This window comes from Pseudomonas sp. S3_B08 (assembly GCF_054667725.1).
Genome location: NZ_CP162750.1, coordinates 5637598 through 5752940 on the forward strand (window position 1 = coordinate 5637598; position 115343 = coordinate 5752940).

A 115343-nucleotide genomic window follows, 5' to 3' on the forward strand; every position below is an offset into this window, starting at 1 on the left:
GTGGCCTTTCCCGAAAGCGCCGAACAGATCCGCCAATTGCTGGCGCTCGCCCATGATCAGGATCTGTGCCTGATTCCCTACGGCGGCGGCACATCGGTGGCCGGGCACATCAATCCGCCGAACTCCGCGCGCCCGGTGCTGACGGTGTCGCTGGCGCGGATGAATCGCCTGACCGACCTCGACGAACAGAGCCTGCTGGCGACATTCGGCCCCGGCGCCAGCGGGCCGCAAGTCGAAAGCCAATTGCGCGCGCGCGGCTACACGCTGGGGCATTTTCCGCAGTCGTGGGAGCTGTCGACGCTGGGCGGTTGGGTGGCCAGTCGTTCCAGTGGCCAGCAGTCGTTGCGCTACGGGCGGATCGAGCAATTGTTTGCCGGCGGCACCCTGGAAACCTTCGCCGGGCCTCTGCAGATTCCAACCTTTCCCGCGTCGGCGGCAGGTCCCGATCTGCGTGAAATGGTGCTCGGTTGCGAGGGCCGTTTCGGGATCATTTCCGAAGTCAAAGTGCGAGTCAGTGCGTTGCCGGCGGACGAGCGTTTCTACGGCGTGTTTCTGCCCGATTGGCCGCAGGCGCTGCAAGCGATCCGCCAATTGGCGCAGGCGCGCGTACCGCTGTCGATGCTGCGTCTGTCGAACGCGGTGGAAACCGAAACGCAACTGGCGCTGGCCGGCCATCCGCAACAGATCGCCTGGCTGGAAAAGTACCTCAAGCTGCGCGGCGCCGGCGACGGCAAATGCCTGCTGACCTTCGGCGTCACCGGCAATCGCCAGCAAAACGCACTGTCACTGAAACACGCGCGCCAGCATCTGAAAGCCTTCGGCGGCGTGTTCACCGGCACGCTGCTGGGCAAGAAGTGGGCGCAGAACCGTTTCCGCTTTCCCTACCTGCGCGAGAACCTGTGGAACGCTGGTTACGTGGTCGACACCCTCGAAACGGCCACCGACTGGAGCAACGTCGACCACTTGCTCAGCCTCATCGAAAACAGCCTGCGCGACGCCTTGGCCGCCGAGGGCGAACGGGTGCATGTGTTCACTCATCTCTCGCACGTTTACGGCGAAGGCTCGAGCATTTACACCACCTACGTGTTTCGCCCGGCAGCGGACTACGCCGCGACGCTGGCGCGCTGGCGGATGCTCAAACACGCGGCCAGCCAGACCATCGTCGACAACCACGGCACGATCAGTCATCAGCACGGCGTCGGCAAGGATCACGCGCCGTATCTGCTGCGCGAAAAAGGCCCGCTGGCGATGCAGACGTTGCAGGCGCTGAGCGAACATTTCGACCCGGAAGGGCGCCTCAATCCCGGCACGTTATTGCCAGAGTCGCGGCCATGATGGCGAACTGGAACGCGCAGTGGCGCGAGCAGATTCTGCCGACGCTGGCGGATCAAACCTGGGACCTGATCGTCATCGGCGGCGGCATCAGCGGCGCCGGAATCGTCCGCGAAGCCGCGCGCCGGGGCTGGCGCTGTTTGCTGCTGGAACAGCGTGATTTTGCCTGGGGTACGTCCAGCCGATCATCGAAAATGGTCCACGGCGGTTTGCGGTACATCGCCAAGGGCCAGTGGCGCCTGACCCGCGATTCGGTGCGCGAGCGTCAGCGCCTCCTCGACGAAGCGCCGGGGCTGGTCGAGCCGATGAGTTTCATGATGCCGCACTATCGCGGCGGCTTTCCCGGGCCGCGCGTCATGGGCGGCCTGCTCTCGGTGTACGACGCGCTGGCGGGGCGGCGCAACCATGCTTTTCATGACGCGCAGCAACTGCGTTTTCTCGCCCCGGGGGTGAAGGAAAACGGCCTGCTCGGCGGCAGCTGTTTTGTCGATGCCCTGACCGATGACGCGCGGCTGGTGATGCGCGTACTGCGCGAGGCCCGGGCCGATGGTGCGGTGATTATCAGTGGTGTGCGGGTCACGCAACTGCTGCGTGAAGGCGGGCGGGTGTGCGGGGTTCAGATCGAAGATGGCGAGGGCGGCGCGACGCTGCGATTGCGCTCTGGCGTGCTGGCCGTGGCTACGGGCGCTTGGGCTGAGCGCTTGCGTCCCGCCGAAGCAGCGAAGCAATTGCGACCGTTGCGCGGCAGTCATCTGTTGCTGCCAGGCTGGCGTTTGCCAGTGGCGCAGGCGTTCACTTTTCTGCATCAGCGCGACCGGCGCCCGGTGTTCGTGTTTCCGTGGGAAGGCGCGACGGTGGTCGGCACCACGGACCTCGATCACCGCGAGGACCTAGACCACAGTGCGCGCATTTCCAGCGACGAACTCGACTATCTGCTCGCCGCGTGCCAGCAGCAATTTCCCGGCGCCGAAGTGGGCGTCGACGACGTGCTCTCGACCTGGTCAGGCGTGCGTCCGGTGGTGGGCAGCGCAACGCGTGCGCAGCAGGGCAAACCGTCCAACGAAACCCGCGAACATGTGTTGTGGCAGGAGCCGGGTTGCGTGACTTTGGCCGGCGGCAAACTGACCACATTTCGCCCGCAAGCGCTCGAAGTGCTCAAGGCTTGTGCGGCGATGCTTGGGCGTTCTTTTGTCGATGACGGCGCGCCGGTGTTCGCCGCTGTGCCGCCGCTGACGATTGCGGGACTGAGTGGCAATCAATGGCGACGCCTGGCCGGACGTCACGGTCGAGACCTGCCGAGGCTGGCGCAATTGCTCGGCGAACTCGGTCTGGAAACGGTTGGCGCCACCGATACTTTGTGGGCAGAGCTGGCGTTTGCCTGCGAGGCGGAAATGGTTGTGCACCTGGATGATTTGCTGCTGCGTCGCACCCGTTTGGGCCTGTTGCTGCCGCGCGGTGGCGAGGATTTTTTCCCGGCGATCCGCACGCTGTGCCAGCCACGATTGGCCTGGGATGATGAGCGCTGGCTAGCGGAAATTCAGCGTTATCGATTGTTGTGGCTGCGCGATCACGGCTTGCCGGAGATCACGCCATGAAATACCTATTAGCCATCGACAACGGCACCCAGAGCGTGCGCGCGTTGCTCTTCGATTTGCAGGGCAATCTGCTCGGCAAAGGCAAAGTCGACTTGCAGGCGTACTACTCGACGCAACCCGGTTGGGCCGAACAGGACCCGGAATATTACTGGGCGAAACTCGGCGAGGCCTGCCAGCAACTCTGGCAGCAGACCGGCATCGACCGTGCGCAGATTGCCGGCGTGTCCCTGACCACCCAGCGCGGCACGGTGATCAACGTGGACGCCAAGGGCACACCGCTGCGCCCGGCAATTGTCTGGCTCGATCAACGTCAGGCTGAGGTCGAGGGTGGCATCAAAGGGCCGTGGGGCTGGCTGTTCAAACTGGTCGGCGCCCAAGCGACGGTGGATTATTTCCGCGCCCAGGCCGAGGCCAACTGGATCGCCCGGCATCAGCCCGAGGTGTGGGCGGCGACTGACAAGTATTTACTGCTTTCAGGCTTCCTCACCCATCGCTTGTGCGGGCGCTTCGTCGATTCGGTCGGCTGCTGCGTCGGCTATCTGCCCTTCGACTTCAAACGGCTGAGATGGGCGGCGCCGCGCGACTGGAAATGGCAGGCACTGGCGGTGCGCCCGGAGCAGTTGCCGAGCCTGCACAAACCCGGCGAAACCCTCGGCTACATCACAGCCGAAGCCGCCCGCCACACCGGCATTCCCGAAGGCCTGCCGCTGATCGCGGCGGGCGCGGACAAGGCCTGCGAAGTGATCGGCTCTGGCGTGGTCGATGCGCGCACCGTGTGCCTGTCTTACGGCACCACCGCGACCATCACCAGCACCCGCTCACGCTACCTGGAAATCGTCCCGCTGATCCCGCCGTACCCCTCGGCCGTGCCCGATCAGTACAACTGCGAAGTGATGATCTATCGCGGCTACTGGATGGTCAGCTGGTTCAAGAACGAATTCGGCCTGCGCGAGATGCAGCAGGCGAAAGCCCAGGGCATCGAGCCGGAGCAACTGTTCGACGCACTGGTCAACGATGTGCCACCGGGCTCGATGGGCCTGATGCTGCAACCGTACTGGTCACCGGGCATCCGCGAACCGGGCGTAGAAGCCAAAGGCGCGATGATTGGCTTCGGCGACGTACACACCCGCGCGCACATCTACCGGGCCATTCTCGAAGGCCTGGCCTACGCGTTGCGCCAGGGCATGGAGAACATCGAGCGACGCTCAAAAGTCTCGATCAAACGCCTGCGCGTCGCCGGCGGCGGCTCACAAAGCGACGCCGCCATGCAACTGACCGCCAACATCTTCGGCCTGCCGGCAGAGCGTCCGCATGTGTATGAAGCGTCCGGGTTGGGGGCGGCGATTTGCTGTGCGGTGGGGTTGGGATTGCACAGGGATTTCCCATCGGCCATTGCGGCGATGACTCGGGTTGGAGCGGTTTTCACACCGCAGCCTGAGGCGCAGAAGGTTTATGAGCAGTTGTATAAAGAGGTGTATTTGCGCATGTACCGGCAGCTCAAACCGCTGTACCAAAGCATCCGCAAAATCACCGGGTATCCCGAATAGCCTGACACCATAGACCCCTGTGGGAGCGAGCCTGCTCGCGAAGGCGGAGTGTCAGTCAATGATGATCTGAATGATCCACCGCTTTCGCGAGCAGGCTCGCTCCCACAGGGGTATTGCGGTGTGCCGTTACCGACGATGCCGCTCGGCGGGCCTGACTCCAATCGAACCTGAATATGCTAGCCTGCAATCGATGATTTCATTGATTGCAGGAGGGCGACGTGGCCAGCATTACCATTCGAAACCTTGACGAGAAGCTCAAGGAGCAGTTGCGCATTACCGCTGCACACAACGGACATTCCATGGAAGAAGAGGCTCGGCTGATTCTGGGCCGAGCGCTCACTACGGTTGATCGTGCCGGAGGGCTGGGCAGTCGGATCCACCAGCGTTTCAGCGCCGAGGGCGGAGCCGAGCTCGATCTGCCTGCGCGTGTAGAAAAACCGCTCGGGGTGGATTTTTCTGAATGATAGTGCTCGATACCAACGTTCTATCCGAATTCATGCGCATCGAACCCGAGGCTCAAGTGTTGGCTTGGGTGGATGCGCAACCGGCCATGGACCTGGTCATCAGCGCAATCACCGTGGCGGAGATACTGCACGGCATCGCTCGATTACCTTCCGCCAAGCGCAAACAAAAACTCCAGGCCCACGCTTTGGCAATGTTTGAAGAGGATTTTGCCGGGCGGATTTTGCCATTCGATGCCCACGCAGCCGTCGAGTACGCGACGCTGGTAGCCGATGCAGAGGCGAAAGGGCGGGGGATTGCAATAGCCGATGCGCAAATCGCAGCGATCTGCCGAAATCGTGGAGCCGCGATTGCTACACGTAACGTCCGGTACTTCGAGTTTTCCGGGGTTAAAGTGATCAATCCGTGGCAGGTCTGAAAATCTGCTCCGTCATTTAAACCGCTTTCGCGAGCAGGCTCGCTCCCACAGGGATTGTGCGACGGGATCAAAATCCAGCGTGGCACACAAATCCAATGTGGGAGCGAGCCTGCTCGCGAATGCGGAGTGTCAGGCAATGTTGATTTGACTGACCCACCGCCTTCGCGGGCAAGCCCGCTCCCACAAGGGATCTGCGGTGTGCTCAAATCCTGTGACCCACATAAATCCAAATGTGGGAGCGAGCCTGCTCGCGAAGACGGAGTGTCAGGCAATGTTGATTTGGCTGATCCACCGATTTCGCGTTCAAGCCCGCTCCCACAGTTATCGAGGTGAACACATCAACAGTGCTCGATCACGAAAACCTGTGGGAGCGGGCTTGCCCGCGATTCGATTTCAGCCTCAGCGCAAAACCAACGTCATACGCGGAAGTGGCTGACCATCTGCTGCAACTGACCACCCAACCGCGCCAGTTCAACACTCGACGCTGCCGTCTCATCACTCGCCGCTGCGGTCTGCTCGGACACGTCGCGGACGTTGATGATGCTGCGGCTGATCTCTTCGGCCACGGCGCTTTGCTGTTCGGCAGCGGCGGCGATCTGCTGGTTCATCGACTGGATGTTCGACACTGTACGGGTGATGTTTTCCAGCGAGGCGCCGGCCTTGCGCGTCAGGGCGACGCTGCTGTCGGTTAGCGCGCGGCTGTTGTTCATCACTGCAGAAACCTGCTGGGTGCCGTTCTGCAGACCGGCGACCAGACCTTCGATTTCCTCGGTGGATTTCTGCGTGCGTTGAGCCAAACCGCGCACCTCATCGGCGACCACGGCAAAACCACGCCCGGCTTCACCGGCACGTGCCGCCTCGATCGCGGCGTTGAGTGCGAGCAGGTTGGTCTGTTCGGCGACAGCCTTGATCACGTCCATGACGCTGCCGATCTTGTCGCTTTCCTGCTGCAACACGCTCATCGCTTCGGTCGAACGCACCACTTCGCTGGCCAGACGCTCGATCTGCGCGATGGCCTCATTCACAACCTTGTCGCCTTCACGAGCTTCGCCGTCAGCGGCGGCGGCGGCTTGCGACGCTTCCTCAGCATTACGCGCAACTTCCTGCACGGTGGCAGTCATTTCGTGCATGGCCGTGGCGACCTGATCGGTCTCGACTTTCTGGCTGTTCACACCCGCACTGGTCTGCTCGGTCACGGCCGACAACTCTTCGGCGGCGCTGGCAATCTGCGTGACGCCGTCGCGGATGCCGCTGATCAAGTCACGCAGGGTCACGCCCATGCGCGCGATGCCTTGCTGCAACACGCCGAGTTCGTCGCGGCGGGTAACGGTGACATTCTGGGTCAGGTCGCCGCTGGCGATGCGCTCGACCACGGCGAGGGTTTCCTGCAACGGACGGGTGATCTGACGGGTGATGATTACCGCCGCAATCACGCCAACCAGCAGCGCCAGCAACGTACTGATCAACTGGAAGGTGCGCGCCTGGGCACTTTCGGCGTCACGGCGATCAAGCTGGATCTGGTACAGCTGTTCGCTCAGGGCGACGATGGTGGTGCCCTGATCGGTCATTTCCTTACGCGCCTGCACCGCCTCGGTGTTGGCGTTCTTGTACGCCATCAACGCACTGCGATAGCTGGTCAGCGCGGTTTCCAATTGGCGCAGGGCATCCTGCTGAGTCGCGGCAAATTGCGCATTCAGTGGCTTGAGACTGGCGATGGCCGCGTCGATCTGGCCGACGGCTTTCTGCTCGGTTTCGGCATTGCTGGTCGCGGTGTAACCACGCACTTCATAGCGCGCGAGGATGAAGGCTTCCTTCGCTGCAGTAACCGCCTGGAACTGCTCGAAACGCTGATCGCTCAACTCCATCTGCTGCACGCGCTGGCTGATCGATTCGATCAGGTTGTAGGCGTTCTGGGCATTGACGCTCATGGTGTCGCGGGCGCTGTTGCCGGTGCGATAGGCGTTGCGCATTTTGTTCAGCGAGGTCTGGTATTCAGCGATGGTCGCCGCCTGCTGCTTGAGCAGTTTGACGTTCTCCGGACTCTTGAATTTGCTGATCAACGCCTGCTGCTGAGCAGCGAAGCTTTCCAGGGTGGTCTGCACATTCTGCGCGGCGGTTTCGTCGCCATTGGTCAGCATGTATTGCAGGCGCACCACGCGCAGTTTGGTCAGGCCAGCGTTGAGCTGGGTGATGTCGCTCATCCAGTTGCTGCGGTCGATCAGGCCGCCGAGGCTGGTCCAGCCGGTCAGCGCCAGAACGCAGGTCAGGGCCAGCACGAGGCCGAAGCCCAGGCCGAGTTTCATGTTCACGCTGATGTTACCGAACCAGCTATTCATGCAAATCCTCCAGAAACGTTGGGTTTCTTGGTCGTCAGTTAAGCTGGAAGATTGTTGTTCTTTTGAGCCAGCAGGGGTGTTAGCAGGTCTGTATCGGCCGCAAACCCGAGAGCTGAAAGGATTTTTGTCGGACAGATTTCGCGCAACTCAACCCAGGCGCCGCGACCAACGCTGATCCGGCGCCTCGAACCCCGGATTGACCAGCGCCGTCAGCACATGATCCTGCCAACGTCCGGCGATGTTCAGATACGCCTTCGCATAGCCCTCGCGCTCAAAACCCAAGCGCTCAAGCAACCGCGCACTGCGCTCATTGCCCGGAATGTAATTGGCCATGATCCGATGCAGATTCTGCACATCGAACATATAACCAATCCCCGCCTCCAGCCCCTCCTGCATCAAACCCAGCCCCTGATGCGCCTCATCGATGTGATAACCCAAATAACACGCCTGAAACGCCCCACGAATAACCCCGCTGAAATTGCACGCACCGATCATCTGCTGACCGTCCGACGACAGCAGCGCGAAATGCATGGCTAACCCGGCTTCGAAAGCACTGGCCTGGATCTCCAAGCGACGACGGATGTTGGCGGTGGAGAAGTAGTCGGTGGTGCGGATGGGCGACCACGGCGCCAGGTGGCGGAGGTTGCGCTGGTAGAACGCGCTTTCGAGCTCGGCTTGATCGGGGGAGAGGATGGCAAGGGTCAGGCGCGGGCAGGGCAGGGATAACAGCGGCATCGAGCGCTCCTTGGCGAGGGATCTGCAGGCAGAGTCGCGCATATGGTGGGGAGCGGCAAGATATGGAGAAGCCGAGGCGAAAAAAAGCCCGCTAGGAGCGCGGGCGAACCGTAGTTTCTTGAATGAGCGGGGGGATTTTATGGGATTGGTCGGGTGGGCGTAGTGAAGAAAAGTTCATCTCGCTTCTGCCGACCGGGTTGATGTCCCGACAGTCGATCTCCAGCGCACGATGAAAATATCAGCGCCCATACAGCACCGTGTTCATCAACGCATTGACCTGATTTGGCATCGTGTGGATGAACCAGTCGAAAGCAAGACCCGAGGTAAGCAGGTACGCGAGAACCAGCAGGATAGGCATGAAGATGATGTTTTTGCGCAGATTGGCGTACTTGCGGGTTTTTCTGGAAAGCCAAGGTTCGTGAGTACCGTTGTTATTGGCATGTGCACCCGCAACGATGAAGTAGGTTGAAAAAAGCATCATCCGAAGGCTGGTATAGATAAACAGCAGTACGCCTATCAGGTGTAGCAAGAACCAGTGCATGTCCAGCAAGACGAAATATTTTTTTATTCCCGTCAGGCCCTGCTCATTGATGATCTGCTGGCTGTACTGAAAGTTTTGCGGCGCTAGGGTGGGCATAAAAGCTTCGTCGGTGACATACGTCGCGGCCACGCAAAATGCCAAGCAAAACAACAGCGCAACGATCCACTTAATGCCCGCGAAGAAGCCTCGGTAAAGGCTATGCAAGGTGCCGCCAGCCCATAGTGAAATGGTGAATAGCGTGATCCAGGAAAGCAGGTTGAGTATCTCGGCCCGGAAAAACACATAAATCAGCCCGGCAATCACCATCATCATGAAGATGACTGGAGTCATATCCTGGCTTGTGCTGGCGGCGTTCACGCCCAGCGGTGGATTGACCACCGTGTTGAAGGTCAGGTTTACCGAATGGCCCGGCTGATTGGTGGATTGTGGAGAATCGCCTTTCAGTACCCGATCCAGAATGGCTCCCAGAATCAGGCCGAGGATGGTGAAGAACGCCGATATGTAGATATCGACTTCCTTGGATTGGATTGTTTCGATGAAGCTCATGGTTTATTGCCTTCCTTGTGCAGGTTGAGTTTCCACATGCGAACCGGTTTTCTCTGCGAGGCGTCCAGCCAGCCGCGGAATGGTAAGGGGATGGCTGTGGTTTTGCTATCACACAAGCGCAATCGTCTTACAGCCAAATTGGTTTCGTTTAATTGGAGAGTGAGCCGAATCGGTGCCGCCCCAGCGTCCTTTTGTACAACGTCGAACATTCACAGCCACCGGCAGGCTTGAGAATGTGAAGGAAATGGGCGGCCATTCGACTAACCCCAGATGCGACAAAGCCCGCACTGGGCGGGCTTTGTCGTTGAGAGTTGGTGGGTCTTTGTCCTTGGGCTTGGCGGCTTTGATTTTTAGGTCTGAAAGGCGTGTGGCTCGGGCTCCCATGGGTACTCCAACGCTGTTTGTGTATTCCAAAATTTACCAGTCACGGGCTTGGAATACGCCTTGGAATACAGTTCAAAATGGATCTGCCTGAAGCGCTGTGGAGCTCAATGGCCCTGAAACCCCCGTATTTACTGGATTTCAGGCACAAAAAAAGACGTCCGTGGACGTCTTTAGATGATTATTTGGTGGAGCCGGGGGGATTTGAACCCCCGTCCGCCAGTACTCCGCTGTCGGTACTACATGCGTAGCCGTGTCTATTAAGTTAACCCTCAGCGACCCGACGGGCAGGGTGCTTTGGGCGAGTTGTGTAAGTTTTAGCCGCTTCGTCCACAACGTACTGCACGGCGATTCTGTTCTATATGACAATCATTTCGGGTTTACAGACATCCCCTGATGATTGCTGGACCCGAAGGTACCAGGAGCATTGTCAGCTGCAATTAAGCAGCGAGAGCAACACCGTATTGGTCGTCATTGGCAACTATAAGTAGTTGCAACAGTGGATTTACGACTTCTGTTACCAAGTCGGCATGCACCTAGAGTTTCGCAACCGGCGTCGAATCCTAAACGGCCCCGAACTCATTGCCCGGTGAATCTGTTCGGGCAACAAGCGTGCACAGTGTACGTCAAAACGCTTGGCAGGCCAACCCGAAGGTTGGCCTGCGGGACATCAGTTACGCGTCGGGTTACGGATCTGCATCTTGCTGATGATGCCGTTGGTAACCTCGATGCATTCCTTGTCGTTGCCGGACGCCTGGGCCGCAGTGGCTTTTTCCTGTGCTTCCTTGATGTTATTCATGGAGCTTTCAGGAAGGGACGGCTGGCTGGTGACGAAATCTTTGATGCTTTGAAGATTCCCGGCGCAGAGGTCTTTGTCCGCCGCGAACACCGGCGAGGCCAGAAGTGCACCAGTGATGAACAATCCAGCAATTGCAGAATGCTTCATGGGTATCTCCTTGAACGATGGGGGCTCGGTGCTGCCGGACGGTCTGGCCGCGATGCCGAGGTCAAGACAAGCGAGGTCAGTATAGGACCTGTCTGGTTGACCGCTTCGCTGCGCAGGAATTCGGTTTTATTTGCAACGAATGTCAAAAGGCCAGATCGGTCGGCCAGGTGCCGATGCAGCCGACCTGTAAAAGGTCGGCGCATGAATCATTTTTTGGTGTCACCGGTAGCGTTTTGAATGTCCAGCAGGGTTTGCTGGGTCTCAGCGACACAGTCATCAATCCTGCCTTGGTCCTTGAGTTTGCGGGCTTTGTTGACACTGGCCGATACGCGCGCATTCAGGTCTGTCGACGTCTGGTATTGGGATTTTGCGCTATCGATTCTCTGCAGATTGGCATCGCATAAATCGCCAGGTTTTTCAGCGGCGAACGAAGTGGACGCCATCATCGAGGCAGTGACAAACAGACCTAACATTACAGAGCGGTTCATGTGTATCTCCTTGAACTGAGGGTTCAGACTTCGCTGACCGTTGAACAGGCCCCGAATGGTCCGGGGCATGTGCAGTGGACTACCGCCTCGCTCAAGGGTTCTGATTTTTTCCTCAGCAGGCTTTCGCCCGTGTCACCCGATCCACCAGATAAACCAGCCCGTGGTAGTCGATGCCACCGTGCTGGGTCAGGCCGATTTCACACGTGCGGCTGGTGGAAATGCCCTCGCTGCAGTGCTGCACGGCGTCCTTGAGCGTACGCAGCGAATGGCTGTTCAGCTCCGGTGTGGTGAAGCCTTTGTCGCCGGCAAATCCGCAGCAATGTATGCCTTCGGGAATCACCACCGTGTTGCTGCATTTGCGCGCCAGATCGATCAGCGCTTGGCTTTCGCCCAAGTGCTGAGTGCTGCAGGTCACGTGCACGGCAATCGGTGCTTCCTGGGGTGTGAAGTCCAGACGATCCAGCAAATGCGTGCGGATGAAGCGCACTGGATCGTACAGATCCAGTCGCGTTTCGCCGATGTCTTGGACCAGCCGCAACGTACATGGGCTGGTGTCGCAATAGATCGGGTCGAGGCCGCCGCGACTGGCGTGGAGCAGGGCGCTGATCAGCTCCTGACGTTTGTGCTCGGCCTGTTCGGCGTAGCCTTTGGAGGCGAACGGCTGGCCGCAGCAGAGGTTGTCCTGATCATCGGGAAAGACTACCTGGTAACCGGCCTTTTCCAGCAGACCACGGGTTTTGTCGTACAGCGACATCTGCTCTCTGTCACCCGCCGCCGGGCCCATGACCCGCGACACGCAAGCTGCCAGATAAACCACGCGCGGGCGCTCGTCGGCCACGCTCGGGCTGAAGCGAATGGCTTTTTCCGGCTGTGGCATGGCGTTGGTCCACAACGGCACCTGGCCTTTGGACAAGCGCGTCAGCGTCGCCGACAACTTCGCCAGACGCGGTGCGCCGAGCATCATTCGTGCACCGTTGGCGACGTGCAGGGTGAAGCGCGCGCCTTGTAGGGTCTTGGCGAAATTTCCTTCGATCCAGTCAGCGGTTTTCTGATGCGTGGCGTGTCGGCCACGGAGCTTTTTCACCAGCTCGCCGGTGTTGATGCCTACAGGGCAGCGTTGCGCGCACAGGCCGGTGGCGGCGCAGGTGTCGATGCCTTGATAGTCGAAGGCTTTTTCCAGGTCGGTGGTGTCGACGCCGGCGCGCTTTTTCGCCTGGATATCGCGCCAGATGACGATGCGCTGGCGCGGGCTAAGGGTCAGGCCTTTCGAGGGGCAGACCGGTTCGCAGAAACCGCACTCGATGCACTTGTCCACAATCTCGTCCGCCGCTGGCAGCGGTTTCAGGTGCTTGAGGTGGATCTGCGGATCTTCGCTGAGCACCACGTCCGGATTGAGAATGCCGTTGGGGTCGAGCAAGCGTTTGAGCTGCCACATCAGTTGATAGGCGTCGCTGCCCCATTCCAGTTCCACGAACGGCGCCATGTTGCGGCCGGTGCCGTGTTCGGCTTTCAGCGAGCCGCCGAATTCCACTGCAACCAGTTGCGCGACGTCGTCCATGAACGCTTGGTAGCGTGCGATTTCTTCCGGGCTGTTGAAGCCTTGGGTGAAGACGAAGTGCAGATTGCCTTCCAGTGCGTGTCCGAAGAGGATCGCTTCGTCGTAGGCATGTTTGTCGAACAGCTCGATCAGGCGATTGACGCCGATGGCCAGTTGTTCGACCGGGAAGGTCACGTCTTCGATGATTACTGTGGTGCCGGTTTTGCGCACGGCGCCGACGGCGGGGAAGGTGTCTTTGCGGATGGCCCAGAGGCGGGCGTTTTCCACCGGGTCTTCAGTGAAGTCGACCTGCTTCTCGACGGGGAAATCGCGCAGGGACGCCATGATTTGCGCCAGTTGTTCTTGCAGCAATGTCGACGAAGCGGCGCGGGATTCGATGAGCAGCGCGCAGGCATTTTCCGACAGCAGCTGTACGAAAGCGGGCATGCCTTTTTTGTCCTGCACCGAGCGCAGACTGCGCCGATCAAGTAACTCCACCGCTGACACCGGTTGGCTTTTCAGCACGGTGACCGCGTTGCAGCAGGTTTCGACATCAGGGAACACGATCAGCGCCGAGGCCTTGTTCGGGTGATCGATGACGGTGTCGTAAGTCACCGCGCTGATGAAACCGAGCGTGCCTTCGGAGCCGACCAGCAGGTGGCTCAGGATATCCACAGGCTCGTCGAAATCCACAAGGGCGTTGAGCGACAGGCCGGTGGTATTTTTCAGACGGTATTTGTGGCGAATTCTCGCGGCCAGTTCGGCATTGGCGCGGGTCTCGCGTCCCAATGTCGCCAGGCGTTCGAGCAGTTCACCGTGGCTTGAACGAAATGCCGCGACGCTGGCAGTGTCCTCGGTGTCGAGACGCGTGCCGTCGGCCAGCACCAGACGAAGCCCGGCCAAGGTGTGATAGGTATTCTGCGCAGTGCCACAGCACATGCCGCTGGCGTTGTTGGCGACGATGCCGCCGATCTTGCAGGCATTGATCGACGCCGGGTCCGGGCCGATCTTGCGTCCGAACGGCGCCAGCCAGGCGTTGGCCTGCGCGCCGATCACGCCCGGTTGCAGGCGGATCTGCGTGCCCTGGCCGCGAATCTCGCGGGCGTTCCAGTTATCCCCAAGCACGATCAGCACCGAGTCGCTGATCGCCTGCCCGGACAGGCTGGTGCCGGCGGCGCGGAAGGTCACCGGCACGTGGTCGCGCTGGGCCAGTTGCAGCAGCGCCACGACTTCGTCTTCAGACTCGGCGCGGATCACCAGTTTTGGGATCAGTCGATAGAAACTGGCGTCGGTGCCAAAGGCCAGAGTCGACAGCGGGTCGTCGAAGCGCCGGTCTGCTGGAATCAGTCGCTCGGCATCACGCAGGAAAGCAGCAGGAAGACTCATTGATCCTCCAGAATCAGCACGACCAGATCTTTCGGGCCATGTGCGCCATACGCCAGGACCTGTTCAATATCGGCGGTTTTCGACGGGCCGGAGACCAGCAGCGCGTTGGTCGGCATGCCTTGCGCCCATTCGAATTCCTCTTGCACCTGATAGAAGTTGTCGCGGATTTCGCTGGCCTTGAGCAGGGCGAAATGCACCGGCGGCACCAGACTCATCAAGCGCGGTTCTTCACGGGTTGGCCAGATGATCAGGCTGCCGGTCGCGGCGATGGCACCGAGGGTGCCGGTAAGGCTGGCCGGGGTGTCGTTGAACAGCTCGGCTTTCCACTCTTCCATTGGCCGGTCGTAGGACTTCAGTGCTGGCAGGTCGGGATTGTTCGCCCAGTGCTGGGTGATGCGTTGCCCGTGAGTTGTTGTCGGAGCGATCAGCAGGCTCGGCAACTGGCGGTCACGCAGCAGTTGCGCCAGTAATGCCGGCCACTCGGCGCCCGAGGTCAGGTGGATTTCGGTGTGCACCGCCTCCATCAGTTTGCGCAGTTGCGGGATGCGTTGCTCGGCGCTGTAGGTGTAGGGCTGGGTGACCAGATCGACATCGAAGTTGTCGGCAATTGGCGTGGTGCCGGTCAGACTTTTCCGCAGTTTGCCGAGGATATTTTGCTTGGCGCTCATCGACGCTCTCCCTGTTTGGCCAGATGCTCGCGGGCCATGTCATGCAGCGAACGCGCGGCCGGTTTTGGTGCGCTGTGATTTTGCGTCCATGGGCCGACGTTGCTCGGCGTAAGGGCGCGCAGGCGCGTGGCGAAAAAAGCGAACAAGCGGTACAGCGTCGGTGAGCTGTTGAGTCTGGCCCAGGCGTTCCAGATGAAACGTTCCTTGCGCGAATACTTGCTGCCTTGGCCGCGCATCACCTGATTCGGTGCGTCCGGGGCTTTGACGTTTTCCTCGCGCAGACGGCGCAGGATGGCGGGGATCGGAATCTTCACCGGGCAGACTTCACCGCAGGCGCCGCACAGTGAGGACGCGCTCGGGTGGTCCGGAACCTTGGCCAGGCCGACCATGTGCGGGGTGATGATTTTGCCGATCGGGCCTGGGTAGACCTCGCCATAGGTGTGGCCGCCGACGCGGGTGTAAACCGGGCAATGATTCATGCAGGCGCCGCAGCGGATGCAATTCAGGGTCTGGCGCAATTCACTGTCGGCGAAAGCCTGGCTGCGACCGTTGTCGAGCAGGACCAGATGCACTTCCTGCGGGCCATCGAGTTCGTGTTCCTTGCGCGGGCCGGAGATCATGTTGACGTAAGTGGTGATCGGAATGCCCAGCGCCGAGCGCGTCAGCAGTGACAGCAGCGGCACCACGTCGCGCAGGTTTTCCACGACTTTTTCGATACCGGTAACGGCGATGTGCACCGGCGGCACGGTGGTGGTCATGCGCCCGTTGCCTTCGTTTTCCACCAGCAGCAGGGTGCCGGTTTCGGCGACGGCGAAGTTGACGCCGGAGACGCCGATGTCGGCTTCGAAGAATTTCTGCCGCAGGACCCTGCGACCGATCTGAATGAGTTGGTCAACGTCCTTGGTGTATTCCACGCCAAGTTTGTCGTGGAACAAGGACGCGACCTGACCGGCATTCTTGTGGATCGCCGGCATAATGATGTGTGAAGGCTTCTCGTGGTCGAGCTGGACGATGTACTCCCCCATGTCGGACTCCAGACATTCAATGTCCCGAGCCTCGAGGAAATGGTTCATCTCCATCTCTTCGCTGACCATCGATTTGCCCTTGATCATTTGCCGCGCCTCGTGAGCGCGGATGATCGATAAGACGATGCCATTGGCTTCGTCCACCGTTTCCGCCCAGTGCACTGTCACACCGTTGCGGGTCAGGTTCTGTTCCAGTTGCTCGAGCAGGTCGGGCAACTTGGACAGCGCGCGGGCCTTGATCGAATTGCCCAGTGCGCGCAAGTGTTCTCTTTCGTGGGCATCGCTGAAAGCCGCTGCCCGTTTGGTCATCAGTGAATCCATGGCAGTGCGGAAGTTGTTCCGCAGCTGCTGATCATCCAAGGCATTGTGTGCCCGGGTGCGGAAATCTTCTTCTACGGCGACCGTAGGAATAATCGTTGAGGTGCTCATTGTGCACCTCCCGTTCGCTGCCAGAGGAAGCTCGCCAGATGTTGCCCGCGTAACGCTTGCTGCTGTTTCTCCAGCGCGCCGTTGATGTTCATCAAACAGCCGCAGTCGGCACTCAGTACCTTGTGGGCGCCGGATTCTTTCAACGCACGGGTCTTGTCAGCCACCATCGCGCCGGAAATGTCTGGCATACGGACGCTGAATGTCCCACCGAAGCCACAGCATTCGCTTTCGTGGTCGTGATTGACCCGTTCCACATTGCTCAACTGCGCCAACAACTCGCGGCCGTGCAGGTGGGTGTTCATTTCGCGGCGTGCCGAACACGAGGTGTGCAGCGCGACTTTCACCGGTTCGCCGCTGTCCTTGAGCTGCACCTTGCAGACGAACAGCAGAAACTCGGCCAGTTCATAAGTGCGAGCCGCAAGGGCCTGCACCTGTTTCAACGTTTCCGGCTCGTCCTTGAACAAGTCGGCGTAATGCTCGCGCAGCATGCCGGCGCAGGAACCCGAGGGCACCACCACCGGATAATCCCCGGCAAACAACGCCAATTGCGAGCGCGCTACCGTCCGCGCCTGCTCGGTGTAACCCGAGGTGTAGGCCGGTTGGCCGCAGCAACTCTGGCCTTGCGGATACTCGACCCGGATCCCTTCGCGCTCCAGCAGATGGATCGCGTCCATCCCGGCTTCGGGGTAGAACAGGTCGACCACACACGTGCCGAACAGGTAGACCCGCGACGGTTTCTCGCCGGGGTATTGCCGAGGTTCGGGCAGTGGCGGTGCCACGCGGGTCGCGTTCGGCACAGCGTTGTAAAAAAGCTCGCTCATCAGGCGTGTCTCCGGGTAGGCCCGGTTATCCGTCTGCTGCGGCTGCCGAATATAAAGCGCATTGCTTTCAGCAGCCTTACAGACCCGGTGGTGAATTGCTGACGCCGGATCACGGGCCGGCGTCGGTTATTTCCATGCTTCTTGTAGTCTTAGTGCACCAGCATGCCGGTGAACCAGTAGGCCTGAGCCAAGGTGATCAAACCGACAATCGTTGCAAAGAATAGGCTGTGCTTGAGGGTGAAGCGGAACAGATCCGATTCCTTGCCGACCAGACCGGTCGCGGCGCAGGCCACGGCGATCGATTGCGGCGAGATCATCTTGCCGGTCACGCCGCCGCTGGTATTGGCCGCCACCAGCAAGGTGTCGTTGACGCCGATCTGGTGGGCGGTGGTCGCTTGCAACGAACTGAACAGCGCGTTCGACGACGTATCCGAACCGGTGAGGAACACGCCCAGCCAACCGAGGAATGGCGAGAAGAACGGGAACGCGGCGCCAGTACCCGCCAGCACCAGGGCCATGGTCGAGGACATGCCGGAGTAGTTGGTGACGAAGGCGAACGCCAGCACCATGCCGATCGACAGGATTGGCCAGCGCAGTTCGTAGAAGGTCTCTTTCAAAGTGGTCAGACCAGTTTTGAAATTGATCTTCAGCACCAGCATCGAAATCAGCGCGGAGAAGAAAATCGCCGTCCCGGTCGCGGAAATCGGATCGAGCTTGAACACCGCTGGAATCGCGGTCGGGTTGGCCACGATTGGCGCAGTCTTGATCACCAGTTGATCAAGGTGCGGAATCGCGAAGTTGAACACCCAGCTGTACATCGAACCACCGGCGGCGAACATCGCTTTAAAAGGCTTCAGCGTCCAGATGGTCACCAGCACAGTGAGGATCAGGAACGGCGACCACGCCTTGAAAATTTCCCCGAGGCTGTAGGGCGACGCCACGGTGGTGCGCTTCTGGCCGAAACCGCCGACGCTGGCGCTGACCACCGAAGCGGATACGGCGCCAACGATGTGCTGGCCGGCGGCGCGACGTGGTTGCCAGACCTTGAGGAACAGGGTCAGGGAAATCAGGCTGGCTAGCGCCGAAGTGATGTCCGGCAGTTCCGGGCCGATGAAGTTGGAAGTGAAGTATTGGGTGATGGCGAAACTCAAACCTGCCACCAGCGCGGCCGGCCAGGTTTCGCGCACACCGCGCAGGCCGTCCATCATGAATACCAGCCAGAACGGCACGAACAGCGACAGCAGTGGCAGCTGGCGACCGGTCATGGCGCCGATCTTGAAGGCGTCGATGCCAGTGACCTGGCCCGCCACGATGATCGGAATCCCCAGCGCGCCGAACGCTACCGGCGCAGTGTTGGCGATCAGGCACAGGCCGGCGGCGTACAGTGGATTGAAGCCCAGTCCTACAAGGAGTGCGGCAGTAATCGCGACCGGCGCGCCGAATCCGGCGGCACCTTCCAGAAATGCGCCGAAGCAGAAACCGATCAGCAATACCTGCAAGCGCTGGTCATCGGTAATCGACAGGACCGAGCTGCGGATGACCTCGAACTGACCGCTCTTCACCGTCAGCTTGTAGAGGAACACTGCCGCGACAATGATCCAGGCAATCGGCCACAGACCATAAGCGAAACCATAACCAGCGGCGGCGAACGCCATGTCCACTGGCATCTGGAAGGCGAATATCGCTACGGCAATCGAAAGTGCGAGGGTGATGCTGCCGGCCACATGGCCTTTGAGGCGGAACACCGCCAGGGCGAGAAAGAAGAACACGATGGGAATGACGGCCGCGAGAGCGGAGACGCCAAGACTGCCGAGCGGACTGTAGAGCTGTTGCCAGGTTTGCATGGTGGGGTGGCCCCTAATTGTTGTTGGTCAGGCACTGTGAGTAATCTTGGATAATTGGTAAGACCAATTTACAAGCGCTGTTGGCTAGGGTAAAAGCCTTGATGTCGGTGTGTCAATTTGCCGCTCTGAAACTTTCGTCGAAGATGCGGTGCAGACAGCAACTGATCCGCTTTGGCGAAGTGGCGTCTGGCAGGTGTCGGCGGCGCGCGGATAGGCCAGAATAGACACCCCGGCGAGCGGTCGGGATCGTGGAGAAATGAGTTATGGGCTTTGATCAGATACGTCAGCGCCGTTTGTCTGACGATATTGTCGAGCGCCTCGAGGGGATGATCCTCGAGGGCACGCTGAAGTCGGGCGAACGTCTGCCGGCCGAGCGCACGCTGGCCGAACAATTTGGCGTATCACGCCCGTCGTTGCGCGAGGCAATTCAGAAGCTGGCGGCCAAAGGCTTGCTGGTCAGTCGCCAGGGCGGCGGCAATTATGTGGTGGAGGGCCTGGGTTCGACGTTCAGCGATCCGCTGTTGCAATTGCTTGAAAGCAATCCCGAAGCGCAACGTGATTTGCTCGAATTCCGGCACACCCTGGAGGCATCGTGCGCATATTACGCCGCATTGCGCGCCACAGATGTTGATCGCGAGCGCCTGACCGCTGCGTTCGAAGAGCTGCAGGATTGCTACTCGCGCCATGAAGAAGTCAGCCGGGCGGAAGAGGGCGCGGCGGATGCGAAGTTTCATCTGGCGATTGCCGAAGCCAGCCATAACGCGGTGTTGCTGCATACGATTCGCGGACTGTTCGATCTGCTCAAGCGCAACGTCGTGACCAACATCGGCGGCATGTACAAACAGCGCACGGAAACTCGCGACATGCTGATCTCGCAGCACCGGGAATTGTATCTGGCGATTATCGAAGGGCGTGCCGAGCAGGCGAGGGAAGTGTCCAGCCGACATATTCTGTATGTGCAGGAAGTGCTGGAAGAGGTGCGTCAGGAGGTGCAGCGCATGGCTCGGGCGGAGCGGCGCAAGGGGATGTGATCAGGTGTGTTTGTGTTGATGCTGAAATAGCTTTCGCGAGCAGGCTCGCTCCCACCTTTGAAATGCATTCCAAGGTGGGAGCGAGCCTGCTCGCGAATTGGCGCTAAAGGAGGAAGATCAGTCTTCCTTGCCCTTGTTGCGCACCGCACGCTGCAATTCACGACCGGCATCGCGCTCGCGCTCGGTGTCACGCTTGTCGTATTCCTTCTTGCCCTTGCCCAGAGCGATCTCGCACTTGACCATGTGCTTGCTCCAGTACCAGGACAGGCAGACGCAGGCGTAACCCTTCTGCTGCACGGCGGCGGCGAGCTTGTCCAGCTCGCGGCGGTTGAGCAGCAGTTTGCGAGTGCGCACCGGGTCGGCGATGACGTGAGTGCTTGCGGTCATCAACGGCGTGATGTGGCTGCCGAGCAACCATGCTTCGCCATCCTTGAGCAGCACATAGCTGTCGACCAGCTGCAACTTGCTCGCCCGCAGACTTTTTACTTCCCAGCCGGCCAGGACCAGACCAGCCTCGAACTTGTGCTCGATGAAGTAATCGTGTCGCGCCTTTTTGTTCTGCGCGATGGTCCCTGTTGGGTGTTTCTTCTGTTTAGCCATAGGGGCGGCATTATATGGAGTTGTTCGGCTGTCGGCTACGGTGTTGCTGCGTGCTTGAGCAGGTTGAGTGAATCCCGGACAATGCGGCCTCTTTTTCTAACGCTTGGGCGTGATAAACGATGTCGACAGACAAGGTTTCTGTCCACGGCAGTTGGGCTAGCCGCTGGGTATTCATACTCGCCGCGACCGGTTCGGCCGTGGGACTGGGTAGTATCTGGAAGTTCCCCTACATGGTCGGGGTCTACGGCGGCGGCGCCTTTGTGCTGATGTTCCTGGCGTGCATCGCGCTCATCGGTGTCCCGGTCATGCTCGCGGAAACCTTGATCGGCCGGCGCGCCCGGCAGAGTCCGGCGAATGCCCTGAAGGTGCTGGCACTGGAGGCGGGGCACTCGGCCAAATGGTCGTGGGGCGCGTTCGCCGGGATGATCACGGCCCTGCTGATCCTGTCTTTCTACAGTGTGGTCGGCGGCTGGTCGCTGGACTACATCGTTGACATGGGCCGTGGCGATTTCCAGGGCGCGACGGCTGATCAGGTCGGCGCCTATTTCGGCAATGTCATCTCCAATCCATGGCGCCTGACACTTTGGCACACGATTTTCATGCTGCTGTCGGCCTTCGTGATCGCCAAAGGCGTGGTCGCCGGGCTTGAACGCAGCCTGCGAATCATGATGCCGCTGCTGTTCGTGATGATTCTGGTGCTGCTGGGCTACAGCATGACCACCGGGCATTTCATGGAAGGCGTGCATTTCATGTTCGACTTCCACCCGGAAAAAGTCCTCGACGGTCTGCTGCCAGCGATGGGGCACGCGTTCTTCTCGCTGAGCGTCGGCGTCGGCTCGATCATGATCTACGGCGCCTACATGCCGAAGAACACCTCGCTGTCGGGCACGGTGGTCGGTGTCGCGCTGCTGGATACTTTTGTATCGCTGGTCGCCGGTCTGGCGCTGTTTCCGATTGTGTTCGCTGCTGGGCTGAACCCAAGCGAAGGTCCGGGACTGATGTTCGTCAGCCTGCCATTTGCTTTTGGTAATGTATTTTTCGGCCAGTTGATGGGCGTGGTGTTCTTCGTGCTGGTCGCGGTGGCAGCGTGGAGTTCGGCGATTTCGCTGCTTGAGCCAATGGTGGCTTACCTGGTTGAACGCACTAAAATCAGCCGCATCTGGGTGACGTTCTGGCTGGCGTTCACCTGCTGGTTCGTTGGTCTGGGCACGGTGTTTTCTTTCAATATCTGGAAGGAAGCCAAGTTTTTCGTGAACGAAGGCGGGGCGTTCAGCCTCTATCAATGGGGTGCGCAGAGCGGTCTCGACTTCTTCGGCGTGATCGATTTCTTCACCTCGCGGATCATGTTGCCCCTCGGTGGCTTGTGTTTCGTGCTGTTCGCGGGATGGGTGATGGGGCGTGAAGCGGTGCGGGATGAATTGTCTATCCGTAACCCGCTTCTGTTTGCTCTGTCCCTGTTCTTGATGCGCTACGTGGCGCCTATCGGCATTCTTGTAGTCTTTGCCGCTCAGCTCTGGAAGTAACGCTTACATGACGACACATATCCAACGATCCGCGCTTCTGCCGTACCCGGCGCAATTTCTCTACGACCTGGTCAACGATGTCGCGCGGTACCCGGAGTTTCTGCCGTGGTGCTCGGAGGCTGAAGTGCTGGAAAGCTCGCCGGAACACATGCGCGCCAGTGTCGGCGTTGCCAAGGGCGGCCTCAGTCAGCATTTCGTCACGCGCAATACGCTGGTGCCGGGGCAGTCGATCGAGATGAATCTCGAAGAAGGCCCGTTCACTCAGTTGCACGGCATCTGGGTATTCAAGGCGCTGAACGAGAAGGCCTGCAAGATCAGTCTGGATCTGTCGTTCGATTATGCCGGGCCGCTGGTGCGCGCAACTCTGGGGCCGTTGTTCAATCAGGCGGCCAATCAGTTGGTGGATGCTTTCTGCCAGCGCGCCAAGCAGATGCATGGTTGAGCCGGTGATCGAGATAGAAGTCGTCTACGCGGCGGTTGATCGGCAGGTTCTGCGTGCGATCAGCGTGGCTGAAGGCGTTAGCGTTCGGGCTGCGGTGCACGCATCGGGCATCGCGGCCGAGTTTCCTGAGCTGAATCTGGCGCAGTGCCCGCTGGGGATTTTTGGCAAGGTCGTGGCTGACGCGGACTCTCGCCCTGTTCAGGCGGGCGACCGGATCGAAATATATCGACCGCTGCTGGCTGATCCCAAAGAAGTTCGACGTTTGCGTGCGGCCAAGGCTGCCGAGGCCAAAGCACGCAATTCTTGATCAGGCCAAACGGCAGGCAATAAAAAACCCGGAATGTCCGGGTTTTTTATTGCCTCGCCTATTACTGCGGCGAGGTGTCCAGCGGCTCTGGTGTCGGAACCGGTACGGTTTCCACACCATCGACGTCCTTCTGAATCTGATCCAGCAAAGAGCCTGGTTTGGCTGGTTTTTCAGCTTCTGGCTTGTCGGCGTTTTCAGCAGGCGCGGTCACGGTAGTACCGCTGTCCTTGCCGAGAATGGCTTCGTCACGGCTCACGCCGGGCATGAAGTCACCGGAAAGGCTGACAAGCTGGTCGTTGGAATTGAAGATAACGCTGATTCGTTCCTGCTGGCGTTCACCGCCACCCGGTTGCAGGCTGTATAGATAATCCCAGCGATCGGCATGGAACGTGTCGGCAAGCAGAGGGTTGCCCATGATAAACCGTACTTGCGGCCGGGTCATTCCCGGGCGTAACTGGTCTATCATGTCCTGCGTGACGACATTGCCCTGCTGGATGTCGATTTTGTAAACCCCGGGGAATGAACAACCGGCGAGTGCGAGCAGTCCCACAAAGGTGAAACTGGTTAGCAAGAGCTTGGTGTTTTGCATCGGTGGGCGACTTCCACTATCTTGGCTGGGACAACGTAAACGCCGATCATACCCGCATTAAGAGAAGCTGCGAAGCAGCATCGCGAGAAAGCTGACCATGGTTGAAAATAGCGAACTACGCAAAGCCGGCCTCAAAGTGACCCTGCCACGGGTCAAGATCCTGCAAATGCTCGACTCTACCGAGCAGCGCCACATGAGTGCCGAGGACGTCTACAAGGCGTTGATGGAAGCTGGTGAGGACGTTGGTCTGGCCACGGTTTACCGTGTACTGACCCAGTTCGAAGCGGCCGGCCTCGTGGTCCGCCACAACTTCGACGGCGGCCACGCGGTCTTCGAACTGGCTGACGGTGGCCACCACGACCATATGGTCAACGTGGAATCGGGTGAAGTGATCGAATTCTTCGACGAAGAAATCGAAAAACTTCAGAAATCGATCGTCGAGAAGCATGGCTTCGAGATGGTTGATCACAACCTGGTGCTGTACGTACGCAAGAAAAAGTAAGCATGTCGCGCGAATTTCACATTCGCTAAACGAACGAAGGCGACCCAAGGGTCGCCTTCGTGCTTTCTACTATTTATTACGCCTTGGCGGTCACCACCATTTTTTTCGCGTGAGCCAGGGATTCCTTGGTCAGATCGATGCCGCCGAGCATGCGCGCGACTTCTTCGATGCGCTCGTTCTTTGTCAGCTTCGCGACAGCGGTGTGAGTCGCCTTCTCGTCGCGAACCTTGTGCACGAACAGATGTTGATGCCCTTGCGCCGCCACTTGCGGCAAGTGCGTCACGGTCAGGACCTGGCCGCGATCACCGAGACGGCGCAGTAACTGGCCGACAATCTCGGCAGTCGGACCGCCAATACCTACGTCCACTTCGTCGAACACCAGCGTCGGCACGCGGGAGGTCTGGGCGGTAATGACCTGAATCGCCAGACTGATCCGCGACAGCTCACCACCGGAGGCGACTTTTGCCAGTGCCTTGAGCGGTTGGCCGGGGTTGGCGCTGACCAGCAGTTCGACCTGTTCCAGCCCGTTCGGCAGCAACTCATCGCTGCTGTTGGCTTTCAGTTCGATGGTAAAGCGGCCGCCGGGCATGCCCAGGCGCTGGATTTCCTGCTCCACTGCACTGGCGAGGCTACCGGCAGCTTGATGACGAAGGTCGCTCAGCTCGCGCGCTTTCTCCTGATAGTGGCGGGCGTAGGACGCCAGTTCTTCACCCAGGCGTTCGATGGATTCATCGTTGGCGTTGAGGGTTTCGATTTCATCGAGCAGCTTTTGCTGCATCTCGCCGACTTCGGTCGGTTGAATCCGGTGTTTGCGCGCCAGGGTGTAGATCGCGTCGAGGCGCTCTTCCAGGTATTGCAGGCGAGCCGGGTCGGCATCAAAGTTGTCGAGGAAGCGGTTGAGCTCGCCGACCGCTTCTTCTACCTGAATCTGTGCGCTGGTCAGCAGGCTGCTGGCTTCACCCAGCGCCCCCACCGAGCTGTTCACACTGGACAGACGATTGAGGCTGGCGGTCAGTGCATTCAGGACATTCCCTGAATCACTTTCACTGCACTGCTCGACCACTTGCCGGCATATGCCCAGCAAGGTTTCGGCGTTGGTCAGGTTCTTGTGTTCCTGCTCCAGTTGCTCCAGTTCATTTTCGCCGAGGCCGAGGTTCTCCAATTCCTCAAGCTGATAGCTGAGCAACTGATGACGTGCGCGTTGTTCGTCGCCGGAGTTGGACAGCCGCTCCAGTTCCTGGCGGGTCTGACGCCAGCGTTGCGCGGCAAGCTGCACCTGACGCGCCAGATCGGTGGCACCGGCGTACTCGTCAAGCAGGCGGCGATGGGTGTCGGTCTTCAGCAGCGACTGATGTTCGTGCTGGCTGTGGATATCGATCAGCAGCTCGCCGAGGGCTTTGAGGTCGCCGAGCGGGCAGGGCGTGCCGTTGATATAACCGCGCGAACGACCTTCCGATGTGATGACCCGGCGCAGGATGCAAGGCCCGTCGTTTTCCAGATCGCGCTCGGCCAGCCAGGCGCTGGCTTCAGGGATATCAGCGAGATCGAAGGTGGCGAGAATGTCGGCTTTATCAGCGCCCGGGCGAACCACGCCGCTGTCGGCGCGATCGCCCAGAGTCAGGCCCAGGGCGTCGAGCATGATCGATTTGCCGGCGCCGGTTTCCCCTGTGATCACGCTCATCCCGCGATCAAGTTCGAGATCGAGATGTTCGACGATGGCGTAGTTGTGTACGGACAGGTGCACCAGCATAAAGGCAGCTCCCAGGCTTGAGGTCTGGTTATTTATACAGTGTTTTGTTCAGGCCTGACAATGCCCTCGCTTAGCTCGATTTGCTTGATCGCAAAGTTTTCTTAGCGCATTCAAGAATGACTATTCAGCACTTTTTTGTAAGGACAATCGATTGCAGCCCTTGAAGCCTGATTTTGCGGCCCCATATATCGGGGCAGAAGCGCGAGTCAGGCTCGCGGACGAAATTGAAAGGAGAATTCTATGGCTGACGAACAGACAGTAGATACGCAAAACCCAGAAGCCAATCAGGCGCCCGAAGGTTCGGGTGACGACCTGGCGACCCGTGTGCAAGTGCTCGAAGAGCAATTGGCCGCCGCGCAGGATCAGTCTCTGCGTGTTGCTGCCGATCTGCAGAACGTTCGCCGCCGTGCCGAGCAGGACGTCGAGAAGGCGCACAAGTTTGCCCTGGAAAAATTCGCCAGCGACCTGCTGCCGATCGTCGACAGCCTGGAGCGCGGCCTCGAGCTGTCGAGCCCGGACGACGAAAGCATCCGCCCGATGCGCGAAGGCATCGAGCTGACCCTGAAAATGTTCCACGACACCCTCAAGCGCTACCAGCTTGAAGCGATCGATCCGCATGGCGAACCGTTCAACGCCGTTCACCATCAGGCGATGGCCATGCAGGAAAGTGCCGACGTCGAGCCGAACAGCGTATTGAAGGTTTTCCAGAAGGGCTACCAGCTCAATGGTCGCCTGCTGCGCCCGGCGATGGTCGTGGTCAGCAAAGCGCCGGCACCGGTTTCGCCTTCGATTGACGAGCAGGCTTGAAATTAGCCGTAAGGCCCCCATTTAGAAGTCAAGCGTTTAAGTGCTACCGCAGTCAGCCACCACTGCTGCGGCAACAAAATCCAAAGTTTCGGGAGAGTGAACATGGGCAAAATTATCGGTATCGACCTGGGGACTACCAACTCCTGCGTCTCCGTGCTGGAAAACGGCAAAGCCAAAGTTATTGAAAACGCTGAAGGCGCGCGTACCACGCCGTCGATCATCGCTTACGCCAACGATGGCGAAATTCTGGTAGGTCAGTCGGCCAAGCGTCAGGCTGTAACCAACCCGCACAACACCCTGTACGCGGTAAAGCGTCTGATCGGTCGTCGTTTTGACGAAGAAGTTGTGCAGAAAGATATCCAGATGGTCCCTTACAAGATCGTCAAGGCTGACAACAATGACGCCTGGGTAGAAGTGAACGGCCAGAAAATGGCGCCGCCACAAATCTCGGCTGAAATTCTGAAGAAGATGAAGAAGACCGCCGAAGACTACCTCGGCGAGGCAGTGACCGAAGCGGTGATTACCGTTCCGGCCTACTTCAACGACAGCCAGCGTCAGGCCACTAAAGACGCCGGCCGCATCGCTGGTCTGGACGTAAAACGCATCATCAACGAACCAACCGCAGCCGCTCTGGCTTACGGTATGGACAAGGCCAAGGGCGATCACACCGTGATCGTTTATGACCTGGGTGGCGGTACTTTCGACGTTTCCGTGATCGAAATCGCTGAAGTTGACGGCGAGCACCAGTTCGAAGTGTTGGCCACCAACGGTGACACTTTCCTCGGCGGTGAAGACTTCGACATTCGTCTGATCGACTACCTCGTTGACGAATTCAAGAAAGAAAGCGGCATGAACCTCAAAGGTGACCCGCTGGCCATGCAGCGTCTGAAAGAAGCCGCTGAGAAAGCCAAGATCGAGCTGTCGTCCGCTCAGTCGACCGACGTCAACCTGCCGTACATCACTGCAGACGCGACCGGTCCTAAGCACCTGAACGTGAAGATCTCCCGTGCCAAGCTCGAAGCACTGGTTGAAGACCTGGTTCAGCGCACCATCGAACCTTGCCGCATTGCCATGAAAGACGCCGGTATCGACGTCAGCGCGATCAACGACGTGATTCTGGTCGGTGGTCAGACTCGCATGCCGCTGGTGCAGAAGCTGGTGACCGATTTCTTCGGTAAGGAAGCGCGCAAAGACGTGAACCCGGACGAAGCTGTTGCCATGGGTGCTGCGATTCAGGGCGCTGTTCTGGCCGGTGACGTAAAAGACGTTCTGCTGCTCGACGTCAGCCCGCTGACCCTGGGTATCGAAACCATGGGTGGCGTGATGACCGCGCTGATCGAGAAAAACACCACGATTCCTACCAAGAAATCGCAAGTGTTCTCGACTGCCGACGACAACCAGGGCGCTGTGACCATTCACGTTCTGCAGGGCGAGCGCAAGCAAGCTGCACAGAACAAATCGCTGGGCAAGTTCGACCTGGCCGACATTCCACCAGCTCCACGTGGCGTGCCGCAGATCGAAGTGACCTTCGACATCGACGCCAACGGCATCCTGCACGTCGGCGCGAAAGACAAGGCTACCGGCAAGACCCAGTCGATCGTGATCAAGGCCAACTCCGGTCTGTCCGACGAAGAAATCGAGCGCATGGTGCGTGACGCCGAGGCGAATGCCGAGGAAGACCGCAAGTTCGAAGAACTGGCCGCTGCCCGTAACCAGGGTGACGCACTGGTGCACTCGACTCGCAAGATGATCGCTGACGCGGGCGACAAGGTCACCGCCGAAGAGAAGACTGCAATCGAAGCTGCAGTGGTTGCGCTGGAAGCCGCCGTCAAAGGCGACGACAAGGCTGCCATCGAAGCCAAGGTTGAAGAGCTGTCGAAAGTCTCCGCTCCGGTTGCTCAGAAGATGTACGCCGAACAGGCTCAGCCAGCTGATGGCGCGGCCCCGCAAGGCGAATCGGCTGAGAAGGCTGACGACGTTGTCGACGCCGAGTTCGAAGAAGTCAAAGACCACAAGTAAGTTGTTGGTCGCCCGGTTGACTGCCTTGCGGCGGTGACTGGTAGGATGTCGCCGCGCGGGAGCTTGCCTCCCGCGTTGGCGTATCTGGAATACGCGAATTTTTACAGCATGCGACACCGTTCGGATGCTGGCGGTATGGCCGGGAATGCTCCTGCTTTTCGCGCCGCAGATACCGCATCAATCAAGACCAGGATCGTTGAATTGACGTGAGTTGGGTCCGGGCCTTAATGGGGGCTCAACGAGTTTGGCGAGGCTCAGGAGGGGTTTGCCGAACGTCCTTAAGAGTGCAAAGAACTTATGGCAAAGCGTGACTATTACGAAGTATTGGGTGTCGAGCGGGGCACGAGCGAAGCGGACCTGAAGAAGGCCTATCGCCGTCTGGCCATGAAGCACCACCCCGACCGTAATCCCGGCGACAAAGCTTCCGAAGAAGCATTCAAAGAGGCCAACGAGGCCTATGAAGTGTTGTCCGACGCCAGCAAGCGCGCGGCATACGACCAGTATGGTCATGCCGGCGTCGATCCGAGCATGGGTGGCGGCGGTGCCGGTTTCGGTGGCCAGAACTTCTCGGACATCTTCGGCGATGTCTTCAGTGATTTCTTCGGTGGCGGTCGCGGCGGTGCCCGTGGCGGCGCTCAGCGTGGCAGCGATCTGCGCTACACCCTGGAGCTGAATCTGGAAGAAGCGGTGCGCGGTACGTCGGTGAATATCCGCGTTCCGACACTGGTCAACTGCAAACCGTGCGATGGTTCCGGCGCCAAGAAAGGCTCGTCGCCGACGACGTGCCCGACCTGCGGCGGCATCGGTCAGGTGCGCATGCAGCAGGGCTTTTTCTCGGTGCAGCAGACCTGCCCGCGCTGCCATGGCCAGGGCAAGATCATTTCCGATCCGTGCGACTCCTGCCACGGCGACGGTCGCGTCGAAGAGTACAAAACCCTGTCGGTCAAAGTGCCTGCCGGTGTTGATACTGGCGACCGTATTCGTCTGTCCGGCGAAGGCGAGGCGGGTACTCAGGGCGGGCCGACTGGCGACCTGTACGTTGTGATCAATGTGCGCGAACACGACATCTTCCAGCGTGACGGCAAGCACCTGTTCTGCGAAGTGCCGATCAGCTTCGTCGACGCTGCACTGGGCGGCGAGCTGGAAATTCCGACCCTCGACGGTCGCGTCAAACTGAAAATCCCCGAAGGCACGCAGACCGGCAAGCAGTTCCGCGTACGCGGCAAAGGCGTTGCGCCAGTGCGTGGCGGCGGTGCCGGCGACCTGATGTGCCGTGTCGCTGTGGAAACGCCGGTCAACCTCAACCGTCGTCAGCGTGAACTGCTGGAAGAATTCCGCAGTTCCCTGGCCGACGACAACAGCCACTCGCCGAAAACCACCGGTTGGTTCGACGGTGTGAAGCGTTTCTTCGGCGATTTGTAAGGAGTCGGCATGCGACGTATTGCAGTGATGGGCGCCGCCGGGCGCATGGGCAAGACCCTGATTGAAGCGGTGCAGCAGACGCCGGGCGCCGGTCTGACGGCGGCGGTCGATCGTCCCGACAGCACGCTGGTCGGCGCGGATGCCGGTGAGCTGGCAGCGCTGGGCCGTATCGGCGTGCCGCTGTCCGGTGATCTGGATCGTGTGGTTGAAGAGTTCGATGTGTTGATCGACTTCACTCACCCGACCGTGACCCTGAAGAATCTCGCGTTCTGCCGCAAACACGGCAAAGCGATGATCATCGGCACCACCGGTTTCAGTGTTGAAGAGAAGCAATTGCTGGCCGATGCGGGCAAGGACATTCCGATCGTCTTCGCCGCCAACTTCAGCGTCGGCGTCAACCTGTGCCTGAAGTTGCTCGACACCGCTGCGCGCGTGCTGGGAGACGATGTCGATATCGAGATCATGGAAGCCCATCACCGCCACAAGGTCGATGCTCCCTCCGGTACCGCGGTGCGCATGGGTGAAGTGATTGCCGATGCCTTGGGGCGTGATCTGAAGAAGGTCGCGGTCTACGGTCGCGAGGGCCAGACTGGTGCGCGGGAGCGTGAAACCATTGGTTTCGCCACCGTGCGCGCTGGCGATATCGTCGGTGATCACACCGTGCTGTTCGCTGCCGATGGCGAGCGCGTCGAGATTACCCACAAGGCATCGAGCCGCATGACCTTCGCCAAGGGCGCGGTGCGTGCGGCGCTGTGGCTGGATGGTCGCGAGCCGGGCCTGTACGACATGCAAGACGTGCTCGACCTGCGTTGAGTCGTTGCTGAACCCGGCGCAAACGTCCCGTTTTGCGCCGGGTTTTACCGCTTGGCGACGACCTGTCGCATTCTCCGGCCTTTAAGGCTCTTTAGCGGTGGACCAAAAACGCCCTTTTCTGTAAGCTACAGCTTTAGTGTGTCCACTAAAAGCGCGCAGAATAATTTCAGTGAAGAAGCGGGGTGACGTGTCCATACGTCACTCCGCTTTTTTACAACCTGCGATTGCCCTTTCATGCGTTATTTACGGGAGGTCTTCTTGACTAAGCCAGCCATACTCGCCCTTGCTGATGGCAGCATTTTTCGCGGCGAAGCCATTGGAGCCGACGGTCAGACCGTTGGTGAGGTGGTGTTCAACACCGCAATGACCGGCTATCAGGAAATCCTTACCGATCCTTCCTACGCCCAGCAGATCGTTACCCTGACTTACCCGCACATCGGCAACACCGGCACCACGCCGGAAGACGCCGAGTCCGACCGCGTCTGGTCCGCTGGCCTGGTCATCCGTGACCTGCCGCTGGTAGCGAGCAACTGGCGCAACACGATGTCCCTGTCTGATTACCTGAAAGCCAACAATGTAGTGGCAATCGCCGGTATCGACACCCGTCGCCTGACCCGCATCCTGCGTGAAAAAGGCGCTCAGAACGGCTGCATCATGGCCGGCGACAACATCTCCGAAGAAGCGGCCATCGCCGCTGCGCAAGGCTTCCCGGGCCTGAAGGGCATGGACCTGGCGAAAGTCGTCAGCACCAAGACCCAATACGAATGGCGCTCGACTGTCTGGGATCTGAAAACCGACAGCCACGCGACCATCGAGGCTTCCGACCTGCCATATCACGTGGTCGCCTACGACTACGGCGTCAAGGTCAACATCCTGCGCATGCTGGTCGAGCGCGGCTGCCGCGTCACCGTAGTGCCTGCGCAGACTCCAGCCGCCGATGTGCTGGCGCTGAAGCCGGACGGCGTGTTCCTGTCCAACGGCCCTGGTGATCCGGAGCCATGCGACTACGCGATCCAGGCGATCAAGGAAGTGCTGGAAACCGAGACGCCGGTATTCGGCATCTGCCTCGGCCACCAGCTTCTGGCTCTGGCCTCCGGCGCCAAGACCCTGAAAATGGGCCACGGCCACCACGGTGCCAACCACCCGGTGCAGGATCTGGATACAGGCGTGGTGATGATCACCAGCCAGAACCACGGTTTTGCGGTAGACGAAGCCACCCTGCCAGCCAACGTGCGCGCGATCCACAAATCGCTGTTCGACGGCACCCTGCAAGGCATCGAGCGCACCGACAAGAGCGCGTTCAGCTTCCGAGGTCACCCTGAAGCGAGCCCGGGCCCGAACGATGTCGCGCCACTGTTCGACCGCTTCATCAACGAGATGGCCAAGCGACGCTAAGCGTTCGCCTTGAGACTGTAGAGAGAAGCCCTCGAGGGCGGCCCCGGTACCGGCGGCCCCTTCGGGACTTCAGAAATCGATCAAGACGGCTTGCCGACTGACCTGCGGATTTGAGTGACAAACCATGCCAAAACGTACAGACATTAAAAGCATCCTGATTCTCGGCGCTGGCCCGATCGTGATCGGCCAGGCCTGCGAATTCGACTACTCCGGCGCCCAGGCCTGCAAAGCCCTGCGCGAAGAGGGTTACCGCGTCATCCTGGTGAACTCCAACCCGGCCACCATCATGACCGACCCGGACATGGCCGACGCCACCTACATCGAACCGATCAAGTGGCAGACCGTGGCCAAGATCATCGAAAAAGAGCGTCCGGACGCCGTGCTGCCAACCATGGGCGGCCAGACCGCTCTGAACTGCGCCCTGGACCTGGAGCGCGAAGGTGTTCTCGAGAAGTTCGGCGTAGAGATGATCGGTGCCAACGCCGACACCATCGACAAGGCTGAAGACCGTTCGCGTTTCGACAAGGCGATGAAATCCATCGGCCTGGCGTGCCCGCGTTCCGGCATCGCCCACAGCATGGAAGAAGCCAACGCGGTCCTCGAAACCCTCGGTTTCCCGTGCATCATCCGTCCGTCCTTCACCATGGGCGGCACCGGTGGCGGTATCGCTTACAACCGTGAAGAGTTCGAAGAAATCTGCGCCCGTGGTCTGGACCTGTCGCCGACCAAAGAGCTGCTGATCGACGAATCGCTGATCGGCTGGAAAGAATATGAGATGGAAGTTGTCCGCGACAAAAAGGACAACTGCATCATCGTCTGCTCGATCGAAAACTTCGATCCGATGGGCGTGCACACTGGCGACTCGATCACCGTAGCTCCAGCCCAGACGCTGACCGACAAGGAATACCAGATCCTGCGTAACGCCTCGCTGGCGGTACTGCGCGAGATCGGCGTCGAGACCGGCGGTTCCAACGTGCAGTTCGGTATCTGCCCGAACACTGGCCGTATGGTCGTGATCGAAATGAACCCGCGTGTTTCGCGCTCCTCGGCACTGGCTTCGAAAGCCACCGGTTTCCCGATTGCCAAGGTCGCGGCCAAACTGGCTGTGGGTTACACCCTCGACGAGCTGTCGAACGACATCACCGGCGGCAAGACCCCGGCGTCCTTCGAGCCGTCGATCGACTACGTCGTTACCAAGCTGCCACGCTTCGCCTTCGAGAAATTCGCCAAGGCTGACGCGCGCCTGACCACGCAAATGAAGTCGGTCGGCGAAGTCATGGCCATCGGCCGGACCTTCCAGGAATCCTTGCAGAAAGCCCTGCGCGGTCTGGAAGTCGGCGTTTGCGGTCTGGACGAGAAGCTCGATCTGAGCAACCCGGACAGCATGAGCGTGCTCAAGCGCGAACTGACCGTGCCGGGCGCCGAGCGTATCTGGTACGTGGCGGACGCCTTCCGCGCCGGTCTCTCGGTCGAAGATATCTTCGGCATGAACATGATCGACCCTTGGTTCCTGGTGCAGATCGAAGACTTGATCAAGGACGAAGAGAAGGTCAAGACCCTCGGTCTGTCCTCGATCGACCGCGACCTGATGTTCAAGCTCAAGCGCAAAGGCTTCTCCGATCAGCGTCTGGCCAAGCTGCTGGGCGTGACCGAGAAAAACCTGCGTACGCATCGTCAGAAGCTGGAAGTCTTCCCGGTCTACAAGCGCGTTGACACCTGCGCCGCCGAGTTCGCTACCGACACCGCTTACCTGTACTCGACCTACGAGGAAGAGTGCGAGGCAGCACCGTCGGGTCGCGACAAGATCATGATTCTGGGTGGCGGTCCGAACCGTATCGGCCAGGGCATCGAGTTCGACTATTGCTGCGTTCACGCTGCGCTCGCCCTGCGCGAAGACGGCTACGAAACCATCATGGTCAACTGCAACCCGGAAACCGTTTCCACCGACTACGACACTTCCGACCGTCTGTACTTCGAGCCGGTAACCCTGGAAGACGTACTGGAAATCTGCCGCGTCGAGAAGCCGAAAGGCGTGATCGTCCAGTACGGCGGCCAGACTCCGCTGAAACTGGCTCGTGCTCTGGAAGCTGCTGGCGTGCCGATCATCGGCACCAGCCCTGACGCGATCGACCGCGCCGAAGACCGCGAGCGCTTCCAGCAAATGGTCGAGCGTCTGAACCTGCGTCAGCCGCCAAACGCCACTGTGCGCAGCGAAGACGAAGCCGTTCGTGCTGCGGCGAAGATCGGTTATCCGCTGGTGGTGCGCCCGTCCTACGTGCTGGGCGGCCGTGCGATGGAAATCGTTTACAAGGAAGACGAACTCAAGCGCTATCTGCGTGACGCGGTGCAAGTGTCCAACGACAGCCCGGTGCTGCTCGACCACTTCCTCAACTGCGCCATCGAAATGGACGTGGATGCGGTCTGCGACGGCAAAGATGTAGTGATCGGCGCGATCATGCAGCACATCGAACAGGCGGGCGTTCACTCCGGTGACTCCGCTTGCTCGCTGCCGCCGTACTCGCTGCCAGCGCACATCCAGGACGAGATGCGCGAACAGGTCAAGAAAATGGCTCTGGAACTGGGCGTTGTCGGCCTGATGAACGTGCAATTGGCTTTGCAGGGCGAAGACATCTACGTCATCGAAGTCAACCCGCGCGCCTCGCGTACCGTGCCGTTCGTTTCCAAGTGCATCGGTGTCTCCCTGGCGATGATCGCTGCGCGCGTGATGGCCGGTAAGACCCTGCAGGAAATCGGCTTCACCAAAGAAATCATCCCGAACTTCTACAGCGTGAAAGAGGCGGTGTTCCCGTTCGCCAAGTTCCCCGGCGTTGACCCGATCCTCGGCCCAGAGATGAAGTCGACCGGTGAAGTGATGGGCGTCGGCGACACCTTCGGCGAAGCATTCGCCAAAGCGCAGATGGGCGCCAGTGAAGTGCTGCCGACCGGCGGTACCGCGTTCATCAGCGTGCGCGATGACGACAAACCACTGGTTGCAGGCGTGGCCCGTGATCTGATCAACTTGGGCTTCGAAGTGGTCGCCACTGCCGGCACTGCCAAGCTGATCGAAGCTGCAGGCCTGAAAGTGCGCCGCGTGAACAAGGTGACCGAGGGTCGTCCGCACGTGGTCGACATGATCAAGAATGACGAAGTCACGCTGATCATCAACACCACCGAGGGTCGTCAGTCGATCGCCGATTCGTACTCCATTCGTCGCAACGCCCTGCAGCACAAGATCTACTGCACCACCACTATTGCTGCGGGCGAAGCGATCTGCGAAGCGCTGAAGTTCGGTCCGGAAAAGACCGTGCGCCGCTTGCAGGATCTACACGCAGGATTGAAGGCATGAGCATAACCAAGTACCCAATGACTGTTCAGGGCGCTCGCGCCCTGGAAGAGGAGCATGCTCACCTGACCAAGGTCGTCCGTCCGAAGCTCAGCCAGGACATCGGTACGGCCCGCGAGTTGGGTGACTTGAAGGAAAACGCTGAATACCATGCTGCCCGCGAACAGCAAGGCATGGTCGAAGCGCGTATTCGTGATATCGAGGGCCGGATTCAGAATCAGGTCATCATCGACGTCACGACCATTCCTCACACCGGTAAAGTGATTTTCGGTACCACCGTCGAGATCGCCAACGTCGAGACTGATGAAAGCGTCACTTACCACATCGTGGGTGAGGATGAGGCTGACTTCAAACTCGGCAAGATCTCCGTCGGTTCGCCGCTGGCCCGCGCCTTGATTGGTAAGGAAGAGGGTGACGTTGTCGCCGTCAAAACGCCAAGCGGCGTGATCGAGTACGAGATTGTCGAAGTTCGTCACATCTGAAAGAAGGCGCCCGCTGCATGCGGGCGCCATGCTTTGGCAACTGACCCAGATGCTTTGGGTCGGTGGCCTATGGTTGATTCATGTCGGTTTGCAGCCGGCGCTGGGCCGGATCGGCTTGGCGCCGCTGTTGATCGACGAAGTCGCCAGTGCATTCGAAGTGCTGGTGGTGGGGTTCGCCGCTCTGTGCGTGATCTTTCAGGCTTTGGTGCTGGTACAGGCCGAGGGCCTTGCCAGTCTATGGCGGGATTTTCGCGGGCAGGTGCTGTTGATGGCGTTGTACGCGTGCGCGATGTATGTCGCTGTGCGTGTCGGCTGGCCGGATGCGCAGCGCTGGCAGGTATTCAGTTATCTGGTGCTGGGATTTTCCGGGCTGGTGCTGGTCATGCAGCCGGTGCCGGGATGGGGTGGCAGGGTGCGCGAAGCACACCCTTGACCCTGCGCATCACTTGAAGCGATGAACGTTCGACAGCTGCTTGTTGGCGCTGAAGTTCTTGCGGTAGACCAGAGCCATCTTGCCGATGACCTGAACCAGGTCCGCTTTGCCGACCTTGCACAGCTCGGCGATGTGCGCCAGGCGCGACTCGCGATCGAGGATATTGAGCTTGATCTTGATCAGCTCGTGATCGGCCAAGGCGCGTTCAAGTTCGGCTAAAACACCTTCAGTCAAACCGTTGTCCGCTACCGTCAACACTGGTTTGAGGTGGTGGCCGATGGATTTGTACTGTTTCTTCTGCTCTGGAGTGAGCGGCATAATCTGACCCTTTCGTCTGGATTCTGTAAAATGGCGGCCATTTTACCCGAGGGTTCGTGGATCCGCCCAACTAATCACGACCCTAATCATCGAGGTGCCCAATGGCGCGTTCCAAGACAAGCCTTGGTTGGCTGAAAAGACATGTCAACGATCCTTATGTGAAGCAGGCGCAGAAGGATGGCTACCGCTCGCGTGCAAGTTACAAGCTGCTGGAGATCCAGGAAAAATACAAATTGATCCGCCCGGGCATGAGCGTGGTCGACCTCGGCGCGGCGCCGGGTGGCTGGTCGCAGGTGACCAGTCGGCTCATCGGTGGCCAAGGGCGTCTGATCGCTTCGGACATCCTGGAAATGGACAGCATTCCGGACGTGCATTTTATCCAGGGCGACTTCACGGAGGACTCGGTGCTCGCTGAAATCCTGGAGGCCGTGGGTAATTCGCAGGTGGACCTTGTGATTTCCGATATGGCCCCCAATATGAGTGGTACGCCCGAAGTGGATATGCCCAAGGCCATGTTCCTGTGCGAGCTGGCTCTGGACCTGGCGGAACGGATCCTCAAGCCCGGTGGCAACTTCGTCATCAAGATTTTTCAGGGCGAAGGGTTTGACGTTTATCTGAAGGATGCTCGGAAGAAATTCGACAAGATCCAGATGATCAAGCCAGACTCTTCCCGTGGCAGCTCCCGTGAGCAGTACATGCTGGCCTGGGGTTATCGTGGCGGTGATGCGTAAAACGAGGTTTTTCGGCAGGGCGATAGGTTTTTCATATTTCGCTCTGCAGGCATAAGCGAATATTGTGTAGAAAGTGTTTCACAAAGGGTTACAGACGGCGCCTGCCAGAGTTGTAGGTAATGTAGTAAGTTAGGCCGGTGAATATCATGCGAAGCGCGCGCCAGTAGCGGAGCTTGCTTCAGAGGGTAGTTAATTGAACGATATGGCAAAGAATCTGATCCTGTGGTTGATCATCGCGGCAGTCCTGGTGACGGTGATGAACAACTTCTCCAGCCCTAACGAGCCGCAGACCCTCAACTATTCCGACTTCATCCAGCAGGTCAAGGATGGCAAGGTCGAGCGCGTAGCCGTTGACGGCTATGTGATTACCGGCAAGCGCACCGATGGCGACAGCTTCAAGACCATTCGTCCGGCAATTCAGGACAATGGCCTGATCGGCGATCTGGTCGACAATCACGTTGTGGTTGAAGGCAAGCAGCCTGAACAGCAAAGCATCTGGACTCAGCTTCTGGTAGCCAGCTTCCCGATCCTGGTGATCATCGCGGTGTTCATGTTCTTCATGCGCCAGATGCAGGGTGGTGCCGGTGGCAAGGGCGGGCCGATGAGCTTCGGCAAGAGCAAGGCGCGCCTGCTCTCTGAAGATCAGGTGAAAACCACTTTGGCTGACGTTGCCGGTTGCGACGAAGCCAAGGAAGAAGTCGGCGAGCTGGTCGAGTTCCTGCGTGATCCGGGCAAATTTCAGCGTCTGGGCGGTCGTATCCCGCGCGGCGTGCTGATGGTCGGCCCGCCGGGTACCGGTAAAACCTTGCTGGCCAAGGCGATTGCCGGCGAAGCGAAAGTGCCGTTCTTCACCATTTCCGGTTCCGACTTTGTCGAAATGTTCGTCGGTGTCGGCGCCAGCCGCGTCCGCGACATGTTCGAGCAGGCCAAGAAGCACGCCCCTTGCATCATCTTCATCGACGAAATCGATGCCGTAGGTCGCCATCGTGGCGCCGGCATGGGTGGCGGTCACGACGAACGTGAGCAGACTCTCAACCAGTTGCTGGTAGAGATGGACGGCTTCGAAATGAATGACGGCATCATCGTGATTGCTGCGACCAACCGTCCGGACGTGCTCGACCCTGCGCTGCTGCGTCCGGGCCGTTTCGACCGTCAGGTGGTGGTTGGCTTGCCAGACATTCGTGGTCGCGAGCAGATTCTGAAAGTGCACATGCGCAAAGTGCCAATGGGCGACGACGTTGCTCCGGCAGTGATCGCGCGTGGTACTCCTGGTTTCTCCGGTGCTGACCTGGCCAACCTGGTCAACGAAGCGTCGCTGTTCGCTGCCCGTAGCGGCAAGCGTATCGTCGAGATGAAAGAGTTCGAACTGGCGAAAGACAAGATCATGATGGGTGCCGAGCGCAAATCCATGGTCATGTCCGAGAAAGAAAAGCAGAACACGGCCTACCACGAAGCTGGCCATGCCATTGTCGGTCGCGTTGTTCCCGAGCATGATCCGGTCTACAAGGTGTCTATCATTCCGCGCGGTCGTGCGCTGGGTGTGACCATGTTCCTGCCGGAAGAAGATCGCTACAGCCTGTCCAAACGTGCGCTGATCAGCCAGATCTGCTCGTTGTACGGTGGCCGTATCGCTGAAGAAATGACCCTGGGCTTCGATGGTGTGACTACCGGTGCCTCCAACGACATCATGCGTGCAAGTCAGATTGCCCGGAACATGGTGACGAAATGGGGGTTGTCGGAAAAACTCGGTCCGCTGATGTATGCCGAAGAAGAGGGTGAAGTGTTCCTCGGTCGTGGCGGTGGTGGTCAGGCTGCCAGCTTCTCCGGTGAGACAGCCAAACTGATCGACTCCGAAGTGCGCAGCATCATTGATCAGTGCTACGGCACCGCCAAGCAGATCCTCACGGATAACCGTGACAAGCTGGATGCCATGGCTGATGCGCTGATGAAGTACGAAACCATCGATGCCGAGCAGATTGACGACATCATGGCCGGCCGCACACCTCGCGAACCTCGCGACTGGTCGGGTGGCACCGGTACGCCTCCGCCGCCTGTCGTGCAGGATGAGCGTCCGGAAAAACCGATTGGCGGTCCGGCTGCTGACGTTTAAGGCTTGAAATGACTTCTGTACAGTCCCTGACCCGGTTGCCTTGTGGCAACCGGGTTCTTGATTTGGCCCAGACGCATGTCATGGGCATTCTCAATGTCACTCCTGATTCCTTTTCCGACGGCGGCCGCTACAGCCAGCTCGATGCGGCGCTGCGCCATGCCGAAGCCATGGTGCTGGCTGGCGCGACGCTGATTGATGTCGGCGGCGAGTCGACCCGGCCGGGTGCGCGAGCGGTCTCTCCTCTGGAGGAACTTGAGCGCGTCGCGCCGATTGTCGAGCTGATCAATCGCGAGTTGGATGTCATCATCTCGGTCGATACTTCCACCCCGGCAGTCATGCGCGAAACCGCACGGCTCGGTGCCGGCCTGATCAACGATGTGCGTTCGTTGCGTCGCGATGGCGCGCTGGATGCGGCGGCGGCTACCGGATTGCCGGTCTGCCTCATGCACATGCTCGGCGAACCGGGCGATATGCAGGATAATCCGCAGTATCAGGATGTTACTCGCGAGGTCGCTGAGTTTCTCGCCGAGCGCATGGAGCAGTGCGCGCAGGCGGGTATCCCCGCCGAGCGGATCATTCTTGATCCCGGCTTCGGCTTCGCCAAGACCTTGCAGCACAATCTAAGCTTGTTCAAACACATGGAGGCTCTGCATGCGCTGGGACGGCCATTGCTGGTAGGTGTTTCGCGCAAGAGTATGATTGGCCACGCGTTGAACCGTCCCGTGGGCGAGCGCCTGCACGGCGGACTGGCGCTGGCGGCGCTGGCGTCAGTTAAAGGCGCACGTATATTGCGCGTCCACGATGTGGCGGAAACCGTCGATGTTGTGCGAATGATCGCGGCCGTTGAATCAGCCGAATAAGAATGATGGAGCACTTATGAGCAAGAAATATTTTGGTACCGACGGCATTCGCGGTCGTGTTGGTGAATACCCGATCACGCCTGACTTCATGCTCAAGCTCGGCTGGGCGGCTGGTATGGCTTTCCGCAAGATGGGGGCCTGCAAGGTGCTGGTCGGCAAGGACACGCGGATCTCCGGTTATATGTTCGAATCGGCACTCGAGGCCGGGCTGACCTCGGCGGGCGCCGATGTGATGCTGCTCGGCCCGATGCCGACGCCTGCCATCGCTTATCTGTCGCGTACGTTCCAGGCTGAAGCCGGTATCGTGATAAGTGCCTCGCACAACCCGCATGATGACAACGGCATCAAGTTCTTCTCCGGTAAAGGCACCAAGCTGCCGGATGAGTTGGAGTTGATGATCGAAGAATTGCTCGACACGCCGATGACCGTTGTCGAGTCGAGCAAGATCGGCAAGGTGTCGCGAATCAATGACGCATCGGGTCGCTACATCGAGTTCTGCAAAAGCAGCGTTCCTACTGGCTCCAATTTCGCCGGCCTGAAGATCGTCATCGACTGCGCGCATGGTGCGACTTATAAGGTTGCACCTAGCGTCTTCCGTGAGCTGGGTGCCGAAGTTGTCGTGCTATCTGCCCAGCCGAATGGGTTGAACATCAACGATAACTGCGGTTCCACGCATATGGGGCCGTTGCAGGCCGCCGTTCTGGCTGAGCATGCGGACCTGGGTATCGCCTTCGACGGTGATGGCGATCGGGTACTGATGGTCGATCACACCGGCGCCATTGTTGATGGTGACGACCTGCTGTTTATCATTGCCCGCGATCTGCATGAGCGTGGCAAGTTGCAGGGTGGCGTCGTCGGTACGTTGATGAGCAATCTTGGTCTCGAACTGGCCCTTGCGGATCTGTCGATCCCGTTCGTTCGCGCCAATGTCGGTGACCGCTACGTGATTGCCGAACTGCAAGAGCGCAACTGGCTCGTTGGTGGGGAAAACTCCGGGCATGTGGTCTGCTTCAACCACACCACCACGGGCGACGCGATCATCGCGGCTCTGCAGGTGTTGATGGCTCTGAAATCCCGCAACGAAGGTCTGGCGCAAACGCGGCAGGCGTTGCGCAAGTGCCCTCAGGTGCTGATCAACGTTCGCTTTGGCGGCGGTGAAAGCCCTCTGGAGCATCCGGCTGTCAAGGAAGCCAGTGCCCGTGTAACTCAGGCGATGGCGGGGCGCGGTCGCGTGCTTCTGCGCAAGTCCGGCACAGAGCCTTTGGTGCGCGTAATGGTCGAAGGCGAGGACGAAAACCAGGTTCGCGGCTATGCCGAAGAGCTGGCAAAACTGGTAACCGAAGTTTCTGCCTGATACGGCTTGCAAGCCATGATTGTGTTGGGTAACATCTGCGCCCACTTTGACCGACGAGGTACAGCATGCGTCGCCCTATGGTAGCTGGTAACTGGAAGATGCACGGTACCCGCGCCAGCGTCGCTGAGCTGATCAACGGCCTTCGTCATCTGGCCTTGCCTAGCGGTGTTGATGTCGCGGTGTTCCCGCCTTGCTTGTATATCAATCAAGTGATTGATGGCTTGAAAGGCAAGTCGATTTCGGTCGGCGCGCAGAATTCTGCGGTGGAAGCCATGCAAGGTGCGTTGACTGGTGAGATTGCTCCCAGCCAACTGGTGGATGCAGGTTGTTCCCTGGTGCTTGTCGGGCACTCCGAACGCCGCCAGATTCTCGGCGAGCGAGACGGGATGCTGAATCGCAAGTTCGCAGCGGCACAGGCATGTGGCTTGATTCCGGTGTTGTGTGTAGGGGAGACCCTCGAGCAGCGCGAAGCCGGAAAAACTCTTGAAGTTGTCGGGCGTCAGCTGGGCAGCATCATCGAGGAGCTGGGTGTCGGTGCCTTTGCCAAGGCAGTTATTGCTTACGAGCCGGTCTGGGCCATTGGTACCGGGCTGACTGCAACGCCGCAACAGGCTCAGGATGTGCATAAGGCCATTCGCGAGCAGTTGGCGGCAGAGAATTCTGAAGTCGCACGAGGTGTGCGGCTTCTATACGGCGGCAGCGTGAAGGCGGCCAATGCGGTCGAACTGTTCGGCATGCCGGATATCGATGGGGGGCTCATTGGTGGAGCTTCCCTGAATGCAGATGAGTTCGGTGCGATTTGTCGCGCCGCGGGAAACTGAAAAAATGCTGGAAACAGTCGTAGTCGTTTTTCATCTGCTGGGTGCATTGGGCGTAGTTGCTCTGGTTTTGCTGCAGCAGGGTAAGGGTGCGGACGCTGGCGCGTCTTTCGGAGCAGGTGCTTCAAATACTGTGTTCGGAAGCCAAGGTTCCTCTACCTTTCTTAGTAAGTTTACTGCTATACTTGCCGCCGGTTTCTTCATAACCAGCTTGGGGTTAGGTTACTTTGCTAAAGAGAAAGCTCATCAGCTGACTCAAGCAGGTCTTCCAGATCCAGCAGTGTTGGAAGTACCTAAGCAACAACCGGCTTCTGATGATGTCCCGGTGCTTCAAGAGCAAAAGTCGGCTACTCCAGCGACTGACGTGCCTCCAGCTCAAGAGCAGAAGTAAGAAGGGTTTCAAACGTAGTATTGCCGAGGTGGTGGAATTGGTAGACACGCAACCTTGAGGTGGTTGTGCCCATAGGGTGTAGGGGTTCGAGTCCCCTTCTCGGTACCAATTAGTCAGGAGAGCCCGCTGTTGCGGGCTTTCTTGCAGGTGGAAGGTTACATTGACCCTAAAAGGGATCGGTCGTATACTTCCGCCCCAGCTTTGTCGCGGGGTGGAGCAGTCTGGTAGCTCGTCGGGCTCATAACCCGAAGGTCGTCGGTTCAAATCCGGCCCCCGCAACCAGTTTAAGGAGCCCCTTTTAAGGGGCTTTTTGTTAGCTGGATACTTTCAACGCCGCTGTTCGACGGCGTTTCAAGGATGGGCGTTATGCCCATTTTTTTATTTTGCAAAGCATGCACATATCATGCACTAGGGGGTTCAGGTGTCGAGCAAGCTAGAAGAGTTGCAGGCCTTGCTGGCCCCGGTGGTCGTGGCCCTGGGCTATGAATGCTGGGGTATCGAGTTTTCGGCTCAGGGTCGTCACTCGATGTTGCGCGTTTATATCGATAAAGAGGGTGGCGTGCTGGTGGACGATTGCGCCATTGTCAGCCGTCAGATCAGCGGCGTTCTGGATGTTGAAGATCCGATCTCCGTTGAATACACCCTTGAAGTTTCCTCGCCTGGCATGGAGCGCCCGCTGTTCACTCTTGAGCAGTTTGCCAAATTTGCCGGTGAACAAGTGAAGATCAAGCTGCGCTCGCCTTTCGAAGGTCGACGCAACTTTCAGGGCCTTCTGCGCGGTGTAGAAGAGCAGGACGTCGTGGTGCAGGTAGAAGACCACGAGTTCCTGTTGCCGATCGATATGATCGACAAGGCCAACATTATTCCCAGTTTTGACTGAGACGCGGATCCCGCGGATCCAATGGCTTGCGAAAGGCGAGGCGTACGATGAGCAAAGAAGTACTGCTGGTTGTTGAGTCGGTATCCAATGAAAAGGGTGTACCGGCAAGCGTAATTTTTGAAGCGCTGGAGCTGGCTCTGGCCACTGCTACCAAAAAGCGTTTTGAAGACGAAGTGGACCTGCGTGTGGAAATCAACCGCCACACCGGTTCTTACGAAACCTTCCGTCGCTGGACGGTCGTCGAAGAGAATGATCTCGACGATCCGGCCATCGAGACCTGGCCAAGCAAGGTTGCCGAAACGCATCCTGGTGCCAAGGTCGGTGACGTCGTCGAAGAGAAAATCGAATCCATCGAGTTCGGCCGCATCGCTGCACAGACTGCCAAGCAGGTCATCGTGCAGAAAGTTCGCGAAGCCGAGCGCGCTCAAGTGGTCGACGCCTATCGCGAGCGCCTGGGAGAAATCATCTCCGGCACCGTGAAAAAAGTTACCCGCGACAACGTGATCGTCGATCTGGGCAACAATGCTGAAGCATTGCTGGCCCGTGAAGACATCATTTCTCGCGAAACCTTCCGTGTCGGCGTGCGTCTGCGTGCGCTGCTCAAGGAAATCCGCACCGAGAACCGCGGCCCGCAGCTGATCCTGTCGCGTACCGCGCCGGAAATGCTGATCGAGCTGTTCCGTATCGAAGTGCCGGAAATCGCCGAAGGCCTCATCGAGGTCATGGCCGCCTCCCGTGATCCGGGTTCGCGTGCCAAGATCGCTGTCCGCTCCAAGGACAAGCGCATCGACCCGCAAGGTGCCTGCATCGGTATGCGCGGTTCGCGCGTCCAGGCGGTATCGGGTGAGTTGGGCGGTGAGCGTGTTGATATCGTGCTGTGGGACGACAACCCGGCCCAGTTCGTTATCAACGCCATGTCCCCGGCCGAGGTTGCGGCAATTATCGTTGACGAAGATGCCCATGCCATGGACATCGCCGTTGGCGCAGACAATCTGGCTCAGGCCATCGGTCGCGGTGGTCAGAACGTGCGTCTGGCGAGCCAGTTGACTGGCTGGACCCTGAACGTGATGACCGAATCGGACATCCAGGCTAAGCAGCAAGCAGAAACCGGCGACATCCTGCGCAACTTCATCGACGAGCTGGAAGTCGACGAAGAACTGGCTCAGGTGCTGGTAGATGAAGGCTTCACCAGCCTGGAAGAGATTGCCTACGTACCGGTGGAGGAAATGCTCAACATCGACGGCTTTGACGAGGACATCGTCAACGAGCTTCGTGCTCGCGCCAAGGATCGCTTGTTGACCAAAGCCATCGCTACTGAGGAAAAGCTGGCAGACGCCCATCCGGCCGAAGACCTGCTCTCGCTTGAGGGTATGGACAAGGATTTGGCGATGGAACTGGCGGTGCGCGGCGTAATTACCCGCGAAGACCTGGCCGAGCAGTCTATTGACGACCTGCTCGACATCGACGGCATTGACGATGATCGTGCCGGCAAGTTGATCATGGCCGCCCGAGCCCACTGGTTCGAGTAATTAGGCGCGGCCTGAGGAGAGAAGTGCATGACGCAAGTCACGGTGAAACAACTGGCCGATGAGGTCAAAACACCGGTAGAGCGCCTGTTGCAGCAGATGCGTGAGGCAGGTCTGCCGCACACCGCCGCCGACGAAAATGTGACTGACAGTGAGAAGCAATCCCTGCTGACTCACTTGAAGAGCAGTCACAAGGCGAAAGTGGAAGAACCACGCAAGATCACGCTGCAGCGTAAAACCACCAGCACCCTGCGTGTGGCTGGTAGCAAGAGCATCAGCGTTGAAGTTCGCAAGAAGAAAGTTTTCGTACAGCGCAGCCCGGAAGAAATCGAAGCCGAGCGCAAGCGTGAACTGGATGAGCGTCGCGCAGTAGAAAATGCTGCCCGTCAGAAGGCTGAAGAAGAAGCCAAGCAGCGCGCCGAAGAAGAAGCGCGTCGCCAGCCTGCTGCTGCGCAAACCGCTGCCAGCGACGCCGTTGCGGCACCGGCTGCTGCCGAACCTGTTCGCGAAAGCGCACCGGTGGCTGCTGCTCCTGCTCCATCGGCTGACGTTCGCAACAAGCAGAACGAACAGCGCCGTCCGGACAAGCCACGTGCCGACGATAACAATCGTCGCAGCGGCGGCGGTGATGGCGAGCGCAAAAACGCTCCGCATCGCGCATCGGTCAAAGAAAAAGCCCCGGCACCACGTGTGGCGCCACGCACTACCGACGAAGAAAGCGATGGCTTCCGTCGTGGTGGTCGCGGCAAGGCCAAGCTGAAGAAACGCAACGCCCACGGTTTCCAGAGCCCGACCGGCCCTGTCGTGCGTGATGTGCAGATCGGCGAGACCATCACGGTTGGCGATCTGGCCAATCAGATGTCGGTCAAGGCTGCTGAAATCATCAAGTTCATGTTCAAACTGGGTACCCCAGCGACCATCAACCAGGTGCTTGATCAGGAAACTGCTCAACTGGTAGCCGAAGAACTGGGCCACAAAGTGACCCTGGTCAGCGACACCGCTCTGGAAGATTCCCTGGCCGAGTCCCTGAAGTTTGAAGGTGAGTCGTTCTCCCGTGCACCAGTCGTGACCGTAATGGGCCACGTTGACCACGGTAAGACTTCCCTGCTCGACTACATCCGTCGTGCCAAGGTAGCTGCTGGCGAAGCCGGCGGTATCACCCAGCACATCGGTGCATACCACGTTGAGACTGATCGCGGCATGGTCACTTTCCTCGACACCCCGGGTCACGCTGCGTTTACCGCAATGCGTGCCCGTGGTGCCAAGGCGACCGACATCGTGATCCTCGTGGTTGCAGCGGACGACGGCGTGATGCCGCAAACCATCGAAGCGGTTCAGCATGCTCAGGCAGCTGGCGTGCCGCTGGTGGTAGCAGTGAACAAGATCGACAAGCCGGGCGCCGATCTCGATCGCATCCGCAGCGAACTGTCGGTTCACGGCGTGACTTCCGAAGACTGGGGTGGCGACACGCCATTCGTACCGGTTTCGGCGAAGATGGGTACTGGCGTGGACGAGCTGCTTGAAGCCGTTCTGCTGCAGGCCGAAGTTCTCGAACTGAAAGCTACACCGTCGGCTCCTGGCCGTGGTGTGGTGGTTGAATCGCGTCTCGACAAGGGTCGTGGCCCGGTGGCAACCGTGCTCGTTCAGGACGGTACGCTGCGTCAAGGCGACATGGTCCTGGTCGGTTCGAACTACGGCCGCGTGCGTGCCATGCTCGACGAGAACGGCAAGCCGATCAAGGAAGCCGGTCCATCCATCCCTGTCGAGATCCTCGGCCTGGACGGTACCCCGGACGCTGGCGACGAGATGAGCGTGGTTGCCGACGAGAAGAAAGCCCGTGAAGTGGCTCTGTTCCGTCAAGGCAAGTTCCGCGAAGTCAAATTGGCTCGCGCTCACGCCGGCAAGCTGGAAAATATCTTCGAAAACATGGGTCAGGCCGAGAAGAAGACGCTCAACATCGTCCTCAAATCCGACGTCCGTGGTTCGCTGGAAGCGTTGAACGGTGCCTTGAATGGCCTGGGTAACGACGAAGTACAAGTGCGCGTCGTGGGTGGCGGTGTCGGTGGTATCACCGAATCCGACGCCAACCTGGCACTGGCTTCCAACGCTGTACTGTTCGGCTTCAACGTGCGTGCCGATGCCGGCGCTCGCAAGATCGTCGAGCAGGAAGGTCTGGATATGCGTTACTACAACGTGATCTACGACATCATCGAAGACGTCAAGAAAGCCCTGACCGGCATGCTCGGCAGCGATGTTCGCGAGAACATCCTGGGTGTGGCCGAAGTGCGTGACGTGTTCCGTTCGCCGAAGTTTGGCGCGATCGCCGGCTGCATGGTGATCGAAGGTGTTGTGCACCGTAACCGTCCGATCCGTGTACTGCGTGAAGACATCGTTATCTTCGAAGGCGAGCTGGAATCCCTGCGCCGCTTCAAGGATGACGCTTCCGAAGTACGTGCCGGCATGGAATGCGGTATCGGCGTGAAGAGCTACAACGACGTCAAAGTCGGCGACAAGATCGAAGTCTTCGAGAAGGTTCAGGTTGCTCGCAGCCTCTGACTCGCGCACTTCAAGGGCCACGATGGGCCGTCGCATGCAAATGCACGGCACAGCGTCCGGACTCTAAACGCAACGCCCGGTCTGGCTTTTGTCAGGCCGGGCGTTTGCCGCTTTCAGACCTTGCGGGTTTCACCGCTGGGCAGTAACAGGTAACAAATCATGGCAAAAGAATACAGCCGTACCCAACGTATCGGCGATCAGATGCAGCGCGAGCTGGCGCAACTGATCCGTCGCGAAGTCAAAGACCCGCGCGTCGGCCTGGTCACCATCACCGCTGTGGAAGTGTCCCGTGACGTCGGTCACGCGAAGATTTTCATCACCGTGATGGGGCAGGACAACGCTGAAGACATCGCGCAAAGCATCAAGGTGCTCAATGCCGCCGCAGGCTTCCTGCGCATGCAATTGGCCCGCGAAATGAAGCTGCGCAGCGTGCCGCAACTGCACTTCCACTACGACGAATCCGTCGTGCGTGGCGCGCACCTGTCGGCGCTGATTGAGCGCGCCGTCGCTGAAGACAATCAGCACGTTGCCGCTCCAGCACCTGAAGACACCAAGGAGTAATTCGGTGGCTCAGGTCAAACGTATCCGTCGTAACGTCAGCGGCATCATTCTGCTAGACAAGCCGTTGGGGTTCACCTCCAACGCGGCATTGCAGAAGGTACGCTGGCTGCTCAATGCCGAGAAGGCCGGGCACACCGGCAGCCTCGACCCGTTGGCCACCGGCGTGTTGCCGCTGTGCTTCGGCGAGGCGACCAAGTTCTCGCAATACCTGCTCGATTCCGACAAGGGCTACGAGACTCTGGCGCAACTGGGCAAGACCACCACCACGGCCGATGCCGAAGGCGAGGTTTTGCAGGAGCGTCCGGTGACCGTTGGTCGCGCCGATGTCGAAGCGGTTCTGCCGAAATTTCGTGGGCAAATCAGTCAGATACCGCCGATGTACTCGGCACTCAAGCGTGATGGCCAGCCGCTGTACAAACTGGCACGTGCAGGCGAAGTAGTGGAGCGCGAACCGCGTTCTGTTACTATTGCGCGCTTGGAATTGCTGGCCTTCGAAGGCGATACTGCGCGGCTTGCGGTGGACTGCAGCAAGGGCACCTATATTCGGACCCTGGTGGAGGATATCGGTGAGCAACTCGGTTGTGGTGCGTACGTCGCAGAATTGCGTCGGACCCAGGCCGGGCCTTTCACCCTGGCGCAGACTGTTACTCTCGAAGAGCTGGAAGCGGTACATGCCGAAGGCGGCAACGAAGCGATCGATCGCTTCCTGATGCCATCGGACAGCGGCCTGCAGGATTGGCCGTTGCTGCACTTCTCGGAAGCGAGCGCGTTCTACTGGCTCAACGGCCAGCCGGTACGTGCCCCGGATGCACCGAAGTTCGGCATGGTACGAGTACAGGATCACAATGGTCGCTTCATCGGTATCGGTGAAGTGAGCGAAGACGGGCGCATCGCGCCGCGTCGCTTGATTCGGTCAGAATGACCGGAACCGGTCTGCGTTAAGCGGGCCGGCGAGTGTGGCTGTTAACAGGCATGGTCACTACTCATTTATAGATACAGGGATTTGTCCCTGGCCTGTTGAAGCTGTTTCCCTGAAACAGTTTCCTGATAAGGAAGGATTGCCTCATGGCTCTCGACGTTCAAGAAAAAGCTCAAATCGTTGCTGACTACCAGCAAGCTGTTGGTGACACTGGTTCGCCAGAAGTGCAGGTTGCACTGCTGACCGCCAACATCAACAAACTGCAAGGTCACTTCAAGGCCAACGGTAAAGATCACCACTCCCGTCGTGGTCTGATCCGCATGGTTAACCAGCGTCGCAAGCTGCTGGACTACCTGAAAGGCAAGGACGTAAGCCGGTACGCCGCGCTGATCGCTCGCCTGGGTCTGCGTCGCTAATCAGCGATTGCGCTATGAGGTTGGTGGTCTGTCGGGCGTCAGCGGTTTTCCGCTGGCGTCTTGCAGGCTCCCAGCCTCAAGTTTTATCTGCAGCATGGCTTTACCTGTAGCACCCGGACAATTGCCATCGGGCCGATTCCCGAGATTGCCCAAGAATTCGCAAGAAACCGTTTCCCCCAAGAGCCACAAAGAAGGTAGGACACCGTGAACCCGGTAATCAAAAAATTCCAGTTCGGTCAATCGACCGTTACCCTCGAGACAGGCCGTATCGCCCGTCAGGCCTCCGGCGCAGTATTGGTCACCGTTGACGACGACGTCAGCGTGTTGGTGACTGTTGTCGGTGCAAAGCAAGCCGATCCGGGCAAGGGTTTCTTCCCTCTGTCCGTGCACTACCAGGAAAAGACTTACGCCGCCGGTAAGATCCCTGGCGGTTTCTTCAAGCGTGAAGGCCGTCCTTCCGAGAAAGAAACCCTGACTTCCCGACTGATCGACCGTCCGATCCGTCCGCTGTTCCCAGAAGGCTTCATGAACGAAGTGCAGGTTGTCTGCACCGTCGTTTCCACCAGCAAGAAGACCGATCCGGACATCGCTGCGATGATCGGTACCTCGGCTGCCCTGGCCATCTCCGGCATTCCATTCGACGGCCCGATCGGCGCCGCTCGCGTGGCTTTCCACGAAAGCACCGGCTACCTGCTGAACCCGACTTACGAGCAGCAGGCCGCTTCGAGCCTGGACATGGTCGTTGCCGGTACTTCCGACGCCGTGCTGATGGTTGAATCGGAAGCCAAAGAGCTGACCGAAGACCAGATGCTGGGCGCGGTACTGTTCGCTCACGACGAATTCCAGGTTGTGATCAACGCTGTGAAGGAACTGGCTGCCGAAGCCGCCAAGCCAACCTGGAACTGGGCTCCTGCGCCAGAAGCCACCGAACTGCTGGGCGCTATCCGTACCGAGTTCGGCGAAGCGATCTCCCAGGCTTACACCATCACCATCAAGGCCGACCGTTACGCTCGCCTGGGTGAGCTGAAGGACCAAGTGGTCGCCAAGCTGTCCGGTGAGGAAGGCCAGCCAAGCGCTGCTGAAGTCAAAGCAGCCTTCGGCGAAATCGAATACCGCACCGTTCGCGAAAACATCGTTAACGGCAAGCCACGTATCGACGGTCGCGACACCAAGACTGTACGTCCGCTGAACATCGAAGTCGGCGTCCTGCCAAAGACTCACGGTTCGGCTCTGTTCACCCGTGGCGAGACCCAGGCACTGGTTGTTGCAACACTGGGCACCGCCCGTGATGCGCAACTGCTGGACACCCTGGAAGGCGAAAAGAAAGACCCGTTCATGCTGCACTACAACTTCCCGCCGTTCTCGGTAGGCGAGTGTGGTCGCATGGGTGGCGCCGGTCGTCGCGAAATCGGTCACGGCCGTCTGGCCCGTCGTTCGGTTTCGGCCATGCTGCCAGCCGCTGACGTGTTCCCGTACACCATCCGCGTGGTATCGGAAATCACCGAATCCAACGGTTCGAGCTCGATGGCTTCCGTGTGCGGTGCTTCCCTGGCACTGATGGACGCTGGTGTACCGATGAAGGCACCGGTAGCCGGTATCGCCATGGGTCTGGTTAAAGAAGGCGAGAAGTTCGCCGTCCTGACCGACATCCTCGGCGACGAAGATCACCTGGGCGACATGGACTTCAAGGTAGCCGGTACCGCCAAAGGCGTTACTGCGCTGCAGATGGACATCAAGATCAAGGGCATCACCGAAGAGATCATGGAAATCGCTCTGGGCCAGGCCCTTGAAGCGCGCCTGAACATCCTCGGCCAGATGAACCAGATCATTGGCCAGTCGCGTACCGAACTGTCGGCCAACGCTCCGACCATGATCGCGATGAAGATCGACACCGACAAGATCCGTGACGTTATCGGTAAAGGTGGCGCGACCATCCGTGCGATCTGCGAAGAAACCAAGGCTTCGATCGACATCGAAGACGACGGTTCGATCAAGATCTTCGGCGAAACCAAGGATGCCGCAGAAGCAGCGCGTCAGCGCGTTCTGAGCATCACGGCAGAAGCCGAGATCGGCAAGATCTACGTCGGCAAGGTTGAGCGCATCGTCGACTTCGGCGCATTCGTCAACATCCTGCCGGGCAAGGACGGTCTGGTGCACATCTCGATGCTGAGCGACGCTCGCGTTGAGAAAGTCACCGACATCCTGAAGGAAGGCCAGGAAGTGGAAGTGCTGGTACTGGACGTGGACAACCGCGGCCGTATCAAGCTGTCCATCAAAGACGTGGCAGCTGCCAAGGCTTCGGGCGTTTAATCACCCCAACGCTTTAGCGCAATAAAGATGCCCCCGCCGTGCAAACGGCGGGGGCATTTTTTTATCTGAAATAAAGAAATTGTGGCGAGGGGATTTATCCCCTCGCCACAAATGTGGTTCTCAAAAGAAAACCATCAGACAACCCACAAATTTGCCGCAGTTCGAGTCCGGTGCTAGGTTTAGCCCACCGCCCGTGTAGCTCAGCCGGTAGAGCAGCGCACTCGTAACGCGAAGGTCGCAGGTTCGATTCCTGTCTCGGGCAAAAAATTTTCGCCTTCGGTTTTATGCGTGGTGTTGGAGGTATTCGTTCAGTGCTTGACGTGTCAGATCATTCAACGACACATTTTGACGGGTTGCCGCCAGAGCCGCTGCTAAATGCAGATCGTGACCTATGCGAACATTGAACGATCCTTTGCATGGGATTTCAGGCTTCTGCCCGAGCTGCTGACAGGTTTGTAAATAGTCATCTACCGCCTCGCGAAAGGCTGCTTCCAGTTCAGCCACCGTTTGTCCTTCATAATTAACCAGCGCCCTGATGAAAAGGAGTTTTCCGAACAGGCACTTATCTTCCGTGCTCGCCTCGATAGAGCCAACATAGCCTTTGTAGTGCAGCTGGGAACTCATGGAATCAGGCCTCCTGTTTTCAGTTGCTCGATAATCTGGCGTCTTGCGTATGTTTTGATTTCATTTCCGGGATGTGGCTTGTGCAGGTTGATCATTGCGCTCGGATTCCCGTTGTCGAATTTGATCCTGCTACCGGATCCTTCCAGCTGAGAGTAACCAAGACGCGCCAACAGAGTGACAAGCTCGGACCATGTGAATGCGCTTTGGCCGTTGACAAGTTTGGCGAGAAGTTTTTCAGTCTTTGACATGCTGGCCTATGATTGCAACTGAATATAGTTGCCTGTTTTTGGGCGGTCAATGTGAAGGTTTCGTTCGCCTTGACCTCAAAGGCGATGGCGAGGATTTATACGCAGTGAATTTCGCGCATGGAAACCGGAAACTGTAACCAAGCGCATACCACCCTTCATTTCATTCCCCCGGTTGCACTGGCTTGCGTCTCTGTTAGGATTCCTTCGTACCAGACAAGCAAGCACCGTTGTTTTCATATGATCCACGAATGGTCCTGAAGGCCAGGAAAAACCGAGCTTCCAATGGCTTCCTGCGTCAGAGAGATCCTTGATGATCCAGATCCATCCTCCATTCCTAAGATCAGCGAGAACCCCATGACTGAATTGACCCAAGAGCAACGCCACGAACAAGCGCTGGAAAAATACCTTCTGGATGTGCCGGACCTGAAGGATGAGATCAAGGACCTGAGTCCCGATGATCAAAAAGACCAGATCCAGTGGGCCTTCGAAGACGAAGCCGAAGCGCAGGGCTTGCAGCCGTGGGAGCTGACCCTCAAGTACACGAGCACGCCGGAAGAGTTCGAGGCGCAGCGCCTCGTGCTGCACAAGGAAGCGGCGGAAGTCTTGGGTGTCGAGTGGGAAGAGTACTGCGAGATGAACAATCTCGTCGTTTAAAAGCAGCTACAAGTTTTAAGCTGCAAGCTACAAGTAAAAGCACAATCGCTCAGCTTGTAGCTTGTAGCTTGTAGCTTGTAGCTTGTAGCTTGTAGCTTGTAGCTCAGAGACTCAGTCGCATCGACAGATCCACCGCTTTGACATCCTTGGTCATCGCGCCGATCGAGATGTAATCCACGCCCGTTTCGGCGATCGGCAGCAGCGTGCTTTCGTTGATGCCGCCGCTGGCTTCCAGTTTCGCTTTGCCGGCGGTCAGGCGTACGGCTTCACGCATGTCGTCCAGGCTCAGTTCGTCGAGCATGATGATGTCGGCGCCGGCTTCCAGCGCTTGCTTCAATTCCTCAAGACTTTCCACTTCGATTTCCACCGGTTTGCCCGGGGCGATCTTGTGTGCGGCGGCCACGGCTTCGGCGATGCCACCACTGGCGGCGATGTGGTTTTCCTTGATCAGGAAGGCATCGTAGAGACCGATCCGGTGGTTGTGACAGCCGCCGCAGGTCACTGCGTATTTCTGCGCCATCCGCAGGCCCGGCAAGGTTTTGCGCGTGTCGAGCAACTTGACCTGCGTCTCGCCGACGAAGTCCGCCAGGTACTGCGCGCGCGTCGCTACGCCGGACAGCAACTGCAAGAAGTTCAGCGCGCTGCGTTCCCCCGTCAGCAGTGAGCGAGCCGGGCCTTCCAGGTGAAACAGCGGCTGATTGGCTTTGACCCGCTGGCCGTCGACCACTTGCCAATGCACCGCCACGCGCGGATCGAGCTGGCGAAACACCGCATCGACCCACGCGGTGCCGCAGATGACCGCGTCGTCACGGGTGATGATGGTGGCTTTGGCCAGGCGTTCGGCCGGGATCAGTTGCGCGGTGATGTCGCCGCTGCCGACGTCTTCGAGCAACGCACGGCGCACGTTGTTTTCGATTTCGGCGGTCAGATCGGCGAGACGTAGATTCGGCATAACGGACTCCACAAACAAAGTGGTTCGATTATAGGGGCAGGGCGCGAGCCAACCCAAGGCGAGAACGTTCGTGCCTGACGCATCTGGTCGATTTTCCTGCGCTGAGTGCGAGGTGTATGGCGTATAGGGGAAACCCTGAGGCCTATAGCATCGCTGGCCTGTTTTGCCAGATAATCCGCCTTGTATTTGACGTCATGGCTTTGACGAACGAGTCCAGTTGGGCAGTGTCAAAGCGACGAACCGAATCACCGTTCCAGGAGGCTTGGATGCGCAACGACGGGAAAGTGGTGCCTTTGCACCGGGCGACTGCCGATCTGGCGGACCACTCGCCGCTTGCCCGCTTGCCGGTGATTCTGCTGCAGGTTCGCGACAAGGCTGCGCAGCAACTGCGCCACGATTTGCAGGAATTGTTCGATAACGCTGACGACACGCTGTTCGAAATGGCCGACCGGGCGCGCAACGACGTCGATCAGAACATCTTTTTCGAAGCCATGCGCGACCTGCGCCTCAAACGCAAGAACATCGAGCGTGGCTTTCTCGAGCTGTTTTTCGAAGCCTTCGCCGGCCTTACCCAATACGACCCCGCCGCCAACACCCTGCCACGCACGCCGGTGGTCGAAGAGTCGGCGCCGCGCACCGATGCCATGGAGCGCACCGTGGCCGTGCAGACCATGGTCAGCCGTGTGCTCAAGCGCGACGGCTTCGCTCTCGACCAACTGACCGCACGCTTCAGCTCGATGCTCGGCAAGCGTCTGGACGATCAGCACAACCCGCTGAGTCCGGCCATGCTGTGCGAATATTTCCTGCAGGCCGGGCGTAACCTCGGCGTCGAGATCAAGGTCAAGCTGATCCTGCTCAAGCTGTTCGAACGCTATGTGCTGGCTGACACCGAACAGTTGTATGGCGAGGCCAATCAGTTGTTGCTCGCCACCGGCGTGTTGCCACATCTGAAACCCGCCGTGGCTCGTCGCATGGTCGAGCCTGCGGACAGCGACACATTGATTGAAGATCTCGACGAGCCGCCAGCAGACGAAGGCATCGAGGAAGTGTTCGCAGCGATGCAGCAACTGCTAGCCCAGGTCCGCGGCCGCGTCACACCGACCCCGGAGCCCGGCGCCCCGGCGCATCCGATCAACACCCGCGACCTGCTGCGGTTGTTGTCGCACTTGCAGCAATACGTACCGGCGCTGGAGGCTCAGGAAGATTTCGATCTGCGTCATCAGCTCGAACAGTTGCTGACCCGAGTCAGCGTCCGAAGTGGCCGCTCACGCATTGTCGCGACTGCCGACGAAGATGTGATCAACCTGATCGCCATGGTCTTCGACTGCATCCTCGACGATCGCAATGTGCCCGATGCGCTCAAGGCGCTGATCGGCCGATTGCAGATTCCGATGCTCAAGGTTGCGGTGTTGGACAAGAGTTTCTTCAGCCGCAGCACGCACCCGGCGCGGCGCCTGCTCAACGAAATCGCCGAGGCCGCAATGGGCTGGAGCGATTGCGACGGCGCTGAGCGCGACAACCTCTATGTGCGCATCGAGCAAGTGGTACAGCGCTTGCTCAGCGAGTTTGTCGACGACCCGGCGATCTTCTCCGAACTGCTCGCCGACTTCCTCGCCTTCACTCAGGAAGAGCGCCGCCGCACTGAACTGCTGGAACAACGCTTGCGTGATGCCGAGGAAGGCCGGGCAAAAGCCGAACTGGCTCAGCATCGCGTTGCACAGGCGTTGCAGCAGGCTCTGCTGGGCCAGGTGCTGCCGGCGACGGTGGTGAGTTTCGTCCAGCAGGCCTGGAGCAAAGTGCTGTTGCTGACCTGCCTCAAGCACGGTGATCAGTCCGCCGAATGGCACGCCGACGTGCAGACCATGGAGCAGTTGGTCTGGAGCGTGCAGCGCCATGACGACGGCGAATCCAGCCTGCGCCTGCTGGCGCTGGTGCCGGGTTTGCTCAAGTCGCTGCGCGATGGCCTGAGCAGCACCGCGTTCGACCCGTTTGCCACCAGTGAATTTTTCGGTGAGCTGGAGGCTCTGCACGTGCGCGTGCTGGAGCGTTCCGACGATGCCGATCACAGCGCCATGCCGTTGATCGAAATTACCCCCGAGCTCTTGCAGCACAGTGCCGGCCAGACGCCAGCGACCCCGGCGCCGCGCCTGGCGCAAGACGATGCCGGTCTGTCTCAGGTCGAGCAGTTGCGTGTGGGCAACTGGGTGGTGTTCGACGCAGACGACGAACAGACCTTGCGTTGCAAACTCGCCGCGATCATCGAAGAGACCGGCAAATATGTCTTCGTCGACCGCACCGGGACGAAAGTGCTGGAACACAGCCGCACCGACCTCGCCTTGGCTTTCAGCCGTGGGGTCGCGCGCGCACTGGATGACACCTTGCTGTTCGACCGCGCACTGGAATCGGTGTTGGGCGACCTGCGGCGACTCAATCGCGGCAAGTGATCGCACGGTGGGGGCGGATCGCGGCATACTGGGCGCCCACATGGTCGGCGTTGAAGGAATCGGTATGCAGTTGGATCCCGCGAGCGGGTGGTGTCATGGCGTGCAGATCTGCCCGTCGCCCAACTTCAATGAGCGCCCGGCGGGCGAAGTGTCCCTGTTGGTCATCCACAACATCAGCCTGCCGCCGGCGCAATTCGCCACGGGCAAGGTGCAGGAATTTTTCCAGAATCATCTGGATGTCACCGAACACCCCTACTTTGCAGGCATCGCTGACCTGCGTGTCTCGGCGCACTTTCTGATCGAACGTGACGGCAAGGTCACCCAGTTTGTCTCCTGTCTGGAGCGCGCGTGGCATGCCGGGGTTTCTGTGTTCGAGGGCCGTGAAACCTGCAACGATTTTTCCGTCGGCATCGAGCTGGAAGGCACCGATGATCTGCCGTTCACCGACGAGCAATATCGCGCGTTGACTGCGCTGACCCGGCAGTTGCAGAAACGCTTTCCAGCGATCACCGATCAGCGCATCTGCGGCCACAGCGATATCGCGCCGGGGCGCAAGACCGATCCGGGACCGGCATTCGACTGGGCACGCTACCGCGCCGCCCTGGCAAAAGAGGAAGGACAATGAGTTTTCTGGTGTTACTGCTGGCGCTGTGGATCGAGAAGTTTTCGGCCCTGCGCCATCGGCTTCAACGCGACGGCGGATGGATCCGCGAACTGCACAAACTCGAAAACAGCAAACGGCTGGCCAGGCAACCGTGGCTGGTGCTGACGATTCTGGTGCTGTGCCCGGTGGCGTTGCTGGCGCTGTTGCTGCTGGTGCTGGAACCTGTGGCTTACGGTTTGCTGGCGCTGCCGGTGCATTTGCTGGTGGTGATCTACAGCCTCGGACGCGGCGATCTGCTCGGCGGCCTCGGCCCGTTCCGCGATGCCTGGCGCCGTGAGGATCTGCAAGCGGCGGCGCACGTCGCCAAGCGCGATCTGGATATCTGCGCCGACAACGGCGAGCAGTTGCTCGAGCGGGTGCAAGGGCATCTGCTGTGGCAGGCCTATCAGAGTTTCTTCGCGGTGATCTTCTGGTACTTCCTTCTCGGCCCCGTGGCGGCATTGGCCTATCGTTTGCTGGCGCTGGCCGAAGAGCACGGCTGCAATCCGGCGCTGGTCGAGCGTGCTGCGCAATTGCGTCACGCTTTCGATTGGGTGCCGGTGCGTTTGCTGGCGGCAAGTCTTGCGTTGGTCGGCAACTTCGTCGCGGTCAGCCGGGTGATGCTGCATGAGCTGCTCAACTGGAACATCAGCGCTGCGCAGTTGATCAACAAGGTCGGCCTGGCAGCCGGGGAAGTTCCACCGCCAGTGGTCGGCCCGGACGGCATCAACACCCTCGATTGCCTGTGGGAACTGCTGCTGCGTGCGGCGGTGCTGTGGTATGCCGGGTTTGCCTTGTGGACGGTTCTGGTTCACTGATTACAGCAAGATCAAAAGATCGCAGCCTTCGGCAGCTCCTACCTTGGAACGCATTTCCCTGTAGGAGCTGCCGAAGGCTCGGGCCGCGATCGGACGATCTTTTTGCTTTTGATTTGGCGATCACTGCATTGCCATTAACCTTAAGTTACAAAACCTCCCGCCGATTTACGCTATACAGAGATAGCGCCCGATAGTGGCTATCTGCTCTCGTCCCGCGCCTGCCAATAAAAACAAGAAAAACCAAGGGAGACTTCCAGTGAAGAGCTTGCTCTATCCCGCCGTCTCGCTGATGAACCGTCTGAGCTTCGGCATGAAGTTCAGCCTGATCAGCGTGCTGTTCCTGGTGCCGATGCTGGTGACCAATTTCTATCTGGTACGCGACTCCTATCGCGAATTTCAGGGCACTCGCGTCGAATTGCAGAGCCTCGACCTGCTGGGCAGCAGCCTGACCCTGCGCCGGGATCTGGAGACCTTGAACAATCTGGTGCAGATCGACGTCACCCTCGGCCAGTCCGGCAAGGCCGGCAATGTCGAGGCGCAGATCCAGACGCTGGAGCAAGCAGTGCTCGCGCGCCTCGAAGGGCTGACGGCGATGACCGAAGACCTCGAGCAGATCAAGCAATTCGAGGCCAAGCGCGATGAAATGATCGCCGCGTTCAAGGCCCAGCAAGCGGAGAGCTCGCTGCAAAGCAAAAGCGCGTTGATCGGCAAGTTGCTGGCCAGTGCGCAGATTTTCAGCCAGATCATCACCAGTCAGGCCGGGTTGAGCCGCGACAACCAGAGCGACATTCGTCAGCTCAGCGAACTGGTTACGCTGATCACCCCCAGCGTCACGCAAACCCTCGGCGAAGGCCGGGCGATGGGTTCGTATTCGTTGGGCCAGGGCTTTCTCAACAGTTCCTCGAGCACGCGTTTCGACGAGTTGCTGGTGCAGATCGAAAAACTCCAGGCCGAGTACGCCCTGAAACTGCAAGACGCCCTCGGTTCCAGCAGTGCTGCGCGCGAATCCCTCAGTGCCCAGGCCGACACCAGCAAGGCTTCGCTGAAGCAGGCCAGCGAGCTGTTCGAAGAACAAGTGGTGATGGCCGACACCCTCGATGCGCCGTGGCAGGCGTTTTACGACCAAGTGACCGGGCTGATGGAACACACCTACCAGCTCAATCAGGCCACGCTGAAATTTCTCGACAGCCAGTTGCAGCAGCGTCTGGCGCAGAACCGCACGCACATGATTCTGCAAGCCTCTGCGCTGTCGGTGGTGTTCGTGCTGATTTTCTATCTTTATGGCGGTTTCTACGCCTCGACCCGGACCACCCTGAAAAGCCTGGGGGCGATGATGGACAAGGTCGCGGCCGGTGACATGACCGTCAACTTCAAGGCCAGCAGCCGTGATGAACTGGGCGAGTTGGGCGAGGTGTTCAACGGTACGGTGAAGAAGATTCACGACTTGATCGAACGTGTCGGGCATACCGTGGGTGAGGTCGAGCGGCAGGCCGGGCAGGTGGAGAGCGTGTCGGCGCAGAGCAATCAGGCCGTGGCCGGGCAGCGCTCGCAGATTGAACAAGTGGCGACGGCGATGAACCAGATGTCGGCGACCTCAATGGAAGTCGCTCGCAGTGCCGCCGCTGCGGTGAGCAGCGCCCACAGCGTCAACGACGAAACCCTCAGCGGACGCGGGCTGGTGGAATCGCAGCAGGGCAGCATTGCCGCGCTGGCCAGCGAAATCGATCAGTCGGTGCTGGTGATCAATCAACTGGCCAGCGACAGCCAGTCGATCAGCCGTGTGCTTGAGGTGATCAAGAGCATCGCAGAACAGACCAACCTGCTAGCACTCAATGCGGCGATCGAAGCCGCGCGAGCCGGCGAGCAGGGGCGCGGTTTTGCCGTGGTCGCAGATGAAGTGCGCACGTTGGCCAAGCGTACCCAGCAATCGACCGAAGAAATCGAGCAGATGATCGCCAAGCTGCACGGTGGCGTCGGCGCGGCGGTGAAGGCCATGGGCGTCAGCCATCAGATGGCCAACGGCACGGTGGGCCAGTCGGAGAAGGTCCAGCAGGCGCTGGAAAACATCCTTGGCGCGGTGGGCATGATCGTCGATCAGAATCAGCAGATCGCCGCCGCCGTCGAACAGCAGACCGCCGTGGCCCACGACATCGACCAGAACATCGTCGAAATCAACCGTGCCGGCGAACGCACGGCGCAAGGCGCGCACCAGACCGAAGATGCCAGCCGCGCGCTGTCGGCGCAGGTGGTTGAGCTCAAACAACTGATCAGCGCATTTCGCGTCTGAGCCCCAAACAATCCTTGTAGGAGCTGACGAGTGCAACGAGGCTGCGATCTTTTGACTTTGCCTTTGAAGATCAAAAGATCGCAGCCTCGTTGCACTCGTCAGCTCCTACCCGGGTACGTGTTACCAGCCGAAGACTTCGCAGCAGTTGGCGGTGCTGGCGTTGGCCAGTTGTTCAGGCGTGATATTCATCAGCTCGGCCAGCGCCGCACAAATCGCCGGCAGATGCGCCGGGCTGTTGCGCTGGCCGGGGAACATGGCGGGGGCCATGTCCGGTGAGTCGGTTTCCAGCACCACCGATTGCAGCGGCAGTTCCGGCAGGACCCGATGCATGCGCAACGCCTGCGGCCAGGTCGGAGCACCGCCGAGACCCAGTTTGAACCCGAGCTTGAGGTATTCCCGCGCTTCCTCACGGCTGCCGGCGAAGGCGTGGATGATGCCGGCGCGTTTGAGCTTGAAGCGCTTGAGCGTGGCGATCACCGCCGCGTGGCTGCGGCGTACGTGGATCAGCGCCGGCAGCTCGAAGTCCGCCGCCAGTTGCAGCTGCGCTTCGAACAACGACTGTTGCCGCTCGCGATCGAGGTTTTCGATGAAGTAATCCAGGCCTATCTCGCCCACCGCACACAACTGCCGATGCCCGCGCAGGCGTGTCAGCCAGTCACCCAGTGCGAGCAAATCCTCGGAGCGATGCTGATCGAGGAACACCGGATGCAGACCGAACGCGGCGTACAGGTCGGCATCGCTCTGCACCAGGTCCCACACCCGTTGCCAGTTGCCCTGATGCACCCCCAGCACGACGATGCGCCGCACGCCGAGGGCGCGGCTTTCGGCCAGCAACTCTGCGCGATCGGCGTCGAAGTCGGGGAAGTCGAGGTGGGTGTGGCTGTCGATCAGCTCCACGCTTCAGTCCCGATGAATACGCTGCTTGAAGGTCCGCGCAATGGCTTGCACGCCCGGTTGGTAGTCGTCCTGCTCGACGGCGGCCAGGGCCAGTTCCAGGGCCTTGTCGGCGATCAACTGGTGTTGCTGGGACATGGCGTTGACCGGCAACGGCAGGAAATCCAGCAACTGCGTGTCGCCGAACGTGCCCAAGCGCAGCGGCCGCGATTTCAGCGGGAAATCATGCAGCGCATCGAACACGCCCTGCAGCAGCACGTAGGAAGTGGTCACCAGCGCGTCAGGCAAATGCCCTAGACGCTGCAGGAGTTCTTCCATCAATTGCTTGCCGCACTCACGGCTGAACGACTCGGCGTGCTCGACCAGCACCTCACCTTTGAAGTCTTTGAGCGCTGCGCAGAAACCGGCGGCACGCTCCTGGCTGATGCTCAGCTCCGGGCGTGCGCCGAGCAGCACGATCTGCTTTGGCTGCGGATCGAGCAGGCTCTGGGTCAGATGCAGGCTGGCCTCGCGGTCGTCGCTGATCACCGAGCAGAAATGCTCCGGTTCCATGACCCGGTCGATGGCGATGATCGGCAGACCCTTGGCCTGCAACTGGCGATAGCTGTCATCACCGGCCGGCAGGCAACTGGCAACGATCAGCGCATCGCAACGGCGGGCGCGGAACAGTTGCAGCAACTGGCGCTCGCTGTCTGGCGCATCGTCGGAGCTGGCGATCAGCAATTGATAACCGCGAGCCCGCGCGCCTTGTTCGAGCAACTTGGCGATCCGCGCGTAACTGGGGTTTTCCAGATCCGGCAGGATAAAGCCCAGGGTGCGCGTGTGCCGACTGCGCAGGCCGGCCGCTTGCGGATTGGGCGTGAAGCCGTGCAGATCGACCACCGCGCGCACGCGCTCGACGGTCGCGTTGCTGATGCGTTGCTGTTCGGCCTTGCCGTTGATGACGTAGCTGGCGGTGGTGACGGAGACGCCGGCCAACCGCGCGATATCACTGAGTTTCAACCCGGTATTTCCTTGTTTTTTCGAGCATGCCGCGACATTTTCGCCAATCCTACCCGATAAGGGCAGTCGACTTATTGCCTGGGCAGATCCGACCAGTTGGACTTCAAGGATGAGACATTATCGAGTAACGTGCCGATCAATCTAGATTAAACGTTTCAGCAAGCGTATTTTCTACGTTTTAGACGCCTTTGGCCGGTCCTGCCGTGAAACCGCCAAAACTGCCGCTGAAAAGCGCGGCAGAGCGCCTAAGCTGTGAACCATTCAAAACAATACCTGGCGTTGAACTGCGCCAAAAAGGAGATCGCATGCTCGAGCTCACTATAGAGCAGATATCCATGGGCCAGTCGGCCTTGGATAAACCCGCTGCCCTGCAATTGCTGGCCAGTCATCTGGTCGCCGATGGTCTGGTAGCCGACGGCTACCTCGCCGGCCTGCAGGCCCGGGAAGCCCAGGGCTCGACCTTTCTCGGTCAAGGCATCGCCATTCCCCACGGTACGCCGGAAACCCGCGATCAGGTATTCGCCACCGGCGTGCGCCTGATGCAGTTTCCCGACGGCGTCGATTGGGGCGATGGCCAAATCGTTTATCTGGCGATTGGCATCGCGGCGAAATCCGACGAACACCTGCGCCTGCTGCAACTGCTGACCCGCGCCCTCGGCGAGACCGATCTGGGCCAGGCCCTGCGTCGCGCCAGCTCGCCCGAAGCGCTGTTGAAACTGCTGCAAGGCGCGCCGCAGGAACTGGCGCTTGATGCGCAGATGATCGGCCTCGGCGTGTCGGCCGATGATTTCGAAGAACTGGTCTGGCGCGGCGCACGTCTGCTGCGTCAGGCCGATTGTGTGAGCAACGGCTTTGCCGGCGTGTTGCAGCAGGTTGAAGCGCTGCCACTGGGCGACGGCCTGTGGTGGCTGCACAGCGAGCAGACCGTGAAGCGTCCGGGGCTGGCGTTCGTCACCCCGGACAAACCGATGCGCTACCTCGGCCAGCCGCTTAGCGGTCTCTTCTGCCTGGCGAGTCTGGGCGAAGCGCATCAGGCGCTGCTCGAGCGTTTGTGCGCGTTGCTGATCGAAGGTCGCGGCCACGAACTGGGCCGCGCCACCAGCAGCCGCAAGGTCCTTGAAGTGCTCGGCGGTGAACTGCCGGCCGACTGGCCGAGTGCACGTATTGCCCTGGCCAACGCCCACGGTCTGCACGCACGGCCGGCGAAGATCCTTGCGCAACTGGCGAAGAGTTTTGACGGCGAAATTCGCGTGCGCATCGTCGACAGCCAAGACAGTGCCGTGTCGGTGAAAAGCCTGAGCAAACTGCTGAGCCTCGGCGCCCGGCGCGGTCAGGTGCTGGAGCTGATTGCCGAACCGAGCATCGCCGCCGATGCCTTGCCGGCCCTGCTCGCGGCGATTGAAGAAGGCCTCGGTGAGGAAGTCGAGCCGCTGCCGGCCGTGAGTCAGCAGCGCGAAGTGATCGCCGACATCGCCGAAGTGCTGATCGCCCCGGCCTCCGGCAGCCTGTTGCAGGCGATTCCTGCCGCACCGGGCATCGCCATCGGCCCTGCGCACATTCAGGTGCTGCAAGCCATCGATTACCCGTTGCGCGGCGAATCTGCCGCCATCGAGCGCGAGCGCCTCAAGCAAGCGCTGAGCGACGTGCGCCGCGACATTCAGGGCTTGATCGAACGCAGCAAGGCCAAGGCCATTCGCGAGATTTTCATTACTCACCAGGAAATGCTCGACGACCCGGATCTGACCGACGAAGTCGACACCCGCCTCAAGCAAGGCGAAAGCGCCGAAGCGGCGTGGATGGCAGTGATCGAAGCCGCCGCCAAACAGCAGGAGTCGCTGCAGGACGCGTTGCTCGCCGAGCGTGCCGCGGATCTGCGTGACATCGGCCGTCGAGTGCTGGCGCAATTGTGTGGCGTGCAAACCGCGAACGAACCTGAGCAACCGTACATTCTGGTGATGGACGAAGTCGGCCCGTCCGATGTCGCGCGTCTGGATCCTGCGCGGGTTGCGGGGATTCTCACCGCGCGCGGCGGCGCTACCGCGCACAGCGCCATCGTCGCCCGTGCCCTCGGTATTCCAGCGCTGGTCGGCGCGGGTGCGGCGGTGCTGTTGCTCGAGCCGGGCACGCCGCTGTTGCTCGACGGTCAGCGTGGCCGTCTGCATGTCGACGCTGATGCCGCGACCCTCAAGCGTGCTGCTGAAGAACGCGACACCCGCGAGCAACGCCTGAAGATCGCCGCCGAACAGCGCCATCAACCAGCGCACACCACTGACGGCCACGCCGTCGAAGTGTTCGCCAACATCGGCGAAAGCGCAGGAGTGACCAGCGCGGTGGAGCAGGGCGCTGAAGGCATTGGCTTGCTGCGCACCGAACTTATTTTCATGGCCCACCCGCAGGCACCGGACGAGGCAACCCAGGAAGCCGAATACCGTCGCGTCCTCGATGGTCTGGCCGGACGGCCGCTGGTGGTGCGCACGCTCGACGTCGGCGGCGACAAACCGCTGCCGTACTGGCCGATCGCCAAGGAAGAAAACCCGTTCCTCGGCGTGCGCGGCATTCGCCTGACCCTGCAGCGGCCGCAGATCATGGAAGCGCAACTGCGCGCCTTGCTGCGTTCGGCCGACAACCGTCCGCTGCGGATCATGTTCCCGATGGTCGGCAGCGTCGAAGAGTGGCGCCAGGCCCGCGACATGACCGAGCGCTTGCGTTTGGAAATTCCAGTCGCCGACCTGCAACTGGGGATCATGATCGAGGTGCCGTCCGCCGCGTTGCTTGCGCCAGTGCTGGCCAAGGAAGTGGATTTCTTCAGCGTCGGCACCAACGACCTGACCCAATACACCCTGGCCATCGACCGTGGTCATCCGACGCTGTCTGCACAAGCGGACGGCTTGCACCCGGCGGTCCTGCAACTGATCGACATCACCGTGCGCGCCGCCCATGCCCATGGCAAATGGGTGGGTGTCTGCGGCGAGCTGGCGGCGGACCCGCTGGCGGTGCCGGTGCTGGTTGGCCTCGGTGTCGACGAGCTCAGCGTGTCCGGGCGCAGCATTGCCGAAGTCAAGGCGCGCATCCGTGAACTCAGCCTGCCCCAGGCGCAAACCCTCGCTCAACAGGCCCTGGCCGTGGGCAGCGCGAATGAAGTGCGCGCATTAGTGGAGGCCCTGTAATGGCCAAGATTCTCACCCTGACCCTCAACCCGGCTCTCGACCTCACCGTCGAGCTGTCACGGCTGGATGCCGGTCAGGTCAATCGCAGCGAGGAGATGCACACCCACGCTGCGGGCAAAGGCGTCAACGTCGCCCAGGTGCTGGCGGACCTCGGCCATCAGGTCACCGTCAGCGGCTTTCTCGGCGAAGACAATCTGCAAGCGTTCGAAACCCTGTTCGCCAAGCGTGGTTTTGTCGACGCGTTCATCCGCGTGCCGGGCGAGACGCGCAGCAACATCAAAGTCGCCGAACAGGACGGACGCATCACCGACATCAACGGTCCGGGGCCAATGGTCGATGCAACGGCGCAGCAAGCCTTGCTTGATCGCTTGCTGCAGATCGCACCGGGGCACGATGCGGTGGTGGTCGCCGGCAGTCTGCCGCGTGGCGTCACTGCGCAATGGTTGCGCGAGCTGATTGAAAGGCTGAACGCGCTCGGCTTGAAAGTCGCCCTCGACTCGAGCGGCGAAGCCTTGCGCGTCGCGTTGCAGGCCAGCCCCTGGCTGATCAAACCGAACACCGAAGAATTGGCCCACGCACTCGGCTGCGAAGTGGTCTCGCCGATCGCCGAAGCACAAGCCGCTGCACGCTTGCACGGGCAAGGCATCGAGCACGTGGTGATCTCCCACGGCGCCGACGGGGTCAACTGGTTCAGTGTCGGCTCGGCCCTGCACGCCACGCCGCCGAAGGTCAGCGTGGCCAGCACGGTCGGTGCCGGCGATTCCTTGCTGGCCGGCATGCTCCACGGTCTGCTCAGTGCTGATACGCCGGAGCAAACCCTGCGCACCGCTACCGCGATCGCGGCGATGGCGGTGACCCAGATCGGTTTTGGCATCAACGACGCTGCGCAACTGGCGCAGCTCGAACAGGGCGTGCGCGTGCGCCCCCTGACAGAACAATAAGAGGGTTTGTGATGAAGTTAGCCATTGTTACGGCTTGCCCGAACGGCATGGTCACCAGTGTGCTGTGCGCGCGTCTGCTCGATGCAGCGGCGCAGCGTCAGGGCTGGAGCACCAGCGTTGAAGTGGTCGATCCGGCACACCCGGAACGCGAGTTGTCGGCGGCGACCATCGAAGCCGCCGAGTGGGTGTTGCTGGTCACCACCGGCGCGGTGGACATGAGTCGCTTCGTCGGCAAGCGCGTGTTCCAGATCGCTCCGGCGCAGGCGCTGCAGGATGTCGAAGCGGTACTGCGTCGCGGTGCTGAAGAAGCCGAAGTCTACGTGGCCAGCGCAGTCGAACCGGCGATTGATGCGCCACGTGCGCCGCGCATCGTCGCCATCACGGCCTGCCCGACCGGCGTCGCCCACACCTTCATGGCCGCCGAAGCGTTGCAGCAGACCGCCAAGCGTCTGGGCTATGAATTGCAGGTCGAAACCCAGGGCTCGGTGGGCGCGAAAACCCCGCTCAGCGCAACGGCCATCGCCGAGGCTGACGTGGTGTTGCTGGCGGCGGATATCGACGTCGCCACCGAGCGTTTCGCCGGCAAGAAAATCTATCGCTGCGGCACGGGCGTTGCGCTGAAGCAATCCGAAGCGACCCTGAAAAGAGCCCTGGCCGAAGGCGCAGTGGAAAGTGCGGCAAGCGACGGCAAGGCCCCGGCCAAGTCCGAGAAAACCGGCGTCTACAAGCACCTGCTCACGGGTGTGTCGTACATGCTGCCAATGGTGGTGGCGGGTGGTTTGCTGATCGCATTGTCGTTCGTGTTCGGCATCACCGCGTACAAGGAAGAAGGCACGCTGGCGGCGGCGCTGATGCAGATCGGCGGCGACACCGCGTTCAAGCTGATGGTGCCGTTACTCGCCGGTTACATCGCCTACTCGATCGCCGATCGCCCGGGCCTTGCGCCGGGGATGATCGGCGGTTTGCTCGCAGGCACTCTGGGCGCCGGATTCATCGGCGGGATCATTGCCGGTTTCATTGCCGGTTACGCCGCCAAAGCCATCGCCCGCTATGTGAAATTGCCGCAGAGCCTGGAAGCGTTGAAGCCGATTCTGATCATCCCGTTGCTGGCCAGTCTGGTCACCGGCCTGGTGATGATTTACGTGGTCGGCAAACCGGTCGCCGGCATGCTCGCCGCGCTTACCCAGTTTCTCGACAGCATGGGCACCACCAACGCGATTCTGCTCGGCGTATTGCTCGGCGGCATGATGTGCGTCGACCTCGGCGGGCCGATCAACAAGGCTGCCTATGCGTTTTCGGTGGGGCTGCTGGCCTCGCAGAGTTACGCACCGATGGCCGCGACCATGGCCGCCGGCATGGTGCCGCCGATCGGTCTGGGCATCGCCACGTTCATTGCCCGGCGCAAGTTCGCGCAGACCGAGCGCGAGGCCGGCAAAGCAGCGTTCGTGCTGGGCCTGTGCTTTATCTCGGAAGGGGCGATTCCGTTTGCTGCGAAAGATCCGCTGCGGGTGATCCCGGCGAGCATCGCCGGGGGTGCGCTGACCGGTGCCTTGTCGATGTACTTCGGCTGCAAACTGATGGCGCCGCACGGTGGCTTGTTCGTGCTGGCGATCCCCAATGCGATCAACCATGCGCTGCTGTATCTGCTGGCGATTGTTGCGGGGAGCCTGGTTACGGCGTTGGTGTATGCGCTGCTTAAACGGCCTGAGGCTGTCGAACTACCACTGGAACCCGCCAAGGCCTGACCGACAACATCAAATCACTGTGGGAGCGAGCCTGCTCGCGAAAGCGGAGTGCCAGCTGAAGATGTGGTAACTGGCAGGACGCCTTCGCGAGCAGGCTCGCTCCCACAGGAGTCTGCATTGTCATAGCCGGTTCATACACCCGTGCTTAAGTTTTCCCTTTTGCAGGGAGAACACCATGAGCGATTTCAATCTCGGTCGGCGTCGCGTCATGCAAGCGGTCGGCGCCGGGCTGTTGCTGCCGGGGCTGGCGCCGGCGGTGATTGCCTCGGTCAAGGATCGTCCGCAGCTCACCGACGGCGTGCAGTCCGGCGACCTGCTCGGCGACCGCGCGATGATCTGGAGCCGCAGCGATCGGCCGGCGCGCATGGTGGTGGAGTGGGACACCGGCAGCCTGTTCGGCAACCCGCGCAAATTCGTCTCGCCACTGGCCGATGCGCGCAGCGATTTCACCGCCCGCGTCGAACTCACCGGCCTGCCGGCCAACCAGGCAATCTTCTATCGCGTGCACTTCGAAGATGCGCAGAACGGCGTCGCCAGCGAGCCGTGGTTCGGCCATCTGCGCAGCGTGCCGACGACAAAACGCGACATTCGTTTTGTCTGGAGCGGTGACACCGTCGGCCAGGGCTTCGGGATCAACCCGGACATCGGCGGCATGCGCATCTACGAAGCCATGCGCCTGCGCCTGCCGGACTTCTTTATTCACAGCGGCGACACCATCTACGCCGACGGCCCGGTGCCCGCGCAACTGACCACCGAAAGCGGGCGCATCTGGCGCAATATCACCACCGAAGCCAAGAGCAAAGTCGCGCAGACTCTCGACGATTATCGCGGCAACTATCGCTACAACCTGATGGACGAAAACATCCGCCGCTTCAACGCCGAAGTGCCGCAGATCTGGCAGTGGGACGATCACGAAGTGGTCAACAACTGGTCACCGGGCAAGCAGCTGGATGAGCGTTATAAGGAGAAAGATATCCACAAGCTGGTCGGCCGCGCGCGGCAGGCGTGGCTGGAATATGCGCCGATGCGTTTGCAAGCGGCGGACGGCGGCGGGCGCATTTATCGCAAGCTCAGTTACGGGCCGATGCTCGACGTATTCGTGCTGGATATGCGCAGCTATCGCGAAGCCAACGACGACAACCTGGGCGCGGCAAAACCGTTTCTCGGCCGCGAGCAGCTGGACTGGCTCAAGCGTGAATTGCAGGCATCGACGGCGCAGTGGAAAGTCATCGCCGCCGACATGCCCATCGGCCTTGGCGTGCCGGACGGCGAGGTCAGTGCGGGCGTTGCGCGTTGGGAAGCCGTGGCCAACGGCGACCCCGGCCCGGCGCAGGGGCGAGAGCTGGAAATCGCCGAGCTGCTCGGATTTTTACGTGCGCAGCAGGTGCGTAATTTCGTGTTTCTGACGGCGGACGTGCATTACTGCGCGGCGCATCACTACCACCCGGACCGCGCGGCGTTTCAGGATTTCGAACCGTTCTGGGAATTTGTCGCCGGGCCGCTGAATGCCGGCAGTTTCGGGCCGAATCCGCTGGACAAGACGTTTGGCCCTGAGGTGGTGTTCGAGAAAGCACCGCCCGCACAGAACACCTCGCCGTTTGCCGGGTTTCAGTTTTTTGGCGAGGTGAATATCGAAGGGCAGAGCGGGGAGATGAGTGTGGTGTTGCGGGATCTGGATGGCATCGCTGTTTTCGAACAGAAACTCCAACCGGTCTGAGCACCGCGTCCCCTGTGGGAGCGAGCCTGCTCGCGAAAGCGGACTTACAGCCAACACCAATGTTGACTGTTAAATCGCCTTCGCGAGCAGGCTCGATCCCACAAGGGGATGGTGTTTGGTCAGTAAACGTCCCGGCGATAGCGGCCCTGTTCGATCAGGCGTTCGACTTCGGCGCTGCCGAGGATATCGTTGAGGGCCTGGTCTACGCCTGAGGCCATCCCTTGAAGGCTGCCGCAGATATAGATAACGGCACCATCAGCCAACCACTTCTTCAGTTCATCCGCCGACTCACGCAAGCGATCCTGCACATAAACCTTCTCAGCCTGATCCCGCGAAAACGCCAGATCCAGCCGCGCCAGATCGCCATTGACCAGCCATTCCTCCAGCTCGGCGCGGCAGAGGAAGTCGTGCTCGCGGTTGCGCTCGCCGAACAGCAGCCACTGCCGTTGCTGACCATCGGCAATGCGTGCCTTGAGCAAACTGCGCAGGCCGGCGAGGCCTGTGCCGTTGCCCAGCAGGATCATCGGCACGGGCTCGTTCGGCAGGTGGAAACCGCTGTTGCGCCGCACGCGCAGGCTGATGCTGCCGCCCACAGGCGCATGCTCGGTGAGCCAGCCGGAGCCGATGCCGAGGCTGCCGTCGTTGTGCTGTTCCTGACGCACGATCAGCTCCAGCAAGCCGTCAGCGGCAATCGAGGCGATCGAGTATTCGCGCATCGCCAGTGGCACCATCGCGTCGACCAGCGACTGCGCATGCAAGCCGACCAGATGCGCGCGGTGCTCGGGCAGTTGCCGTGAGGCGAGGGCCACTTCCAGCGGCTCGTCGATGCCGTTGACCTTCACCGGTGTTTCGCCACGAATGCCGAGGCCTTCGAGGAAATGTTCGATGGCCCACGGGCAGTTGCGTGGCAGCACTTCGACCAGATCACCGGCCAGCCAACTGCGGGTGTCCGGGGCTTTGAGGCCGAGCAGATAGACCGGCGCGCCGCTGCTGTCGGGGTTCATCAGTTCGCGCCGCACCAGCGTCCAGTTGTCGTAGCTGGGTGCTTGCCGGGTTTCGCTCGGCGCCTGTCCGGTGAGCTGGCCGAGTTGCGTTTGCCAGTGACGCAGCGCGTAGGGATCGGCGCTGTCGACCTCCACCGGGGCGAACAGCGTCTTGCCGCCGTGCTCGCCGAGCCATTGATGCAAGCGTTTGGCGAAGCCACAGAAGTGCGCGTACTGCCGATCGCCGAGGCCGAGCACGGCGTAGTTGAGCCCATCGAGTGTCGAGGCTTTGGCCAGCACTTTGCGTTCGAAACCACGGGCGCTGTCCGGCGCTTCGCCGTCGCCGAAGGTGCTGACCACGAACAACGCGTTATTGGAATTGCGCAGTTCCTGTTCGCCGATATTGGCCAGCGGCTGCACGTTGACCGGCAACCCGGCGGCCTGCAATTGTCCGGCGGTCTGCCACGCCAATTGTTCGGCGAAACCGCTCTGGCTGGCGAAACCGATCAGCCAGGCCGAAGCCTCGGTGGACGGTTGCGCGAGGCCCAGGCGGGCATCCTTGATCTGCTTTTTCTTGCGCCGACGATCCAGATACAGCAGCCAGCCAGTGATGAAGAACAGCGGCATGCACACCGCCGCGATCGTCACGATGATGCGCCCGACAAGGCCGAAATAGCTGCCGACGTGCAGCGCATAAATGCTGGTCAGCAGTTGGGCCTTGAAGCTTTTGTCGGCATAGCGGTCGACGCGTTTGACCACGCCGGTGGCCGGGTCGAGGGTGATCTGGTTCAGCGCGCGGTCATGGGGCGAGCTGTCGAGCAGGTAGAACACCGTCGCCGGCTGGCCGGCCACCGCCGGCATGCGAATGTTGTACGCGGCCAGACCCGGGCCGGCAGCGCTGTAGATGCTGCTCCACATCGCTGAGTAGTCGGCGGTCGGTGCCGGACCTTCCGGCGCCGGGCCGCGACCGCCGCGTACGCGTTCGTTTTGCGGCGCGTCGGAAAGCAGTCGGGTCAGACCCTTGTTGTACCACTCGTACGACCATGACAAGCCGGTCAACGCCAGCAGCAGATAGACCAAAAGGCACCAGGTACCGGCCACCGAGTGCAGATCCCAATTGAACGCGCGGCCCTTCTTTTTCCAGTCCAGGGTCAACCACACGCGCCAGCTGTTCCACTGGCGTGGCCAGCGCAGATACAGGCCGGAGAGGCAGAAGAACAACAGCATCAAGGTGCAGGCGCCGGTGATGTTGCGCCCGGTGTCGCCCATGGCGAGAAAACGGTGCAGTTGCAACATCAGGCCGAAGAAGTCCTGGCCGGTGGCATCGCCCTTGAACTCGGCGGTGTACGGGTCGAAGTAGCGCATTTCGCCACGTCGTTCGCCCTTGGGCGGGGTGAAGAACACCCGTGCGGCGTGACCGCTGTCGGTCTCGACCCAGAGCATCGCGACTTTCTTGCCGGACGCGGCTTCGATGCGTTCCACCAGTTCCACTGGCGGCAGCACGCCGGCGACCTGTTTTTCCACCTGCAGAACGGACGGATTGAGCGCGCGCAGGATCTCGTCCTGAAACGAATAGGCCGCGCCGGTGATGCCCATCAGGGCCAGCACCAGCCCTGCGGTGATGCCAAAAAACCAGTGCAACTGGAACAGGGTTTTCTTCAACACGTCACTCGCCGTCCGTTCGGAAATTGTCATCACGGCGCGCATTATGCCGTGGGTTATCAAGAAGCGTTTTGCGTAACACACGAAAGCCCCGTTCAACTGAATGAACGGGGCCGAGCCTCGCGGCGCATTCCCTGTGGGAGCGAGCCTGCTCGCGAAAGCGGTGTGTCAGTCAGCATCGATGTTGCTGAAAGATTGCCTTCGCGAGCAGGCTCGCTCCCACAGGTTTTCACATCGGTCAGAAGTGGAAATTGGTGCTCAACAGCGCCGTACGTCCCGCCGCCTGGTTGGCGAAGTGGGTCGAGAAGGCTTTGTCGTAATAGGTTTCGTCGGTCAGGTTCTGCACGTTGAGTTGCAGGTCGACGTTCTTGGTCAGCTTGTAGGCCGCCATCGCGTCGTAACGCACGTACGAATCGACCATCGTCGTGTTGGCGACACTGCCGTAGACGTCGTCGACGTAGAACGCGCCACCACCGATCGTCAGCTTTGGCGTGACCTGATACGTGGTCCACAGGCTGGCGCTGTTTTTCGGCGTGTTCGGCAGATCGTTGCCGTCGTTGGCGCGACCCAACGGACCACCGTCAACCTGTTCGCTGTCCATGAAGGCGTAACCGGCGAACACCTGCCACTTGTCGGTAATCTTGCCGCTGGCCGACAGTTCGAAGCCTTGTACGCGGGTCTTGCCGGCGTTCTCGTAGGAACTGGTATCGACTTGCACGCGAGCGTTTTCCTTCTCGGTGCGGAAGATGTCGGCGGTCAGCGACAGGCGATCATTGAGCAGATCCCACTTGGTGCCGATTTCGTAGTTCTTGGTGGTTTCCGGCTCCATGTCGCTGCTCAGCAGGTTGCCGCTGCGATCCGGTGTGCCGCCCAGCGGGTTGCCTTCCTGACCTTCGCCCAAGGTGTTGCCCGGCGGTGTCGCCGAGGTCGCATAAGAGGCGTAGATGCTGCCGTTTTCCGCCGGCTTGTAGACCACGCCGAACTGACCGGTGACGAATTCGCTGGTGTCATCGCCCTTGGAGGTGGTGGTCCCTGCGGCGTTGTAGGTTTTGTAATCGGTGTCGAAGTGGTCGTAGCGCAGGCCCATGTTCACCAGCCATTGCTCGGACAATTCCAGCGTGTCGAACACGTAGAGCGCGTAGGTGTCGGCCTGGGTGTCGGTACCGGCGTAGTTACGCGAGATCGCGCCGTTCCACGGATCGTTCGGGTTCGGGTTCGACAGCGAGGTGCAGTTGTAACCGCTGGCGGCGCCGATCAGGCCCGGGTTGCAATTGGTGGTGACGGTGCTGGTGCGCGGCGTGGTGTCGGTGTTGACGTTGTACGAGGATTTCTCGCTCTGCTCACGGGTGTATTCGACACCGGTGGAGAAGCTGTTCTTGAAACCGCCCACGTAGAAGGTGCCGAACAGATCGGTCTGGTTGGTGGTGGTTTCGGTGTTGCTCACCCGCGTGTTGGCCCGACGCCAGACGCTGCCGTTGTTGACGTTGCCCTTGCTGTCGTCCGGCTGGGTGAGGATGTAATCCTGCATGCTGCTGCCGTGGCGCAGGGTGTTCTTGATGGTCAGCGCATCATTGAGGTCGTGCTCGATGGCGAAGGTCGCGGTGTCGGTGCGGCCCTTGCGGAAGTCACGGTCCAGACCATAGAAGTTGTCGTGATCGCCACCGGCGTACGGCTTGTCCGGGTTGGACTTGGTGCGTGCGGCCGAACCACCGGTGGGAATGGTGTACGGGATGCCCGAGTCCGGGGTGTCGTTGCTTTCCAGATGGTAGTAGTCGAGGTTTACACGGGTATCGGTGCCCAGGCCGAAGGCCAGCGACGGCGCGATGCCCCAACGGTCGTAATCGACCTTGTCGCGACCGGCGACGTTGCTCTCGTGGCTCATCAGGTTGAGACGGCCGGCAGCGCTGTCGCTGAACTGATAGTTGCCGTCGAGGGTGTAGCGCTGGGTCTGGTCGGAGCCGTAGGTGAAGCCGCCGTCGAACGAGTTGCCCAGATGGGCTTTCTTGCTCACCAGGTTGATGCTGCCGCCGGCGGCGCCGCGACCGCCAATCGCCGAGTTCGGGCCTTTGCTGACTTCGATGTTTTCCACGGCGAAGATTTCGCGGCTCTGCGAACCGGTGTCGCGCACGCCGTCCAGGTAAGTGTCACCCTGAGCATCGAAGCCGCGAATGAATGGACGGTCGCCCTGCGGGTTGCCGCCTTCACCGGCACCGAAGGTAATGCCCGGCACGGTACGCAGGGCGTCCTGCATATTCAGCGCGCCGGTGTCCTTGAGCACTTGCTGCGGGATGACGGTGACCGAGCGCGGCGTGTCGACCAGCGGTGCGGTGTACTTGGGCGAGGAGGCTTTTTCGACCTGATAGGAGGTCGAGTCCTGGGCTTCACCAGTGATGGCGGTGGCATCCAGGGCAATGGCGTTGCCGGAAGTTTTGCTCTCGGTTTTTTCCGCCGCGAAGACCATCTGCCCAGCCGAGCCGGCGGTGATTGCGACACCGATTGCCGAGGCGAGCAGACGTGGTGAACTGACCGGTAATTGTGCGTGTTGACGTGCCATTTTTATTCCCCTCCCCAAGGATTTGAGGCGGCGGAATATAGGGTAAACAGGTATTCGTATCAATTGCGAAACATTGTTATTCGCATTGAATTTACATTCTTTACAATTTGCCCTTACGGTTTCTGCCCGTTCATTCGTCTTGCGGGTTTTACACGGTCAATAAGAATCAATACCATTGCCGCCTTCTTGCCATCAGGTGACATCGCCATGCTGCTGCACATTCCCGGGCTGTTCGCAAAAGATGAAGTGCAGCGCATCCGCCAGGCACTGGAGCAAGCGGATTGGGCCGACGGCAAGATCACCGCCGGCTTCCAGTCGGCCAAGGCCAAGCACAATCTGCAACTGCCCGAAGGCCACCCGCTGGCCAAGGAAATCGGCGCGGCGATGCTCGAGCGGCTGTGGAAGAATCCGCTGTTCATGTCTGCCGCACTGCCGCACAAAGTCTTCCCACCGCTAGTGAACTGCTACACGGCCGGCGGCAGTTTCGATTTTCACATCGACAACGCCGTGCGCCAGCCCAAGGGCAGCATCGAGCGGGTGCGCACCGATTTGTCGGCTACGCTGTTTTTCAGCGAGCCGGAAGATTACGACGGCGGCGAACTGGAGATTCAGGACACCTACGGCACCCAGCGCGTGAAGCTGCCGGCCGGCGACATGGTGTTGTATCCGGGCACCAGTTTGCACAAGGTCAATGCGGTCACACGTGGTGCGCGTTATGCCTCGTTTTTCTGGACGCAGAGCCTGGTGCGCGAAGACAGCCAGCGCGCGCTGCTGTTCGAAATGGACGGGGCGATTCAGCAGCTTACGCAGGACATGCCAGATCACCCTTCGCTGATCCGCCTCACTGGCACTTATCACAACCTGCTGCGGCGCTGGGTCGAGGTATGAGTTTCCAGTTGCGCCGCGAGGAAGTTCTCGACGCCGCCGGGTTGACGGCAATGCTTGAAGAAAGCCCGGCCCGCGCTGCGCAGGCGATTTTGCTGGCGGCGGGCGAGGGCGAGGTTGAAGCGCAGGCGCTGCTTGGGCAGATCCTGCTGGACGGTCAGGGCATCGCGCAGGATCAACCGCTTGCATTGCGCTGGTTCGGCATCGCCGCCGGTCGCGGGCATCTGATGGCGCGCAACATGCTCGGGCGTTGTCATGAGCATGGTTGGGGTTGTGCGGCGGATGCCTCGGTCGCGGCGCAGCATTATCGAATCGCTGCCGAGGCGGGGCTGGACTGGGCGATGTACAACTTTGCCAATCTACTGGCCACCGGGCGCGGGGTGACGGTTGATCATCAGCATGCGCTGGCGTTGTACCGGCGCGCGGCTGAGTTGGGTCACGCGAAATCGATGAATCTGCTGGGGCGCTATCTGGAGGAAGGGCAGGTGTGTCAGGCGGATCCGCTGGCGGCGCGTGACTGGTATCGGCGTTCGGCTGAGGGAGGGGATTTTCGTGGGCAGTTCAGTTATGCGGCGGTGTTGGCGGCTGAGGGGCGGGTTGATGAAGCGGTTGTTTGGCTTGAGAAAGCCTTGGCCGGCGGCAATCTGAATTTCCTGCGGGTGGCGAGTGAAACGCTGTTAAGTGCTACAGATCCAAAAATCCAGGGGATGGCTGCTCGGTTCTCGCTTCGCTATGCAGAATTGCAGCGCGTCTGAATTCGCAAGCCCTCACCCTCTCCCGGAGGGGAGAGGGGACTGATTGGGGGATGTTTAAGAGGTACGCCGACCTGAAAGTGCTTTGCCGAATCCATAATCGACTCGATCCTTCTGGTCGGTGCATGATGCGCTACACCTCGGTCGGCTCCCTCTCCCTTGGGAGAGGGCTGGGGTGAGGGGCCTCGGTTTCAAGTACCCCGCAAAACTTCAAGTCGAACGCACAGACACAAAAAAGCCCATGACACGTCATGGGCTTTTCACTTGCAGCTAGCAGCTAGAAACTTGCCGCTGCCTCTTAAACGTAAAACGACTTCAGCGGCGGGAAGCCATTGAACTCGACCGCGCTGTAACTGGTGGTATACGCACCGGTCGACAACCAGTACAGACGATCACCAATCGCCAGGTTCAGCGGCAGGCCATACTTGTAGTTCTCGTACATGATGTCGGCGCTGTCGCAGGTCGGGCCGGCGATGACGACTTCTTCCATCTCGCCTTTCTTCTCGGTCCAGATCGGGAACTTGATCGCTTCGTCCATGGTTTCGATCAGGCCGGAGAACTTGCCCACATCCGTGTAAACCCAACGCTCGACAGCAGTGCGCGACTTGCGCGCAACCAACACCACTTCGCTGACCAGAATACCGGCGTTGGCAATCAGCGAACGGCCCGGCTCGAGGATGATTTCCGGCAGGTCGTCACCGAAATCTTCCTTGAGGAAGCGAATAATCTCTTCGGCGTAGGTTTCCAGGCTGTTGGTGCGGGTGATGTAGTTGGCCGGGAAGCCGCCGCCCATGTTGATCAGCTTCAGGTGAATGCCGTCTTCTTCTTTCAGACGCTCGAAAATTACTTTGACCTTGGCGATCGCCGCGTCCCAGACGCTGATGTCGCGCTGTTGCGAGCCGACGTGGAACGAGATGCCGTACGGCACCAGACCGAGGTCGCGAGCGAGGATCAGCAAGTCCATGGCCATGTCGGTCTGGCAGCCGAACTTGCGCGACAGCGGCCAGTCAGCAGTGGTCGAGCCTTCAGTGAGGATGCGCACATAGACTTTCGAACCCGGTGCAGCCTTGGCGATGTTGCGCAGGTCGGCTTCCGAGTCGGTGGAGAACAGACGCACGCCTTTCTCGTAGAAGTAGCGGATGTCCTTGGATTTCTTGATGGTGTTGCCGTAGCTGATACGGTCCGGGCTGACGCCGCGATCCATGACTTTGTCCAGCTCGTAGATCGAGGCGATATCGAAGCTCGAACCCTTGTCTTTGAGCAGGTCGATGATCTCGACGGCCGGGTTGGCCTTGACCGCGTAGTAGACCTTGGCGAATTCGAAACCGGCGCGCAGGTCATCGTAGGCCTGGGCGATCATCGCGGTGTCGATCACCACGAACGGGGTTTCCTGTTTGTCGGCGAACGCCTTCATTTTGTCGAATGTAGCGCGCGCGAAATAGTCTTCGACCTGGATCGACATGCTGGGTGCTCCTATGGGCAAACTCGTAAAAACAATGGGTGCATGAACGCCCTCCGTATCCCCACTTTGGTTCGCCTACTTCCCAAGGCATTGCCGCCGAAAGCAAAAAGGCCCAGAGATGTGCAGCTATCCCTTGGCCTTGCTGTCTCGTCGTCAGTACTTGAGCCGGATGGATCGTTTCCAGCATGGACGTTCGGCGCGAACTTTAGGGCGTGAGGGGCGCGAGATCAACTAAAAATGTCGCGTTTTTGCACGCTTCTGACGTGCGTCGCGTTCATCACTCCTTCTACCCGACCGAGATGACGGGCAGATGTTCCCGGCGAATTTTCGAGTGTTAAACATATCTGCACGTTCGTGGCTTTTGTCGGCTAGATCACAGGTAAGTGTGATAGCGGCAACATCGGCGACGTTGGCAGCGAGAGAGTCTTTTGAAGGGGGATTTGGACCTTGAAGAAGCTGAATTGACGACGCTCTTGCAGGAGAGGCTGTTGAGATTCTTTGTCACCCAGTGAAGATCAACAAAATTGCGTAGGTCCTGTGGGAGCGAGCCTGCTCGCGAAGGCATTTTCACAGCCGCCATCAGCGTCGACTGATATTGCGCTTTCGCGAGCAGGCTCGCTCCCACAGGGATCGGGTTTCAACCGCGTAGATGGTTTACGCGACCACGGTCTCAGCCGGCGAGACGATACTGGTCTTCATCCCCCGTGAACGTCCCGAACTCAGGTATGCCGCAATCGACTCCTGCGTCACTTCACCGAGGAATACCCGTTCGGCATCCATCACCGGCAGCCAGGCGCGGTTGAACTCGTACATGCGCGACAACAGGATGCGCAGGTGCTCGTCGTACGCTGCGGTGGCGTTGAACTCGCGCAGGAATTGCGCGCAGGTGCCGGTCTGGCGATGCAGGTCGCGACGGCGCACGTAACCCAGCGCCTTGTTCTCGGCGCAGGTAACCACCACGTAGCGACGGTCGTGCTCGTCCATCAATTCCAGCGCATCGGCCACTGGCGTCTCCGGACTTACCGACGGCGCGTTGTCCGCCGCGTCTTCGGCTTTCACCAACAGCAGGCGTTTGAGCGTGCTGTCCTGACCGACGAAATTGCTGACGAAATCATCCGCCGGATGCGCGAGCAGGGTGTCCGGGTGGTCGATCTGCAGCAGTTTGCCGGCGCGGAAAATGGCGATCTTGTCGCCCAGTTTGATGGCTTCGTCGATGTCGTGGCTGACCATGATTACGGTCTTGTTCAGCGCGCGTTGCATCTCGAAGAATTCGTTCTGGATCATCTCGCGGTTGATCGGGTCGACCGCGCCGAACGGCTCGTCCATCAACAGCAGCGGCGCATCAGCGGCCAAGGCGCGGATCACGCCGATACGCTGTTGCTGACCACCGGACAATTCACGCGGGTAGCGATGCAGATACTGCTTGGGCTCAAGCTTGATCATGCTCATCAGTTCGCGGGCGCGGTCGTGGCATTTCTGTTTGTCCCAGCCGAGCAGTTTCGGCACCACGACGATGTTTTCTTCGATGGTCATGTTCGGGAACAGACCGATCTGCTGGATCACGTAGCCGATGTTGCGGCGCAGCGTCACTTCGTCGAGATCGGTGGTGTCTTCACCGTTGATGAGGATCTTGCCCGAAGTCGGTTTGATCAGGCGGTTGATCATTTTCAGCGTGGTGCTTTTGCCGCAACCCGATGGCCCGAGGAACACGCAGATCTCGCCTTCATTGACGGTCAGGCTTACCGAATCCACGGCTTTGACATCTTTGCCGTTGCTTTGGAAAGTTTTGCTGAGGTTTTGAAGTTCGATCATTTCAGGAGTCCTTTTGGAGTCAACGAGCGTTGCAGCCATTGGAGAAACAGGTCGGCGAAGATCGCCAGAAGACTGACCAGCAGCGCGCCGACGATAAGCATCGACATGTCACTGCGGCTGATGGAGGCGAGGATCAACACACCGAGGCCGCCGGCGCCGATGGTCGCGGCGATGGTCATCACGCCTATGTTCATCACCACGGCGGTGCGCACGCCAGCGAGGATCACTGGCACCGCAATCGGCAGTTCGACCATGCGCAGGCGCTGGCCGAAGGTCATGCCGATGCCGCGCGCGGCTTCGCGGATGCCCGGTTCAACGCCGGTCAGGGCGAGGTAGGTGTTGCGCATGATCGGCAGCAGCGAATAAAGGAACACGGCGGTGATCGCCGGCAGCGGCCCCAGGCCCTGGCCGAACTTGGAATAGAACGGCAGCAGCAGACCGAACAGGGCGATCGACGGCACGGTCAGCAGCACCGTGGCACTGGCCTGCAGCGGGCCGGCGAGGGTGGGAAAGCGTGTCATCAGGATGCCCAGCGGCACGCCGATGACGATCGCCAGGGTCACGGCGATGCCGACCAGAGTGATGTGCTGCCAGGTCAGGTGCATCACCTGCTGCCAGTCGAGATGGGAAAAGGCGTTCAGAAATTCCATGACTTCTCCTCTCTTAATTCAGTGGATGCTGGCGCAGGAAATCGGCGGCAACGGACGATGGGCTTTCATGATCGACATCGACCCGCGCGTTGAGTTGGCGCATGGTTTCGTCGTCGAACAGTTCGGCCAGCGGCTTGAGTTGTTCGGCCAGTTTCGGGTTGGCGTCCAGCGTGGCCTGACGCACCACGGGAGCTGCGGTGTAGTCGGGGAAGTAATGCTTGTCGTCTTCCAGCAATTTCAGGCCGAAGGCATTGAGCCGGCCATCGGTGGTGTAGACCAGACCGGCAAACACCTGACCGTTACGCAGCGCGGTGTAGACCAGGCCGGCGTCCATCTGGCGGATGTTCTTGCGGGTCAGGTTCATGTCGTAGAGCTTGACCATGCCGTCGAGACCGTCGGAGCGGTTGGCGAACTCGGTGTCCAGCGCTACGAGGTGGTTGGTCTCGGCTTCGGCGCGCAGCACTTCGTTGAGCTGGCTGATGTTGCCGATCTGCGGATATTGCTCGGCGATTTTTTTCGGCAGAGCGAGGGCGTAGGTGTTGCTGAATTTCGACGGCGTCAGCCAGATCAGGCCTTTTTTCGCGTCGAGCTCTTTGACCCGGGCGTAGGACTGCGCGCTGTCGAGTTTTTCAGTGACGTGGTTATAGGCCACCAGCGACACGCCGGTGTATTCCCAGAGCAGGTCCAATTGGCCGCTTTCGTGGGCGCTGCGCGCGAGGTTGCTGCCCAGACCGCCGGTGATTTGCGCGTCGTAGCCTTTGCTGCGCAGGTATTGCGCGGTGATTTCGGCGAGCAGGGTCTGCTCGGTGAAGACCCGGGCGCCGAGGCGGATGACCGGTTTTTCAGCGGCTTGCGCGATTCCTGCGAACAGCAGGACGCAGCCTAAGATCAAGCTAAGTCGTTTCATAAATATTCCTTCGCAAAGCCTTAAGACGGGCGCAGACCGCGTTCCAGCCAGAGACGGCTGGCGAGGGTGACCACGCCATCGAGCAACAGCGCCAACAGCGCGGTGCACGCGGCGCCGAGCAGCAGTTGCGGCTGATTGTTCAGGGCGATGCCCGGGAAGATCAGGCTGCCGAGGCTGTTGGCGCCGATCAGGAACGCCAGCGGCGCAGTGCCGACGTTGATCGCCAGTGCGACCCGCACGCCACCGACGATGATCGGCACGGCGTTGGGCAATTCGACTTTCCACAGCACTTGGCGCGGCGTCATGCCGATGCCGACAGCGGCTTCTTTCAGCGAGCCCTGAACATTTTTCAGGCCTTCATAGGTGTTGCGCACGATCGGCAACAGCGAGGCGAGGAACAGCGCGAAGATCGCCGGGCCACTGCCGATGCCGAGGATGCCCAGCGCAATCGCGAGCACGGCCAGCGGTGGCACGGTATTGCCGATATTGAAGATTTGCATGAAGCGTTCGGCGCGGCCGACCATGCTCGGGCGGCTGAGGAAGATACCGGCGGGAATGCCCACGACAAGGGCGGCCAGCATGGAAGCGAGGACGAGAATCAGATGAGCTTGCAGGTAAAACAACAAATCGTCGCGGTAGTGTTCGATCGTGTTGATGCCGATCCAGTGGACCAGCAGGGCCAGGAGCGCGATCACCACCGCACCTCCCATCAGCCCTTTGCCATAGCGGATAGCCACAGGCGGACTCCTTTTTTTGTAGTCGGCGAGCGCAGTCCCGTGTGGCATGCCAAGCCTTGGCTGCCGGGAGCGTCGTTCGCGAAAAGTAGCCGTTTTTCAGAGCCGGCAAAGCGGTCTGAAAGCGAGCCATGAGCGCAGCCTCGTCAGGCTAACTTGCTGATTTTTCAGCCCCTGACGAAAGTTCGTAACAGGGGATGGACGTCTCCGTGCTTTAAAAGGTTCCCATCTGAGGCAGCATTTGGCCACCCTTAATGTGCTCAACGGTTCGGTTATTGCATCGAGTTGGGCTATAATCGCCGCCCTTTTTTGAATCACCGCCAGGCGATTTCCCATGACCCAACAGGCCGCCGAAGTCGCGAAACGCCGCACTTTCGCCATTATTTCCCACCCCGATGCCGGTAAAACCACGATCACCGAAAAGCTCCTGTTGATGGGCAAGGCGATTGCAGTGGCCGGTACGGTGAAATCCCGTAAATCCGATCGCCATGCGACATCCGACTGGATGGAGATGGAGAAGCAGCGGGGTATTTCCATTACCACGTCGGTCATGCAGTTCCCCTATCGCGAGCACATGATCAACCTGCTCGACACCCCGGGCCACGAAGACTTCTCCGAAGACACCTACCGCACCCTGACAGCGGTGGACTCGGCCTTGATGGTGCTCGACGGCGGTAAGGGTGTAGAGCCACGGACCATTGCGCTGATGGACGTCTGCCGTCTGCGTGACACGCCGATCGTCAGCTTCATCAACAAACTCGACCGTGACATTCGCGACCCGATCGAACTGCTCGACGAGATCGAAGCCGTTCTGAAAATCAAGGCTGCGCCTATCACCTGGCCGATCGGTTGCTACCGCGATTTCAAGGGCGTGTATCACCTGGCCGACGACTACATCATCGTCTACACCGCCGGTCACGGTCACGAGCGCACCGAAACCAAGATCATCGAGAAACTCGACTCCGACGAGGCGCGCGCGCACCTGGGCGATGAGTACGAGCGCTTCATCGAACAGCTGGAACTGGTGCAGGGCGCCTGCCACGAATTCAACCAGCAGGAATTCCTCGACGGCCAACTGACCCCGGTGTTCTTCGGTACCGCGCTGGGCAACTTCGGTGTCGACCACGTGCTCGATGCTGTCGTCGATTGGGCGCCGCGTCCGCTGGCCCGTGTGGCCAATGAGCGTACCGTCGAGCCGGTGGAAGAGAAGTTCTCGGGCTTCATCTTCAAGATCCAGGCGAACATGGACCCGAAACACCGCGACCGCATCGCCTTCATGCGTATCTGCTCCGGCAAGTACGAGAAAGGCATGAAGATGCGCCACGTGCGCACCGGCAAGGACGTGCGCATCGGCGACGCCCTGACGTTCTTCTCCTCCGAGCGTGAACAGCTCGAAGAAGCCTACGCTGGCGACATCATCGGTCTGCACAACCACGGTACGATCCAGATCGGCGACACCTTCAGCGAAGGCGAAGTCCTTGGTTTCACCGGTATTCCGCACTTCGCCCCGGAACTGTTCCGTCGCGTGCGTCTGCGTGATCCGCTGAAGTCCAAGCAGTTGCGTCAGGGCCTGCAGCAGTTGGCGGAAGAGGGCGCGACGCAGGTGTTCTTCCCGGAGCGCAGCAACGACATCATTCTTGGCGCCGTCGGTGTGCTGCAGTTCGATGTGGTCGCCAGCCGCTTGAAAGAGGAATACAAGGTCGAGTGTTCGTATGAGCCGATCACTGTGTATTCGGCGCGCTGGATCGAGTGCGACGACAAGAAGAAGCTTGAGGAGTTTTCCAACAAGGCGGTGGAGAATCTCGCGCTCGATGGCGGTGGTCACCTGACTTACCTGGCGCCGACGCGGGTGAATCTGGCGTTGATGGAAGAGCGCTGGCCGGATGTGAAATTCCGCGCGACGCGGGAGCATCATTAAGGTTTGAGGTGTTTTTCTGAAAGCCCCTGAGGTGTAGGCCTTGGGGGCTTTTTTATGGGCTGCCGCTTTTGGTCTTGGCGGCCGTTGGGCCGACCAGGCTGTTGGGGTTTTGGGTGAATATCCGTTGCTGCGGGGGCTGCGGCTGGCGGTTTCGCCCTTACGGCGACTTACTTTTTTACAAGCGCCTAAAAAAGTAAGCAAAAAACGCTTGCTCCTGCGTTCGGCCCTCGCAGGCTCGGGTTCCTTCGCTCCGGGATCGATCCGGGCGCAGCGGCTCCGGTTTGCTTCGCTGCACCTCCTTCCGCTGTGTTCGACTTCGTCGAACGGTCGCTGCGCTCCCACGCCCGGATCAATCCCTCCACTCAGCCTTCCGATGTCGCCGGTGGATCAAGATCAAGAGCAGGCGAGCTGACACTCGGCCTATTGAGTGGTGAAAAGCGTGTGTGTCCGGCTTTTGATTTGTGTTGTTGCTGCCCCTCACCCCAGCCCTCTCCCGAGGGAGAGGGGGCCGATTGATGATCTGTTCAAATCCCGAGTTCGGCTCGGTATTTCAGGTCGGCGTACCTTGCCCAAGCGACCCGGTCAGTCCCCTCTCCCTCCGGGAGAGGGTTAGGGTGAGGGGCTTTTGATCTTTAACGCCGCGTGAAAAATCAAGTTGAATCCGGGCGCGGCGATTTTTCCGTAAGGCGTTTTCCCTCTACGTCGTAGCCATACTCTGCTTTTACTTCCGCTGACCTCACCCCCACGACATTCCAATCCAAGCCGTCTACTGTTCATCAAACCCTCGCGCCCATCGGACGTTACATGCTCAAAGGACTGACCCAACGCCTGCGCCCCAACGGCTATTTCACCCCCATGGCCTGGGTCCTCGCGGCTCTGTTGTTCATCAACCGCCTCAGCGCCATGGTCAAGTTGTTCATGGCGCTGTACCTGCGTCAGGAACTGGGGCTGGCGATTGAAACCGTCGGCTGGTTGCTTTCGGCCTATGGCGCGGGGTTGTTGGTCGGTTCGATGCTCGGTGGCTGGCTCAGTGATCACGTGCGCACGGCGCGGTTGACGGCGGCGCTGTTTTTCGTTTCGGTGTGGGTGCTGATGCTGTTGGGGCTGGTGACGCAGGTGCCGTGGCTGGCCGCTTTGTTGTTGCTCAGCGGTGTCATCGACGGCGCGATTCGGACGTTGCATCAGCGGCTGATCATGGAGTATTGCGAAGTCGCGCAACGCTCGCGTGCGCAGGCCCTGAGTCGGGTCGCGCGTAATCTCGGCATGGCCGCTGCCGGGGTGGCGGGTGGGGTGTTGGCGCAAGCGGATTTTCGTTGGGTGTTTTTTGCCAGTGCGGCGATGACGATGCTGGCGTTGCTGTGGTTCGTGCGCACAACGTGGCGGCGGCCGGTGCTGGTGGTTGGAGACGAATCCGCCGATGGCTCGAGCGTGCCGCTTCGCGACAAGCCGTTCCTCTGGTTGCTGGCGGCGACGGCCGTGCTCGGCATCGCGTTCGACACGGTCTACAGCACGCTGGGCAATTATCTGCGTGATTACTACCACCTGAGCACAGAGGCGATCGGCTGGCAGTTCGGGCTCAATGCGCTGTTGGTGATCGCTTTACAAATCCCGCTATCGCACGCGGTCGAGCGTTGGGGCTCGCGTTGGCAGATGCTCGTTGGCAGTGTCCTGTTGGCCTGTGGGCTGGGCATGTTGCCGTTCGGTTCCGGCTTGGCTTTTGTCTGTCTGTCGACGCTGATCTGGACGCTGGGCGAGGCGCTGTTCATGCCTCCACTGAATGTGCTGGCGATGCACTTTGCGCAGAGCGGCAAGAGCGGTCAGTACTTCGGGCTGTTCTTCATGAGCTGGAGTGCCAGCGCGTTGTTGTCGCCGGTGCTCAGCGGTCAGCTGTATGGCCAGTTTGGCGGGCACAGCGTCTGGCTGATGAGTGCGCTGCTGGTGCTGATGTCCATTCCACTGACCTGGCAGGCCACACGCGGCGCTTAGCAGTATCGGTTATCGGGGTTATTCGAAAGCAATCTGTGCATCGAGGGCATTTCTCCCCGCACCGCCGCGTCCTAAGTGGTGAGCCGGTCGGATCGCGACTAGATTTCACACGGAGCCAGTCCGGCAAGCATGTCTTAGCGCAACAGGATGGAGTCGGCCATGAAAAGCAGATTGCTACGGGTTTTGATGTTGTTGAAAGTGATGGTGATGCTGTCCCTCGGCACGGCAACGGCCTGGGCCGAGTGCGAGGATCACGAATCTCAGGCGTTCAATGGGCAGGTCGGGCATAGCGGGCTGATGCTGGCCAAATCCGAGTCGGAGCCGGGGGATATGAATCAGGGTGGCAGCGCCGAAGATGATGACTCGACGACCGACGAGCCGGACACCGATGATCCGGATGACGAAGGCGATAGCCAGACATAGATCGCCGGCCAAAGAAAAACCCCTTCTGCCTCGACTGATGCGCAATTGAGGTGGAAGGGGTTTTGTTATCGCGTGAACTCTTGAATCAACACGAATTCCCTGTGGGAGCGAGCCTGCTCGCGAAAGCGGTTAATCAGTCACCGATGATGTTGACCGAAATGACGCCTTCGCGAGCAGGCTCGCTCCCACATGAGATATTTCGTGGGCCTACGCCGCGCCGTCGAGAAACTGCTCGGCGTAGTGGCAAGCCACCTGCCGATTATCCAGCTCACGCAACAGCGGTTCTTCCGTGCTGCAGCGTTCGGTCGCGTACGGGCAGCGCTTGTGGAAAGCGCAGCCCGGTGGCGGGTTCAGCGGGTTGGGCAGTTCGCCGACGATTTTGATTTTCGGCTTGTTCGGGTCCGGGTGGATGGTCGGGGTCGCCGACAGCAGCGCCTGGGTGTACGGGTGCAGCGGGCGTTCGTAGATGTCGTTTTTCGGACCCAATTCCACCGGGCGGCCGAGGTACATCACCATCACGTCATCGGCCACGTGCTGCACCACCGCGAGGTTGTGCGAGATGAACACGTAGGCGGTGTTGAACTCCTGCTGCAAATCCATGAACAGGTTCAGCACCTGGGCCTGAATCGATACGTCCAGTGCCGAAGTCGGTTCGTCCGCGACCAGCACTTTCGGTTGCAGCATCATTGCCCGCGCCAGAGCGATACGCTGGCGCTGACCGCCGGAGAACATGTGCGGATAGCGCTGGTAATGCTCGGGCCGCAAGCCGACCTGCTTCATCATCGCCTGGACTTTCTCGCGACGTTCGCTGGCCGACAGCTTGGTGTTGATCAGCAACGGCTCGGCCAATTGATCACCGATTTTCTGCCGTGGGTTCAACGACGCATACGGGCTCTGAAACACCATCTGCACGTCTTTGCGCAGTTGCTTGCGCTCGGCCTTGTCGGCGCCGGCGACTTCCTGGCCGGCGATCTGCAGCGAACCCGACGACGGCTCTTCGATCAGCGTCAGGGCGCGGGCGAGAGTGGATTTGCCGCAGCCCGACTCACCCACTACGGCGAGGGTCTTGCCGGCTTCCAGTTCGAACGACACGCCGTTAAGCGCGCGCACGGTGGCGTGGCCCTTGAACAGGCCACGGGAGACTTCGTAGTGACGGGTCAGGTCGCGGGCGGTAAGTACGACGGCCATTACGCCACCTCCTGGTTCAGCGGGTAGAAGCAGCGGGCGAGGCTGTTGGCTTTCGGATCAAGGCCCGGACGCTGGGTGCGGCAGTTGTCCTGCACATACGGGCAGCGCGGCGACAGCAGGCAACCCTGCGGTCGGTCGTAACGGCCCGGGACGATGCCCGGCAAGGTCGACAGGCGTGAGGCGCCGAGGCTGTGCTCGGGAATCGCCTTGAGCAGCGCTTCGCTGTACGGGTGCGCCGGTATGTCGAACAGTTGCGGCACCTGACCGACTTCCACGGCTTGACCGGCGTACATCACGCAGACGCGCTGGGCAGTTTCCGCCACGACCGCGAGGTCGTGAGTGATCAGCACCAGGCCCATGTTCTGCTCTTTCTGCAACGCCAGCAGCAGATCCATGATCTGCGCCTGAATCGTCACGTCCAGCGCGGTGGTCGGTTCGTCGGCGATCAACAGTTTCGGCTCGCCGGCAATCGCCATGGCGATCGCGACGCGCTGGCTCATACCGCCAGACAGTTGATGCGGATAGGCGTCCATGCGGCTGGCGGCGCCCGGGATCTCGACCTTTTCCAGCAGTTCGATGGCACGCTTGCGCGCTTGCTTGCCGGACATTTTCAGGTGCAGGCGCAGCACCTCCTCGATCTGGAAACCGACGGTGTAGCTCGGGTTCAGCGCGGTCATCGGGTCCTGGAAGACCATCGACAGGTCTTTGCCGACGATCTGCCGACGCTGACGATTGCTCAGTTTGAGCATGTCCTTGCCGTCGAAGCTGAGCGAGTCAGCGGTGACGATGCCGGGATGCTCGATCAGGCCCATCAGCGCCATCATGGTCACGGATTTACCCGAACCCGACTCGCCAACGATGGCCAGTACTTCGCCCTTGTCGACCTTGAGGTCTAGGCCGTCGACCACCGGGGTCGCGGTCTTGTCGCCGAAGCGGACGTTGAGATTCTTGATTTCTAGCAGTGACATTTGAATCTCCTCAGGCGGCGTTCTTGAGTTTCGGGTCCAGCGCATCGCGCAGGCCGTCGCCCATCAAGTTGATTGCCAGCACGCTGAGCAAAATGGTCAGACCAGGCAGACTTACCACCCACCAGGCGCGTTCGATGTAGTCGCGGGCCGAGGCCAGCATGGTGCCCCACTCAGGGGTTGGCGGTTGGACGCCGAGGCCGAGGAAGCCCAGTGCAGCGGCATCGAGAATCGCCGAGGAGAAGCTCAGGGTTGCCTGCACGATCAGCGGCGCCATGCAGTTGGGCAGCACGGTGATGAACATCAGGCGCGGCAGACCGGCACCGGCCAGACGCGCGGCGGTGACGTAGTCGCGGTTGAGTTCGCCCATCACGGCAGCACGGGTCAGACGCACGTAGGACGGCAGGGAAACCACAGCAATCGCGATCACGGTGTTGATCAGGCCGGGGCCGAGGATGGCGACGATCGCCACGGCCAGCAGCAGCGACGGCAGGGCCAGCATGATGTCCATCAGACGCATGATGGTCGGGCCGACCACTTTCGGGAAGAAACCGGCGAACAGACCCAGCAGGATCCCCGGAATCAGCGACATCACCACCGACGACAAGCCGATCAGCAGCGACAGGCGCGAACCCTGGATCAGACGCGACAGCAGGTCACGGCCGAGTTCATCGGTGCCGAGGAGGAACTGCATCTGCCCGCCTTCGAGCCACGCCGGCGGCGTCAGCAGGAAGTCACGGTATTGCTCGCTCGGATTATGCGGCGCGACCCACGGCGCGAAGATCGCGCAGAAGATGATCAGCAGCATGAACAGCAGGCCGGCAACGGCGCCCTTGTTCTTCGAGAACGCTTGCCAGAATTCTTTGTACGGCGACGGGTACAGCAGGCTTTGATCCACGGCGGACGTGGCGGTGGCTACTGAGGATGTTGGAGTGCTCATGGGTATTGACCTCAGCGCTGATGACGGATGCGTGGGTTGGCAAAGCCGTAGAGGATGTCCACCACGAAGTTGACCAGAATCACCAGGCAGGCGATTAACAGGATGCCGTTTTGCACCACCGGATAGTCCCGGGCGCCGATGGCTTCGATCAGCCATTTACCGATGCCGGGCCAGGAGAAGATGGTTTCGGTCAGGACCGCACCGGCCAGCAGCGTGCCGACCTGCAGGCCGACCACGGTCAGCACCGGAATCAGTGCGTTGCGCAGACCGTGCACGAACACCACGCGCGACGGCGACAGGCCTTTGGCCTTGGCGGTGCGGATGTAGTCTTCGCGCAGCACTTCGAGCATCGACGAACGGGTCATCCGCGCGATTACCGCCAGCGGAATGGTACCGAGCACGATGGCCGGCAGGATCAGGTGATGCAGGGCGTCGAAGAACGCGCCGACGTCATCGGCCAGCAGCGTGTCGATCAGCATGAAGCCGGTTTTCGGCTCGATGTCATACAGCAGGTCGATGCGCCCGGAAACCGGAGTCCAGCCCAGGCTCACCGAGAAGAACATGATCAGGATTAGGCCCCACCAGAAGATCGGCATCGAATAGCCCGCGAGGGAGATGCCCATCACCCCGTGGTCGAACAGCGATCCTCGTTTGAGTGCCGCGATCACCCCGGCCAGAAGCCCGAGGATGCCAGCGAACAGCAGGGCGGCCATGGACAGTTCCAGGGTCGCCGGGAAAAGAGAGGTGAACTCGGTCCACACGCTTTCACGGGTACGCAACGACTCACCGAGATCGCCCTGGGCCAGTTTGCCGATGTAGTCCAGATACTGGGCATACAGCGGCTTGTTCAGCCCCAGGCGTTCCATTGCCTGAGCGTGCATTTCGGGGTCGACCCGACGTTCGCCCATCATCACTTCCACGGGGTCGCCCGGAATCATGCGAATCAACGCGAAAGTCAGCAAGGTGATGCCGAAAAACGTGGGGATCAACAACCCCAGTCGGCGGGCAATAAAACTAAACATCTTGTGTGGTACCTCATCAGCCGGTTAGGCGTGCCCGGTGTTCCATAGGTCAGGAGCACCGGGCGTTTCTTATCTACTTCACCTGGGTGGTGGCGAAGTTATTAGTGGTGAGAGGGCTGATGTGGTAGCCCTCTACATTGTTGCGCATTGCAGTGAACATCCGAGTATGGGCCATGCTGATCCATGGCTGGTCCTGATTAAACAGCACTTGGGCCTGTTCGTAGAGCGCGGCGCGTTCGGCCGGATCTACTTTAGCCCGCGCTTCATCCAGCAGTGCCTGGAATTTCTCGTTGCACCAGCGTGCGTAGTTTTCGCCGTTCTTGGCGGCCTCGCAACTGAGCATAGGCGTCAGGAAGTTATCCGGGTCGCCGTTGTCGCCCGCCCATCCGGCCGAGACCATGTCGTGCTCGCCGGCCTTGGCGCGCTTGAGCATTTCGCCCCATTCCATCACGCGGATATCGATCTTGATCCCGACTTTCGCCAGGTCAGCCTGCATCATCTGCGCACCGAGCATCGGGTTGGGGTTGGTCGGACCGCCGCCGTTGCGGGTGAACAGGGTGAAGGTGGTGCCTTCCGGAACCCCGGCTTCCTTGAGCAGCGCGCGCGCCTTGTCGAGGTCGCGTGGCGGGTTCTTCAGGTCATGGTTGTAGCCGAGCAGGGTCGGCGGGTACGGGTTGACCGCCACCGACGCGTTGCCCTTGCCGAACAGCGCGTTGACGTAGGCTTCCTTGTCGAACGCGATGTCGATGGCTTTGCGCACGCGTACGTCGCTCATGTACTTGTGCTGGGTGTTCATGGCGATGTACGAAACGGTCATCGCGTCCAGCTCGTCGACTTTCAGCTTGCTGTCTTTCTTGATGCTCGGGATGTCATCCGGTTTCGGATACAGCGCAATCTGGCACTCGTTGGCCTTGAGCTTTTGCAGGCGCACGTTGTTGTCGGTGGCGATCGCCAGAATCAACGCGTCGGCCGGTGGCTTGCCACGGAAATAATCCGGGTTGGCCTTGAAGCGCACCTGCGCATCCTTGGCGTAGCGCTGGAAGATGAACGGGCCGGTGCCGATCGGCTTGTTGTTAAGATCGCCGGTCTTGTTGGCCTTGAGCAACTGGTCGGCGTACTCGGCCGGGTAGATCGACGAGAACGCCATGGCGATGTCGGCCAGGAACGGCGCTTCGCGACGGGTCAGGGTGAACTTGACCGTATTGTCGTCGACTTTTTCTACGCTTTTGAGCAGTTCCTTGAAGCCCATGCTTTCAAAGTACGGGAAGCCCACGCTCGACAGTTTGTGCCACGGGTGATTCGGGTCCAGTTGACGCTGGAAGCTCCAGACCACGTCGTCGGCGTTCATGTCGCGGGTCGGCTTGAAATATTCGGTGGTGTGAAACTTGACGCCTTTGCGCAGGTGGAACGTGTAGGTCAGGCCGTCTTCGCTGATGTCCCAGGACTCGGCGAGCGCCGGGATCACTTCGGTGGTGCCGGGCTTGAAATCGGCCAGGCGATTGAAGATGGTTTCGGCCACAGCGTCCGCCGTGACTGCAGTTGTGTACTGGACCATATCGAAGCCTTCCGGGCTGGCTTCGGTGCAGACCACCAAGGGTTTGGCCGAGGCGCCGACAGCGACACTCAGCAACGCAGCCGCGATGGCCGCACGTAGGGGAAGCATTTTCATCGATAACCCTCTGCAATCGGTTGAAGACAGAAAACCGAACGGCCGACTCATCATGAGTCAGCCGTCGGTTGGCGTTTTTACAGAATGTTGAACGGGATGGTGGTTACGAGACGGAACTCGTTGATGCTGCCATCCGATTGGAACTCGCTCGCACGGTGGGCTGTGTAGGTGCCGCGAATCGTGGTGGCTTTCAGAGGACCGCTTTGTACCGCATAGGTCGCACCGATGCCGTATTCATAGTGGTGCTCGCCATCCTGTTCCTGGATGCCGTCGTAGCCTTTGCCTTCAACGCCTTTGTTGCCGTTGTAGTGCGTGCCATCGATTCCCCAGCCGCGAGCTTGATAGATGTTGAATTTCAGGCCCGGCACACCGTACTCGGCCATATTGATGGCGTATGAAACCTGGAAGGATTTCTCGTTCGGGCCGTTGAAGTCCGACAGCAGGGAGTTGGCTAGGTAGATACCGTTAGTCTCGTGCAGGTAATCGAAGTACTCGTTACCGTTTACTTGCTGGTAGGAGAAGGTCAGGTTATGCGCTTGGTGGGTCAGTCCGAACGACAGCGAGTAGGTGTCGTTGTCGATGTCGCCCAGCAGCTTCTTACCTTCGTCGACGGTTTTGTAGTAGTTGAAACCGGTAGTCAGGGCGAGGACGCTGCTGTCACCCAGTTCATGGGTGGCGCCGAAGTAGTACTGGTTCCACAGATCTTCAACTTGCGTGCCCCATAGACTGGTTTTCAGACTTTCGAGCGGCTGATAGCTGATACCGGCGGTGTTGACCTTGTCGGATTCGACACGGCCGTTGGCATACTCGGCGCGGAATTTCTGCAGGCTTTGTTCCGATCGTGGCGAGACGCGATCAAAAGTGGCCAAGTCGAAGGACAGATTGTTCAACTCTTCACTGTGCAGGGAGACACCCTCGAAGCTCGAAGGCAGTGCACGGTTGCCGATCACGTCGACCTGCGGGCTGCTGAAGCTCATACGACCGGCAGTCAGAGTGGTGTTGGAAACGCGCGCCTTGATGTTGGCAAGGCCTACCTTGCTCCACTGATCTACGGCTTCACCGTTATTCTTGTGCGTCAGGGTGCGGTTGTTACCCGATCCCACGCCCGTCTTTGGGGCGCCGCCATTTCCGGAAGCCAGATTTTCACGATCACGTTCAAGCGCAATTGCGTTATATGCCGCAACTTCGGTGCTGATACCTACAGTGCCCTCGGTGAAACCCGAGTTGTACTTGACGATGGTCCCTTGCACCCAGTTGATCCGACGGTCAGTTTCGGCCGGAGAACCATTTTTTTTATAGGAGAATTTGCCGCCGCGCTTCAGTTGCTCGTTGGCGTACCAGTTACGTGTCGTACCGGTGATCGACTGTCCTTCGACGAACCCAGTGGCCTCAGCCTGGGCGCTCTTGGTGTTGACGGTCACCGGGGTGAACGCCTGGCTCTGGGTTTCCGCATAAGCCGTGGCGGTGATGCTGCTGATGGCCAGGGCCAGTATCGCGGTGCTGCTCAGTTTCATGGGTGAAGCTCCTTTACTTTCTTTTTATCCCGGCTTTTTTTGGTATGCCGGTTATTGGTTTAGAACTCGTTCACACATCGCAAACGTTTGCAAAAAGCCGGATTGGCGAATTTCGGCAAAGCGCTTGCGTGAGGGGAGTAGACGGCTCCCCTCAGCATTGCGGCTAATCGGTTGGTTTAATCGATACTGACACCCGAGAACACGTTGCGGCCGAACGGGCTGACTTTGAATCCTTCGACCCGGGTGCTTAACGGCTGGTTGACCGTCGAGTGGGCGACAGGCGTGATCGGCACTTGCTGTTTAAGCAATTGCTGGGCCTGTTTATAAAGCACGGTGCGCTGGTCGCGGTCGGTGACGACCTTGGCCTGTTTGATCAGCTTGTCGTAAGCCGGATCGCACCACATGGAGTAGTTGTTGCCGCCGATGGCGTCACAGCTGTACAGCGTGCCCAGCCAGTTGTCCGGATCCCCATTGTCACCGGTCCAGCCGATCAGGCTGACGTCGTGCTCGCCGTTCTTGGTGCGCTTGATGTACTCGCCCCATTCGTAACTGACGATCTTCACTTTCAGACCGATCTTGGCCCAGTCGGACTGGAGCATTTCGGCCATCAGTTTGGCGTTCGGGTTGTACGGACGCTGCACCGGCATTGCCCACAGGGTGATCTCGGTGCCTTCTTTCACGCCGGCAGCCTTGAGCAGTTCCTTGGCTTTTTCCGGGTTGTAGGCGGCGTCCTTGATGGTGTCGTCGTAGGACCACTGGGTTGGTGGCATGGCGTTGACGGCCAGTTGGCCGGCGCCTTGATAAACAGCGTTGAGAATTCCCTGTTTATTCACCGCCATGTCCAGCGCCTGACGCACTTCCAGTTGATCGAACGGCTTGTGGCGCACGTTGTAGGCGATGTAGCCGAGGTTGAAGCCCGGCTTGGAAATCAGTTGCAGTTTCGGGTCGGCCTTCAGCGCTTCAACATCGGCAGGACGCGGGTGCAGGGTGATCTGGCACTCGTTGGCCTTGAGCTTCTGCACGCGTACCGAAGCGTCGGTGTTGATCGCGAAAATCAGGTTCTTCAGCTTGACCCGGCTCGGATCCCAATACTGCGGGTTGCCGGTGTAGCGGATGTTCGAGTCTTTCTGGTAGCTCTTGAATACGAACGGCCCGGTGCCGATCGGCTTCTGGTTGATGTCGCTCGGCTTGCCGTCGGCCAGCAGCTTGTCGGCGTATTCGGCAGACAGAATGGCGGCGAAGCTCATGGCGATGTTCTGGATGAACGCGGCGTCAACACTGTTGAGCGTGAACTCCACGGTCAGCGGCCCGGTCTTCTCGACCTTGGCGATGTTCTTGTTCAGGCTCATCCCGTTGAAGTACGGAAACTCGGTGGGATAGGCCTTGCGGAACGGCTGTTGCGCATCGAGCATGCGATTGAACGTGAACAGCACGTCGTCGGCGTTGAAATCGCGGCTCGGCTTGAAGTAAGGGGTTGTATGAAATTTCACGCCTTCACGCAGGTGAAAGGTGTATTTCAGGCCATCTTCGGAAATGTCCCACTTGGTTGCCAGACCGGGTACGACATTGGTCGCGCCTTTTTCGAACTCCACCAGGCGGTTGTACAGCGGCTCGGCGGCGTCGTTGTCGGTGGCCGTCGTGTATTGCGCGGTATCGAAACCCGCCGGGCTGCCTTCCGAGCAGAACACCAGGCTGTCGCTGGCGGCGTAGCTTGCAGACGTGGCGGCCAACAGGCCGGCGCCCAACAGTGCGGAAAAAACCAAGGTATGGCGCATGACGCTCCCTCTTTTTTTAGTGTTATGCAATGCACCTGGATCCCGATCCCGGGACTTTCTGGTCGCATTGAGCTCAATCCAAATACGTACGGCAAAACCGGTGGCCCACGCAGACACTGGTCAGTACGCGACGGTAGGCACCGTGCCTCTGGCAGTAAATACGTAATTGCCTTAATGCTCGTAGGAAAAGTCGACGCGCCTATACCGAAGCAATCATCTGCGGCGGATTTGGGTGTAGGACTTTTCCTTTTTTCCCGGTAGATAAAGCAACGGCGACGTCAGAAACGCCGCCGTTGCAATGTCTTACTTGCTGACGCTGACGCCGTAGAAGGAATTCAGGCCAAATGGGCTGATCTTGAAATCCTGCACGTTGGCGCGCATGGGTTGATACACCGTCGAGTGAGCGATAGGTGTCATTGGAACTGCATCTTTGAGGACGTGTTGCGCCTGTTTGTACAGCTCGGTGCGCTTGCCCTGGTCGGTAGTGCGTTTAGCTTCTTTCACCAGGCCGTCGAACTTCTTGTCGCACCACTTGGAGAAGTTGTTGCCGCTCAGCGAGTCGCAGCCAAACAGAACGTTGAGCCAGTTGTCCGGATCACCATTGTCACCGCTCCAGCCAATGATCATGGCCTGGTTCTCGCCACCTTTGGAGCGCTTGATGTACTCGCCCCACTCGTAGCTGGTGATCTTCACTTTCAAGCCGATCTTGGCCCAGTCGGACTGGAGCATTTCAGCCATCAGTTTGGCGTTCGGGTTGTACGGACGCTGCACCGGCATCGCCCACAGGACGATCTCGGTACCTTCCTTGACGCCGGCTTCCTTGAGCAGCTGTTTGGCTTTCTCAGGATCGTACTTGGCATCCTTGATGGTGGTGTCGTAGGACCACTGGGTCGGCGGCATCGCGTTGACGGCCAGTTGGCCCGCGCCCTGGTAAACCGAATCGATGATCTGCGGCTTGTTCACGGCCATGTCCAGCGCCTGACGCACGCGCAGGTCAGCCAGCGGGTTGGCCTCGTTGCTGCCCTTGACCTTGTCCATCACGTTGTAGGCGATGTAGCCCAGGTTGAAGCCAGCCTGATCCGGCATCTTCAGCGACTTGTCTTCTTTCAGCGCTTTCAGATCGGCCGGACGCGGGAACAGGGTGACCTGGCACTCGTTCTTTTTCAGCTTCTGGATACGCACCGACGGGTCGGTGGTGATGGCGAAGATCAGGTTGTCGATCTTCACGTCTTCAGGTTTCCAGTAGTCCTTGTTGCCGGTGTAACGGATGTTCGAGTCTTTCTGGTAGCTCTTGAATACGAACGGGCCAGTGCCGATCGGCTTCTGGTTGATGTCGGCGGGTTTGCCTTCTTTCAACAGTTGCGCTGCGTATTCGGCGGACTGCACGGAAGCGAAGCTCATGGCCATGTTCTGGATGAACGCAGCGTCGACTTCTTTCAGAGTGAACTTGACGGTGTGGTCGTCGACTTTATCGATCTTGGTGATGTTGGTGTCCATCCCCATGTCGGTGAAGTACGGGAATTCGGTCGGGTACGCCTTACGGAACGGGTCATCCTTGTTAATCATGCGATTGAAGGTGAACAGCACGTCGTCGGCGTTGAATTCACGAGTCGGCTTGAAATACGGGGTGGTATGAAACTTGACGCCTTCACGCAGGTGGAAGGTGTAGGTCAGGCCATCGTCGGAAATGTCCCACTTGGTCGCCAGGCCAGGAATCACGGCGGTGCCGCCGCGCTCGAACTGGGTCAGGCGGTTGAACATGGTTTCGGCTGAGGCGTCGAAGTCGGTTCCGGTGGTGTACTGGCCTGGATCAAAACCGGCCGGGCTCCCTTCGGAGCAGAACACCAGGTTAGTCGCAGCGGTGGCGAAAGGTGCGGAGGCTAACAAGCCTGCGCCGACTAGAAACGGAATGACCGCGTGTTTAAGCATGTTGGCCTCATGATTTGTTGTCATTTTTTAGTTGTGAGGTACGACCTCGTGAGTCGTGCCTGCGGATACTTATGCAGGCCCCATACCCAATGCAAGATCCAGAGCGGTCGGCGGCGTTAAACGGTGGCACGAACGTACCTTAATGTCGCATCCGTATAACTTTTGACGCATTTGACCGTTTGCGGGTGGTTTTTGCGGTGCATTCGGGGCACTGAAATGGTGCGGTGGAGGTGTCGGGTGCGCTGGGGTGGGGCTTGGTGTTACTTATTTATACCCTTGGGGATGGGCGGGGTTGAGGGGTTTTCGGGGTGGGCTTTGGTGGGGTGGATTGGGGCAGGGATTGGGGAGTTTTACTTGGTGCAACTGGGTGTTTCGATTGGTGGCACCTTGGCGGCCTTTGGGCCGACCAGGGTGTTGGTTGGTTTGGGTGAATATCCGTTTTTTGCGGTATGGCGGCTGGCGGTTTCGCCCTTACGGCGACTTACTTTTTTACAAGCGCCTAAAAAAGTAAGCAAAAAACGCTAGCTCCTACGTTCGGCCCACTCGCTGGGGCTCGGGGTCCCTTCGCTCCGGGACTGATCCGGGCGCAGCGGCTCCGGTTTGCTTCGCTGCACCTCCTTCCGCTGTGTTCGACTTCGTCGAACGGTCGCTGCGCTCCCACACCCGGCTCAATCCCTCCACTCAGCCTTCCGACGTCGCCGGTGGATCAAGATCAAGAGCAGGCGAGCTGACACTCGGCCTATTGAGTGGTGAAGAGCGGGTGTTCGGCGTTATTTTTGTTGTGGATTTGCCCCTCACCCCAGCCCTCTCCCCGAGGAGAGGGGGCTGATTTGTGTGCTTTTCAAATCCTGAGTTCAACTCGGAGTTTCACGTTGGCGTATCTCCCCCAAACACCTCGGTCAGTCCCCTCTCCCTCTGGGAGAGGGTTAGGGTGAGGGTTTGCTTTTTGGCTGTTTAAATCCGCTGCGAAACAGCCAGAACCTTCCCACAAGGTTTTCAGGTTGTCCGTCGGACGTGCGCTCTCTAGGCTTGGGTCGTCGCTGGTTGTTCAGCGATCGGGTGTGAGAACCCGACATTCATAGTCATTCAGTGCCCAGATCCGCATAATTGCCGCCAGCAAGTTTGCTGCCTGCAAGTGCGTTATGGCGGCTATGTGCGGGCGGGCTTATGTCCGGCCGGGTGCCTATGACCGGTTTTCTCACCCCGCACAAAGCTGCCACCTCTTCGTCGTGTGAGAAACGGCATCGAGATGGCTCAACCTCATAGGTGAAGCGCATGAGCAAACCAGTCCCGGACCCACCCGAAGAAACCTCAACCCCCTCGAAGCCGCGCTGCGTGCCGACGATCTCGCGAAGAACCGCGAAGCCATCAAGCGTGCCCTCGATTTCTATCTCTGCCCGCCACCCGGCAAACCCCATCCACCCAGCACGATGTTTTTGATCCGGCCCGACATCGACACCGAAAGCCTGCTGGCTCACGCCTGTGAGTCCCTTGCTTCAGCCAATACGCTGGCCAGCGATTTCGCCGATCAGCTTGGTAGGCCGCAGCGCAATACGGCGCTGGCCATTCAGCAGATCATCATGCTGGCGGAGCTGGCGGTGAATCGGGCGCTGGATCGGGTTGATCCGCACGCTTGAGATCGCGTCATCGTTCTTCGCGAGCAGGCTCGCTCCCACATGGAAATGCGTTCAACCTGTGGGAGCGAGCCTGCTCGCGATAGCGGTGGATCATTCACTACAAAACCCGGGCACAAAAAAACCGGCAACCATTGACTGATTGCCGGTCTTTCATTCAGCCAAGCTCAAATCACTGCATCAACACTTCAATCGAGCCATCAGCGGTCATGCTGACCTGACTGGTGCCGGCTTCAACTTCCGGGGTCACCGGGGCGGAATCCATGGCCGCGGCTTTCATCATCATCGGCGCGCGCAGGTACGGTTGTGGGTAACCGTTGCTGTTGAGGTTCAGGTTGACGATTTTGTAGCCCTTGCCGCCCAGTGCATCGGTGGCCAGTTGGGCGCGGGTCTTGAAGGCGGTGACGGCTTCTTTGAGCAACTGGTCTTCGCTGGCCTTGCGGGTCGGGTCGGCGATGGCGAAGTCCATGCCGCCCATTTTCAGGTCGGTCAATAGCTCGCCGGTGAGTTTGGACAGGGCGGCGAAGTCGGTGCTTTCCAGGCGCAGTTCGGCGCGTTCGCGCCAGCCGGTGATCTTCTGGCCTTTGGTGTCGTAGATCGGATAGCTGTTGCGGCTGCCCGTGCGCAAGGTGATGTCTTTGACTTGTTTGGCCTGGGCGGTGGCCTTGTTCATGGTGGTGCTGATGGCGGCGGCGAGTTTGGCCGGGTCGGTGTTCTGCTCTTCGGTGTAGAGCGTCACGATCATCTGGTCGCGGGCCACTTCCTGGCTGACTTCGGCGCGCAGGGAAATCTGGTTGTAGTGCAGCTCATCGGCGGCCAGCGCCGGAAGGCTGGCGACGCTGCCGACGGTCAGGGCGAGGAGGGCGGCGCTGCGGCGAAATGTGTGCATGAAGGCTCCTTGAATGAGGCGCAGGTGATGGGTCGCGGCCTGCGTGAACCATCAGACTCTAACTTCTATGATCCGGTTCGCCCAGTTACAACTTCTATACAGATACCTGCGCGAAGTGGGGAGTGCTTCTGTGGCGAGGGGATTTATCCCCGTTCGGCTGCGCAGCAGTCGCAAATCCGGCTGATGCGGTATGTCTGGTTAAATGAGGTCGCATGACTTGGGGCGGCTCCGCCACCCAGCGGGGATAAATCCCCTCGCCACAATTGATCTCCAATAGCCCTCGGCATCTTCTTCAACTCAGATGAATTCTCCATCGTCGCCATGTGGTCGTTTGCCGCACTTTCGCCTCTGAACCCCGCGGCTTGGTTATACTCCGTGCGATCCGCCTGGAGCGCTCATCAGGAGAGCTCATGCTCGCCCCCGTACAACTGACTTCCGCCACTCGCCAGAACCTCTGGCGGCTGACTTTCATCCGCACCCTGGTGCTCGCCGCGCAGGCCGGGTCCGTGGGTCTGGCCTACTGGCTGCAATTGCTGCCGTTGCCGTGGGTGCAACTGGCGATGACCCTCGGCTGCTCGATTCTGCTCTGCGTGTTCACTGCCGTGCGCCTGCGCACATCGTGGCCGGTGACCGAGCTCGAATACGCGCTGCAACTGGCTTGCGATCTGGTGATTCACAGTGCGCTGCTGTATTTCTCCGGCGGTTCGACCAACCCCTTTGTTTCCTATTATCTGGTGCCGTTGACGATCGCGGCGGTGACCTTGCCGTGGCGTTATTCGGTGATTCTGTCGGGCATCGCGCTGGCGCTGTACACGCTGATGCTGACGCGTTTCTATCCGCTGGAAACCTTGCCGGTCGCCCGTGAGAATCTGCAGATCTACGGCATGTGGCTGAGCTTTGCCCTGGCCGCTGCGGTGATCACCTTCTTCGCCGCGCGCATGGCTGAAGAGCTACGTCGGCAGGAAGAGCTGCGGGCGATTCGTCGCGAGGAAGGGCTGCGTGATCAGCAGCTGCTCGCCGTTGCGACCCAGGCCGCCGGGGCTGCGCATGAGTTGGGTACGCCGCTGGCGACCATGAGCGTGTTGCTCAAGGAAATGCAGCAGGACCACCCCGATGCGTTGCTGCAGGACGATCTGAAAGTGCTGCAGGATCAGGTCAAGCTGTGCAAGGAAACCTTGCAGCAACTGGTCCGCGCCGCCGAGGCCAACCGGCGTCTGGCGGTGGAGATGCAGGACGTTACCGACTGGCTCGACGAAGCGCTGAACCGCTGGCACCTGATGCGCCCGGAAGCCAGTTACCGCTTCCAGCGTCTCGGTCAGGGGGCGGTGCCGCGCATGGCGCCGCCGCCGGATCTGACCCAGGCATTGCTGAATCTGCTCAACAATGCAGCCGACGCCTGCCCGGAAAATCTCCAGGTGACCCTCGACTGGGACGCAGAGACTTTGACGATCAGCATTCGCGACCACGGCGCCGGTGTGCCGCTGGCCATCGCCGAGCAGATCGGCAAGCCGTTTTTTACCACCAAGGGCAAAGGTTTCGGCCTGGGCCTGTTTTTGAGCAAGGCCAGCGTGACACGCGCCGGCGGCTCAGTGAAACTCTATAGTCATGAGGAAGGCGGCACGCTCACCGAGCTGCGCCTGCCCCACGGCGCCCGAGGAGACCAACATGAGTGACGAAATCCAAGTCGAAGGCGAAGAACTGCCGCATCTGCTGCTGGTCGACGACGACGCGACCTTCACCCGCGTCATGGCCCGCGCCATGGCCCGTCGTGGCTTTCGCGTCAGCACTGCCGGTTCCGCTGAAGAAGGCCTGACCATCGCCCAGGCCGATCTGCCTGATTACGCCGCGCTGGACCTGAAAATGGACGGCGACTCCGGTCTGGTCCTGCTGCCCAAGCTGCTGGAACTCGATCCGGAAATGCGCGTGGTGATCCTCACCGGTTATTCGAGCATTGCCACGGCAGTCGAGGCGATCAAGCGTGGCGCCTGCAACTACCTGTGCAAACCCGCCGATGCCGACGACGTGCTGGCCGCGCTGCTGTCTGAGCACGCCGATCTCGACAGTCTGGTGCCGGAAAACCCGATGTCGGTCGATCGTCTGCAATGGGAGCACATCCAGCGCGTGCTCACCGAGCACGAAGGCAATATTTCCGCCACGGCCCGCGCGCTGGGCATGCACCGCCGCACCTTGCAGCGCAAACTGCAGAAGCGCCCGGTGCGTCGCTGAACCTGCGCTGAACGACTATCGCCAGCCCTCGCGATGAATCGCGCCGATCATCTATGATCGGCGCGTGTCCGTTCTTTTTACTATCGAGCCTTATCCATGAATCAGAACGCTGAATATTCCGCGGTCAACGATGCTGTGCGCGGGCAGTTTTTTCGCAAAGTCTGGGCGATGACCACGCCTTACTGGCGCAGCGAAGAGAAGGGCAAGGCCTGGACGTTGCTGATTGCCGTAATTGCGCTGACGCTGTTCAGCGTGGCGATTTCGGTGTGGATCAACAGTTGGTACAAGGATTTCTACAACGCTTTGCAGAGAAAGGATGAAGCCGCGTTCTGGCAGTTGATTCTGTATTTCTGCGGCATCGCGACCGTGGCGATTCTCGGCGCGGTGTATCGGTTGTATCTGACGCAGATGCTGACGATCCGCTGGCGGGCGTGGCTGACCGAAAAGCACTTCAAGCGCTGGCTGGACCACAAGAATTACTACCAGCTGGAGCAGGGCGGTTATACCGATAACCCCGACCAGCGGATTTCCGAAGACCTCAACACTTACACCGCCAACACCCTGAGCCTGGGCCTCGGGCTGCTGCGCACGATTGTCAGTCTGGTGTCGTTCTCGATCATTTTGTGGGGCGTGTCGGGCAGTATCGAAGTGTTCGGCATCGAGATTCCCGGCTACATGTTCTGGTGCGCACTGTTGTACGCGGCGGTCGGCAGTTGGCTGACGCATTTGATCGGTCGCCGTCTGATCGGTCTGAACAACAAGCAACAACGCTTCGAAGCAGACCTGCGTTTTTCCATGGTGCGCGTGCGTGAGAATGCGGAAAGCATCGCCTTGTACAACGGCGAACCCAATGAAAACCGCCGCTTGAGTAATCGCTTCGGACTGGTCTGGCACAATTTCTGGGACATCATGCGCGTGTCCAAGCGCCTGACGTTCTTCACCTCCGGCTACGGGCAGATCGCAATCATTTTCCCGTTTGTCGTCGCCGCACCGCGCTATCTGTCCGGCAAGATCGAACTGGGCGAGCTGATGCAAATCAACTCGGCGTTCGGCAACGTGCAGGAGAATTTCAGCTGGTTCATCACCGCCTACTCGGATCTCGCCGCGTGGCGCGCCACCTGTGATCGTTTGCTGAGTTTCCGTCAGGCCATGAGCGACAACGAACAACGCACCCCGGCCATCGACGTGCAGAACCAGGGCAGTGAGTTGCAGGTGCACAACCTCGGCCTCGATCTGGCCGATGGTCGTCACCTGCTGACCGACGCCGACATGACCGTTGAACCGGGTGAGCGCGTTATGCTCAGCGGGCGGTCCGGCAGCGGCAAGTCGACACTGCTGCGAGCGATGGGGCATTTGTGGCCGGCGGGGCACGGCAATATTCGTTTGCCGGCGGCGCGTTATCTGTTCCTGCCGCAGAAGCCTTATCTGCCGATCGGCACATTGCGTGAAGCGTTGAGTTATCCACAACCGGGCGACACCTACGCGCCGGAACGTTATGCACAGGTGCTGGAAACCTGCCGTCTGCCACACCTGGTCGGGCGGCTGGATGAAGCCAATCACTGGCAACGCATGCTCTCGCCGGGTGAGCAGCAACGCCTGGCCTTCGCCCGCGCGCTTCTCTACGCACCGCAATGGCTGTACATGGACGAGGCTACATCGGCGATGGATGAAGAGGACGAGGCGACCTTGTATCAGGCGTTGATCGATGAGATTCCGGGGCTGAGCATTGTCAGCGTCGGTCACCGAAGCAGTTTGAAACGATTCCATCCACGGCATGTGCGGATCGACAGCGGTCGTCTGGTCGAACAGGCCATAACTGTCTGAACACCCACCTGTGGGAGCGAGCCTGCTCGCGAAGGGGTCATATCGGTCGACGAATCTGTCGTCTGAACCACCGCTTTCGCGAGCAGGCTCGCTCCCACAGTGGGGCAATGTGATCTGCCCGGTGATCGTACAACCCGCTTGAGCTATGATGGCGCCAAGCCGAACTTTCGAGACAAGATGCAGACCATGGAAAAGCTGATCGACACCCCGCGCCTCCCCCGCAAGCGCCGCAGCCTCGCCCAGGAATTGGTGACGGTGTTGAGCGAGCAGATCCGCGATGGCCTGCTCAAGCGTGGCGACAAGTTGCCCACCGAGTCGGCGATCATGGAAGCCCATGGCGTCAGCCGCACCGTGGTCCGCGAGGCAATTTCCCGTCTGCAGGCCGCCGGCCAGGTAGAAACCCGCCACGGCATCGGCACCTTTGTTCTCGATACGCCGAGCCCGAGCGGTTTCCGCATCGATCCGGCCACCGTTGTCACCCTGCGTGACGTGCTGGCGATCCTCGAATTGCGCATCAGCCTCGAAGTCGAGTCCGCCGGCCTTGCCGCGCAACGCCGCAGTCCCGAGCAACTGGCAACCATGCGCGCCGCCCTCGACGCCTTGAACGAAAGCGCCTCCCATGCCAGCGATGCGGTGTCGTCGGACTTCGCTTTCCACCTGGAAATTGCCCTGTCCACCGGCAACCGCTACTTCACCGACATCATGACGCACCTGGGCACCAGCATCATTCCACGTACGCGGCTGAACTCGGCGCGGCTGGCCCACGATGATCAACAGCACTACATGAGCCGCCTGAGCCGCGAGCACGAGGAAATCTACGACGCGATTGCCCGTCAGGACTCCGATGCCGCGCGTGCGGCGATGCGTCTGCACCTGACCAATAGCCGTGAAAGACTGCGCCAGGCCCATGAAGAGGCGCAGGCGCAGCGAAGCTGAGTCTTACGCCTCTATGCGCAATCGCAGCGGCAGCGAATACGGCTCCATGCTCGACTCATCGCGAAACTTGTAACGCAGCTCCACCTCGCGGTTCAGGTACGGTTGCAATGCCTCTTTCGGCAGCTGCACCTCGATGTCGAGCAGCTTTTCCATTTCATCCTCGGCGTCGTCCCAGGCGCCAGTGTCCACCTCATCACCTTCCCATTCAGGGTCCTCGGCATCGCTGCCGAGGACCGCGTAGACGCTCCAGTTTGCTGCGAAATCGCTGGAATCCGGGACCTGCACGGTGAGGATGTCCGGCAATTGCGAGAGCTGAAGCGTCACGCAATCGTCTTGCGCAGGGGCGAGGTGGGTGAGGGTGGGGGCGGCAAAATGCATCGACATAGCGGCTTCCTTTGAGTGGTCCGCCACGATCCTTCGTGGCAGTCGACGTACTTTAAGAGCCGCAGGTCGCTACAGAATTAAACGAATCCAGACCAGATATTTCAGCCCTCGAACGCGTCAAGCGCGAGCCTTGTAGCCATTTCATAAAGCGTAAAAGCCAATCTTGTCCGACAAAAAAGCCCTGCCAACGATGAAATGCAGTTGACGGTTATATTTTAAGTTGTACGATGACCTACAACTTCGGCGAAGGCTGAACGGTCCACTCACAATAAAACGTTGCTACCAGGGTGTTCGAATAATGAATCCACAAGAACTGAAGTCCATCCTCTCTGCCGGCCTGCTGTCTTTCCCGGTGACCGATTTCAACGCGCAGGGCGATTTCAACCGCGCGGGCTACATCAAACGCCTGGAATGGCTGGCTCCGTATGGCGCTTCGGCTCTGTTCGCCGCCGGTGGCACCGGTGAGTTCTTCTCCCTGGCCGCCAGCGAATACTCGGAAATCATCAAGACTGCCGTCGACACCTGCGCAACCAGCGTGCCAATCCTCGCCGGCGTTGGTGGTTCGACCCGCCAGGCCATCGAATACGCTCAGGAAGCCGAGCGTCTGGGCGCCAAAGGTCTGCTGCTGCTGCCGCACTACCTGACCGAAGCGAGCCAGGACGGTGTTGCCGCCCACGTTGAAGCCGTGTGCAAATCGGTGAAGATCGGCGTGGTCGTCTACAACCGCAACGTTTGCCGTCTCACCGCGCCGCTGCTGGAACGTCTGGCCGAGCGCTGCCCGAACCTGATCGGCTACAAGGATGGCCTGGGCGATATCGAGTTGATGGTGTCGATCCGTCGCCGCCTCGGTGATCGCTTCAGCTACCTGGGTGGTCTGCCGACCGCCGAAGTCTACGCCGCTGCCTACAAGGCGTTGGGCGTGCCGGTGTACTCCTCGGCGGTGTTCAACTTCATCCCGAAAACCGCGATGGACTTCTACCACGCGATCGCTCGCGAAGATCACGCCACCGTCGGCAAGATCATCGACGACTTCTTCCTGCCGTACCTGGACATCCGCAACCGCAAGGCCGGTTACGCCGTGAGTATCGTCAAGGCAGGTGCAAAAATCGCCGGCTATGACGCAGGTCCGGTGCGTGCGCCGCTGACCGACCTGACCGGCGAAGAGTACGAAATGCTCGCCGCGCTGATCGACAAGCAAGGCGCGCAATAAGCGAGAGAAGCGAGGCCGCTGAGCAATCAGCGGCTTTTTGCGTGAAGGCTTTTAGAGTTGAGGGCTGCCCTGTGACAACTGCAAAACGCTACGACAACTACATCAATGGCGAATGGGTCGCCGGTGCCGATTACTCGGCCAACATCAACCCGTCCGAACTCAGCGACACCATCGGCGACTATGCCAAGGCTGACCTGACCCAGGTCAACGCCGCCATCGACGCTGCTCGCGCTGCGTTCCCGGCGTACTCCACGTCGGGCATCCAGGCTCGTCACGATTCGCTGGATAAAGTCGGCACGGAAATTCTCGCCCGTCGCGAAGAGCTTGGCACCCTGCTGGCCCGTGAAGAAGGCAAGACCCTGCCGGAGGCGATCGGTGAAGTGACCCGCGCCGGCAACATTTTCAAGTTCTTCGCCGGTGAATGCCTGCGTCTGTCCGGTGACTATGTGCCGTCGGTACGCCCGGGCGTCAACGTCGAGGTCACTCGCGAAGCCCTGGGCGTGGTCGGTCTGATCACGCCGTGGAACTTCCCGATCGCCATCCCGGCGTGGAAAATTGCTCCGGCCCTGGCCTACGGCAACTGCGTCGTGCTCAAGCCTGCCGATCTGGTGCCGGGCTGCGCCTGGGCGCTGGCCGAAATCATCTCCCGCGCGGGCTTCCCGGCCGGTGCGTTCAACCTGGTAATGGGCAGCGGTCGCGTGGTTGGCGAGGCGTTGGTCAACAGCCCGAAAGTCGACGGCATCAGCTTCACCGGTTCGGTGGGCGTTGGCCGCCAGATCGCCGTCAACTGCGTTTCGCGCCAGGCCAAGGTGCAGCTGGAAATGGGCGGCAAGAACCCGCAGATCATTCTCGACGACGCCGACCTCAAGCAAGCGGTCGAGCTGTCGGTGCAGAGCGCGTTCTACTCCACCGGCCAGCGCTGCACAGCGTCGAGCCGTCTGATCGTCACCGCCGGCATTCACGACAAGTTCGTTGAAGCGATGGCCGAGCGCATGAAGTCGATCAAGGTCGGCCACGCGCTGAAGGCCGGCACCGACATCGGTCCGGTGGTCTCCCAGGCGCAGCTGGAGCAGGACATGAAGTACATCGACATCGGCCAGTCCGAAGGTGCACGTCTGGTCAGCGGCGGCGGTGTGGTGACTTGCGACACCGAGGGCTACTTCCTCGCACCAACCCTGTTCGCCGACAGCGAAGCGTCGATGCGCATCAGCCGCGAAGAGATCTTCGGCCCGGTGGCCAACATTGTCCGTGTGGCCGATTACGAAGCCGCGCTGGCGATGGCCAACGACACCGAATTCGGCTTGTCGGCCGGCATCGCCACCACCTCGCTGAAGTACGCCAACCACTTCAAGCGCCACTCCCAGGCCGGGATGGTGATGGTCAACCTGCCGACCGCCGGTGTGGATTACCACGTACCGTTCGGCGGGCGTAAAGGCTCGTCCTACGGCTCCCGTGAGCAGGGCCGCTATGCACAAGAGTTCTACACCGTGGTGAAAACCGCCTATGTAGGCTCCTGATACACGCAGTACCCCTGTAGGAGCTGCCGAAGGCTGCGATCTTTTGATCTTTTTTTTCAAGATCAAGATCAAAAGATCGTCCGATCGCGGCCCGAGCCTTCGGCAGCTCCTACAGGGAATAAATGCAAGACCAAAGAAGCTTCACCCCGCATAAAAATAATCAGTGGGAGTACATCTGCATGCAATCCTCCAAGCCGACTCACGTCCGCTATTTGATCCTGCTCATGCTGTTTCTGGTGACCACGATCAATTACGCCGACCGTGCCACGATCGCCATTGCCGGTTCCAGCCTGCAAAAGGATCTGGGCATTGACGCCGTCACCCTCGGCTACATCTTCTCCGCATTCGGTTGGGCCTACGTCGCCGGGCAAATTCCCGGTGGCTGGCTGCTCGATCGCTTCGGCTCGAAAAAAGTCTATGCCCTGAGCATTTTCACCTGGTCGCTGTTCACCGTGCTGCAAGGCTTTGTCGGTGAATTCGGCATGTCCACGGCAGTGGTTGCGCTGTTCATGCTGCGCTTCCTCGTGGGCCTGGCCGAAGCGCCATCGTTCCCTGGCAACGCGCGCATCGTTGCCGCGTGGTTCCCGACCGCTGAACGCGGAACCGCTTCGGCGATCTTCAACTCGGCGCAATACTTTGCCACCGTGCTGTTCGCGCCGTTGATGGGCTGGATCGTCTACAGCTTCGGCTGGGAGCACGTGTTCATCGTCATGGGTATCCTCGGTATCGTGTTCTCGCTGGTGTGGCTGAAAGTCATCTACAGCCCGCGCGAACACCCACGCGTCAACGAGGCCGAGTTCAAGCACATCGCTGACAACGGCGGCATGGTCGACATGGATCAGAAGGGCAAGAAGTCCGACGGTCCGAAGTGGGATTACATCCGTCAGTTGCTGACCAACCGCATGATGCTCGGCGTGTATCTGGGCCAGTACTGCATCAACGGCATCACCTATTTCTTCCTGACCTGGTTCCCGGTGTATCTGGTGCAAGAGCGTGGCATGACCATTCTCAAGGCCGGCTTCATCGCTTCATTGCCGGCGATCTGCGGCTTCATCGGCGGCGTGCTTGGCGGAGTGATTTCCGATTACCTGCTGCGCAAGGGCCATTCGCTGACTTTTGCTCGCAAGGCGCCGATCATCGCCGGCCTGCTGGTGTCGAGCAGCATCGTCGCGTGCAACTATGTTGACGTGGAATGGATGGTGGTGGGCTTCATGGCTCTGGCATTCTTCGGCAAAGGCGTTGGCGCACTGGGCTGGGCGGTGGTCTCCGACACCTCGCCGAAACAGATCGCCGGTCTGAGCGGCGGCCTGTTCAACACCTTCGGCAACATCGCTTCGATCACCACGCCGATCGTCATCGGCTACATCATCAGCTCCACCGGCTCGTTCAAGTGGGCGCTGGTGTTTGTCGGTGCCAACGCACTGGTCGCGGTGTTCAGCTATCTGGTAATCGTCGGCCCGATCAAGCGTGTGGTCCTGAAAGAGCCGCCAGCCAAGGGCGGCAATGAAGCCACCGGCAATTTGTCTCAAGCGCATTCCTGAGGAGCGGCGTCATGCAGTTGATTGAACATTCCGACTCGCCGCGCTACATCCGCCTGCACGAGCGGGACAACGTTGTAGTGGTGGTCAACGATCAGGGCGTACCGGCCGGTACCGAGTTTGCCGATGGCCTGGTCACGCTGGATTTCGTACCGCAGAGCCACAAGGTCACTCTGGAGGATATTCCTGAGGGCGGCCCGGTGATTCGTTACGGGCAGATTATCGGCTATGCGTTGCAGCCGATCCGTCGCGGCAGTTGGGTCAAGGAAGATCAACTGCGCATGCCGACCGCGCCGCCGCTGGACAGCTTGCCGCTGTCCACCGATGTGCCGGATGCGCAGGCACCGCTGGAAGGCTTCACGTTCGAGGGTTATCGCAACGCCGACGGCACTGTCGGCACGCGCAACATTCTCGGCATCACCACCACCGTGCAGTGCGTCACCGGCGTGCTCGATCATGCGGTCAAGCGCATCAAGGAAGAGCTGCTGCCGAAGTACCCGCACGTCGATGACGTGGTGGCGCTGACCCACAGTTATGGCTGCGGTGTGGCGATTACCGCGACCGACGCCTACATCCCGATTCGTACCGTGCGCAATCTGGCGCGCAACCCGAACCTGGGCGGCGAGGCGCTGGTGATCGGTCTGGGCTGCGAGAAATTGCAGGCCGGGCAGGTGATGCACGAGGACGATGCCTCGGTGGATCTCAGCGATCCGTGGCTGTACCGGTTGCAGGACTCCAGTCACGGCTTCACCGAAATGATCGAGCAGATCATGGAACTGGCCGAAGTGCGTTTGAAGAAACTCGACCAGCGCCGCCGCGAAACCGTGCCGGCCTCCGAGCTGATTCTCGGTATGCAGTGCGGCGGCAGCGACGCGTTCTCCGGCATCACCGCCAACCCGGCGCTGGGTTATGCCTCGGATTTGCTGTTGCGTGCGGGGGCGACGGTGATGTTTTCCGAAGTCACCGAAGTGCGCGATGCGATCTACCTGCTGACCTCACGGGCGCAAACGCAAACCGTCGCCGAAGAGCTGGTGCGCGAGATGGACTGGTACGACCGTTACTTGGCCAAGGGCGAGGCCGATCGCAGCGCCAACACCACGCCGGGCAACAAGAAGGGCGGGTTGTCGAACATTGTCGAGAAGTCGCTGGGCTCGATCGTCAAGTCCGGCAGCAGCGCGATCAATGGCGTGCTCGGCCCGGGCGAGCGTTTCAAGCACAAGGGCCTGATTTTCTGCGCGACGCCGGCCAGCGATTTTGTCTGCGGGACGTTGCAACTGGCAGCAGGGATGAACCTGCACGTGTTCACCACCGGTCGCGGCACGCCTTACGGGCTGGCCATGGCGCCGGTGGTCAAGGTTTCGACGCGGACTGAACTGGCGCAGCGCTGGCCGGACCTGATCGACATTGATGCCGGACGCATTGCCACCGGGCGCGCGACCATCGAAGAACTCGGCTGGGAGTTGTTTCACTATTACCTGGATGTTGCCAGTGGCAAGCAACAGACCTGGGCGGAGAAACACAAGCTGCACAACGACATCACCTTGTTCAACCCGGCGCCGATTACCTGATCGTTTCATGGAAGATCAAAAGCCCCTCACCCCAGCCCTCTCCCGGAGGGAGAGGGGGCCGACCGAGTTGTTTGGCGCTATACATCGACCTGACAAATCGGGTCGATTATGGATTCGACGATGTCATTTCAGGTCGGTGGATTGTTTAAATATCCCCCGATCGGTTCCCTCTCCCTTTGGGAGAGGGCTAGGGTGAGGGGCTTTTGCTTTATCATTGCCCCCCTGACTAAGCTCACCCAAGGCTCTCCGGCATGCTGGCAATCTTTCTTGAAACCCTGAACATCACCGCGCCGGTGTTTGCCATGCTGTTTCTCGGCGTGCTGCTCAAGCGCATCGACTGGATCAACGACAACTTCATCCACACCGCCTCGTCGCTGGTGTTCAACGTGACCATGCCGGCGCTGCTGTTTCTCGGCATTCTCCACGCTGACCTGCACGCCGCACTGCAACCTTCGCTACTCATCTACTTTTCCCTCGCCACCCTGGTGAGTTTCGCCGTGGCCTGGGGCTGGGCGATTTTCAAGTGTCCGCGGGAAGATCGCGGCATCTACACCCAGGGTGCGTTTCGCGGCAACAACGGCGTGATAGGCCTGGCGCTCGCCGCGAGCATGTACGGCGATTACGGCATTTCCCTCGGGGCAATTCTCGCGGCGCTGGTGATCCTGTTCTACAACACCCTGTCGACCATCGTGCTGGCGGTGTACAGCCCGGTGATCAAGTCCGATCCTTGGAGCATCTGCAAAAGCGTGTTCAGCAACCCGCTGATCATCAGCGTGATTTCGGCGGCGCCGTTTGCCTATTTCAAGATCGGACTGCCGGGCTGGCTGGAGACCTCCGGCCAGTATCTGGCGCAGACCACTTTGCCACTGGCGCTGATCTGTATCGGCGGCACGCTGTCACTGGCGGCGCTGCGCAAGAGCGGCAACATGGCGCTCAGTTCCAGCCTGGTGAAGATGATCGGTCTGCCGGTGCTGGCGACACTGGGGGCATGGCTGTGGGGCTTTCGCGGGGCGGAATTGGGGATTCTGTTTCTCTACTTTGGCAGCCCGACGGCGGCGGCGAGTTTCGTCATGGCCCGGGCGGCGCAGGGCAATCATGAGCTGGCAGCGGCGATCATCGTGATGACCACGTTGATGGCGGCTATTACCACCAATGTCGGGATCTTTGTGTTGCAGTGGGGTGGGTGGATCTGACCAAGGATTTGCAGTGTCTGTCAGGGCCTCTTCGCGAGCAGGCTCGCTCCCACAGGGAAACGCATTCCAACTGTGGGAGCGAGCCTGCTCGCGAAGGCGGTCATTGCGGTTTCTGATAACTGTCGATCACTTCCTGCGCCGCGCGAAACGAATCGATCGCCGCCGGTACGCCGGCATACACCGCGCAATGCAGCAGCGCCTCGCGAATCTCTTCCACCGTGCAGCCGTTGTTCAGCGCACCGCGCACGTGGCCCTTTAACTCCTGCGGACACTTCAACGCGGTCAGCGCGGCGAGGGTAATCAGGCTGCGGGTTTTCAGCGGCAGCCCCTCACGATTCCACACGCCGCCCCACGCATGTTCATTGACGAAATCCTGCAACGGCTGGGTGAACTCGGTGGCGTTGCCCAAGGCGCGATCAACGAACGCATCGCCCATGACCTGACGACGGATTTCAACCCCGGACTGCTTCGACTCGCTCATGGCACATCTCTCTTGTGGTGTTGGCGACGCCAGGCGCGGATCGACGTGAACAGCAGAAACGTCAGCAGCGCCGGCAGGACATAAAACAGCATCAAGCGCTCGAGTTTGCCGGCCAGCGGCATACCAGTGGTGAACGACACCACGTGCAGCCCGTAGACCAGATACAAACCGAGCAGCAGCAAGCCTTCGGCCCGGGTCACGCGGTAGCCCGAGTAAAACACCGGAAGGCACAGCGCAGCGACGCCGAGCATCACCGGCAAGTCAAAATCCAGCGCGTTGGGGGAGACGGAAAGCGGCGTCGGTGCGAGCAGCGCGGTCAGCCCGAGTACCCCGAGCAGGTTGAACAGATTGGCGCCGATCACGTTGCCCACGGCAATGTCGCGCTGCCCGCGCAACGCAGCGATCAGCGACGTCGCCAGTTCCGGCAACGAAGTGCCGACCGCAACCACGGTCAGGCCGATGACCCGTTCCGACAGGCCCAGGTCGGTGGCCACGACCACGGCGGCGCCGAGCAGCAGACGGCCGGCGAACACCAGCATGGCCAGGCCAGCGAAAATCATCAGCACACTGATCAACCAGGATTGCTGCGTATCCTGTGGTCGTGCGCCATGGGGCCGGGTCGAGTGTCGCGACTGACGCAACAGCAAACCGAGGTACAGCGCCAGAGCGCCGAGCAGCAGGACACCGTCGAAACGCCCGAGGTCTTTATTCCAGGCGAGGATGAATACCAGCAGGCTGGCGCCGATCATCAACGGGATATCCAGACGCACCAGTTGCCGCGATACGCGCAGCGGGATGATCAGTGCCGACAGGCCAAGGGTTACGAGGATATTGAATATGCCGCTGCCGACCACGCTGCCGACGGCGATGTCCGGGTTGTCGGTCAACGCCGCTTGCAGGCTCACGGTCATCTGCGGCGCGCTGCTGCCGAGGGCGACGATGGTCAGGCCGATGATCAACGGACGCACATGCAGGCGCTCGGCCAGACGCACGGCGGCGCGCACCATCAGCTCGGCGCCGATGAGCAAAAGACACAGGCCGCTGAGCAGTTCGATGACGTTGATCAGCGGCAGATCGGCTAGTCCGAAAATGGTCGGCGCTCCATCAGTCGAGGGCCTGCACGCGAACCCGTGCGGTGCCGCTGCGCAGCATGCCGATTTCATCGGCGGCCTCGCGTGACAGATCGATCAATCGGCCACGGGTGTGCGGGCCACGGTCATTGATGCGGACCACGACTGATTCATCGTTTTTCAGATTGGTGACCTTCACCCGCGTGCCGAACGGCAACTGGCGGTGGGCGGCGGTCAGGGAATGCTGGTTGAACGCTTCGCCGCTGGCGGTGCGTTTACCGTGATGCCTGGCTCCGTAATAGGAGGCGACGCCGGTCTGGTCATAACCGTGCGGGTCGATGGTGTCGGTACTGGCGCAACCGGCCAGCAGAGAGAGCAGGGCGCTGCTCAGCAACAGACGCTTCATTCAAAGGTATCCCGGATCAAATGTAGGAGTGACCTGTGGCGAGGGGATTTATCCCCGTTGGACTGCGCAGCAGTCCCAAAACTGAGAACTCGGTTTATCTGGTGCAAATCAAGCTCAGCAATTGGGGCCGCTTCGCGGCCCAACGGGGATAAATCCCCTCGCCACAGGTCCCTTCCACAGGGGATGGAGCCAGGCTTTGGATCTGGCTCCATTGGTGGTCAGCCTTCGAGCTTGCTTTTCAGCAGTTCGTTCACCTGCTGCGGGTTGGCCTTGCCTTTCGAGGCTTTCATGGCCTGGCCGACGAAGAAACCGAACATCTTGCCGCGTTTGGCTTCGTCTGCCGCGCGGTACTGTTC

At 60.0% G+C, this 115343-nt stretch carries 95 protein-coding genes, 3 tRNA genes, 1 other RNA gene and 2 pseudogenes (2 of these 101 only partly in view); 58 read left to right on the forward strand and 43 right to left on the reverse strand.

All coding sequences use genetic code 11. The features are described 5' to 3' along the window. The 5 genes from AB4N73_RS25325 to AB4N73_RS25345 form a co-directional block, all read left to right on the forward strand. A protein-coding gene (locus tag AB4N73_RS25325; RefSeq protein WP_460142703.1) for an FAD-binding oxidoreductase crosses the window boundary here: on the forward strand, positions 1–1335 show its 3' portion. It extends 270 nt beyond the left edge of the window; only the last 1335 of its 1605 coding nucleotides appear in the window; its start codon lies beyond the left edge, outside the window; its stop codon occupies positions 1333–1335. Further along, positions 1332–2927, forward strand: a complete 1596-nt coding sequence (locus tag AB4N73_RS25330) for a glycerol-3-phosphate dehydrogenase/oxidase (RefSeq protein WP_460142704.1) — start codon at positions 1332–1334, stop codon at positions 2925–2927. The genes AB4N73_RS25325 and AB4N73_RS25330 overlap by 4 nt, the downstream gene beginning before the upstream one ends. Continuing rightward, positions 2924–4474 carry an FGGY-family carbohydrate kinase gene (locus AB4N73_RS25335; protein WP_460142705.1) on the forward strand — a complete coding sequence of 517 codons (1551 nt, stop codon included), beginning with the start codon at positions 2924–2926 and terminating at the stop codon, positions 4472–4474. Before AB4N73_RS25330 ends, AB4N73_RS25335 begins: the two co-directional genes overlap by 4 nt. 218 nt (positions 4475–4692) lie before the next feature. Then, entirely contained in the window at positions 4693–4938 is a 246-nt protein-coding gene (locus AB4N73_RS25340) for a FitA-like ribbon-helix-helix domain-containing protein (protein WP_041477893.1), read from the forward strand. Further along, positions 4935–5354 carry a PIN domain-containing protein gene (locus AB4N73_RS25345; protein ID WP_460142706.1) on the forward strand — a complete coding sequence of 140 codons (420 nt, stop codon included), beginning with the start codon at positions 4935–4937 and terminating at the stop codon, positions 5352–5354. The genes AB4N73_RS25340 and AB4N73_RS25345 overlap by 4 nt, the downstream gene beginning before the upstream one ends. A gap of 416 nt (positions 5355–5770) precedes the next feature. Here the strand turns inward: AB4N73_RS25345 and AB4N73_RS25350 are convergent, their stop codons facing one another. From AB4N73_RS25350 to AB4N73_RS25410, 13 genes and pseudogenes are all read right to left on the reverse strand, one after another. Further along, positions 5771–6634 (reverse strand): methyl-accepting chemotaxis protein, encoded by an 864-nt coding sequence (locus tag AB4N73_RS25350; RefSeq protein WP_370593494.1) that lies wholly within the window; start codon positions 6632–6634, stop codon positions 5771–5773. A 42-nt stretch (positions 6635–6676) separates the two neighbouring features. Continuing rightward, positions 6677–7690 (reverse strand): annotated as a pseudogene (locus tag AB4N73_RS25355) (methyl-accepting chemotaxis protein); the annotation flags it as partial. Between the two features lie 147 nt (positions 7691–7837). Then, positions 7838–8425, reverse strand: coding sequence for a GNAT family N-acetyltransferase (locus AB4N73_RS25360; protein WP_252877409.1), 588 nt, complete (start codon positions 8423–8425; stop codon positions 7838–7840). Positions 8426–8663: 238 nt separating this feature from the next. After that, on the reverse strand, positions 8664–9512 hold the full coding sequence (locus tag AB4N73_RS25365; RefSeq protein ID WP_056782848.1) for a hypothetical protein: 849 nt from the start codon (positions 9510–9512) through the stop codon (positions 8664–8666). Then, positions 9509–9721, reverse strand: a complete 213-nt coding sequence (locus tag AB4N73_RS25370; RefSeq protein ID WP_156388155.1) for a hypothetical protein — start codon at positions 9719–9721, stop codon at positions 9509–9511. Before AB4N73_RS25370 ends, AB4N73_RS25365 begins: the two co-directional genes overlap by 4 nt. A gap of 358 nt (positions 9722–10079) precedes the next feature. Beyond that, positions 10080–10468, reverse strand: a transfer-messenger RNA (tmRNA) gene (ssrA, locus tag AB4N73_RS25375). Positions 10469–10563: 95 nt separating this feature from the next. Then, positions 10564–10839, reverse strand: a complete 276-nt coding sequence (locus AB4N73_RS25380; RefSeq protein ID WP_016771781.1) for a hypothetical protein — start codon at positions 10837–10839, stop codon at positions 10564–10566. A 206-nt stretch (positions 10840–11045) separates the two neighbouring features. Beyond that, complete coding sequence (locus tag AB4N73_RS25385) at positions 11046–11327, reverse strand: hypothetical protein (protein WP_460142707.1); 282 nt, start codon at positions 11325–11327, stop codon at positions 11046–11048. 112 nt (positions 11328–11439) lie between these two features. Next, positions 11440–14250 (reverse strand): FAD-binding and (Fe-S)-binding domain-containing protein, encoded by a 2811-nt coding sequence (locus AB4N73_RS25390; protein WP_460142708.1) that lies wholly within the window; start codon positions 14248–14250, stop codon positions 11440–11442. After that, positions 14247–14918: a LutC/YkgG family protein gene (locus tag AB4N73_RS25395; protein WP_353188897.1), complete on the reverse strand. Its 672-nt coding sequence runs from the start codon at positions 14916–14918 to the stop codon at positions 14247–14249. The genes AB4N73_RS25390 and AB4N73_RS25395 overlap by 4 nt, the downstream gene beginning before the upstream one ends. Then, positions 14915–16372, reverse strand: a complete 1458-nt coding sequence (locus tag AB4N73_RS25400; protein WP_460142709.1) for a LutB/LldF family L-lactate oxidation iron-sulfur protein — start codon at positions 16370–16372, stop codon at positions 14915–14917. The genes AB4N73_RS25395 and AB4N73_RS25400 overlap by 4 nt, the downstream gene beginning before the upstream one ends. Continuing rightward, complete coding sequence (locus AB4N73_RS25405; protein WP_460142710.1) at positions 16369–17193, reverse strand: (Fe-S)-binding protein; 825 nt, start codon at positions 17191–17193, stop codon at positions 16369–16371. Before AB4N73_RS25405 ends, AB4N73_RS25400 begins: the two co-directional genes overlap by 4 nt. A gap of 149 nt (positions 17194–17342) precedes the next feature. Continuing rightward, the gene (locus tag AB4N73_RS25410; RefSeq protein ID WP_016771776.1) at positions 17343–19037 is read right to left on the reverse strand and encodes a lactate permease LctP family transporter; all 1695 of its coding nucleotides are present in this window, start codon (positions 19035–19037) and stop codon (positions 17343–17345) included. Positions 19038–19300: 263 nt separating this feature from the next. Between AB4N73_RS25410 and AB4N73_RS25415 the strand changes: the two genes are divergently transcribed. Next, positions 19301–20068, forward strand: a complete 768-nt coding sequence (locus AB4N73_RS25415; RefSeq protein ID WP_016771775.1) for an FCD domain-containing protein — start codon at positions 19301–19303, stop codon at positions 20066–20068. 117 nt (positions 20069–20185) lie between these two features. On the opposite strand, the gene smpB is transcribed toward AB4N73_RS25415, so the two are convergent. Continuing rightward, positions 20186–20668, reverse strand: a complete 483-nt coding sequence (gene smpB / locus AB4N73_RS25420; RefSeq protein ID WP_007953781.1) for an SsrA-binding protein SmpB — start codon at positions 20666–20668, stop codon at positions 20186–20188. A 119-nt stretch (positions 20669–20787) separates the two neighbouring features. Between smpB and AB4N73_RS25425 the strand changes: the two genes are divergently transcribed. Genes AB4N73_RS25425 through AB4N73_RS25435 form a run of 3 tightly spaced genes read left to right on the forward strand, consistent with a single transcriptional unit; the run spans position 20788 to position 22940 of the window. Beyond that, complete coding sequence (locus AB4N73_RS25425; protein WP_095180346.1) at positions 20788–22191, forward strand: sodium-dependent transporter; 1404 nt, start codon at positions 20788–20790, stop codon at positions 22189–22191. Positions 22192–22198: 7 nt separating this feature from the next. Further along, positions 22199–22633, forward strand: coding sequence for a type II toxin-antitoxin system RatA family toxin (locus AB4N73_RS25430; RefSeq protein ID WP_016771773.1), 435 nt, complete (start codon positions 22199–22201; stop codon positions 22631–22633). Next, positions 22626–22940 carry an RnfH family protein gene (locus AB4N73_RS25435; RefSeq protein ID WP_460142711.1) on the forward strand — a complete coding sequence of 105 codons (315 nt, stop codon included), beginning with the start codon at positions 22626–22628 and terminating at the stop codon, positions 22938–22940. The genes AB4N73_RS25430 and AB4N73_RS25435 overlap by 8 nt, the downstream gene beginning before the upstream one ends. A 61-nt stretch (positions 22941–23001) precedes the next feature. Here AB4N73_RS25435 and AB4N73_RS25440 read toward each other — a convergent pair whose 3' ends face one another. After that, positions 23002–23529: an outer membrane protein assembly factor BamE gene (locus AB4N73_RS25440; protein ID WP_016771771.1), complete on the reverse strand. Its 528-nt coding sequence runs from the start codon at positions 23527–23529 to the stop codon at positions 23002–23004. Between the two features lie 97 nt (positions 23530–23626). Here AB4N73_RS25440 and fur point away from each other — a divergent pair, with 97 nt between their 5' ends. Further along, positions 23627–24031 (forward strand): ferric iron uptake transcriptional regulator, encoded by a 405-nt coding sequence (fur, locus tag AB4N73_RS25445; RefSeq protein ID WP_016771770.1) that lies wholly within the window; start codon positions 23627–23629, stop codon positions 24029–24031. Positions 24032–24107: 76 nt separating this feature from the next. On the opposite strand, the gene recN is transcribed toward fur, so the two are convergent. Further along, positions 24108–25781, reverse strand: coding sequence for a DNA repair protein RecN (gene recN, locus AB4N73_RS25450; RefSeq protein ID WP_016771769.1), 1674 nt, complete (start codon positions 25779–25781; stop codon positions 24108–24110). Positions 25782–26021: 240 nt separating this feature from the next. Here recN and grpE point away from each other — a divergent pair, with 240 nt between their 5' ends. From grpE to AB4N73_RS25490, 8 genes are all read left to right on the forward strand, one after another. Then, on the forward strand, positions 26022–26588 hold the full coding sequence (gene grpE / locus AB4N73_RS25455; protein ID WP_016771768.1) for a nucleotide exchange factor GrpE: 567 nt from the start codon (positions 26022–26024) through the stop codon (positions 26586–26588). 102 nt (positions 26589–26690) lie between these two features. After that, on the forward strand, positions 26691–28607 hold the full coding sequence (dnaK, locus tag AB4N73_RS25460) for a molecular chaperone DnaK (RefSeq protein WP_042608859.1): 1917 nt from the start codon (positions 26691–26693) through the stop codon (positions 28605–28607). Between the two features lie 297 nt (positions 28608–28904). Further along, a complete protein-coding gene (dnaJ, locus tag AB4N73_RS25465) occupies positions 28905–30029 on the forward strand; it encodes a molecular chaperone DnaJ (RefSeq protein ID WP_016771767.1) in 1125 nt (374 codons plus the stop codon). Between the two features lie 9 nt (positions 30030–30038). Further along, positions 30039–30842 (forward strand): 4-hydroxy-tetrahydrodipicolinate reductase, encoded by an 804-nt coding sequence (gene dapB, locus AB4N73_RS25470; RefSeq protein WP_041477928.1) that lies wholly within the window; start codon positions 30039–30041, stop codon positions 30840–30842. A 258-nt stretch (positions 30843–31100) separates the two neighbouring features. Beyond that, positions 31101–32237, forward strand: a complete 1137-nt coding sequence (carA, locus tag AB4N73_RS25475) for a glutamine-hydrolyzing carbamoyl-phosphate synthase small subunit (RefSeq protein ID WP_460142712.1) — start codon at positions 31101–31103, stop codon at positions 32235–32237. 124 nt (positions 32238–32361) lie between these two features. Beyond that, complete coding sequence (gene carB / locus AB4N73_RS25480; RefSeq protein WP_256809569.1) at positions 32362–35583, forward strand: carbamoyl-phosphate synthase large subunit; 3222 nt, start codon at positions 32362–32364, stop codon at positions 35581–35583. Positions 35584–35585: 2 nt separating this feature from the next. Further along, complete coding sequence (gene greA / locus AB4N73_RS25485; protein WP_038861135.1) at positions 35586–36062, forward strand: transcription elongation factor GreA; 477 nt, start codon at positions 35586–35588, stop codon at positions 36060–36062. A gap of 28 nt (positions 36063–36090) precedes the next feature. Next, positions 36091–36495, forward strand: a complete 405-nt coding sequence (locus AB4N73_RS25490) for an MFS transporter (protein WP_150636055.1) — start codon at positions 36091–36093, stop codon at positions 36493–36495. A gap of 9 nt (positions 36496–36504) precedes the next feature. Here AB4N73_RS25490 and AB4N73_RS25495 read toward each other — a convergent pair whose 3' ends face one another. Next, positions 36505–36813 (reverse strand): YhbY family RNA-binding protein, encoded by a 309-nt coding sequence (locus AB4N73_RS25495; RefSeq protein ID WP_016771761.1) that lies wholly within the window; start codon positions 36811–36813, stop codon positions 36505–36507. 101 nt (positions 36814–36914) lie between these two features. Here AB4N73_RS25495 and rlmE point away from each other — a divergent pair, with 101 nt between their 5' ends. The 16 genes from rlmE (at position 36915) to AB4N73_RS25575 (ending at position 52507) form a co-directional block, all read left to right on the forward strand. Continuing rightward, the gene (rlmE, locus tag AB4N73_RS25500; protein ID WP_016771760.1) at positions 36915–37544 is read left to right on the forward strand and encodes a 23S rRNA (uridine(2552)-2'-O)-methyltransferase RlmE; all 630 of its coding nucleotides are present in this window, start codon (positions 36915–36917) and stop codon (positions 37542–37544) included. A 202-nt stretch (positions 37545–37746) separates the two neighbouring features. Continuing rightward, a complete protein-coding gene (gene ftsH / locus AB4N73_RS25505; protein ID WP_016771759.1) occupies positions 37747–39654 on the forward strand; it encodes an ATP-dependent zinc metalloprotease FtsH in 1908 nt (635 codons plus the stop codon). 8 nt (positions 39655–39662) lie between these two features. Then, positions 39663–40514 (forward strand): dihydropteroate synthase, encoded by an 852-nt coding sequence (folP, locus tag AB4N73_RS25510; protein WP_150743386.1) that lies wholly within the window; start codon positions 39663–39665, stop codon positions 40512–40514. 16 nt (positions 40515–40530) lie between these two features. Beyond that, entirely contained in the window at positions 40531–41868 is a 1338-nt protein-coding gene (glmM, locus tag AB4N73_RS25515) for a phosphoglucosamine mutase (protein ID WP_041477931.1), read from the forward strand. A 65-nt stretch (positions 41869–41933) separates the two neighbouring features. After that, entirely contained in the window at positions 41934–42689 is a 756-nt protein-coding gene (tpiA, locus tag AB4N73_RS25520; RefSeq protein WP_041477932.1) for a triose-phosphate isomerase, read from the forward strand. 4 nt (positions 42690–42693) lie between these two features. Further along, positions 42694–43077 carry a preprotein translocase subunit SecG gene (gene secG, locus AB4N73_RS25525; protein WP_016771756.1) on the forward strand — a complete coding sequence of 128 codons (384 nt, stop codon included), beginning with the start codon at positions 42694–42696 and terminating at the stop codon, positions 43075–43077. 22 nt (positions 43078–43099) lie between these two features. Continuing rightward, a tRNA-Leu gene (locus AB4N73_RS25530) sits at positions 43100–43185 on the forward strand. 97 nt (positions 43186–43282) lie between these two features. Continuing rightward, positions 43283–43359: transfer RNA gene (locus AB4N73_RS25535), tRNA-Met, on the forward strand. A 139-nt stretch (positions 43360–43498) separates the two neighbouring features. After that, on the forward strand, positions 43499–43957 hold the full coding sequence (rimP, locus tag AB4N73_RS25540) for a ribosome maturation factor RimP (RefSeq protein WP_007973115.1): 459 nt from the start codon (positions 43499–43501) through the stop codon (positions 43955–43957). 47 nt (positions 43958–44004) lie between these two features. Next, entirely contained in the window at positions 44005–45486 is a 1482-nt protein-coding gene (nusA, locus tag AB4N73_RS25545; RefSeq protein ID WP_024011569.1) for a transcription termination factor NusA, read from the forward strand. Positions 45487–45513: 27 nt separating this feature from the next. Then, positions 45514–48039 (forward strand): translation initiation factor IF-2, encoded by a 2526-nt coding sequence (infB, locus tag AB4N73_RS25550; RefSeq protein ID WP_041477933.1) that lies wholly within the window; start codon positions 45514–45516, stop codon positions 48037–48039. Positions 48040–48198: 159 nt separating this feature from the next. Then, entirely contained in the window at positions 48199–48600 is a 402-nt protein-coding gene (gene rbfA / locus AB4N73_RS25555) for a 30S ribosome-binding factor RbfA (protein WP_016771753.1), read from the forward strand. 4 nt (positions 48601–48604) lie between these two features. Continuing rightward, the gene (gene truB / locus AB4N73_RS25560) at positions 48605–49522 is read left to right on the forward strand and encodes a tRNA pseudouridine(55) synthase TruB (RefSeq protein WP_150636060.1); all 918 of its coding nucleotides are present in this window, start codon (positions 48605–48607) and stop codon (positions 49520–49522) included. A gap of 143 nt (positions 49523–49665) precedes the next feature. Beyond that, a complete protein-coding gene (gene rpsO, locus AB4N73_RS25565) occupies positions 49666–49935 on the forward strand; it encodes a 30S ribosomal protein S15 (RefSeq protein WP_016771751.1) in 270 nt (89 codons plus the stop codon). Positions 49936–50139: 204 nt separating this feature from the next. Beyond that, positions 50140–52245, forward strand: coding sequence for a polyribonucleotide nucleotidyltransferase (gene pnp / locus AB4N73_RS25570; RefSeq protein ID WP_460142713.1), 2106 nt, complete (start codon positions 50140–50142; stop codon positions 52243–52245). Between the two features lie 189 nt (positions 52246–52434). Continuing rightward, positions 52435–52507 (forward strand) — tRNA-Thr (locus AB4N73_RS25575). 20 nt (positions 52508–52527) lie between these two features. On the opposite strand, the gene AB4N73_RS25580 is transcribed toward AB4N73_RS25575, so the two are convergent. Together AB4N73_RS25580 and AB4N73_RS25585 are read right to left on the reverse strand one after the other, a co-directional pair. Then, positions 52528–52869, reverse strand: a complete 342-nt coding sequence (locus tag AB4N73_RS25580; RefSeq protein WP_056782875.1) for a type II toxin-antitoxin system HicB family antitoxin — start codon at positions 52867–52869, stop codon at positions 52528–52530. Further along, positions 52866–53117, reverse strand: coding sequence for a type II toxin-antitoxin system HicA family toxin (locus AB4N73_RS25585; protein ID WP_056782877.1), 252 nt, complete (start codon positions 53115–53117; stop codon positions 52866–52868). The genes AB4N73_RS25580 and AB4N73_RS25585 overlap by 4 nt, the downstream gene beginning before the upstream one ends. Before the next feature lie 354 nt (positions 53118–53471). On the opposite strand from AB4N73_RS25585, the gene AB4N73_RS25590 reads away from it, so the two are divergent. Further along, positions 53472–53771, forward strand: a complete 300-nt coding sequence (locus AB4N73_RS25590; RefSeq protein WP_076565788.1) for a DUF6388 family protein — start codon at positions 53472–53474, stop codon at positions 53769–53771. A gap of 103 nt (positions 53772–53874) precedes the next feature. Here the strand turns inward: AB4N73_RS25590 and nadC are convergent, their stop codons facing one another. After that, complete coding sequence (nadC, locus tag AB4N73_RS25595) at positions 53875–54723, reverse strand: carboxylating nicotinate-nucleotide diphosphorylase (RefSeq protein WP_076565789.1); 849 nt, start codon at positions 54721–54723, stop codon at positions 53875–53877. A 266-nt stretch (positions 54724–54989) separates the two neighbouring features. Between nadC and AB4N73_RS25600 the strand changes: the two genes are divergently transcribed. The 4 genes from AB4N73_RS25600 (at position 54990) to AB4N73_RS25615 (ending at position 60915) form a co-directional block, all read left to right on the forward strand. Then, complete coding sequence (locus tag AB4N73_RS25600; RefSeq protein WP_460142714.1) at positions 54990–57167, forward strand: DUF1631 domain-containing protein; 2178 nt, start codon at positions 54990–54992, stop codon at positions 57165–57167. 64 nt (positions 57168–57231) lie between these two features. Further along, entirely contained in the window at positions 57232–57792 is a 561-nt protein-coding gene (gene ampD / locus AB4N73_RS25605) for a 1,6-anhydro-N-acetylmuramyl-L-alanine amidase AmpD (RefSeq protein WP_460142715.1), read from the forward strand. Next, positions 57789–58628 (forward strand): regulatory signaling modulator protein AmpE, encoded by an 840-nt coding sequence (gene ampE, locus AB4N73_RS25610; protein WP_056782885.1) that lies wholly within the window; start codon positions 57789–57791, stop codon positions 58626–58628. Before ampD ends, ampE begins: the two co-directional genes overlap by 4 nt. A 1597-nt stretch (positions 58629–60225) precedes the next feature. After that, entirely contained in the window at positions 60226–60915 is a 690-nt protein-coding gene (locus AB4N73_RS25615; RefSeq protein ID WP_370695133.1) for a methyl-accepting chemotaxis protein, read from the forward strand. A 120-nt stretch (positions 60916–61035) separates the two neighbouring features. Here the strand turns inward: AB4N73_RS25615 and AB4N73_RS25620 are convergent, their stop codons facing one another. Continuing rightward, a complete protein-coding gene (locus AB4N73_RS25620) occupies positions 61036–61812 on the reverse strand; it encodes a TatD family hydrolase (protein ID WP_310220314.1) in 777 nt (258 codons plus the stop codon). Between the two features lie 3 nt (positions 61813–61815). Further along, a complete protein-coding gene (cra, locus tag AB4N73_RS25625) occupies positions 61816–62811 on the reverse strand; it encodes a catabolite repressor/activator (RefSeq protein ID WP_460142716.1) in 996 nt (331 codons plus the stop codon). Between the two features lie 305 nt (positions 62812–63116). On the opposite strand from cra, the gene ptsP reads away from it, so the two are divergent. From ptsP to AB4N73_RS25645, 4 genes are all read left to right on the forward strand, one after another. Next, a complete protein-coding gene (gene ptsP / locus AB4N73_RS25630) occupies positions 63117–65978 on the forward strand; it encodes a phosphoenolpyruvate--protein phosphotransferase (protein ID WP_460142717.1) in 2862 nt (953 codons plus the stop codon). Continuing rightward, positions 65978–66919 carry a 1-phosphofructokinase gene (pfkB, locus tag AB4N73_RS25635; RefSeq protein ID WP_460142718.1) on the forward strand — a complete coding sequence of 314 codons (942 nt, stop codon included), beginning with the start codon at positions 65978–65980 and terminating at the stop codon, positions 66917–66919. Before ptsP ends, pfkB begins: the two co-directional genes overlap by 1 nt. 11 nt (positions 66920–66930) lie before the next feature. Beyond that, positions 66931–68664, forward strand: coding sequence for a PTS fructose-like transporter subunit IIB (locus AB4N73_RS25640; RefSeq protein WP_460142719.1), 1734 nt, complete (start codon positions 66931–66933; stop codon positions 68662–68664). Positions 68665–68839: 175 nt separating this feature from the next. Continuing rightward, positions 68840–70381: an alkaline phosphatase D family protein gene (locus AB4N73_RS25645; RefSeq protein WP_460142720.1), complete on the forward strand. Its 1542-nt coding sequence runs from the start codon at positions 68840–68842 to the stop codon at positions 70379–70381. A gap of 119 nt (positions 70382–70500) precedes the next feature. On the opposite strand, the gene AB4N73_RS25650 is transcribed toward AB4N73_RS25645, so the two are convergent. Next, positions 70501–73029 (reverse strand): PepSY domain-containing protein, encoded by a 2529-nt coding sequence (locus AB4N73_RS25650; protein ID WP_460143612.1) that lies wholly within the window; start codon positions 73027–73029, stop codon positions 70501–70503. Between the two features lie 235 nt (positions 73030–73264). Beyond that, the gene (locus AB4N73_RS25655; protein WP_056782900.1) at positions 73265–75580 is read right to left on the reverse strand and encodes a TonB-dependent receptor; all 2316 of its coding nucleotides are present in this window, start codon (positions 75578–75580) and stop codon (positions 73265–73267) included. Between the two features lie 207 nt (positions 75581–75787). On the opposite strand from AB4N73_RS25655, the gene AB4N73_RS25660 reads away from it, so the two are divergent. Next, positions 75788–76468: a Fe2+-dependent dioxygenase gene (locus AB4N73_RS25660; protein ID WP_130928102.1), complete on the forward strand. Its 681-nt coding sequence runs from the start codon at positions 75788–75790 to the stop codon at positions 76466–76468. Continuing rightward, on the forward strand, positions 76465–77220 hold the full coding sequence (locus tag AB4N73_RS25665; RefSeq protein WP_457264379.1) for a tetratricopeptide repeat protein: 756 nt from the start codon (positions 76465–76467) through the stop codon (positions 77218–77220). Before AB4N73_RS25660 ends, AB4N73_RS25665 begins: the two co-directional genes overlap by 4 nt. Positions 77221–77515: 295 nt before the next feature. Here the strand turns inward: AB4N73_RS25665 and AB4N73_RS25670 are convergent, their stop codons facing one another. The 5 genes from AB4N73_RS25670 to AB4N73_RS25690 form a co-directional block, all read right to left on the reverse strand. After that, a complete protein-coding gene (locus tag AB4N73_RS25670) occupies positions 77516–78679 on the reverse strand; it encodes a type III PLP-dependent enzyme (protein ID WP_016771733.1) in 1164 nt (387 codons plus the stop codon). Positions 78680–79333: 654 nt separating this feature from the next. Next, positions 79334–80491, reverse strand: coding sequence for an osmoprotectant ABC transporter ATP-binding protein OsmV (locus AB4N73_RS25675; protein ID WP_016771732.1), 1158 nt, complete (start codon positions 80489–80491; stop codon positions 79334–79336). Further along, on the reverse strand, positions 80488–81141 hold the full coding sequence (locus tag AB4N73_RS25680) for an ABC transporter permease (RefSeq protein ID WP_039759484.1): 654 nt from the start codon (positions 81139–81141) through the stop codon (positions 80488–80490). Before AB4N73_RS25680 ends, AB4N73_RS25675 begins: the two co-directional genes overlap by 4 nt. A 13-nt stretch (positions 81142–81154) precedes the next feature. Continuing rightward, positions 81155–82048, reverse strand: a complete 894-nt coding sequence (locus AB4N73_RS25685) for a glycine betaine ABC transporter substrate-binding protein (protein ID WP_252887314.1) — start codon at positions 82046–82048, stop codon at positions 81155–81157. Positions 82049–82068: 20 nt separating this feature from the next. Beyond that, positions 82069–82758: an ABC transporter permease gene (locus AB4N73_RS25690; protein WP_166554532.1), complete on the reverse strand. Its 690-nt coding sequence runs from the start codon at positions 82756–82758 to the stop codon at positions 82069–82071. Positions 82759–83116: 358 nt separating this feature from the next. Between AB4N73_RS25690 and AB4N73_RS25695 the strand changes: the two genes are divergently transcribed. The 3 genes from AB4N73_RS25695 (at position 83117) to AB4N73_RS25705 (ending at position 87109) form a co-directional block, all read left to right on the forward strand. After that, positions 83117–84700 (forward strand): peptide chain release factor 3, encoded by a 1584-nt coding sequence (locus AB4N73_RS25695; RefSeq protein ID WP_016771727.1) that lies wholly within the window; start codon positions 83117–83119, stop codon positions 84698–84700. A gap of 804 nt (positions 84701–85504) precedes the next feature. Beyond that, positions 85505–86686: an MFS transporter gene (locus AB4N73_RS25700; protein ID WP_460142721.1), complete on the forward strand. Its 1182-nt coding sequence runs from the start codon at positions 85505–85507 to the stop codon at positions 86684–86686. Between the two features lie 159 nt (positions 86687–86845). Further along, positions 86846–87109, forward strand: a complete 264-nt coding sequence (locus AB4N73_RS25705; protein ID WP_236169301.1) for a hypothetical protein — start codon at positions 86846–86848, stop codon at positions 87107–87109. Between the two features lie 207 nt (positions 87110–87316). On the opposite strand, the gene AB4N73_RS25710 is transcribed toward AB4N73_RS25705, so the two are convergent. From AB4N73_RS25710 to AB4N73_RS25745, 8 genes are all read right to left on the reverse strand, one after another. Beyond that, positions 87317–88297 (reverse strand): peptide ABC transporter ATP-binding protein, encoded by a 981-nt coding sequence (locus AB4N73_RS25710; protein ID WP_041477953.1) that lies wholly within the window; start codon positions 88295–88297, stop codon positions 87317–87319. Further along, positions 88297–89265: an ABC transporter ATP-binding protein gene (locus AB4N73_RS25715; RefSeq protein WP_016771722.1), complete on the reverse strand. Its 969-nt coding sequence runs from the start codon at positions 89263–89265 to the stop codon at positions 88297–88299. The genes AB4N73_RS25710 and AB4N73_RS25715 overlap by 1 nt, the downstream gene beginning before the upstream one ends. Before the next feature lie 10 nt (positions 89266–89275). Beyond that, positions 89276–90202 (reverse strand): ABC transporter permease subunit, encoded by a 927-nt coding sequence (locus tag AB4N73_RS25720; protein WP_016771721.1) that lies wholly within the window; start codon positions 90200–90202, stop codon positions 89276–89278. Between the two features lie 11 nt (positions 90203–90213). Further along, positions 90214–91224: an ABC transporter permease subunit gene (locus AB4N73_RS25725; protein ID WP_016771720.1), complete on the reverse strand. Its 1011-nt coding sequence runs from the start codon at positions 91222–91224 to the stop codon at positions 90214–90216. Between the two features lie 73 nt (positions 91225–91297). Beyond that, positions 91298–92893 (reverse strand): ABC transporter substrate-binding protein, encoded by a 1596-nt coding sequence (locus AB4N73_RS25730; RefSeq protein WP_073473823.1) that lies wholly within the window; start codon positions 92891–92893, stop codon positions 91298–91300. A 77-nt stretch (positions 92894–92970) separates the two neighbouring features. Continuing rightward, positions 92971–94407, reverse strand: coding sequence for an OprD family porin (locus AB4N73_RS25735; RefSeq protein ID WP_056782911.1), 1437 nt, complete (start codon positions 94405–94407; stop codon positions 92971–92973). A 176-nt stretch (positions 94408–94583) separates the two neighbouring features. Further along, positions 94584–96182: an ABC transporter substrate-binding protein gene (locus AB4N73_RS25740; protein WP_041477956.1), complete on the reverse strand. Its 1599-nt coding sequence runs from the start codon at positions 96180–96182 to the stop codon at positions 94584–94586. 303 nt (positions 96183–96485) lie between these two features. After that, on the reverse strand, positions 96486–98111 hold the full coding sequence (locus tag AB4N73_RS25745; RefSeq protein WP_041477957.1) for an ABC transporter substrate-binding protein: 1626 nt from the start codon (positions 98109–98111) through the stop codon (positions 96486–96488). A gap of 1275 nt (positions 98112–99386) precedes the next feature. Here AB4N73_RS25745 and AB4N73_RS25750 point away from each other — a divergent pair. Continuing rightward, positions 99387–99748: pseudogene (locus tag AB4N73_RS25750) on the forward strand (DUF6124 family protein). A gap of 169 nt (positions 99749–99917) precedes the next feature. Here AB4N73_RS25750 and AB4N73_RS25755 read toward each other — a convergent pair. Continuing rightward, positions 99918–100634 (reverse strand): SIMPL domain-containing protein, encoded by a 717-nt coding sequence (locus tag AB4N73_RS25755; RefSeq protein WP_016771714.1) that lies wholly within the window; start codon positions 100632–100634, stop codon positions 99918–99920. 410 nt (positions 100635–101044) lie between these two features. On the opposite strand from AB4N73_RS25755, the gene AB4N73_RS25760 reads away from it, so the two are divergent. The 4 genes from AB4N73_RS25760 (at position 101045) to AB4N73_RS25775 (ending at position 105620) form a co-directional block, all read left to right on the forward strand. Then, the gene (locus AB4N73_RS25760) at positions 101045–102307 is read left to right on the forward strand and encodes an ATP-binding protein (RefSeq protein WP_016771713.1); all 1263 of its coding nucleotides are present in this window, start codon (positions 101045–101047) and stop codon (positions 102305–102307) included. Continuing rightward, positions 102300–102860 (forward strand): response regulator transcription factor, encoded by a 561-nt coding sequence (locus AB4N73_RS25765; protein ID WP_003221630.1) that lies wholly within the window; start codon positions 102300–102302, stop codon positions 102858–102860. Before AB4N73_RS25760 ends, AB4N73_RS25765 begins: the two co-directional genes overlap by 8 nt. A gap of 96 nt (positions 102861–102956) precedes the next feature. Continuing rightward, entirely contained in the window at positions 102957–104684 is a 1728-nt protein-coding gene (locus tag AB4N73_RS25770) for an ABC transporter ATP-binding protein/permease (protein ID WP_056782917.1), read from the forward strand. A gap of 186 nt (positions 104685–104870) precedes the next feature. Then, positions 104871–105620: a FadR/GntR family transcriptional regulator gene (locus tag AB4N73_RS25775; RefSeq protein WP_177327011.1), complete on the forward strand. Its 750-nt coding sequence runs from the start codon at positions 104871–104873 to the stop codon at positions 105618–105620. A 3-nt stretch (positions 105621–105623) separates the two neighbouring features. Here AB4N73_RS25775 and AB4N73_RS25780 read toward each other — a convergent pair whose 3' ends face one another. Then, positions 105624–106004, reverse strand: a complete 381-nt coding sequence (locus AB4N73_RS25780; RefSeq protein ID WP_460142722.1) for a hypothetical protein — start codon at positions 106002–106004, stop codon at positions 105624–105626. A gap of 298 nt (positions 106005–106302) precedes the next feature. On the opposite strand from AB4N73_RS25780, the gene kdgD reads away from it, so the two are divergent. The 5 genes from kdgD (at position 106303) to AB4N73_RS25805 (ending at position 113030) form a co-directional block, all read left to right on the forward strand. Further along, the gene (gene kdgD, locus AB4N73_RS25785) at positions 106303–107214 is read left to right on the forward strand and encodes a 5-dehydro-4-deoxyglucarate dehydratase (protein WP_039759443.1); all 912 of its coding nucleotides are present in this window, start codon (positions 106303–106305) and stop codon (positions 107212–107214) included. A gap of 71 nt (positions 107215–107285) precedes the next feature. Continuing rightward, the gene (locus AB4N73_RS25790) at positions 107286–108731 is read left to right on the forward strand and encodes an aldehyde dehydrogenase family protein (protein ID WP_252885366.1); all 1446 of its coding nucleotides are present in this window, start codon (positions 107286–107288) and stop codon (positions 108729–108731) included. Between the two features lie 179 nt (positions 108732–108910). Then, a complete protein-coding gene (locus AB4N73_RS25795; RefSeq protein WP_041477964.1) occupies positions 108911–110272 on the forward strand; it encodes an MFS transporter in 1362 nt (453 codons plus the stop codon). A gap of 11 nt (positions 110273–110283) precedes the next feature. Continuing rightward, entirely contained in the window at positions 110284–111837 is a 1554-nt protein-coding gene (gene garD / locus AB4N73_RS25800; protein WP_016771706.1) for a galactarate dehydratase, read from the forward strand. A 251-nt stretch (positions 111838–112088) separates the two neighbouring features. Beyond that, positions 112089–113030, forward strand: coding sequence for an AEC family transporter (locus AB4N73_RS25805; protein ID WP_041477966.1), 942 nt, complete (start codon positions 112089–112091; stop codon positions 113028–113030). Between the two features lie 100 nt (positions 113031–113130). Here AB4N73_RS25805 and AB4N73_RS25810 read toward each other — a convergent pair whose 3' ends face one another. The 4 genes from AB4N73_RS25810 to gatB form a co-directional block, all read right to left on the reverse strand. Beyond that, the gene (locus AB4N73_RS25810; protein WP_460142723.1) at positions 113131–113511 is read right to left on the reverse strand and encodes a carboxymuconolactone decarboxylase family protein; all 381 of its coding nucleotides are present in this window, start codon (positions 113509–113511) and stop codon (positions 113131–113133) included. Next, positions 113508–114518, reverse strand: coding sequence for a calcium/sodium antiporter (locus AB4N73_RS25815; protein ID WP_460143613.1), 1011 nt, complete (start codon positions 114516–114518; stop codon positions 113508–113510). Before AB4N73_RS25815 ends, AB4N73_RS25810 begins: the two co-directional genes overlap by 4 nt. A 97-nt stretch (positions 114519–114615) precedes the next feature. Further along, positions 114616–114987: a septal ring lytic transglycosylase RlpA family protein gene (locus AB4N73_RS25820; RefSeq protein ID WP_056782925.1), complete on the reverse strand. Its 372-nt coding sequence runs from the start codon at positions 114985–114987 to the stop codon at positions 114616–114618. Between the two features lie 218 nt (positions 114988–115205). Then, positions 115206–115343 carry the final stretch of an Asp-tRNA(Asn)/Glu-tRNA(Gln) amidotransferase subunit GatB gene (gene gatB / locus AB4N73_RS25825; protein ID WP_016771702.1) on the reverse strand. It continues 1308 nt past the right edge of the window, so only the last 138 of its 1446 coding nucleotides appear in the window; its start codon lies beyond the right edge, outside the window; it ends in the stop codon at positions 115206–115208.

What these genes read in the sequence shown, in the direction of transcription:
- AB4N73_RS25680 (WP_039759484.1), bottom strand. Translation starts at nt 81,141, where the DNA reads ATGGAATTTCTGAACGCCTTTTCCCATCTCGACTGGCAGCAGGTGATG.
- AB4N73_RS25770 (WP_056782917.1), top strand. Translation starts at nt 102,957, where the DNA reads ATGAATCAGAACGCTGAATATTCCGCGGTCAACGATGCTGTGCGCGGG.
- AB4N73_RS25345 (WP_460142706.1), top strand. Translation starts at nt 4,935, where the DNA reads ATGATAGTGCTCGATACCAACGTTCTATCCGAATTCATGCGCATCGAA.
- rbfA (WP_016771753.1), top strand. Translation starts at nt 48,199, where the DNA reads ATGGCAAAAGAATACAGCCGTACCCAACGTATCGGCGATCAGATGCAG.
- AB4N73_RS25335 (WP_460142705.1), top strand. Translation starts at nt 2,924, where the DNA reads ATGAAATACCTATTAGCCATCGACAACGGCACCCAGAGCGTGCGCGCG.
- AB4N73_RS25805 (WP_041477966.1), top strand. Translation starts at nt 112,089, where the DNA reads ATGCTGGCAATCTTTCTTGAAACCCTGAACATCACCGCGCCGGTGTTT.
- AB4N73_RS25715 (WP_016771722.1), bottom strand. Translation starts at nt 89,265, where the DNA reads ATGTCACTGCTAGAAATCAAGAATCTCAACGTCCGCTTCGGCGACAAG.
- AB4N73_RS25365 (WP_056782848.1), bottom strand. Translation starts at nt 9,512, where the DNA reads ATGAGCTTCATCGAAACAATCCAATCCAAGGAAGTCGATATCTACATA.
- AB4N73_RS25415 (WP_016771775.1), top strand. Translation starts at nt 19,301, where the DNA reads ATGGGCTTTGATCAGATACGTCAGCGCCGTTTGTCTGACGATATTGTC.
- smpB (WP_007953781.1), bottom strand. Translation starts at nt 20,668, where the DNA reads ATGGCTAAACAGAAGAAACACCCAACAGGGACCATCGCGCAGAACAAA.
- AB4N73_RS25775 (WP_177327011.1), top strand. Translation starts at nt 104,871, where the DNA reads ATGGAAAAGCTGATCGACACCCCGCGCCTCCCCCGCAAGCGCCGCAGC.
- AB4N73_RS25425 (WP_095180346.1), top strand. Translation starts at nt 20,788, where the DNA reads ATGTCGACAGACAAGGTTTCTGTCCACGGCAGTTGGGCTAGCCGCTGG.
- rpsO (WP_016771751.1), top strand. Translation starts at nt 49,666, where the DNA reads ATGGCTCTCGACGTTCAAGAAAAAGCTCAAATCGTTGCTGACTACCAG.
- AB4N73_RS25700 (WP_460142721.1), top strand. Translation starts at nt 85,505, where the DNA reads ATGCTCAAAGGACTGACCCAACGCCTGCGCCCCAACGGCTATTTCACC.
- recN (WP_016771769.1), bottom strand. Translation starts at nt 25,781, where the DNA reads ATGCTGGTGCACCTGTCCGTACACAACTACGCCATCGTCGAACATCTC.
- kdgD (WP_039759443.1), top strand. Translation starts at nt 106,303, where the DNA reads ATGAATCCACAAGAACTGAAGTCCATCCTCTCTGCCGGCCTGCTGTCT.
- AB4N73_RS25645 (WP_460142720.1), top strand. Translation starts at nt 68,840, where the DNA reads ATGAGCGATTTCAATCTCGGTCGGCGTCGCGTCATGCAAGCGGTCGGC.
- AB4N73_RS25725 (WP_016771720.1), bottom strand. Translation starts at nt 91,224, where the DNA reads ATGTTTAGTTTTATTGCCCGCCGACTGGGGTTGTTGATCCCCACGTTT.
- AB4N73_RS25735 (WP_056782911.1), bottom strand. Translation starts at nt 94,407, where the DNA reads ATGAAACTGAGCAGCACCGCGATACTGGCCCTGGCCATCAGCAGCATC.
- nusA (WP_024011569.1), top strand. Translation starts at nt 44,005, where the DNA reads ATGAGCAAAGAAGTACTGCTGGTTGTTGAGTCGGTATCCAATGAAAAG.
- AB4N73_RS25710 (WP_041477953.1), bottom strand. Translation starts at nt 88,297, where the DNA reads ATGGCCGTCGTACTTACCGCCCGCGACCTGACCCGTCACTACGAAGTC.
- ftsH (WP_016771759.1), top strand. Translation starts at nt 37,747, where the DNA reads ATGGCAAAGAATCTGATCCTGTGGTTGATCATCGCGGCAGTCCTGGTG.
- pfkB (WP_460142718.1), top strand. Translation starts at nt 65,978, where the DNA reads ATGGCCAAGATTCTCACCCTGACCCTCAACCCGGCTCTCGACCTCACC.
- AB4N73_RS25385 (WP_460142707.1), bottom strand. Translation starts at nt 11,327, where the DNA reads ATGAACCGCTCTGTAATGTTAGGTCTGTTTGTCACTGCCTCGATGATG.
- AB4N73_RS25705 (WP_236169301.1), top strand. Translation starts at nt 86,846, where the DNA reads ATGAAAAGCAGATTGCTACGGGTTTTGATGTTGTTGAAAGTGATGGTG.
- AB4N73_RS25490 (WP_150636055.1), top strand. Translation starts at nt 36,091, where the DNA reads ATGCTTTGGCAACTGACCCAGATGCTTTGGGTCGGTGGCCTATGGTTG.
- AB4N73_RS25685 (WP_252887314.1), bottom strand. Translation starts at nt 82,048, where the DNA reads ATGAAACGACTTAGCTTGATCTTAGGCTGCGTCCTGCTGTTCGCAGGA.
- grpE (WP_016771768.1), top strand. Translation starts at nt 26,022, where the DNA reads ATGGCTGACGAACAGACAGTAGATACGCAAAACCCAGAAGCCAATCAG.
- glmM (WP_041477931.1), top strand. Translation starts at nt 40,531, where the DNA reads ATGAGCAAGAAATATTTTGGTACCGACGGCATTCGCGGTCGTGTTGGT.
- AB4N73_RS25590 (WP_076565788.1), top strand. Translation starts at nt 53,472, where the DNA reads ATGACTGAATTGACCCAAGAGCAACGCCACGAACAAGCGCTGGAAAAA.
- AB4N73_RS25400 (WP_460142709.1), bottom strand. Translation starts at nt 16,372, where the DNA reads ATGAGCACCTCAACGATTATTCCTACGGTCGCCGTAGAAGAAGATTTC.
- AB4N73_RS25815 (WP_460143613.1), bottom strand. Translation starts at nt 114,518, where the DNA reads ATGGTGCGCGCCGCCGTGCGTCTGGCCGAGCGCCTGCATGTGCGTCCG.
- ptsP (WP_460142717.1), top strand. Translation starts at nt 63,117, where the DNA reads ATGCTCGAGCTCACTATAGAGCAGATATCCATGGGCCAGTCGGCCTTG.
- dapB (WP_041477928.1), top strand. Translation starts at nt 30,039, where the DNA reads ATGCGACGTATTGCAGTGATGGGCGCCGCCGGGCGCATGGGCAAGACC.
- AB4N73_RS25660 (WP_130928102.1), top strand. Translation starts at nt 75,788, where the DNA reads ATGCTGCTGCACATTCCCGGGCTGTTCGCAAAAGATGAAGTGCAGCGC.
- AB4N73_RS25720 (WP_016771721.1), bottom strand. Translation starts at nt 90,202, where the DNA reads ATGAGCACTCCAACATCCTCAGTAGCCACCGCCACGTCCGCCGTGGAT.
- AB4N73_RS25745 (WP_041477957.1), bottom strand. Translation starts at nt 98,111, where the DNA reads ATGCTTAAACACGCGGTCATTCCGTTTCTAGTCGGCGCAGGCTTGTTA.
- AB4N73_RS25655 (WP_056782900.1), bottom strand. Translation starts at nt 75,580, where the DNA reads ATGGCACGTCAACACGCACAATTACCGGTCAGTTCACCACGTCTGCTC.
- dnaJ (WP_016771767.1), top strand. Translation starts at nt 28,905, where the DNA reads ATGGCAAAGCGTGACTATTACGAAGTATTGGGTGTCGAGCGGGGCACG.
- AB4N73_RS25730 (WP_073473823.1), bottom strand. Translation starts at nt 92,893, where the DNA reads ATGAAAATGCTTCCCCTACGTGCGGCCATCGCGGCTGCGTTGCTGAGT.
- AB4N73_RS25665 (WP_457264379.1), top strand. Translation starts at nt 76,465, where the DNA reads ATGAGTTTCCAGTTGCGCCGCGAGGAAGTTCTCGACGCCGCCGGGTTG.
- AB4N73_RS25810 (WP_460142723.1), bottom strand. Translation starts at nt 113,511, where the DNA reads ATGAGCGAGTCGAAGCAGTCCGGGGTTGAAATCCGTCGTCAGGTCATG.
- AB4N73_RS25755 (WP_016771714.1), bottom strand. Translation starts at nt 100,634, where the DNA reads ATGCACACATTTCGCCGCAGCGCCGCCCTCCTCGCCCTGACCGTCGGC.
- AB4N73_RS25585 (WP_056782877.1), bottom strand. Translation starts at nt 53,117, where the DNA reads ATGTCAAAGACTGAAAAACTTCTCGCCAAACTTGTCAACGGCCAAAGC.
- carB (WP_256809569.1), top strand. Translation starts at nt 32,362, where the DNA reads ATGCCAAAACGTACAGACATTAAAAGCATCCTGATTCTCGGCGCTGGC.
- infB (WP_041477933.1), top strand. Translation starts at nt 45,514, where the DNA reads ATGACGCAAGTCACGGTGAAACAACTGGCCGATGAGGTCAAAACACCG.
- tpiA (WP_041477932.1), top strand. Translation starts at nt 41,934, where the DNA reads ATGCGTCGCCCTATGGTAGCTGGTAACTGGAAGATGCACGGTACCCGC.
- AB4N73_RS25495 (WP_016771761.1), bottom strand. Translation starts at nt 36,813, where the DNA reads ATGCCGCTCACTCCAGAGCAGAAGAAACAGTACAAATCCATCGGCCAC.
- AB4N73_RS25765 (WP_003221630.1), top strand. Translation starts at nt 102,300, where the DNA reads ATGAGTGACGAAATCCAAGTCGAAGGCGAAGAACTGCCGCATCTGCTG.
- folP (WP_150743386.1), top strand. Translation starts at nt 39,663, where the DNA reads ATGACTTCTGTACAGTCCCTGACCCGGTTGCCTTGTGGCAACCGGGTT.
- AB4N73_RS25820 (WP_056782925.1), bottom strand. Translation starts at nt 114,987, where the DNA reads ATGAAGCGTCTGTTGCTGAGCAGCGCCCTGCTCTCTCTGCTGGCCGGT.
- ampD (WP_460142715.1), top strand. Translation starts at nt 57,232, where the DNA reads ATGCAGTTGGATCCCGCGAGCGGGTGGTGTCATGGCGTGCAGATCTGC.
- AB4N73_RS25580 (WP_056782875.1), bottom strand. Translation starts at nt 52,869, where the DNA reads ATGAGTTCCCAGCTGCACTACAAAGGCTATGTTGGCTCTATCGAGGCG.
- AB4N73_RS25390 (WP_460142708.1), bottom strand. Translation starts at nt 14,250, where the DNA reads ATGAGTCTTCCTGCTGCTTTCCTGCGTGATGCCGAGCGACTGATTCCA.
- nadC (WP_076565789.1), bottom strand. Translation starts at nt 54,723, where the DNA reads ATGCCGAATCTACGTCTCGCCGATCTGACCGCCGAAATCGAAAACAAC.
- AB4N73_RS25795 (WP_041477964.1), top strand. Translation starts at nt 108,911, where the DNA reads ATGCAATCCTCCAAGCCGACTCACGTCCGCTATTTGATCCTGCTCATG.
- AB4N73_RS25430 (WP_016771773.1), top strand. Translation starts at nt 22,199, where the DNA reads ATGACGACACATATCCAACGATCCGCGCTTCTGCCGTACCCGGCGCAA.
- secG (WP_016771756.1), top strand. Translation starts at nt 42,694, where the DNA reads ATGCTGGAAACAGTCGTAGTCGTTTTTCATCTGCTGGGTGCATTGGGC.
- AB4N73_RS25395 (WP_353188897.1), bottom strand. Translation starts at nt 14,918, where the DNA reads ATGAGCGCCAAGCAAAATATCCTCGGCAAACTGCGGAAAAGTCTGACC.
- AB4N73_RS25640 (WP_460142719.1), top strand. Translation starts at nt 66,931, where the DNA reads ATGAAGTTAGCCATTGTTACGGCTTGCCCGAACGGCATGGTCACCAGT.
- AB4N73_RS25435 (WP_460142711.1), top strand. Translation starts at nt 22,626, where the DNA reads ATGGTTGAGCCGGTGATCGAGATAGAAGTCGTCTACGCGGCGGTTGAT.
- AB4N73_RS25780 (WP_460142722.1), bottom strand. Translation starts at nt 106,004, where the DNA reads ATGTCGATGCATTTTGCCGCCCCCACCCTCACCCACCTCGCCCCTGCG.
- AB4N73_RS25675 (WP_016771732.1), bottom strand. Translation starts at nt 80,491, where the DNA reads ATGATCGAACTTCAAAACCTCAGCAAAACTTTCCAAAGCAACGGCAAA.
- AB4N73_RS25360 (WP_252877409.1), bottom strand. Translation starts at nt 8,425, where the DNA reads ATGCCGCTGTTATCCCTGCCCTGCCCGCGCCTGACCCTTGCCATCCTC.
- AB4N73_RS25760 (WP_016771713.1), top strand. Translation starts at nt 101,045, where the DNA reads ATGCTCGCCCCCGTACAACTGACTTCCGCCACTCGCCAGAACCTCTGG.
- garD (WP_016771706.1), top strand. Translation starts at nt 110,284, where the DNA reads ATGCAGTTGATTGAACATTCCGACTCGCCGCGCTACATCCGCCTGCAC.
- AB4N73_RS25330 (WP_460142704.1), top strand. Translation starts at nt 1,332, where the DNA reads ATGATGGCGAACTGGAACGCGCAGTGGCGCGAGCAGATTCTGCCGACG.
- rlmE (WP_016771760.1), top strand. Translation starts at nt 36,915, where the DNA reads ATGGCGCGTTCCAAGACAAGCCTTGGTTGGCTGAAAAGACATGTCAAC.
- AB4N73_RS25600 (WP_460142714.1), top strand. Translation starts at nt 54,990, where the DNA reads ATGCGCAACGACGGGAAAGTGGTGCCTTTGCACCGGGCGACTGCCGAT.
- AB4N73_RS25350 (WP_370593494.1), bottom strand. Translation starts at nt 6,634, where the DNA reads ATGGGCGTGACCCTGCGTGACTTGATCAGCGGCATCCGCGACGGCGTC.
- dnaK (WP_042608859.1), top strand. Translation starts at nt 26,691, where the DNA reads ATGGGCAAAATTATCGGTATCGACCTGGGGACTACCAACTCCTGCGTC.
- fur (WP_016771770.1), top strand. Translation starts at nt 23,627, where the DNA reads ATGGTTGAAAATAGCGAACTACGCAAAGCCGGCCTCAAAGTGACCCTG.
- AB4N73_RS25405 (WP_460142710.1), bottom strand. Translation starts at nt 17,193, where the DNA reads ATGAGCGAGCTTTTTTACAACGCTGTGCCGAACGCGACCCGCGTGGCA.
- AB4N73_RS25615 (WP_370695133.1), top strand. Translation starts at nt 60,226, where the DNA reads ATGGAAGTCGCTCGCAGTGCCGCCGCTGCGGTGAGCAGCGCCCACAGC.
- AB4N73_RS25695 (WP_016771727.1), top strand. Translation starts at nt 83,117, where the DNA reads ATGACCCAACAGGCCGCCGAAGTCGCGAAACGCCGCACTTTCGCCATT.
- AB4N73_RS25370 (WP_156388155.1), bottom strand. Translation starts at nt 9,721, where the DNA reads ATGTTCGACGTTGTACAAAAGGACGCTGGGGCGGCACCGATTCGGCTC.
- AB4N73_RS25690 (WP_166554532.1), bottom strand. Translation starts at nt 82,758, where the DNA reads ATGGGAGGTGCGGTGGTGATCGCGCTCCTGGCCCTGCTGGTCCACTGG.
- AB4N73_RS25440 (WP_016771771.1), bottom strand. Translation starts at nt 23,529, where the DNA reads ATGCAAAACACCAAGCTCTTGCTAACCAGTTTCACCTTTGTGGGACTG.
- AB4N73_RS25670 (WP_016771733.1), bottom strand. Translation starts at nt 78,679, where the DNA reads ATGTCGATCCAGGTCGAAGACTATTTCGCGCGCGCTACATTCGACAAA.
- ampE (WP_056782885.1), top strand. Translation starts at nt 57,789, where the DNA reads ATGAGTTTTCTGGTGTTACTGCTGGCGCTGTGGATCGAGAAGTTTTCG.
- AB4N73_RS25410 (WP_016771776.1), bottom strand. Translation starts at nt 19,037, where the DNA reads ATGCAAACCTGGCAACAGCTCTACAGTCCGCTCGGCAGTCTTGGCGTC.
- AB4N73_RS25380 (WP_016771781.1), bottom strand. Translation starts at nt 10,839, where the DNA reads ATGAAGCATTCTGCAATTGCTGGATTGTTCATCACTGGTGCACTTCTG.
- AB4N73_RS25740 (WP_041477956.1), bottom strand. Translation starts at nt 96,182, where the DNA reads ATGCGCCATACCTTGGTTTTTTCCGCACTGTTGGGCGCCGGCCTGTTG.